This is a genomic window from Geobacillus sp. FJAT-46040 (assembly GCF_002335725.1).
GTDB classification, from domain to species: domain Bacteria; phylum Bacillota; class Bacilli; order Bacillales; family Anoxybacillaceae; genus Geobacillus; species Geobacillus thermoleovorans.
Window position 1 is genome coordinate 969,253 of sequence record NZ_NISS01000001.1, and the last position, 115,343, is coordinate 1,084,595.

Annotated in this window: 101 protein-coding genes, 14 pseudogenes and 1 CRISPR repeat array (1 of these 116 running past the window's edge); of the genes and pseudogenes, 98 read left to right on the top strand and 17 right to left on the bottom strand. The window is 51.7% G+C overall.

Going from position 1 to position 115,343, the window contains the following annotated elements; translation table 11 throughout:
• From CD000_RS19050 to CD000_RS05265, 12 genes and pseudogenes are all read left to right on the top strand, one after another.
• A pseudogene (locus CD000_RS19050) lies at window positions 1-169 on the top strand (AAA family ATPase); the annotation flags it as partial.
• A gap of 196 nt (window positions 170-365) precedes the next feature.
• Window positions 366-887 (top strand): annotated as a pseudogene (locus tag CD000_RS05215) (class I SAM-dependent methyltransferase); the annotation flags it as partial.
• Between the two features lie 89 nt (window positions 888-976).
• Window positions 977-1,369: a rhodanese gene (locus CD000_RS05220; protein WP_096225039.1), complete on the top strand. Its 393-nt coding sequence runs from the start codon at window positions 977-979 to the stop codon at window positions 1,367-1,369.
• Window positions 1,336-1,596 (top strand): metal-sensitive transcriptional regulator, encoded by a 261-nt coding sequence (locus CD000_RS05225; RefSeq protein ID WP_013145015.1) that lies wholly within the window; start codon window positions 1,336-1,338, stop codon window positions 1,594-1,596. Before CD000_RS05220 ends, CD000_RS05225 begins: the two co-directional genes overlap by 34 nt.
• Window positions 1,597-1,699: 103 nt before the next feature.
• Window positions 1,700-1,927 (top strand): sulfurtransferase TusA family protein, encoded by a 228-nt coding sequence (locus tag CD000_RS05230; RefSeq protein ID WP_020278577.1) that lies wholly within the window; start codon window positions 1,700-1,702, stop codon window positions 1,925-1,927.
• A 51-nt stretch (window positions 1,928-1,978) separates the two neighbouring features.
• A complete protein-coding gene (locus tag CD000_RS05235; RefSeq protein ID WP_020278578.1) occupies window positions 1,979-2,461 on the top strand; it encodes a DsrE/DsrF/DrsH-like family protein in 483 nt (160 codons plus the stop codon).
• Between the two features lie 12 nt (window positions 2,462-2,473).
• The gene (locus CD000_RS05240; RefSeq protein ID WP_050367406.1) at window positions 2,474-2,839 is read left to right on the top strand and encodes a rhodanese-like domain-containing protein; all 366 of its coding nucleotides are present in this window, start codon (window positions 2,474-2,476) and stop codon (window positions 2,837-2,839) included.
• A 12-nt stretch (window positions 2,840-2,851) separates the two neighbouring features.
• The gene (locus CD000_RS05245; protein WP_015375136.1) at window positions 2,852-3,148 is read left to right on the top strand and encodes a rhodanese-like domain-containing protein; all 297 of its coding nucleotides are present in this window, start codon (window positions 2,852-2,854) and stop codon (window positions 3,146-3,148) included.
• A gap of 21 nt (window positions 3,149-3,169) precedes the next feature.
• Window positions 3,170-3,739, top strand: a complete 570-nt coding sequence (locus CD000_RS05250; protein WP_047757993.1) for a sulfurtransferase TusA family protein — start codon at window positions 3,170-3,172, stop codon at window positions 3,737-3,739.
• Window positions 3,740-3,787: 48 nt separating this feature from the next.
• A complete protein-coding gene (locus tag CD000_RS05255; protein WP_096225040.1) occupies window positions 3,788-4,924 on the top strand; it encodes an MBL fold metallo-hydrolase in 1,137 nt (378 codons plus the stop codon).
• 72 nt (window positions 4,925-4,996) lie between these two features.
• Window positions 4,997-5,779: a sulfite exporter TauE/SafE family protein gene (locus CD000_RS05260; protein WP_096225041.1), complete on the top strand. Its 783-nt coding sequence runs from the start codon at window positions 4,997-4,999 to the stop codon at window positions 5,777-5,779.
• Window positions 5,780-5,928: 149 nt separating this feature from the next.
• Window positions 5,929-6,312: a DUF302 domain-containing protein gene (locus CD000_RS05265; RefSeq protein ID WP_096225042.1), complete on the top strand. Its 384-nt coding sequence runs from the start codon at window positions 5,929-5,931 to the stop codon at window positions 6,310-6,312.
• A gap of 171 nt (window positions 6,313-6,483) precedes the next feature.
• On the opposite strand, the gene desB is transcribed toward CD000_RS05265, so the two are convergent.
• Window positions 6,484-7,602: a Delta(10) desaturase DesB gene (gene desB, locus CD000_RS05270; RefSeq protein ID WP_096225043.1), complete on the bottom strand. Its 1,119-nt coding sequence runs from the start codon at window positions 7,600-7,602 to the stop codon at window positions 6,484-6,486.
• A gap of 280 nt (window positions 7,603-7,882) precedes the next feature.
• Window positions 7,883-8,296 carry an EamA family transporter gene (locus CD000_RS05275; RefSeq protein WP_096225044.1) on the bottom strand — a complete coding sequence of 138 codons (414 nt, stop codon included), beginning with the start codon at window positions 8,294-8,296 and terminating at the stop codon, window positions 7,883-7,885.
• A 370-nt stretch (window positions 8,297-8,666) separates the two neighbouring features.
• Between CD000_RS05275 and CD000_RS05285 the strand changes: the two genes are divergently transcribed.
• The 11 genes and pseudogenes from CD000_RS05285 to CD000_RS05330 all read left to right on the top strand — a co-directional run bounded on the left by CD000_RS05285 (window position 8,667) and on the right by CD000_RS05330 (window position 20,706).
• Window positions 8,667-9,518, top strand: coding sequence for a Cof-type HAD-IIB family hydrolase (locus CD000_RS05285; protein WP_096225046.1), 852 nt, complete (start codon window positions 8,667-8,669; stop codon window positions 9,516-9,518).
• Window positions 9,519-9,605: 87 nt separating this feature from the next.
• Window positions 9,606-10,997 (top strand): hypothetical protein, encoded by a 1,392-nt coding sequence (locus CD000_RS05290; RefSeq protein ID WP_096225047.1) that lies wholly within the window; start codon window positions 9,606-9,608, stop codon window positions 10,995-10,997.
• Between the two features lie 275 nt (window positions 10,998-11,272).
• Complete coding sequence (locus tag CD000_RS05295; protein WP_023633524.1) at window positions 11,273-12,115, top strand: citryl-CoA lyase; 843 nt, start codon at window positions 11,273-11,275, stop codon at window positions 12,113-12,115.
• A 3-nt stretch (window positions 12,116-12,118) separates the two neighbouring features.
• Window positions 12,119-13,555: an aldehyde dehydrogenase family protein gene (locus CD000_RS05300; RefSeq protein WP_198962488.1), complete on the top strand. Its 1,437-nt coding sequence runs from the start codon at window positions 12,119-12,121 to the stop codon at window positions 13,553-13,555.
• 14 nt (window positions 13,556-13,569) lie between these two features.
• Window positions 13,570-14,568: a zinc-dependent alcohol dehydrogenase gene (locus tag CD000_RS05305; protein ID WP_096225049.1), complete on the top strand. Its 999-nt coding sequence runs from the start codon at window positions 13,570-13,572 to the stop codon at window positions 14,566-14,568.
• On the top strand, window positions 14,565-16,328 hold the full coding sequence (locus CD000_RS05310; RefSeq protein ID WP_023633526.1) for a thiamine pyrophosphate-binding protein: 1,764 nt from the start codon (window positions 14,565-14,567) through the stop codon (window positions 16,326-16,328). The genes CD000_RS05305 and CD000_RS05310 overlap by 4 nt, the downstream gene beginning before the upstream one ends.
• A gap of 30 nt (window positions 16,329-16,358) precedes the next feature.
• The gene (locus CD000_RS05315; protein ID WP_096225050.1) at window positions 16,359-17,195 is read left to right on the top strand and encodes a sugar phosphate isomerase/epimerase family protein; all 837 of its coding nucleotides are present in this window, start codon (window positions 16,359-16,361) and stop codon (window positions 17,193-17,195) included.
• A 113-nt stretch (window positions 17,196-17,308) separates the two neighbouring features.
• Window positions 17,309-17,479, top strand: a pseudogene (locus CD000_RS18075) (IS701 family transposase); the annotation flags it as partial.
• A gap of 257 nt (window positions 17,480-17,736) precedes the next feature.
• Window positions 17,737-18,753, top strand: a complete 1,017-nt coding sequence (locus CD000_RS05320; RefSeq protein ID WP_031212347.1) for a TRAP transporter substrate-binding protein — start codon at window positions 17,737-17,739, stop codon at window positions 18,751-18,753.
• A gap of 78 nt (window positions 18,754-18,831) precedes the next feature.
• Window positions 18,832-19,422: a TRAP transporter small permease gene (locus tag CD000_RS05325; protein WP_096225051.1), complete on the top strand. Its 591-nt coding sequence runs from the start codon at window positions 18,832-18,834 to the stop codon at window positions 19,420-19,422.
• Complete coding sequence (locus tag CD000_RS05330; RefSeq protein ID WP_096225052.1) at window positions 19,423-20,706, top strand: TRAP transporter large permease subunit; 1,284 nt, start codon at window positions 19,423-19,425, stop codon at window positions 20,704-20,706. It begins immediately after the preceding gene.
• A gap of 102 nt (window positions 20,707-20,808) precedes the next feature.
• Here the strand turns inward: CD000_RS05330 and CD000_RS05335 are convergent.
• A pseudogene (locus CD000_RS05335) lies at window positions 20,809-22,125 on the bottom strand (MFS transporter).
• 503 nt (window positions 22,126-22,628) lie between these two features.
• Here CD000_RS05335 and CD000_RS05340 point away from each other — a divergent pair.
• The 6 genes from CD000_RS05340 (at window position 22,629) to CD000_RS05365 (ending at window position 30,870) form a co-directional block, all read left to right on the top strand.
• Window positions 22,629-23,387 carry an IclR family transcriptional regulator gene (locus tag CD000_RS05340; protein ID WP_096225053.1) on the top strand — a complete coding sequence of 253 codons (759 nt, stop codon included), beginning with the start codon at window positions 22,629-22,631 and terminating at the stop codon, window positions 23,385-23,387.
• A gap of 12 nt (window positions 23,388-23,399) precedes the next feature.
• Complete coding sequence (aroD, locus tag CD000_RS05345; protein WP_096225054.1) at window positions 23,400-24,173, top strand: type I 3-dehydroquinate dehydratase; 774 nt, start codon at window positions 23,400-23,402, stop codon at window positions 24,171-24,173.
• Between the two features lie 24 nt (window positions 24,174-24,197).
• Window positions 24,198-25,397 (top strand): CaiB/BaiF CoA transferase family protein, encoded by a 1,200-nt coding sequence (locus CD000_RS05350; protein ID WP_044731140.1) that lies wholly within the window; start codon window positions 24,198-24,200, stop codon window positions 25,395-25,397.
• A 174-nt stretch (window positions 25,398-25,571) separates the two neighbouring features.
• On the top strand, window positions 25,572-26,600 hold the full coding sequence (locus CD000_RS05355; RefSeq protein ID WP_096225055.1) for a LacI family DNA-binding transcriptional regulator: 1,029 nt from the start codon (window positions 25,572-25,574) through the stop codon (window positions 26,598-26,600).
• 17 nt (window positions 26,601-26,617) lie between these two features.
• Window positions 26,618-27,184, top strand: a complete 567-nt coding sequence (locus CD000_RS05360; protein ID WP_020278602.1) for a shikimate kinase — start codon at window positions 26,618-26,620, stop codon at window positions 27,182-27,184.
• A gap of 428 nt (window positions 27,185-27,612) precedes the next feature.
• Entirely contained in the window at window positions 27,613-30,870 is a 3,258-nt protein-coding gene (locus CD000_RS05365) for a hypothetical protein (RefSeq protein ID WP_096225056.1), read from the top strand.
• A 159-nt stretch (window positions 30,871-31,029) separates the two neighbouring features.
• Here the strand turns inward: CD000_RS05365 and CD000_RS05370 are convergent, their stop codons facing one another.
• Window positions 31,030-31,440, bottom strand: a complete 411-nt coding sequence (locus CD000_RS05370; RefSeq protein WP_060788390.1) for a hypothetical protein — start codon at window positions 31,438-31,440, stop codon at window positions 31,030-31,032.
• Between the two features lie 153 nt (window positions 31,441-31,593).
• Between CD000_RS05370 and CD000_RS05375 the strand changes: the two are divergent.
• From CD000_RS05375 to CD000_RS05385, 3 genes and pseudogenes are all read left to right on the top strand, one after another.
• A pseudogene (locus CD000_RS05375) lies at window positions 31,594-31,965 on the top strand (ArnT family glycosyltransferase); the annotation flags it as partial.
• Window positions 31,958-32,452, top strand: a pseudogene (locus tag CD000_RS05380) (glycosyltransferase); the annotation flags it as partial. The pseudogenes CD000_RS05375 and CD000_RS05380, both read left to right, overlap by 8 nt.
• A complete protein-coding gene (locus tag CD000_RS05385) occupies window positions 32,424-32,828 on the top strand; it encodes a GtrA family protein (protein ID WP_047818501.1) in 405 nt (134 codons plus the stop codon). The pseudogene CD000_RS05380 and the gene CD000_RS05385, both read left to right, overlap by 29 nt.
• 91 nt (window positions 32,829-32,919) lie before the next feature.
• On the opposite strand, the gene CD000_RS05390 is transcribed toward CD000_RS05385, so the two are convergent.
• Together CD000_RS05390 and proB are read right to left on the bottom strand one after the other, a co-directional pair.
• Entirely contained in the window at window positions 32,920-34,164 is a 1,245-nt protein-coding gene (locus CD000_RS05390; RefSeq protein ID WP_047818500.1) for a glutamate-5-semialdehyde dehydrogenase, read from the bottom strand.
• Window positions 34,161-35,285 (bottom strand): glutamate 5-kinase, encoded by a 1,125-nt coding sequence (gene proB / locus CD000_RS05395; protein WP_011231534.1) that lies wholly within the window; start codon window positions 35,283-35,285, stop codon window positions 34,161-34,163. The genes CD000_RS05390 and proB overlap by 4 nt, the downstream gene beginning before the upstream one ends.
• A 520-nt stretch (window positions 35,286-35,805) precedes the next feature.
• On the opposite strand from proB, the gene ilvD reads away from it, so the two are divergent.
• The 15 genes and pseudogenes from ilvD (at window position 35,806) to CD000_RS05470 (ending at window position 50,204) form a co-directional block, all read left to right on the top strand.
• A complete protein-coding gene (ilvD, locus tag CD000_RS05400; protein ID WP_023633537.1) occupies window positions 35,806-37,485 on the top strand; it encodes a dihydroxy-acid dehydratase in 1,680 nt (559 codons plus the stop codon).
• A 119-nt stretch (window positions 37,486-37,604) separates the two neighbouring features.
• Window positions 37,605-38,117: pseudogene (locus CD000_RS05405) on the top strand (Phenylacetic acid catabolic protein); the annotation flags it as partial.
• A gap of 45 nt (window positions 38,118-38,162) precedes the next feature.
• Window positions 38,163-38,273 (top strand): annotated as a pseudogene (locus CD000_RS05410) (1,2-phenylacetyl-CoA epoxidase subunit PaaC); the annotation flags it as partial.
• Between the two features lie 156 nt (window positions 38,274-38,429).
• Window positions 38,430-38,906, top strand: a complete 477-nt coding sequence (gene paaD, locus CD000_RS05415; RefSeq protein ID WP_096225058.1) for a 1,2-phenylacetyl-CoA epoxidase subunit PaaD — start codon at window positions 38,430-38,432, stop codon at window positions 38,904-38,906.
• 24 nt (window positions 38,907-38,930) lie between these two features.
• Window positions 38,931-39,242: an EthD family reductase gene (locus tag CD000_RS05420; RefSeq protein WP_011231526.1), complete on the top strand. Its 312-nt coding sequence runs from the start codon at window positions 38,931-38,933 to the stop codon at window positions 39,240-39,242.
• Window positions 39,235-40,011 carry an enoyl-CoA hydratase/isomerase family protein gene (locus CD000_RS05425; protein ID WP_096225059.1) on the top strand — a complete coding sequence of 259 codons (777 nt, stop codon included), beginning with the start codon at window positions 39,235-39,237 and terminating at the stop codon, window positions 40,009-40,011. The genes CD000_RS05420 and CD000_RS05425 overlap by 8 nt, the downstream gene beginning before the upstream one ends.
• 12 nt (window positions 40,012-40,023) lie before the next feature.
• Window positions 40,024-40,797, top strand: coding sequence for an enoyl-CoA hydratase-related protein (locus CD000_RS05430; RefSeq protein ID WP_096225060.1), 774 nt, complete (start codon window positions 40,024-40,026; stop codon window positions 40,795-40,797).
• 17 nt (window positions 40,798-40,814) lie between these two features.
• On the top strand, window positions 40,815-42,332 hold the full coding sequence (locus tag CD000_RS05435) for an aldehyde dehydrogenase family protein (RefSeq protein WP_096225061.1): 1,518 nt from the start codon (window positions 40,815-40,817) through the stop codon (window positions 42,330-42,332).
• 249 nt (window positions 42,333-42,581) lie between these two features.
• A complete protein-coding gene (locus CD000_RS05440; protein ID WP_096225065.1) occupies window positions 42,582-43,445 on the top strand; it encodes a 3-hydroxyacyl-CoA dehydrogenase in 864 nt (287 codons plus the stop codon).
• A 26-nt stretch (window positions 43,446-43,471) separates the two neighbouring features.
• Entirely contained in the window at window positions 43,472-44,683 is a 1,212-nt protein-coding gene (locus CD000_RS05445; protein WP_096225066.1) for a thiolase family protein, read from the top strand.
• A 266-nt stretch (window positions 44,684-44,949) separates the two neighbouring features.
• A pseudogene (locus CD000_RS05450) lies at window positions 44,950-45,818 on the top strand (peptide MFS transporter); the annotation flags it as partial.
• 195 nt (window positions 45,819-46,013) lie between these two features.
• On the top strand, window positions 46,014-47,117 hold the full coding sequence (locus CD000_RS05455; RefSeq protein ID WP_096225068.1) for an ABC transporter ATP-binding protein: 1,104 nt from the start codon (window positions 46,014-46,016) through the stop codon (window positions 47,115-47,117).
• Window positions 47,114-48,058, top strand: a complete 945-nt coding sequence (locus CD000_RS05460; RefSeq protein ID WP_096225070.1) for a carbohydrate ABC transporter permease — start codon at window positions 47,114-47,116, stop codon at window positions 48,056-48,058. Before CD000_RS05455 ends, CD000_RS05460 begins: the two co-directional genes overlap by 4 nt.
• Complete coding sequence (locus tag CD000_RS05465) at window positions 48,055-48,867, top strand: carbohydrate ABC transporter permease (protein WP_020756023.1); 813 nt, start codon at window positions 48,055-48,057, stop codon at window positions 48,865-48,867. Before CD000_RS05460 ends, CD000_RS05465 begins: the two co-directional genes overlap by 4 nt.
• Before the next feature lie 17 nt (window positions 48,868-48,884).
• Window positions 48,885-50,204, top strand: coding sequence for an ABC transporter substrate-binding protein (locus tag CD000_RS05470; RefSeq protein WP_096225072.1), 1,320 nt, complete (start codon window positions 48,885-48,887; stop codon window positions 50,202-50,204).
• 236 nt (window positions 50,205-50,440) lie between these two features.
• On the opposite strand, the pseudogene CD000_RS05475 reads toward CD000_RS05470, so the two are convergent.
• The 4 genes and pseudogenes from CD000_RS05475 to CD000_RS05485 all read right to left on the bottom strand — a co-directional run.
• Window positions 50,441-50,941, bottom strand: a pseudogene (locus CD000_RS05475) (transposase); the annotation flags it as partial.
• Window positions 50,942-51,617: 676 nt separating this feature from the next.
• The gene (locus CD000_RS18705; RefSeq protein ID WP_233130494.1) at window positions 51,618-51,884 is read right to left on the bottom strand and encodes a transposase; all 267 of its coding nucleotides are present in this window, start codon (window positions 51,882-51,884) and stop codon (window positions 51,618-51,620) included.
• Window positions 51,874-52,266 carry a helix-turn-helix domain-containing protein gene (locus CD000_RS18710; RefSeq protein WP_233130403.1) on the bottom strand — a complete coding sequence of 131 codons (393 nt, stop codon included), beginning with the start codon at window positions 52,264-52,266 and terminating at the stop codon, window positions 51,874-51,876. The genes CD000_RS18705 and CD000_RS18710 overlap by 11 nt, the downstream gene beginning before the upstream one ends.
• A 73-nt stretch (window positions 52,267-52,339) precedes the next feature.
• Window positions 52,340-52,831: a hypothetical protein gene (locus tag CD000_RS05485; RefSeq protein ID WP_096225074.1), complete on the bottom strand. Its 492-nt coding sequence runs from the start codon at window positions 52,829-52,831 to the stop codon at window positions 52,340-52,342.
• A 241-nt stretch (window positions 52,832-53,072) separates the two neighbouring features.
• Here CD000_RS05485 and CD000_RS05490 point away from each other — a divergent pair, with 241 nt between their 5' ends.
• Window positions 53,073-54,230, top strand: coding sequence for a CapA family protein (locus tag CD000_RS05490; RefSeq protein WP_096225076.1), 1,158 nt, complete (start codon window positions 53,073-53,075; stop codon window positions 54,228-54,230).
• A gap of 45 nt (window positions 54,231-54,275) precedes the next feature.
• On the opposite strand, the gene CD000_RS05495 is transcribed toward CD000_RS05490, so the two are convergent.
• Together CD000_RS05495 and CD000_RS05500 are read right to left on the bottom strand one after the other, a co-directional pair.
• On the bottom strand, window positions 54,276-54,869 hold the full coding sequence (locus CD000_RS05495; protein ID WP_063210827.1) for a class D sortase: 594 nt from the start codon (window positions 54,867-54,869) through the stop codon (window positions 54,276-54,278).
• The gene (locus tag CD000_RS05500) at window positions 54,870-56,183 is read right to left on the bottom strand and encodes a processed acidic surface protein (protein WP_061580990.1); all 1,314 of its coding nucleotides are present in this window, start codon (window positions 56,181-56,183) and stop codon (window positions 54,870-54,872) included.
• A gap of 199 nt (window positions 56,184-56,382) precedes the next feature.
• On the opposite strand from CD000_RS05500, the gene CD000_RS05505 reads away from it, so the two are divergent.
• From CD000_RS05505 to CD000_RS05515, 3 genes are all read left to right on the top strand, one after another.
• Window positions 56,383-56,703 carry a hypothetical protein gene (locus CD000_RS05505; protein ID WP_015375079.1) on the top strand — a complete coding sequence of 107 codons (321 nt, stop codon included), beginning with the start codon at window positions 56,383-56,385 and terminating at the stop codon, window positions 56,701-56,703.
• Window positions 56,704-56,955: 252 nt separating this feature from the next.
• The gene (locus tag CD000_RS05510; RefSeq protein WP_096225078.1) at window positions 56,956-57,930 is read left to right on the top strand and encodes an MBL fold metallo-hydrolase; all 975 of its coding nucleotides are present in this window, start codon (window positions 56,956-56,958) and stop codon (window positions 57,928-57,930) included.
• Window positions 57,931-58,161: 231 nt separating this feature from the next.
• Window positions 58,162-59,139: a bile acid:sodium symporter family protein gene (locus CD000_RS05515; protein WP_096225080.1), complete on the top strand. Its 978-nt coding sequence runs from the start codon at window positions 58,162-58,164 to the stop codon at window positions 59,137-59,139.
• 139 nt (window positions 59,140-59,278) lie between these two features.
• On the opposite strand, the gene CD000_RS05520 is transcribed toward CD000_RS05515, so the two are convergent.
• On the bottom strand, window positions 59,279-60,100 hold the full coding sequence (locus CD000_RS05520) for a rhamnogalacturonan acetylesterase (RefSeq protein WP_096225082.1): 822 nt from the start codon (window positions 60,098-60,100) through the stop codon (window positions 59,279-59,281).
• Window positions 60,101-60,190: 90 nt separating this feature from the next.
• Window positions 60,191-60,634 carry a CBO0543 family protein gene (locus CD000_RS05525; protein WP_233130404.1) on the bottom strand — a complete coding sequence of 148 codons (444 nt, stop codon included), beginning with the start codon at window positions 60,632-60,634 and terminating at the stop codon, window positions 60,191-60,193.
• Window positions 60,635-60,826: 192 nt separating this feature from the next.
• Here CD000_RS05525 and CD000_RS05530 point away from each other — a divergent pair, with 192 nt between their 5' ends.
• The 4 genes from CD000_RS05530 (at window position 60,827) to CD000_RS05545 (ending at window position 63,872) form a co-directional block, all read left to right on the top strand.
• On the top strand, window positions 60,827-62,077 hold the full coding sequence (locus tag CD000_RS05530; RefSeq protein ID WP_096226238.1) for an esterase/lipase family protein: 1,251 nt from the start codon (window positions 60,827-60,829) through the stop codon (window positions 62,075-62,077).
• A gap of 126 nt (window positions 62,078-62,203) precedes the next feature.
• Entirely contained in the window at window positions 62,204-62,791 is a 588-nt protein-coding gene (locus tag CD000_RS05535; protein WP_096225084.1) for a Uma2 family endonuclease, read from the top strand.
• Window positions 62,792-62,793: 2 nt separating this feature from the next.
• Complete coding sequence (locus CD000_RS05540; protein WP_047818489.1) at window positions 62,794-63,099, top strand: 4a-hydroxytetrahydrobiopterin dehydratase; 306 nt, start codon at window positions 62,794-62,796, stop codon at window positions 63,097-63,099.
• The gene (locus CD000_RS05545) at window positions 63,096-63,872 is read left to right on the top strand and encodes a 3-hydroxybutyrate dehydrogenase (protein WP_021322426.1); all 777 of its coding nucleotides are present in this window, start codon (window positions 63,096-63,098) and stop codon (window positions 63,870-63,872) included. The genes CD000_RS05540 and CD000_RS05545 overlap by 4 nt, the downstream gene beginning before the upstream one ends.
• Before the next feature lie 97 nt (window positions 63,873-63,969).
• On the opposite strand, the gene CD000_RS05550 is transcribed toward CD000_RS05545, so the two are convergent.
• Window positions 63,970-64,497 carry a YceI family protein gene (locus CD000_RS05550; RefSeq protein ID WP_014196045.1) on the bottom strand — a complete coding sequence of 176 codons (528 nt, stop codon included), beginning with the start codon at window positions 64,495-64,497 and terminating at the stop codon, window positions 63,970-63,972.
• Window positions 64,498-64,661: 164 nt separating this feature from the next.
• On the opposite strand from CD000_RS05550, the pseudogene CD000_RS05555 reads away from it, so the two are divergent.
• Window positions 64,662-64,832 (top strand): annotated as a pseudogene (locus CD000_RS05555) (MurR/RpiR family transcriptional regulator); the annotation flags it as partial.
• 327 nt (window positions 64,833-65,159) lie between these two features.
• Here CD000_RS05555 and CD000_RS05560 read toward each other — a convergent pair.
• Together CD000_RS05560 and CD000_RS05565 are read right to left on the bottom strand one after the other, a co-directional pair.
• On the bottom strand, window positions 65,160-66,059 hold the full coding sequence (locus CD000_RS05560; RefSeq protein ID WP_096225085.1) for a response regulator: 900 nt from the start codon (window positions 66,057-66,059) through the stop codon (window positions 65,160-65,162).
• A 49-nt stretch (window positions 66,060-66,108) separates the two neighbouring features.
• Window positions 66,109-66,930: pseudogene (locus CD000_RS05565) on the bottom strand (ATP-binding protein); the annotation flags it as partial.
• Between CD000_RS05565 and CD000_RS05570 the strand changes: the two are divergent.
• The 42 genes and pseudogenes from CD000_RS05570 to CD000_RS05785 form a co-directional block, all read left to right on the top strand.
• A pseudogene (locus CD000_RS05570) lies at window positions 66,919-67,314 on the top strand (aldo/keto reductase); the annotation flags it as partial. The pseudogenes CD000_RS05565 and CD000_RS05570 overlap by 12 nt on opposite strands.
• A 470-nt stretch (window positions 67,315-67,784) precedes the next feature.
• Window positions 67,785-68,813 carry a TRAP transporter substrate-binding protein gene (locus CD000_RS05575; protein ID WP_096225086.1) on the top strand — a complete coding sequence of 343 codons (1,029 nt, stop codon included), beginning with the start codon at window positions 67,785-67,787 and terminating at the stop codon, window positions 68,811-68,813.
• A 17-nt stretch (window positions 68,814-68,830) separates the two neighbouring features.
• On the top strand, window positions 68,831-69,430 hold the full coding sequence (locus CD000_RS05580; protein WP_096225088.1) for a TRAP transporter small permease: 600 nt from the start codon (window positions 68,831-68,833) through the stop codon (window positions 69,428-69,430).
• Window positions 69,431-70,714: a TRAP transporter large permease subunit gene (locus tag CD000_RS05585; protein WP_096225090.1), complete on the top strand. Its 1,284-nt coding sequence runs from the start codon at window positions 69,431-69,433 to the stop codon at window positions 70,712-70,714.
• Window positions 70,715-70,753: 39 nt separating this feature from the next.
• Window positions 70,754-71,812, top strand: a complete 1,059-nt coding sequence (locus tag CD000_RS05590; RefSeq protein WP_096225092.1) for a TRAP transporter substrate-binding protein — start codon at window positions 70,754-70,756, stop codon at window positions 71,810-71,812.
• Between the two features lie 107 nt (window positions 71,813-71,919).
• The gene (locus CD000_RS05595; protein WP_096225094.1) at window positions 71,920-73,188 is read left to right on the top strand and encodes a nickel pincer cofactor-dependent isomerase, group 22; all 1,269 of its coding nucleotides are present in this window, start codon (window positions 71,920-71,922) and stop codon (window positions 73,186-73,188) included.
• A 13-nt stretch (window positions 73,189-73,201) separates the two neighbouring features.
• The gene (locus CD000_RS05600; RefSeq protein ID WP_096225096.1) at window positions 73,202-75,448 is read left to right on the top strand and encodes a dihydroxy-acid dehydratase domain-containing protein; all 2,247 of its coding nucleotides are present in this window, start codon (window positions 73,202-73,204) and stop codon (window positions 75,446-75,448) included.
• A gap of 61 nt (window positions 75,449-75,509) precedes the next feature.
• Window positions 75,510-76,286, top strand: coding sequence for an IclR family transcriptional regulator (locus CD000_RS05605; protein WP_063192772.1), 777 nt, complete (start codon window positions 75,510-75,512; stop codon window positions 76,284-76,286).
• 70 nt (window positions 76,287-76,356) lie between these two features.
• The gene (locus CD000_RS05610; protein WP_096225098.1) at window positions 76,357-77,256 is read left to right on the top strand and encodes a fumarylacetoacetate hydrolase family protein; all 900 of its coding nucleotides are present in this window, start codon (window positions 76,357-76,359) and stop codon (window positions 77,254-77,256) included.
• Window positions 77,257-77,276: 20 nt separating this feature from the next.
• Complete coding sequence (gene gucD, locus CD000_RS05615; RefSeq protein ID WP_096225099.1) at window positions 77,277-78,743, top strand: alpha-ketoglutaric semialdehyde dehydrogenase GucD; 1,467 nt, start codon at window positions 77,277-77,279, stop codon at window positions 78,741-78,743.
• A gap of 106 nt (window positions 78,744-78,849) precedes the next feature.
• The gene (gene larE / locus CD000_RS05620; protein ID WP_096226239.1) at window positions 78,850-79,674 is read left to right on the top strand and encodes an ATP-dependent sacrificial sulfur transferase LarE; all 825 of its coding nucleotides are present in this window, start codon (window positions 78,850-78,852) and stop codon (window positions 79,672-79,674) included.
• Complete coding sequence (gene larB, locus CD000_RS05625) at window positions 79,671-80,480, top strand: nickel pincer cofactor biosynthesis protein LarB (protein WP_096225100.1); 810 nt, start codon at window positions 79,671-79,673, stop codon at window positions 80,478-80,480. Before larE ends, larB begins: the two co-directional genes overlap by 4 nt.
• A complete protein-coding gene (gene larC, locus CD000_RS05630) occupies window positions 80,477-81,712 on the top strand; it encodes a nickel pincer cofactor biosynthesis protein LarC (protein ID WP_013145102.1) in 1,236 nt (411 codons plus the stop codon). The genes larB and larC overlap by 4 nt, the downstream gene beginning before the upstream one ends.
• 3 nt (window positions 81,713-81,715) lie before the next feature.
• Window positions 81,716-82,336 (top strand): urease accessory protein, encoded by a 621-nt coding sequence (locus tag CD000_RS05635; RefSeq protein ID WP_096225101.1) that lies wholly within the window; start codon window positions 81,716-81,718, stop codon window positions 82,334-82,336.
• Window positions 82,337-82,350: 14 nt separating this feature from the next.
• Complete coding sequence (locus tag CD000_RS05640; protein ID WP_096225102.1) at window positions 82,351-83,265, top strand: dihydrodipicolinate synthase family protein; 915 nt, start codon at window positions 82,351-82,353, stop codon at window positions 83,263-83,265.
• Window positions 83,266-83,314: 49 nt separating this feature from the next.
• Entirely contained in the window at window positions 83,315-84,271 is a 957-nt protein-coding gene (locus tag CD000_RS05645; RefSeq protein WP_096225103.1) for a U32 family peptidase, read from the top strand.
• A 48-nt stretch (window positions 84,272-84,319) separates the two neighbouring features.
• Window positions 84,320-84,640: a UxaA family hydrolase gene (locus CD000_RS05650; RefSeq protein ID WP_063192768.1), complete on the top strand. Its 321-nt coding sequence runs from the start codon at window positions 84,320-84,322 to the stop codon at window positions 84,638-84,640.
• Window positions 84,612-85,778 carry a UxaA family hydrolase gene (locus CD000_RS05655; protein ID WP_096225105.1) on the top strand — a complete coding sequence of 389 codons (1,167 nt, stop codon included), beginning with the start codon at window positions 84,612-84,614 and terminating at the stop codon, window positions 85,776-85,778. The genes CD000_RS05650 and CD000_RS05655 overlap by 29 nt, the downstream gene beginning before the upstream one ends.
• 47 nt (window positions 85,779-85,825) lie before the next feature.
• Window positions 85,826-86,785 (top strand): sugar kinase, encoded by a 960-nt coding sequence (locus tag CD000_RS05660; protein ID WP_013145107.1) that lies wholly within the window; start codon window positions 85,826-85,828, stop codon window positions 86,783-86,785.
• A 16-nt stretch (window positions 86,786-86,801) separates the two neighbouring features.
• Entirely contained in the window at window positions 86,802-87,458 is a 657-nt protein-coding gene (locus CD000_RS05665; RefSeq protein ID WP_013145108.1) for a bifunctional 4-hydroxy-2-oxoglutarate aldolase/2-dehydro-3-deoxy-phosphogluconate aldolase, read from the top strand.
• Window positions 87,459-87,460: 2 nt separating this feature from the next.
• Window positions 87,461-88,609: a galactonate dehydratase gene (gene dgoD, locus CD000_RS05670; protein WP_096226240.1), complete on the top strand. Its 1,149-nt coding sequence runs from the start codon at window positions 87,461-87,463 to the stop codon at window positions 88,607-88,609.
• A gap of 217 nt (window positions 88,610-88,826) precedes the next feature.
• A complete protein-coding gene (locus tag CD000_RS05675; RefSeq protein ID WP_096225106.1) occupies window positions 88,827-89,831 on the top strand; it encodes a C-terminal binding protein in 1,005 nt (334 codons plus the stop codon).
• Window positions 89,832-90,072: 241 nt separating this feature from the next.
• Window positions 90,073-91,782, top strand: coding sequence for a sigma 54-interacting transcriptional regulator (locus CD000_RS05680; RefSeq protein ID WP_096226241.1), 1,710 nt, complete (start codon window positions 90,073-90,075; stop codon window positions 91,780-91,782).
• Window positions 91,783-92,033: 251 nt separating this feature from the next.
• Window positions 92,034-93,221 carry an iron-containing alcohol dehydrogenase gene (locus CD000_RS05685; RefSeq protein ID WP_096225107.1) on the top strand — a complete coding sequence of 396 codons (1,188 nt, stop codon included), beginning with the start codon at window positions 92,034-92,036 and terminating at the stop codon, window positions 93,219-93,221.
• A gap of 201 nt (window positions 93,222-93,422) precedes the next feature.
• Window positions 93,423-94,886: a CoA-acylating methylmalonate-semialdehyde dehydrogenase gene (locus tag CD000_RS05690; RefSeq protein ID WP_096225109.1), complete on the top strand. Its 1,464-nt coding sequence runs from the start codon at window positions 93,423-93,425 to the stop codon at window positions 94,884-94,886.
• A 188-nt stretch (window positions 94,887-95,074) separates the two neighbouring features.
• Complete coding sequence (locus CD000_RS05695; RefSeq protein WP_096225111.1) at window positions 95,075-96,322, top strand: RNA-guided endonuclease InsQ/TnpB family protein; 1,248 nt, start codon at window positions 95,075-95,077, stop codon at window positions 96,320-96,322.
• Between the two features lie 450 nt (window positions 96,323-96,772).
• Window positions 96,773-97,048, top strand: coding sequence for a UPF0175 family protein (locus CD000_RS05700; RefSeq protein WP_223813678.1), 276 nt, complete (start codon window positions 96,773-96,775; stop codon window positions 97,046-97,048).
• Window positions 97,041-97,541 carry a PIN domain-containing protein gene (locus CD000_RS05705; protein WP_096225113.1) on the top strand — a complete coding sequence of 167 codons (501 nt, stop codon included), beginning with the start codon at window positions 97,041-97,043 and terminating at the stop codon, window positions 97,539-97,541. The genes CD000_RS05700 and CD000_RS05705 overlap by 8 nt, the downstream gene beginning before the upstream one ends.
• A gap of 144 nt (window positions 97,542-97,685) precedes the next feature.
• Window positions 97,686-99,134, top strand: a complete 1,449-nt coding sequence (locus CD000_RS05710; protein ID WP_096225114.1) for a PTS mannitol transporter subunit IIBC — start codon at window positions 97,686-97,688, stop codon at window positions 99,132-99,134.
• Window positions 99,135-99,445: 311 nt separating this feature from the next.
• On the top strand, window positions 99,446-101,536 hold the full coding sequence (locus CD000_RS05720) for a BglG family transcription antiterminator (RefSeq protein WP_096225116.1): 2,091 nt from the start codon (window positions 99,446-99,448) through the stop codon (window positions 101,534-101,536).
• Between the two features lie 5 nt (window positions 101,537-101,541).
• The gene (locus tag CD000_RS05725) at window positions 101,542-101,985 is read left to right on the top strand and encodes a PTS mannitol transporter subunit IIA (protein WP_096225118.1); all 444 of its coding nucleotides are present in this window, start codon (window positions 101,542-101,544) and stop codon (window positions 101,983-101,985) included.
• Window positions 101,985-103,145 carry a mannitol-1-phosphate 5-dehydrogenase gene (locus CD000_RS05730; RefSeq protein ID WP_096225120.1) on the top strand — a complete coding sequence of 387 codons (1,161 nt, stop codon included), beginning with the start codon at window positions 101,985-101,987 and terminating at the stop codon, window positions 103,143-103,145. The genes CD000_RS05725 and CD000_RS05730 overlap by 1 nt, the downstream gene beginning before the upstream one ends.
• Window positions 103,146-103,326: 181 nt before the next feature.
• Window positions 103,327-103,828: a CRISPR direct-repeat array (repeat unit 30 nt; unit sequence GTTTTTATCGTACCTATGAGGGATTGAAAC).
• A 100-nt stretch (window positions 103,829-103,928) separates the two neighbouring features.
• Window positions 103,929-104,858: an RpnC/YadD family protein gene (locus CD000_RS05735; protein WP_096225122.1), complete on the top strand. Its 930-nt coding sequence runs from the start codon at window positions 103,929-103,931 to the stop codon at window positions 104,856-104,858.
• Window positions 104,859-105,223: 365 nt separating this feature from the next.
• The gene (locus CD000_RS05740; protein WP_096225124.1) at window positions 105,224-106,264 is read left to right on the top strand and encodes a Bug family tripartite tricarboxylate transporter substrate binding protein; all 1,041 of its coding nucleotides are present in this window, start codon (window positions 105,224-105,226) and stop codon (window positions 106,262-106,264) included.
• A 55-nt stretch (window positions 106,265-106,319) separates the two neighbouring features.
• A complete protein-coding gene (locus tag CD000_RS05745) occupies window positions 106,320-106,775 on the top strand; it encodes a tripartite tricarboxylate transporter TctB family protein (protein ID WP_015375035.1) in 456 nt (151 codons plus the stop codon).
• Between the two features lie 13 nt (window positions 106,776-106,788).
• The gene (locus CD000_RS05750; RefSeq protein WP_096225126.1) at window positions 106,789-108,315 is read left to right on the top strand and encodes a tripartite tricarboxylate transporter permease; all 1,527 of its coding nucleotides are present in this window, start codon (window positions 106,789-106,791) and stop codon (window positions 108,313-108,315) included.
• Window positions 108,316-108,390: 75 nt separating this feature from the next.
• Window positions 108,391-109,989, top strand: a complete 1,599-nt coding sequence (locus tag CD000_RS05755) for an ATP-binding protein (RefSeq protein WP_096225128.1) — start codon at window positions 108,391-108,393, stop codon at window positions 109,987-109,989.
• Between the two features lie 72 nt (window positions 109,990-110,061).
• Window positions 110,062-110,748 carry a response regulator gene (locus CD000_RS05760; RefSeq protein WP_096225129.1) on the top strand — a complete coding sequence of 229 codons (687 nt, stop codon included), beginning with the start codon at window positions 110,062-110,064 and terminating at the stop codon, window positions 110,746-110,748.
• Between the two features lie 75 nt (window positions 110,749-110,823).
• Window positions 110,824-111,759, top strand: coding sequence for an AEC family transporter (locus tag CD000_RS05765; protein WP_096226242.1), 936 nt, complete (start codon window positions 110,824-110,826; stop codon window positions 111,757-111,759).
• A gap of 521 nt (window positions 111,760-112,280) precedes the next feature.
• On the top strand, window positions 112,281-113,327 hold the full coding sequence (locus CD000_RS05775; RefSeq protein WP_081130802.1) for a LacI family DNA-binding transcriptional regulator: 1,047 nt from the start codon (window positions 112,281-112,283) through the stop codon (window positions 113,325-113,327).
• Window positions 113,314-114,858, top strand: a complete 1,545-nt coding sequence (gene gntK / locus CD000_RS05780; RefSeq protein ID WP_096225131.1) for a gluconokinase — start codon at window positions 113,314-113,316, stop codon at window positions 114,856-114,858. Before CD000_RS05775 ends, gntK begins: the two co-directional genes overlap by 14 nt.
• A gap of 134 nt (window positions 114,859-114,992) precedes the next feature.
• Window positions 114,993-115,343 (top strand): annotated as a pseudogene (locus tag CD000_RS05785) (GntP family permease) (it continues 998 nt past the right edge of the window).

The following is a 115,343-nucleotide window of genomic DNA, read 5'->3' on the forward strand; positions in this document are numbered from 1 at the left end:
ACACCCGATTACCCCAGCTGCCTTAGAAGCGATCGCCCTGCAGTCGCAGGGGTGGCCGCGGATCATCAACAACCTCGCCACCACTTGCCTGTTATACGGCGCTCAATTAAAAAAACATATTATTGACGAAGACATTGTGCGTATGGCAGCCGAAGAAATGGGGTACTGACACAGCAGGGGCTGATCGGCCCCTGTTATGTTTCATCCCGATCCATCCTCATTCTAGTTAATCATCCGAAATAATGTGCAAATGTTCGGAAATAATCTGCAAAACCTGGAATAATTCGCAAAGATTTTGCACATTATTTCCGAATCCGTCCGAAATAATTTGAAAAAGGGATTCTGAAATAATGTGCTAATTTACACCGAAGCGCAAGGAATGGATCGACCCGCAACGGGCGATTTCGATGTTGTCCGTGAAACCGGATGACACGGTCGTCGATCTTGGCGCCGGGAATGGTTATTTCACGATTCCTCTCGCGCAGGCGACAAACGGAAAAGTGTATGCGGTCGATGTGTAGCCAGAAATGATTGAATTGCTAAAACAGCGAGCCGCGAAACTAGCGGTCACCAACATCGAATATCGGGTGGCGGATGTCGCTTCGACCGCCTTGCCTTCCCATTCGCTGGACAAAGGAATCATGGCGTTCGTCTTTCATGAAGTGGAACGAAAAGAAGCCGCCCTTGACGAAATTCGCCGTGTGATGAGGCCAAACGGGCAGTTTCTGTTGATCGAATGGGAGACAATGGAAAGCGAAATGGGGCCGCCGCTCCATGAGCGGATTCCGTCGGAGGAACTGTTTTCCTATGTGAAGCAAAAGGCGGGCAACGTGGAACTTGTCCGTTTTCACCCGGCTGTCTATGGTCTTTTGATTCGCTGGGAATAACCAATTGTTGAGGAAAATATTTCTTATTTTCATTATACCGTATAGGGTATATAATGATCGTGCATAGGGTGAATAGTGGGGGTGAACCGTTGATCGTTAGCAGTTTGTTATTCTTTCTCATTCTTTTGGGCGCAGCGTTGTATCGACGCTACTATCCTGTAAAACATATCCCGTGCGTTCCGGTAGAAGAGGTGCCGGACGGCTTGCTTCTTCTTGACTTGCGCGATTATAATGAAAGCAACGGCTCCATATTTGGCCAAGCGTTGCATATTCCGGTGGCGTATTTGAAACGGCATGCGCGGGATATTCCGCCAAAGCCGCTTCATATCATCGTTCAGGATGACATCGAAAAAAACGTCGGCATCCGCCTGTTGCGCCGCTATGGCTATGAGGTGAACAGCTATTCGATCACGGCTTGCGATTGTCAAGAAAGGGGGCGAACGAGCCGATGGAATATAACAAAGAGATCAAAAACCGCTTAAAACGGATTGAAGGACAAATTAAAGGCGTCCTTGGCATGATGGAACAAGGGAAAGACTGCAAGAGCGTCGTTTCCCAGCTGTCGGCGGCGCGCAATGCCATTGACCGCGCCATTGCCGTCATCGTCAGCACCAATTTGGAACATTGTCTTCGTGAAAGCATGGAAAAAGGGGAAAGCACAGACAGTCTTGTCAAAGAAGCAGTGGAACTGCTTGTGAAAAGCCGTTAATGCGTTGCTCAACAAAAAGGTGTTGACAACGTTCTTTTTCTCGTAGTAATATACCCATAGGGGTAATGGTAATAAAACGTATGATATCAAGGAGGTTATCAAAATGAACGCAACGAAAGTATTGGATGCAAAAGGATTGGCCTGCCCGATGCCGGTGGTGAGAGCGAAAAAAGCGATGGACGAATTGCAATCAGGTCAAGTGCTCGAGGTGCACACGACCGATAAAGGGGCGAAAAACGATTTGCCGGCATGGGCGAAAGCGAGCGGCCATACGGTGCTTGAGATGAAAGAAGACAACGGTGTGTTGATGTTCTGGATCCAAAAAGGATAATGTGTGCACATTTTTATACCCATACAGGTATGAAAGGAAGGAGGCAGCCAGATGACACAGCCGAAGAAAAAGACGACGATCATTTTGTTCAGCGGCGACTATGACAAGGCGATGGCGGCTTACATCATCGCCAACGGCGCCGCTGCCTACGACCATGACGTGACGATCTTTCATACGTTCTGGGGGCTGAACGCCTTGCGGAAAGAGGCGCCGGTTCCCGTGCAAAAAGGGTTTCTTGAAAAGATGTTCGCGAAGATGATGCCGCGCGGCGCGGACCGCATGGGGCTGTCGCGCATGAATTTTGCCGGCATCGGCCCGAAGTTGATCAAAAAGGTCATCAAAAAACATAACGCCATGCCGCTTCCGCAGTTGATCGAGATGGCGAAAGAGCAAGGCGTGAAACTCGTCGCTTGCCAAATGACGGTCGATTTGCTTGGGCTGAAGCCGGAGGAATTGATCGACGGCGTTGAGTTTGCTGGCGTCGCCGCGTATTTGGCTGATGCGTCGGAAGGGAACGTGAACTTATTTATTTAACGAGGGAATCATATGTCGCAAACCATCATCAACATCATCCTGTTTGTTTTGCTTGTTTGGTTTTTTGCCAGCCGCTTCATCCCGCCGAAAGGGGTGCGGATGATCACAACAGCGGAATTGAAACGCCGGTTGAAAGAACCCGGGGTACAGTATATTGATGTGCGCACCCCTTTGGAGTTTCAGTCTTACCATCTGCCAGGGTTTCGGAACATCCCGCTGCACGAATTGACAGCCCGTGCTCACGAACTATCGAAAGAAAAAGAAGTGATTGTCATTTGCCAAAGCGGGATGCGAAGCCAAAAAGCAAGCCGATTGTTAAAGAAAATGGGATTTCAGCACGTGACGAACGTCAAAGGCGGCCTAAACGCCTGGCAGTAGAGGAGGATGATGATGAAAACGATCACGCCAAAAGAGGTAGAAGAGCGGCTTCGCGCTGGAGAATCGCTTCATATCATTGACGTGCGCGAGCCGGAGGAAGTCGCTGCGGGCAAAATTCCAGGAGCGGTCAATATTCCGCTCGGTTTGATCGAGTTTCGCATGCATGAATTGGACAAAAATGAGGAATACATTCTCGTCTGCCGTTCCGGCGGCCGCAGCGGCCGTGCGGCGGAGTTTCTTGACAGCCGCGGTTACCGCGTCGTCAACATGACAGGGGGCATGCTGGCTTGGGAAGGGCCTGTCGAATAAGCCGTAAGGAGGGATTCGTTCATGATTAAAGTTGATATGACCGTTGATGCGAAAGGACTGTCCTGCCCGATGCCGATCGTTCGAACGAAAAAGGCGATCAATGAATTGCAGCCGGGGCAAGTGCTGGAAGTGCAGGCGACGGATAAGGGATCCAAAGCCGATATCAAAGCATGGGCGGAAAGCACAGGGCATCAATATGTAGGAACAATTGAAGAAAATGGGGTTTTGAAACATTATATCCGCAAGGCAGCAGAAAGTGAAACACGCAAAGAAACGACATTCCCTCATGTCGTATCGAATGAACAATTGCAAGAAAAACTTCACGATCCTGATTCGTTTGTTTTGGATGTCCGCGAACCGGCGGAGTATGCGTTTGGCCATATTCCGGGCGCCGTTTCAATTCCGCTTGGGGAGCTTGAAAATCGGATGGCCGAACTTCCGAAAGACAAAACGATTTATGTCGTGTGCCGCACAGGGACGCGGAGCGATTTGGCCGCGCAAAAGCTGGCCGAAAAAGGATTTGACCGTGTGCGCAACGTCATTCCAGGCATGTCGCAATGGAACGGGCCGCTTGATTCCGCTCAATCGTAATGAGCGGCCTTTTTTAACAATCAAATATACATTAGGGGGTATGGTAATATGGTGAAAGAAATGACCGTGCAACAAATGACGGAAAAGGTGTTCAACAAAGAATCGCTGTTCATCTTGGACGTCCGCAATGAAAGCGATTTTCGCGATTGGAAAATCGAAGGGAAAAACTTTGACTATTTGAATGTGCCGTATTTTGAATTGATTGATGGGGTTGACTCGATTGTCGACCGTCTTCCGAAAGACAAAGACATCGTCGTCGTGTGCGCGAAGGGAGGATCGGCGGCGTTTGTCGCCGAACAGCTGACGGAAGCCGGTTTTGACAACGTTTATACGCTCGCTGGCGGGATGCAGGCGTGGAGCGAGCATCTCCATCAAGCCAAAGTATACGAAGATGATCAGTTGAAAATTTACCAATTCATCCGCGTCGGCAAAGGATGCCTGTCGTATATGGTCATCTCTGGCGGCGAAGCGCTTGTCGTCGATCCGTTGCGGTTTATCGATGTGTACGAACAAGTGGCCCAACAAGAAGGGGTGAAGATCACGCATATCGTGGACTCGCACTTGCATGCCGACCATCTTTCCGGCGGCAAGGCGCTGGCCGAACGAACGGGAGCAGCATATTACTTGATAAAAAGCGAAGGGGCGGTGTTCGATTTCAAGCCGCTTGAGCAACATGAAACGATCGACTTTGAAAACGTTCATCTTGAAGTGCTGGCAGTGAAAACGCCGGGCCATACGCCGGGCAGCGTCTCGTTCTTTGTCAACGGCAAATGGCTGTTCTCGGGTGACACGATTTTTGTCGGCGGTCTCGGGAGGCCGGACCTCGGCGGCAAAGTGGCGGAATGGGCGGCGGATTTGTATGACACCGTGTACGAAAAAGTCGCGGCCATGGCGGATGATGTGATCGTCTTGCCGGCTCACTACGCGAACTTGGATGAAGAAATCAACGCGGAGGGGTATGTCGGCGATACGTTGGGCCGCATCCGCGCCCGCAATGAGATGATGCAAAACAAACCAAAAGACGAATTCATCGACCTCGTCATCCAAAGCGCCAAGACGGAAACCCCGCCGAACTTTGAAGACATTGTCGCCATCAACCGCGGGCTCAAAACCGTTGATATCGAAACAGAGCGGGAGCTTGAGATCGGCCCGAACCGCTGCGCGCTGCATCATACCCATGCCTAAAGAAGCGGCACAGATTGGCAGGGGACGGGGGCGTGCCTCGTCCCTTTTGAAACGAAAAGGGAGGGATGGTCGATGGATGTTTCGCTCGCGTTTCTCATTGTCATCTTTTTCATCGGCTTTGTCGGTTCATTTATTTCTGGGATGGTGGGGATCGGCGGGTCGATTATTAAATATCCGATGCTTCTGTATCTTCCGCCGTTGTTTGGGCTGGCGGCGTTCAGCGCTCATGAAGTGTCGGGAATCAGCGCGGTGCAAGTGTTTTTCGCCACGATCGGCGGCGTGTGGGCGTATCGAAAAAGCGGCTATTTGAACAAATCGCTCATTTTGTATATGGGGGTAAGCATTCTTGTCGGCAGTTTTGTCGGCGGCTATGGCTCGAAGCTGATGAGCGAGGGAACGATTAACGTCGTTTACGGCATCTTGGCGGCATTGGCGGCGATCATGATGTTTGTGCCGAAAAAAGGGATCGATGACATTCCGCTTGACCAAGTGACGTTCAACAAAGAGGTGGCGGCCGCCTTGGCGTTTCTGATCGGCGTCGGGTCCGGCATCGTCGGGGCGGCGGGGGCGTTTTTGCTTGTGCCAGTCATGCTCGTGGTCCTGAAAATCCCGACGCGAATGACGATCGCCACGTCTTTGGCCATTACGTTCATTTCCTCCATTGGCTCTACGTTCGGGAAAATCGCCACCGGCCAAGTCGATTACATCCCGGCGCTCATCATGGTCGTCGCGAGCTTGCTTGCCTCTCCGCTAGGGGCGAAAGCGGGGCAAAAAATGAACACGAAAGTGCTGCAAGTCATCCTTGCCGTGTTGATTTTGGCGACGGCGGTGAAAATTTGGGGGGATATTTTATGATCGAAGCGCTTGAAAGGCGACGGGTCACGGGAAAAGACATGTGAACGCTGGAACTGATCATGTGTCGCCGTCCGTTTTCTGCGTGATGGTGAGCGATCGATTTGAGCATGCTAAACAACGGGAAAACATAACGAAGGGAAGAAGGAACGATGTTCCATTACACGGTTGATGTGTCAACGGGCATGAACGAAACGATCGAGCGTTTGGAAGAAAGCTTGAAACAAGAAGGATTTGGCGTGCTCTGGCAGTTTAGCGTAACCGAGAAGCTGCAAGAAAAGGGGCTTGATTTTTCCACGCCGATGGTCATTTTCGAAGTGTGCAACCCGCAAGAAGCGGCGCGGGTGTTAAATGAAAACTTGTTGGTCGGTTACTTTTTGCCGTGCAAACTCGTCGTCTACCAAGAAAACGGCACAACGAAAATCGGCATGCCGAAACCGACAATGCTCGTTGGCATGATGAACGATCCTGCTTTGAAGGAAATCGCGGCCGACATTGAGAAGCGGCTGGCCGCTTGCCTCGACCGCTGCCGCTGATGGGCAATGAAAAAAGGTGTCCCAAGATGGGGCACCTTTTGGTTGTGCGCACATACACGGAAACGCAGGTTTGCGGAAAGAAAAGCGCTCTTTTCCCTTCTCCGCCGCTTCTTGATCGATGATCCAAAAGGAGAATCACAAGGTGACTGATTGTTGCAAAGCCAATCCTTTCTACAAATTCCCTTGCCCCGCTGCTTTTTTGGTTTTTGCCCGTTTTTTGGCTGCGCGCGGCTGTTTTTCCGTTTCCAGCTCGCGATGCACAATCCGGTCGGGGTTGAGCCCATTGCCAAGCGTGCCGTACACATGGCCTTGCTTCGGCTCGATGAGCTCATTGTGCTCGTAGTAGACGCGCGGCGTTTTCCAAAGGGCGGCCAACGCTTTTCCCATCGGCATTTCGTGGTAGCGGTCGGGCCACATTTGTTTGATGTATGTTTTCACGAGCGGATAGTACTTCGAACTCATCGCAGGAAAGAGATGATGTTCAGTATGGTGCGAAAAGTGGAAGTGAAGGATATCCACCCACTTTGGCACGGTGACCGACAAACTGTTCGCCAACGGATCGTTGACCGGCACTAACGGATTGAGGCGGTGGTTGGTCGAAATGTAGCCCATGACGATCATGTTGGCGACGAGCAGCGGAAGCAAAAAGGCGAAAAACCATTTTTCCCAGCCGACAAGCCATAACAGCCCGAGCCATGTCGCCCAAGGCAAGAAAAATTGAAATAGGACAACCGCGCGGTTTTTCCAGCGAAAGTCGTGGAAAAAGTAAAACAGCATCCGGATCGAGTGAAGGGTAAACATCACGGACAACGAGCTAAAGGCGAAAAAAGCGCGAATCGGAAACGGGATGCGGTATACCCAAGAGAGCAGGCGGCTTTTCGCTAATTTCTCCATGCTTGGCCACGCGTCCGGGTCTTTTTCTTCATGCTGGGTATGCACATGGTGGCTGGCGTTATGCCATTTTCTCCACAACTTCGGACCGGTGCAAAGCGGCCAAAACGCGATTGCGCCGAGAAGATCGCGCAGCCAAGGTGTACGGACGACGGTGCCGTGCAAAATTTCATGTCCTAAAAATCCTAACGCGGCAAAACTGAAACCAAGCACAACAGAGATGAGGAGGTTCCATAACGGGTGAAGATGAAAAAGTGATACAGCGAGGATGCCGGCGATGACGAGCCCTACATAAGCCAAACCTCCAAACAAGCGGGACTTCACGGGTTGAAACGCTTTTTTCGGCAAATGCGGGGCCATTTTCGCCGCGTACCAGCCGAACGGGTGAAAATCATTCATTCAGTGATCTCCTTTCAAACTACTCTCCGTTTGACAAGCAGCGGTGAAGCCATTCACACACTCTTGGTCGCAACGAAGACCTTATTTCATAAAGTGATCCCAAAAGCTGTCCTCTATGCCGAAATGATGTGGAGGGCGGAGAAAAGCTCTAGGTCACTATAGGATTTATCATAACATCTTTTGGATTGTCCTGTCTATAGGCTTGATGGAAAACTGCCAAAATTGAGTATGGCGGCAATATTTCGAGAAGAACAGGCTAAACGATTGAGAAGGCGGCTGGCTAAAACATCATGATCAATGTCCCGATGGTAATGAGCAACACCCCGATCACCACTTTCGCGGACAGCGGTTCGCCGAGAAACATAGCCGCAAACAAAATCGTCAGCACCAAGCTTGATTTGTCAATGGCGGTGACGCGCGAGACATCGCCGATTTGGATCGCTTTGTAGAAACAAAGCCATGACAATCCGGTCGCCGCTCCTGAGAGGCAGAGAAACACCCAGCTTTTCGTTGAGATTGCTTTGACGCCTTGATGAGCCCCTGTCATCCAGACGATCATCCATGCGAGCACAAGCACGACGGTGGTGCGAATGGCGGTCGCTAGATGGGAGTTCACGTTCTCAATGCCGATTTTCGCCAGCACCGATGTCAGCGCCGCAAACACCGCCGCCAGCAAAGCATAAACGATCCACATGCACATCCCTTCGTTTTCATTGAGAATTTTTCTCATCTATTATACTACGAGAAGGGAGAACATTTCACCATTTTTCCATTCGTTTGTTATAATGGAGGACAAGCACCACTTTTGTGAGCTGGGCGTTAAGATGAGCACAAATCCCCCTCGTTCTGATGAAGTGCGCCAATGGTTCGCACCGTTTGTGATCGAAGAACCCGACAGCTATCAGAATAAAAAGGAAGCGTTGCAGAACAAGAGCAGATGGAGGCAGGCGCTGACGTGCGGAGAGAAGAGGGCGGACATTTCCAACTTTCCACTAGCCCCTGCTTCTGTCGGAACACCGTTTTTCCAGCCGCTTTTGGCATGACGAAAGAAAGAGGGATCAGAGATGTTGATTGCACTCGATATGGACGGAACGCTATTAAACGGGGAAGGAAAAATCAGTGAACGAAACCGGGCGGCCATCACTGCAGCGCAGGCGCAGGGCCACATCGTCGCCGTCGTGACAGGGAGGGCGCGCAAAGACGCGCTCGCCCCGCTTCGCGAGGCGGGCATTATCTGCCCGATCGCCAGCTTAAACGGCGCGGTCGTTTCGCTCGAAGACGGCACGGTCATCAGCGAGGCGCCGCTCGAGCGGAAAATCGTCCGTCCGACGCTTGAGTGGGTGCGCGAACAGTCCGATTTGTATTGCGAGACGTACACGGGCGATGCGGTCTATGTCGGCCTGCACAACCGCGCCCAATGGGAGGCGCTCGCTTCCGGGATGGCCGATGCGGCGCCAGAGGTGAAGTGGCTCGTGAACAAGCAGTTCCAGCAGGCGCGGGTGACGTATGTCGACGACATCCGCACGGTGTGGGACGACCCGAAGCGGGTGATCTATAAGCTGCTGATTTTCGCCCTTGACCGCGAGCGGTTGCGTGATGCGGCCTCCCGTTTCGCGGCGCTCCCTGGCGTCACGGTCACCTCCTCACATCCGCACAACATTGAGATGAACCACGAACGGGCGACAAAAGGCGAGGCGCTCAAGCAGCTGGCCGCCCATTACGGCATCGATGTGCGCGATACGGTCGTCTTTGGCGACAGCCATAACGATTTGTCGATGTTTGAGGTGGCGGGCTGCCGCGTCGCCATGGCCAACGCCGCCCCCGAATTGAAAGCGAATTGTGATTTCGTCACCCTCTCCCATGAAGAAGACGGCGTGGCGGCGGGGCTTGAGCGGGTGCTTGCGAAACGGGTGTAGCAGCACCCGTTTTTTATTCATTTGTCTGCCGCTTGCTGAAAAAATGTAGTATAGTAATCTCATATACTACAAAGAAAGGGGAGAACGATGACGAACGATCGCATCAAAGACATGATCGGAACACTGCGGGTGCCGGTGTACACAGCGGCGGTGGTGCTGTATGTCCTGGCGCAGTTTGTGGCGGCTCCCATTCACTATGTCATGGGAGCCGCGGCGCTGTTGGCATTCGTCGTGTCAGCGTTTTACGCCCACGGGGTGTATATGGTGTCGGGAGTTCTGTTTTTTGGGCTTGGCGTTGGGTTGTTTCTGTTCTATGGCGATGCGTGGCCGACGTTTATCCTTCATTTTGAACGGGTGTTGGGGCTGCTCTCGCTGTTTTTTGTGCTGCCGTTTATGAATACGCTCATTCGCGTCGGACGGTATGACCATAGTTTAAGCGAATGGCTTAAGCGGAACGCCGAGAGCGTTTCTTCGTTATACCGCCGCAGTTTCAGTGTCTGCCATTTGCTTGGATTGTTTTTAAACATTGCTACGATTCCGCTTCTTGTCCGTTCGTTGCGCGCCGCGCTGCAAAATTTGGACGGACGGGAGGCCGAGTCGTTTTATGTTCGGAATTTGTTGCGGGCGTATGCGCTTTGTTTGACGTGGAGTCCGATGGAAGTGATGATCAGCACGACGATTGACTTTACCGGCGTGCGTTATGATCAAGTGGCGCTGTTTTTGTTGCTGCTGGCCTTTACGATGGCGATGGTCGATTGGGGGATGGCCGCTGTTTCGTACCGTTGCATCCCGTTGGAAAACGGCGTGGAAACGAATGGGAAAATGACTGTTTCGGTCGGGAAAAAGGCAGCCCAGCTGCTTTTGGTGCTCGTCGTGTTTACCGTGCTCGTTTCCTTGTTGCAACATTGGCTTGGCAAAGGGTTTTTGTTTTCTGTCGTCTTATTGCTTGTCCCGTTTTGCTTCGGGTGGGCGCTGCTTGTGCGCCGGGTGAAGCGGTACGCGACGGTGGCGTTCCGCCATTGGAGAGAACGGACAGAAGGATTGGCGAACTACTTTTTCATGTTTTTAGGGGCTGGATTGTTTGTCGAGATGCTGGCCCGATCCCCTCTGCTTGCGGTGCTTGAGGGCTGGTTCCGCGTCGGGGCGGAACATTCCGTCTGGCTGTATGGAATGATTGCCGTTTATTTTTTCGCGACGTCGTTTGTTGGGTTTCATCCGTTGGTCAGCTTGACGCTGCTCATGCCGCTGCTTGAGCCGGTGCGGCTGCTTGTTCCGGCGGTGCCGTTGTCGATTGTGCTCATTTGCTGCAGTTTGGCGACAGTGATGTATAGCCCGTACAATATTTCTGTTTCCTTGCTGTCTGAGGAGCTTGGGGATAACCCGTACCGGATCGGCAAACGGAATGTCCCGTTCGCTCTCGGCTATATGACAGCAGGAATCGGCATCGCCTGTTTAGTGGAAAGAATATTTTTTGGTTGACAGCGTTTTCAGTAGAAAGGTATAATGAGATTGAATCAATCGAATTTTTTGATAAGTGAGACTTAATTTTAGATCGATCTAATAAAACCGGTGATGTCAAGGCAGGGCGTTGGGTGATCATCGGCTCATTGAGGGAATAGAAAGAGAGAAGGTCTGCTCTGTAGACCCTTTTTAGATCGATCTAACCACCTTTCATTCTTTGTTTTAGATCGATCTAATTATCTCTTGTTCTTTTAGATCGATCTACAAAGGGCGACGAAGGAGGATAGACTTAGATGAAGCAACGAAGTGCGCTCGATATGTACGCCGATGGAGGGGCGTGGTGGGAGACGTCGATCAGCGACGTCCGCAAAAATGAAATTCTCATTCGCGGATATCCGATTGAAGAATTAATCGGCAATGTGTCGTACACGCAAATGCTGTACCTCTTATTATGCGGCGAGATATTGAGCGAGAAAAAGGCGAAGTTATGGGAGAGCGTCCTTGTCGCCGGGGCGGATCACGGCCCGCGCGCCCCGTCGATTGCGGCGGCCCGCATGGCGGCGACATGCGGTATTTCCTTTAACTCGTGCGTGGCGACCGGCATTAACGTGCTTGGCGATGTACACGGGGGAGCGGTGGAGAAAGCGATGGCGCTGTTTTACGAGACGAACGAGCAAATCGAGGCTCGCGGCGGGGAAGGCGCCATGGCGGATGTGATCCGTGAGCAGTTTCAACAGTTTCTCCGTGAAGGGCGGAAACTGCCAGGATTCGGCCATCAGCTTCATGATGACGACCCACGTGTCAGACGGCTGTATGCGTTAGCTGGCGAATTGGTGGAAGAAGGAGAAATCAGCGGGCGGTATTTAGCGATCGCGGAAGCGTATCGTTCCCATTTGGAGAAAACGAAAGGGAAACGGATGACGATGAACATCGACGGGGTGGCGGCCGCGATCCAGTGTGAGCTCGGCGTGCCGGCTACGGCGGCGAAAGGTGTGTTTGCTTTGTCGCGGGGGATGGGCATTGTCGCTCACGCGTTCGAAGAATGGCAAAACGGGGTGTTGATCAAAGGGCCGTGCCCGAACCGGAGCGATTTAGTCCGCTACACTGGGCCGGGGAGACGTCATTTCGAAGAGTAGGTGATGAATATGAGAAAAGCACAGTTGTATATTAACGGGACATGGGTGGAAGAACCGCGTGCGGTTGAGCCGGTGAAAAACCCGTATACCGGGGAAGTGATCGGCGAACAGCAGCTCGCGACGCCGGATGATGTTGAAAGAGCGTTGGCATCTGCGTTTGCGGCGAAAAAAGACATCGCGAGAATTCCGGCCTATGAGCGGGCGCGCATCTTAAAAAAGGCGTCGGCGCTGCTTGAGGAACGGAAAGAAACGTTTGCCCGCTATATTTCGGAAGAGCTCGGCAAACCGCTCAAAAATACGTTGGATGAAGTGTCCCGCTCCATTGAAACGCTCGAGCAGTCGGCCGAAGAAGCGAAACGGCTGTTTGGGGAAACGATTCCGGGCGACGCCTCGGCGCGCGGGGTGAAGGCGGTGGCGGTGACGTTCCGTGTGCCGGTCGGCGTCGTGGCGGCGATTACGCCGTTCAACGCCCCGCTCAATTTGATTTGCCATAAAGTCGGACCCGCGTTTGCGGCGGGCAACAGTGTCATTTTAAAACCGGCGCCGCAGACGCCACTTATTGCGACAGAACTGTTGAAGTTGCTGCTAGAGGCCGGGCTTCCACCGCGCGCCATCAACATGGTGCTTGGCGGCGCCGAGGTTGGGCAGCAAATCGTGAAAGACGATCGCGTCAACGTCATTTCGTTTACCGGCGGCGTGGTGGCGAGCCGCAACATTTGCGCGTTGGCCGGCATGAAAAAAGTGCTGCTTGAGCTAGGCGGCAATGCGGCGACGATCGTCCATGAAGACGCCGATTTGAAACGGGCGGCCGCGCTTTGCGCGAAAACCGGCTACAGCAACTCCGGGCAAAGCTGCATTTCCGTTCAGCGCATTTACGTGCATGAGTCGGTCGTTGGACCGTTCACCGACTTGCTCAAACAGGAAGTGGAAGCGTTGAAAGTCGGCGACCCGCTCTTGCCCGATACGGATGTCGGCTGTATGGTCGATGAGCGGGCGGCGGATCGGGTGATGAGTTGGATTGATGAAGCCATCGCATCCGGCGCGACGCTTGTGTGCGGCGGAAAACGGCGCGGGGCGACGGTGGAGCCGACGGTGCTCTTCAACCCGCCGAAACGAAGCAAAGTCGTTTGTGAGGAAGTGTTCGGCCCGGTTGTCAGCGTCATCCCGTACCGGACGATTGACGAAGCGATCGCAGAGACGAACGATTCTGCCTTTGGCCTGCAAGCCGGGCTGTTTACGAACCGGATGGACATCGTCTATCAAGTGGCGGAGGCGCTTGATGTCGGCGGAGTTGTCATTAACGGCACCTCGAATTTCCGGTTGGATCATTGGCCGTACGGTGGCGTGAAAAATAGCGGCATCGGCCGCGAAGGCCCGCGTTATGCGATTGAAGAAATGACGGAAATAAAAATGATTGTATGGCAGTTTCCGCAAGGATGATGGGTGGTGCCAACATGTTAGCGCTTTACGTGGCGAAGCCGAATGAATTAGAGCTGCGGCGCCTCGAGGCCGTCCGTTCTCCTGAGGGGGATGAGGTGAAAATACAGCTCATCTATGGAGGCATTTGCGGGTCGGATCTTGGGGTGTTGAAAGGAAAACTTCCGCACGCGAACTATCCCGTTCGCGCCGGGCATGAACTAGTCGGTGTCGTCGTGGAAAAAGGAGAACAGGCGGCGTATGACATCGGGACACGGATCGTTGTGTTGCCGAATACGTATTGCGGAACGTGCGACTTATGCCAAAAAGGGTTGACGAACATCTGCCGGCATAAAAAATCGCTTGGCATCAACGTCGACGGCGGATTTTCGCATGAATTCATCATCTCATCCAAGTATGTGCTTCCTGTTCCTGATGATCTCTCCGATGAAAAAGCGGTGCTCGTCGAACCGTTTGCTGTCGTCGTGCATGCTTTAAGCAAAGTGCGGATCGAGCCCACTATGCGCGTAGCGGTCATCGGTTGCGGAAATGAAGGGATGATGGCGGCCGTCCTCGCCCGCCATTTGGGTGCGGACGTGACGGCGGTCGATGTGAATCCGTTAAAACTGGAGACGGTGAAAGCGATGGCGGACATCCGCACGCTTGCGCCTGATGCGCTGTCAGGTGAAATGTTTGATGTTGTCATCGAGGCGGCCGGTGCGCGCGAAGCGGTCGAACAGGCGGCGGAGCTTGTCGCTCCAGGGGGGCATCTTGTGTTGATCGGTCTGGCGAATGAAGCGACATTTCCGGTCGTGCGCCTCGTTCGCAACGAAGTAACTGTGCATGGCTCGATCATCTATCGCTTCCCGGATGACTATTTGCAAGCGATTCATTATTTGCAGACGATGCCGCATCCGATCGAACGGGTCATTTCCCGCATTTTTCCGGTCCGCGACTATCAGCGGGCGTATGAGTTGGCGTCATCCGGCAATGCGGGCAAAGTCGTGTTACGTTTCAAGGAGGAGGAAGAGCGATGAAAAAACCAGTAGCCGAACAGTTGGTCCGGTATTTGGAAGACCGCGGTGTTACGCATATTTTTGGGCTTTGCGGCCATACGAACATCGCAGTGTTGGCGGCTTTGGAGCATAGTTCAATCAAGTTCGTCAACGTCCGCCACGAACAAATTGCCGCTCATATGGCCGACGGCTATGCGCGGGCGAAAAAGGAAACGGCTGTCGTCCTCTGCCACGTTGGCCCAGGGCTGACGAATGCGGCGACCGGGGTGGCGAACGCAGCGCTTGATTCCATTCCGATGGTCGTCATCGCCGGAGATGTGCCGAGCCATTATTACGGGAAGCATCCGCACCAGGAGATCAACTTGCACGCCGATGCGTCGCAATATGAAATTTACCGCCCGTTTGTGAAGCGGGCATGGCGGGTCGACCGGCCGGATTTGTTCCCGGAAATTTTGGAAAAAGCGTTCCAGTTGGCGGAGAACGGCCGCCCGGGGCCGGTGCTTGTCTCCGTGCCGATGGACATTTTCTCCAAAGAAGTGGATGTGGCGCTGTTTGAAAAGCAAAAGCGGCATACAAAAACGCTGCATAAGCCGTCGATTGACGATGAAACCGCGAAACACATCATTGAGAAGCTGATGCAGGCGGAACGCCCGCTTGTGTACGTCGGCGGCGGCATTATGCTGGCGGATGCGGCGGAAGAACTGAAAACGTTTGTGGAACACTTCGACCTCCCGGTTGCGCACACGCTGATGGGTAAAGGGGCGCTGCCGGATGACCATCCGCTGACACTAGGCATGAGCGGATTTTGGGGGGCGAAATTTGTCAATGATATGTGCCGAAACGCCGATGTCATTTTGGCATTGGGAACGAGATTTTCCGAAGCTGATTGCAGCTCATGGGAGCCGGAGTATACGTTCAACATTCCGGAAACGAAGCTCATTCATATTGACATCGACCCGAACGAAATCGGGCGCAACTATCCAACGGAACTCGGCATCGTCGCCGATGTCAAGCAAGCGCTTACCGTGTTGAACCGCGTGGCGAAACAAACCGTGCCGCAAGGGCGGACGGACGAGGCGCTGAAAGAACGCATCGCTAACTATAAAGAGGAATTCCGGCGGCAAAATGCGCCGCACATTCAAGACGACAGCTATCCGATGCGTCCAGAACGCATTTTGCATGAGGTGCGGGAAGTACTGCCGAAAGATGCCATCATCACGACCGATGTCGGCTGGAACAAAAACGGGGTCGGCCAACAGTTCCGAGCGTATGGCGCAGGGACGATTTTAACGCCAGGCGGTTATGCGACGATGGGCTTTGGCGCTCCGGCCGCACTTGGAGCGAAAATCGCCTGCCCGGATCGCGTCGTCGTGTCGCTCGTTGGAGATGGTGGATTTGGCCAAAATCCGGCGGTGTTGGCGACAGCGGCTGAGGAAAATATCGCCGTTGTTTGGGTCATTATGAACAACTACGCTTTTGGCACGATCGCCGGGCTCGAGAAAGCGCATTTTGGCACGACGCACGGGACGGTTTTCCAAAAGGACGGTAAGCCGTATTCGCCGGATTATGCAGCCATTGCCCAGGCATACGGCGTTGAAGGGGTGAAAATTCGCTCGGCGGAAGAGTTTAAACCGGCGCTCGAACGGGCCATTCAGGCGAACAAACCGTTTGTCATCGATGTAGAAATGATCAACGTCCCGACGCCGACGTCCGGCCACTGGAATATTATGGACATCTATTCCCCAGGCAAACGTGTTCACCATGTTGCGGTGGAGCGGTAAGAAGAAACCTTCAAGATCGGGGGGAAGGATATGGCGAGAACCTTTTCATTGGCCCATTTGACGGTGCTCGGCTGCCCGCCGCCGGAGATGGCGCATATTGCCGCCCGGGCAGGGTATGATTACGTCAGTTTTCGGATCATCTACATGGGGCTGCCCGGCGAGCCAAACTATGCGTTGGCGGAAAATCCACAGCTGTTGCGTGAGACGAAAGCAGCGTTGCGGGAAACCGGCGTCAATCTGCTGGATATTGAGCTGGCCCGCATTGATGCCGATACGGATCCAAAACGGTATGAACCGGCCTTGGAAGTGGCGGCTGAACTGGGCGGCCGCCACGTCTTAAGCAGCATTTGGACGACCGACCGCAGTGTTTACATCGAGCGATTTGCCGAGCTGTGCGAACTGGCGGAACCATACGGGTTGACGGTTGATTTGGAGTACGTGCCGATTGCAGCGGTGACGAATTTGGCAGGAGTCGTCGATGTGTTAAAGACGGTAAGGAAAGACAATGCTGGCGTTATGATTGATTTGCATCATTTTCATCGCGCTGGCGATTCGCCAGAAGCGCTGGAAGCCGTGCCGCGGGAATGGTTCCATTTTCTCCATCTTTGCGACGCGCCGGGCGAGATTCCGGCGTCAAAAGAAGAGATGACGAGAATTCTCCGCGAAGAGCGGCTGTACATCGGCGAAGGCAGGATTGATATTGCCGACATTGTCCGTCGCATTCCGGAAATTCCCTGCTCGATCGAGCTGCCAAACATCAAGCGTGTAAAGGAATTGGGCTACGAAGAGCATGCGCGACGTTGCCTGCAGTCGGCGAAAGACTATTTTGCTCGTCATGTCACGGAGCAAAGCGATCTATCGGCGTGATCGATAAACAAAAGTTTGGCAGCGCTTCCTACAAGGGAGGCTGCCATACACGTATTCATAGTTATCTGAAAATTTTATATATTAACTGTAGATGAGCAAATTCACTGACGGCGGTGGTGCTGTTGGCCTGCGTGTACAGCATCGCCGAATCCCGACAAAACCTCTCCACCGGGCTGGAGCTTCTTCGGTCGCGGAAAGACCACAGCGTCGTCGAGTTCATTTATGACGCTGCAAAGCAAGAGATTCCCATTGATGTGATCAAAAAACAGCTCCGTATCGCGTAAGGGGTACCCTGTTTGTCTCTCTAACCATGGGAATTATTGTAATGAAAAATGCTCATCTACAGTATTAATTCTGTTTATTAAAAATAAATGCTCCATTCATTTGGTTGTTTCCCGCATGACCGGCCGCGGTCGAGAGAGAACAGAATGGCCTGCGGCAAAACGGGAATGCGGGTTCAACATACAACACGATGCCAGCCGGTTGATCCGTTCGGCTGCATCAACCATTGCACTATAGAGGAAAGAAGGGGGAAAAGGTAATGAAAAAGATGTTGGTGTTGTTGTTTGCCTGCCTGTTGGTGCTTGCGGGGTGCTCATCGAAATCTGAGCCGCAAGGAGGCGGTGCGGCGAAAAAAGCAGAACCAAAAGTGATGAAGATGGCCGTCGCGACATCAAAAGACCGTTCGTTGACGAAAGGGCTGTACAAATTTGCCGAAATCGTGGAAAAAGAGACAAACGGATCGATCAAAGTCGAAGTGTATCCGGATGGGCAGCTTGGGGGAGATTTGGCGGTGTTTGAAGCGCTGAAGATGGGAACCATCCAAGGATCGACGATGTCGACCGGTCCGATCGCTTCCTTTGCGCCGCGCCTTGGGGTGTTAGACTTGCCGTTTTTATTCAAAGATCGGGAAACCGCTTACAAAGTGCTGGATGGGAAAATCGGTCAAGACTTGCTCAACGATTTGCCGTCTGTCGGCGTGATCGGCCTGAACTATTGGGAAAACGGCTTCCGCCATTTGACGAACAACGTGCGGGAAGTCAAAAGCGTGGATGACATTAAAGGGTTGAAAATTCGGACGTTGGAAAATGACCTTCATATTGACTTATGGAAAGAGTTAGGAGCCACTCCGGTACCGATGGCCTTTACCGAGCTGTTCACCGCTTTAGAACAACACGTTGTAGACGGCCAGGAAAACCCTGTCGGGAATGTCGCAATCAATAAGTTTTACGAAGTGCAAAAATATTTGACGAAAACCGGCCACGTCTACAATGCGAGCCCGCTGCTCATCAGCAAAAAGTTTTGGGACACGTTGACGGACAAAGAAAAAGACATCATTACAAAAGCGGCGGAAGAAGCAAGAGACTATCAGCGAAAGCTTAATCAAGAAGAAGATGAGAAAATGTTCGACTATTTGAAACAGCAAGGAATGGTCATTACCGAGCTGTCCCCGGAAGAGAAGCAAAAATTCGTGGAAAAAGTGCAGCCAATCTATCAAAAATATGCGCCGAAATTTGGGCAAGATTTAGTGAACGAATTGATTGAAGCAGGAAAATAACAGAATGGCAAAGCCGGCTCTTAAGGGGGACTGCCCCTTAAGAGTCCTTCCATTCTTTCAGACTTGGAGGGAACAGCGATGAAAAGGATCGGAGACGTACTGGAGAAGGCGCTGAACGCCTTAATGGCGTTCTGCCTCGCGTTTATGTCCATTCTTGTATTCGGCAACGTCGTGCTCCGCTACGCATTTAACTCCGGCATCACGTGGTCGGAAGAAATGTCGCGCTTTCTGTTCATTTGGATGTCGTTTTTAGGCGCGGTCGGTGCTTTGAAAGACCATGACCATCTAGGCGTCGATACATTGGTGCGGAAGCTGCCGACCGGCGCCAAGCGCGTCGTGTTTGTCATCAGCAATGCGATCGTGCTGTATGTTCTCTATTTGCTTTTGGATGGAAGCTGGAAGATGACAATGAGCGGATTGGAAAGCAAAGCCCCGGCCACCGGGCTGCCGATGGCGTTCATTTATGGGACCGGGCTTGTCGTGAGCATCGGCATGGGCCTCATCATCTTGTTTCATCTGTATCAGGCGCTGTTTCGCACCGGGGCGATTGAGGAGCTGACGAGAATGAAAGAATCGGAAGAAGAAATCATGACGGCCGCTCCCGTCGAGCACGAAGCGGTAGAATGGGCGCACGGGCGAACGCAAGGCGCCGCTGGAGGTGAGCGGTAAATGGCGTTGGTCGTTTTTATCGGGTCGCTGTTAGGGGTCATGGCGCTCGGGATGCCGATCGCGTTTGCGCTCTTGGTCAGCGGCGTCGCCTTGATGTTTTATTTGGACATTTTTGATACGCAAATCATCGCGCAAAACTTGATCAGCGGCGCAGACAGCTTTCCGCTGATGGCGATTCCGTTCTTTATGCTCGCTGGGGAGCTGATGAACGCCGGCGGCATTTCGAAGCGGATCATCCGCTTTGCGATGGCGCTTGTCGGCCATATCCGCGGCGGGCTCGGGTATGTGGCGATCATCGCGAGCGTGTTGTTCGCCGGGTTGTCGGGGTCGGCGGTGGCCGATACAGCGGCGCTTGGGGCGATTCTCATCCCGATGATGGTCAAAGCTGGGTACAACCGCAACCGGTCGGCTGGCCTCATCGCTGCCGGCGGCATCATCGCCCCGATCATCCCGCCGAGCATCCCGATGATCATTTTCGGGGTCACAAGCGGCGTGTCGATCACGAAGCTGTTTATGGCCGGCATTGTTCCCGGGATTTTGCTTGGCATTTCATTGGCCATCTGCTGGTGGTGGGTGACCCGAAGAGATCAAGCGGAAGTGCTTCCACGTCAGTCGGCGAAAGAGATTTGGCGGGCGACCCGCGAGGCGTTTTGGGCGCTGCTGCTGCCGGTGATCATTGTCGGCGGGCTGCGCGGAGGGGTGTTTACGCCGACCGAGGCGGCGGTCGTGGCTGCGTTTTACGCGTTGTTTGTCGGTCTGTGCATTTACCGCGAGCTGAAAGTGAAAGACTTGTTCCACGTGCTCGTGGCCGCGGCGAAAACGACAAGCGTCGTCATGTTTTTGGTGGCCGCCGCCATGGTGTCGGCCTGGCTCATTACAGTCGCCAACATTCCGTCGATCGTGACAGATGTGCTCGCGCCGCTCATCGACCATCCGCTGGCGCTGCTTTTGGCCATTAACGCCTTGGTGCTGTTGGTCGGAACGGCGATGGACTTGACGCCGACAGTGCTCATTTTGACGCCGGTGCTGATGCCGATTATTGAAAAAGCGGGAATCGATCCGGTGTACTTCGGGGTATTGTTTATTTTAAACAACTGCATTGGGCTGCTCACGCCGCCGGTTGGCACGGTGCTGAACGTTGCCTGCGGGGTGGCGAAAATCAACATGGAGGACATCATGAAAGGAGTTTGGCCGTTTTTGCTGGTGGAGACGCTTCTGTTGCTTCTGTTGATTTTCTTCCCGTCTCTCGTCACGGTGCCGCTTGGGTGGTTTACGGGGCATTAAACGGATGGATGTTGCGTTGAGGCGGCGAGAAGCTTGATTCACCGCAAAGCCGCAGCATGGAAAGACGCCTTCGCCGCGTTGGACGAAGGCGCTTCTCTTTCGCTATCGCACTTTTATGTGTCCGATGCTTGCGTTTTGCGTTGTGTCCGGCCGAGCCATCGGTTCGATCGGCTCTAAATCGGTCAGCAGGAACAAATAGCTGAAAATGCCGGCGAGCAAAATGAACGCCGCAACGAGAAACGCGTACATAAACGAGCCGGTCGCTTGAACGATAAAGCCGGTGACGATCGGGGCGACAATCGCCATCGAGTTGTTGCCGAACGTCAACAGGCCGGTCAACGTCCCGACCGTGCCTGGCGGTGCAATAAATGTCGGGATGCTGTAGGCGATCGAGGATGTGATGACTAGGCCGCCAAGGGCAATTGAAATGCAAAGGATCGCGATGTTCGGGTTTGTCGTGAAAGCGGCGCCGATGACGGACAGCCCAAGCAGCATGCCGATGACCAAAAACGTTTTTCGCACGCGCGTTGAATGGCCTCCTTTGTTGATGAGCCGGTCGACGAGCCATCCGCCGATCGCGATCTCCGAAATCGTGCCGACGATCCACGGAATCGAGGCGTACCAGCCTGATTTCAGCACCGACATGTGCATTTCCGTCGCCAAATAGCCGGGAAGCCACGTGAGAAACAAAAACCACGAGTAGCCGTAGGCGGCAAACCCGATCAATGTCGCCCACACTTTTTTCTTCGTCAGCAAATACCGAATCGTCTCCCAAACGTTTCCCGATGTTTCATCCGACTTTTGCGCTCCGCCTTGGACAATGTAGTCATATTCTTCTTTCGAAAGCTTCTTGTCCTCATGCGGATCGCGGTACGTTGCCCAAAAAATGAAGGCATAAATCAAACTAAGTACAGCGGTCACGTAGAAGCCGGCCCGCCATCCCCATTCGGTGATGATCCACGCGATGATCGGGGTGCCGATGGCGTTTGACAGCTTCGACTGGGCGTCGTAAAGGGAAATCGCGGTCGCCCGCTCATGGCGCGGGAACCATTGCCCGACTGCTTTGGCGGCTGACGGGAAATACGGCGCTTCCCCGATGCCCAACAAGACGCGTGACAACATGACGAGCCCTTGGCCGCTGGCGATGGCGGTCAAAAAGCATGCCACTGCCCAAATGATCGTCCCGATGCGCGTCACCCATTTGACGCCAATTTTATCCAAGATGACGTCGGCCGGGATTTACAAAATGGCATAAGACCAGGCAAACGCAGACAACAAAATGCCGAGCTGCCCGGGCGTGAGGCCGAATTCTTCGGAAAGCGGCTGGATGCCGACGGACATGTTGATGCGGTCGAAATAGTTGATGATGACGCCTAACGCGATCAAAAACGCCATCGCCCAACGTCGTTTGTGCTTCATCTTTGTTCACCATCCTTGGTATTGATGTAAGAAAGCGTATGCAGTATGAGAACGAAAAAATAGCGAGTTCCCTTTCATTGGACATCGCGTTTTGATGTTCGATCATTCCATGAAGTGATCGGTTCTCAAATGTTCGCTGATCATCCCCCCTTTTTTTGTTCCATTGTATGTAACTTGTTTTCTTTAAATGGAATTCTTGAATGGATTATAACAAAGTTCGCTTTCGTTTGTCCATAACTTACTGAAAAATTTGAACTGTTTATGCAATCCGTTCAGACAATGGACGGGCAGGAAGATAGGCCTAACGCAGCATATGTCCCTTCACACAGACGTTTAAATGAAAAAAGGCTTCGCCGCCCTTTCTCTTGTTGAAAGCAAAAAGGAAAGAAACGCGAAAAAAAGCTTGAACGGCGGTGAATGAAGATGCTAAAATGGGAGTAAGGTTCCACTGAAAGAAATGAAATTCCGTTGAACGGAACATAAGGAAGGGGGGAGACAAACAGGTGCAGGAAGAAAAAAAACACGAAGCCGGCTTGCGCACGGTGCAGCGGGCCATTGACATCTTGTATTGTTTTACCCTCGAGGAACAAGAGCTATCACTCACGGAAATTGCGAAAAAGATTTCGCTCGCCAAATCGACGACGACGCGCCTGCTCGCCACGCTGGAGCAAAACCGCCTTATCGTCAAAGATCCGGAGACGTTAAAGTACCGTCTTGGACAAGGGGTGTACTATTTAGGATACATTGCCGGCAAATCGATGGAAGTGCGGGAAATCGCGCGGCCGGTGATGGAGCGGCTGCGCGACGAGACGCGGGAGACGGTGAACTTGTACGTGCTCGAACAAGACGCCCGCGTTTGCATCGAACAGTGCGAAGGGCTTCAAGCGCTGCGCCATATGGTGAGAATCGGCGAGCGGCTGCCGCTTTGGGCGGGGGCGGGGGGAAAAGTATTGTTGGCCTATCAATCGCCCGAAGTTCAAGAGCGGATTTTTGCGCAAGTGCCGACAAAGGAACGATTGGATCGTCTAGCGGCGGAGCTTGAGGCGATTCGCGAGCGCGGTGTGGCATCCAGCGTCGATGAACGGGAAGTCGGCTCTGCGGCCGTTGCGGCGCCCATTTTCGACATCCGCGGGGAAGTGGGCGCCTGCTTGTCCGTCTCTGGGCCGGCGCATCGATTTACACGGGAAGTGATGGAACAATTCAAGAGGCTCGTAAAAGAAGGAGCACAAGCCATTTCCGAAAAACTAGGTTATCGACCATAAGGGGGAGAGCATATGGCGATTGCAAAGCGTGCTGTCCGTGTGCGCAATGTCTTGATCGGGGGAGACGAACCGTGCATTTGCGCCCCGGTCGTCGGAGCGGACGCGAAGCAAGTGTTGGAGGAAACAAGGCAAATCACGGAGAAAAAGCCGCATCTCATTGAATGGAGGGCGGACTTTTTCGAGGCGATTCGGGACGAACAGGAAGTGGCGGCCACATCGAGAAAGATGCGGGCGATTGCCGGAGACATCCCGATTTTGTTTACGGTTCGTTCCGAACAGGAAGGCGGGCAACCGATTTCGTTGACGGAAGAGGAAAAGATTCGGTTGTTTGAAACCGTCTGTGAAAGCGGGGCGATCGATTTGCTTGATTACGAGCTTGCCCATGGGCCGCGCATCCCGATCGTCCGGGAGCTGACGCGCCGCTATGGAGTGCGCCTTGTGTTGTCTTACCACAATTTTGATCATACGCCATCGAAGGAAGAGCTTGTCGCGAAAATGCGTCAAGCGGAACAATGCGGCGCCGACATCGCGAAAGCAGCTGTGATGCCGAAAACGCGGGGGGATGTGCTCACGCTGCTGCAGGCGACGGAAGAAGCGCGAAAAGAGGTGGACATCCCGCTGATCACGATGTCGATGGGGGCATTGGGCGCCATCACCCGCCTGGCAGGCGGATTGTTCGGCTCTGCCGTCACCTTTGCAGTCGGACGGCAAAGCTCGGCGCCGGGGCAAATTCCGATTGAAGACGTCCGGACCGCGTTGTCGGTCATCATGATATACGGACAATAAATCGAAATGGGGGAGGAGATTGTCATGGCGCGTTTGCCGCTGGAAGGCGTCAAAGTGCTCGATGTGTCGACAATGATCGCGGCGCCGTTTGGGGCGGTTTTGCTCGGTGATTTTGGCGCCGATGTCATCAAGGTGGAATTGCCAGGAAAAGGGGATACGCTCCGCCATGTCGGGCCGTTCAAGGATGGGGAGCCGCTCCGCTGGCCCGGACTGGCGCGCAATAAACGGTCGCTCACGTTGGATTTGCGCAAAGAAGAAGGAATGAATATTTTTAAAGAGCTTGTCCGCCACGTCGATATTGTCATCGAAAATTTCCGCCCCGGCACGCTCGAAAAATGGGGCGGCGGATATGAAGAACTGAAGCGGATCAATCCGAAGCTGGTGATGATTCGCGTCTCGGGCTACGGGCAAACAGGTCCGTTTCGCGAGAAAGCCGGATTCGGCACGCCGGCGACGGCGTTCAGCGGGTTTACGTATTTGCAAGGGTATCCGGACCGTCCGCCGGTCAGCCCGTCGTTCTCCTTGACGGACTACATTACCGGCATTTATGTGGCGTTTGCGGCGGTGACGGCCATTTACCACCGCGATGTCCATCCGAATGGCGAAGGGCAGATGGTCGATATCGGCCTTTACGAATCGGTGTTCCGCATGATGGAGTTTTTGGTGGCGGAATATGACCAATTGGGCAAAGTGCGCGAGCGGTCGCCGGGATTGTCCGGCCATTCGAGCCCGGCGGGCACGTTTATGACGAAAGACGGGCATTGGGTCGTGCTTGTCACCAGCACCGATTCCACATTCGAGCGGCTGGCGAAGGCGATGGGGCGGGAAGATCTGTTGACGGATGAGAAATTTTGCACAAACGAACGGCGGCTCGCCCATCATGAAGAGACAAACGGCATCGTCGCCGACTGGATCCGCACGAAGACGCGCGATGAATTGCTTCACATTTTGGATGAGCATGGCGTGCCGGTCAGCCCGATTTTGAGCATTAAAGATATTTTTGAGCATCCGCATTACCAAGCAAGGGAAAACATCATCGAAGTCGCCCATCCGCGCCTTGGCAAAATTAAAATGCCCGGCATTGTGCCGAAATTCGAAAAAACACCAGGCGCCATCCGCCGCACTGCTCCGGATTTAGGCGAGCATACCGAAGAGATTTTGCAAACGATGCTTGGCATGTCCAAGGAAGACATTGAGCGGCTGCGAGAAAACGAGATCATATGAATGAACGAACGGCGGCTTGCCGCCTTCCCGGCTCCTTGCCTTGTGCGAGGCTGCCGGGTTTTTTTGTTTCGAAGTTTGTTTTCCCGGCAGCCCACGCCTTGCATTGACACTGCTTGCCGCCAGCCTTTATACTTTTAGTAGGTTAAAGCAACGGTAAAGCAGGTGATTCGAACGGTGTCAGATAAAAAGCGTTCCCGCGTGACGCTCGAACAAGTGGCCAAGCATGCCGGCGTGTCGCGGGCGACAGCCTCGCTTGTTGTTCGTGGGAGTTCGAATATTTCGAAAGAAACACGGGAAAAAGTGCTTCGATCGATGAAAGAATTAGGCTACGTGTATGACCGTGTAGCCGCCAATTTGCGCTCGCAGCGCTCTTCCACCGTCGGGTTGATTATTACGGAACTTGACAACCCGTTTTTTTCCGAACTGCTTGTCGGCGTCCACGAGGCGCTTGATCAGGAAGGATATACCGTCATTTTAGGCACGACGTTTGACCGGCCGGAAAAACAAGATGCATTACTATCGACGATGCTTGAGCATCGGGTTGGCGGCGTCATCATGAGCCCGGTTCCGGGGTGTTCGACCGAGATGGTTGAGCGGCTGCGGCAATGGGATATTCCAGTCGTGTTGTTTGCTCGTGATGAACTTCCGGCTGGACAGTTTGATTATATCGGAATCGATAATGTGGCCGGCGGGCGGATGGCGACTGAGCATTTGCTCGATCAGGGTCATCGCCGCATTGCCTTTATTGGCGGTTCTCCGCAGTCGTCCGTATGGAGGGCGCGCCAAAGGGGATACGGCGAGGCGTTGCGTGCCGCAGGCATCGAGGTGGATGACGCGCTGCTTGTGCCGTCGGCGACAACAAGGCAGGGCGGGCGGATGGCGGCGAAACGAGTTTTGCAACAACCGAACCCGCCGACAGCGCTCTTTTGTTATAACGATGTTGTCGCCTTCGGGGCGATGCTCGGCTTAAAAGAGGAAGGAATCGTTCCGGGACGCGATATCGCGGTCGTGGGATTTGACAACATTCAAGAGTCAGCGTTGTTTCAACCACCGTTAACGACGGTGGCCGCGTTCCCAGAAAAGATCGGTGCGTGCGCGGCGCGGCGGTTGCATGAACGCATGAAAGGGGATGACAGCGAGCCGAAACGGACGATTTTGCATCCAGAGCTCGTCATCCGGCAGTCATCTAGAAAGAGCGATTGAAAAGGGAGTGAGGGAACGTGGAGAGGCAAACCACCATCCCGCTCCGCGAGCGGAACATCATTTTAATCGGCTTTATGGGAGCGGGGAAAACAACGATCGGGCAGCTGGTGGCGAAAAAGCTGTACCGCGATTTTATCGATGTCGACGCGGAAATCGAGCGGCGGCAAGGGATGTCGATTCCGGAGCTTTTCGCGCAAAAAGGAGAAGCGTATTTTCGAAAGGTGGAACGGGAACTCATCGTCGATTTATGCACAAATACAAGGTTGAAAATCCTTTCGCTTGGCGGCGGCGCGTATTTGCAGGAGGAGGTGCGGCGCGCATGCCTCGCTCATGGTATCGTCTTTTTCCTTGACTTGTCATGGGATTATTGGAAAGAGGAACGGCTGCCGCTCATTGTCGACAGCCGCCCGGTGCTGAAAAACAAAACGTTGGAAGAGGTGGAGCAGCTGTTTTTCCAGCGGCAGTCGGCTTACGCCCTCCATCATTCCCGCGTGGTGTTGAATGAGCTTGAAGCCGAACAGGCGGCCGAGCAAATCGTCGAGTCGATCAAATGGACGTGGGATGTATATGAACCAAATCGATAGATGGTCATGGCGAAAAGGCAGGCTCTTGTTGGGAGCTTGCCTTTTCGTGTTGGATGGCCGCATCGAAAGCTGGTGATGGAACGAGGAATGCAGCGCCGTTATCGCGGTTTTTCCCATAGCAGGTTTTGCGGACGCGGCCAAAGCGGTTCGGGGGAGCCGGATCCGCTTGTCCTCGCCTTGCGTTCAGTCTCGCGTTCTTGATCGGCAAGGGTGTGGATGTGAGTGATGGGCGGACTCGTTTTCGGAAGCCATCAGAGAGGCCTGTTTCGTGTCCGGGGATCGGACGTTGGGTCGCGTTCAGGGAGCGGAGGGAAGACGAACGACCCTGCGTTTCTTTTCTTTTTTGGGCAGAAATGCCTGTTTGTTCTTGCCGGACAAGCGCTCCTTTTGTTATAAGGGAGATACCGGGTGTGAGGGAGAGTGGGAAGATGGAGAAAAAGGTGTTACGCTGGCTTTATGTGTATATTGTCTTGGCGGTGCTGCTTCTGTCGGCGCCGTATTGGCTTTGGTGGTTGAAGCCGGAAACGGAGCTTGAGCTGCTCATTGTCGATGACACGGTGCCGGATCGGTCGTACCGCGAGCACCAAGGGCTTGTTTGGCTGCTCCGGGCGCAAAAGTACGTGCACCGGAATGGTGAGGCGTATGATGCGGCGCGCGATTATGTCGGATTTGTGCCAAAGGGCGGCGGGGCATACGAATTGCGCCCGTTTCCGAACACGATGGATCGCTATGATGCCGTGTATGTCGCCGACACGTACGGCGTCTATGAAGAAGAATTTGTTCGCCAGCGGACGGACGGGGCGCGGTCGGCGAAAGTGCACGGCGGGCTGGACGGCGAGACGGTGAAGGCGCTTTGGCGGTTCGCCCGGGAAGGGGGAAACACGTTGATCGCCGAATTCAACTCGATGGCCCACCCAACAGCGCAGGAGGTGCGCGCGTCGTTTGAATCGCTGTTCGGCTTGCATTGGACGGGGTGGATCGGGCGCTATTTCCCCGATTTATCCAGCCGGGAAGTGCCGGCGTGGGTCAGGGAGAACTACGAACAACAATATGGAACGCCGTTTGCGTTCCGCGGTCCGGGAATTGTGCTTGTGGATGAACGCGATCGGTTGATGGTTTTGGACCGGCGCGATCTTGGCGGCGATGGCGTCGTGTTTTCGTATACGAAAGCGGGGAAAGTGCGGTGGGGCCAACACGAGCGCGTTCCTTATTCGTACTGGTTTGACATCGTCCAGCCGCTTGATCCGAACGATGTGTTGGCGACCTATACGTTGTCGCTTTCCAAACGCGGGAACGAGAAGCTGCGCGCCATCGGGGTTCCGGTTTCGTTTCCGGCCGTTGTCCGCTATGAGACGCGCACGTACCAGTCGTACTACTTTTCCGGCGATTACGCCGATCAAGGCAGTGTGCCATCGATTTACCAAACGGTTGGATTCGATCGATGGCGCAAGTGGACGGCGAGCAGCCGCCCGGATGATGAGACGGCGTTTTATTGGAAAGTGTACGTGCCGATGATGAAAGCCATTTTGCAAGAAATCAAAACGTATCAGGAGGAGAAGAAGCGGCCTGCCGCTACAGAAACGGCGGAGCAGGACGGCATCCGCTTGGCGGGGACGGTCGGGCGCGACTATCTTCAAGTATATCGCAATGGACGGTGGGAGCCGCTGCTTATTAAAGGCGTCAACCTCGGCATCAGCAAACCCGGCGCGTTTCCGGGCGAGGCGAACATCACGAAGGAAGAATACTTCCGCTGGCTTCAGTATATCGGGGCGATGGGGGCGAACGCCGTCCGCGTCTATACGATCCATCCGCCGGCGTTTTACGAAGCGCTCTATGAATACAATCAAACCGCCAAGCAGCCGCTCTATTTGTTTCACGGCGTTTGGATCGATGAAGCGATGATGCTTCGGATCAAAGATGTTTGGTCCCCCGCGGTGGACGGGGCGTTTCGTGCCGAGATTCGCCGCACGATCGACATCATCCACGGCAACGCCAACATTCCAAAGCGGCCGGGCCACGCCGGGGGAGTGTACCGATATGACCTTTCCCCTTATGTCCTCGGGTGGATTTTCGGCGTCGAGTGGGATCCGGACGTTGTTGCCGCCACGAACAAAGCCCATCGCGGATCAGGGGATTACCGCGGGACATATGTGTATACGAAGGGAGCAAGCCCGTTTGAAGCGTGGCTCGCGCGTGCGGTCGACGAAGCGGTCGGCTATGAGACGGAAACGTATGGGTGGCAGCGGCCCGTGAGTTTCACCAACTGGGTGACGACCGATTTCCTTCGTCATCCGGCCGAGCCGTTTGTCAAAGAAGATCTTGTTTCCGTCAATCCGAATGTCATGTACGCCACCGACAAGCTGCGCGCCGGATGGTTCGCTTCGTATCATATTTATCCGTATTATCCGGATTTTTTGAACAGAGAAGAAACATATATCCGCTATATTGACTCGCGCGGCGAGCATAACAGCTATGCCGGCTACTTGCATGAGATGAAGGCCGCTCACCGGATGCCGATTCTCGTCGCCGAGTTCGGTGTTCCTTCGTCGCGCGGCATGGCGCATCGAAATGTGCACGGGAAAAATCAGGGGTTTTTGTCGGAACAGGAGCAAGGAACGATCGACCGGGAGCTGTTTGAGGACATCGTCCATGAGCGGATGGCGGGAGGGCTGTTGTTTTCCTGGCAGGATGAATGGTTCAAGCGGACGTGGAACACGATGGATTATGACAACCCGGATCGTCGGCCGTTTTGGCTGAATGCGCAGACGAACGAACAACATTTTGGGCTGCTTCGGTTTGAGCCACGTTCAAGCGCGGCCGCGATGATCAAGGTCGACGGGCGGAAAGACGATTGGACGTTCAATGGAATCCGTCCGGTTTGGACAGAGGGCAAGCGAGCGCTGTACGTCACAAGCGATGAAGGGTATTTGTACGTGCGGCTTGACGGTGCGCGCATCACCGATGAAACAACGACGTACATTGCGTTTGATACGATTCCAGGCCAAGGGCAATCGCGCCTCCCGGGCCTTTCCGGCATGCGTACGTCGGGGATTGACTTTGCTTTAGTCATCCATGGAAAACAGCGCGCCCGGCTGCTTGTCGACAGCTACTATGACACGTTTTCTTATCATTACGGCTATCAGCTGCACATGATGCCGGCGGCGCCGTACGCCCATCGCAAAGATAACGGAGTATACCACCCGATCCGGTTGACGCTGAATAAAAAGCTCGAAGAAGCAGATGGCAAGGCCGTGCCGTTTGACTCGTATGAAACCGGGGTGCTTCGCTTCGGCACCGCCAACCCGGCCGATGCGGCCTATGACTCGCTTGCCGATCTCAGCGTGAGCCGCCGCGGTGATATGTATGAAATTCGCCTGCCGTGGGCGCTGTTGAATGTCACCGATCCAAGCCGGCGCGAGGTGATGGGCGATATCTGGTCAAAAGAAGGTCTAAAAAGCCGAGAGATCATCCCCGGCATCCGCCTCGGCGTGTACGTCGCCAACGGGGAGCGCTCATTTTCGTTCCCGGCGATGGAAGGGAATGTGCTGCCGGTTCAGCGGTTTTACACGTACACGTGGCCGACATGGGAGACGCCGCGCTACCACGAGCGGCTGAAGCCGTCGTATGAAGCGATGAAAGCGGCGTTTTCCGGCGCGGACATCGCCAAGCAGCAAGGAAACGAATAAGAAGAACGCCCCGCAACATTGGCTGCTGTTCGACACAACGATGATCGGTCAAGGCGGTTGTCTGTCCAAAAAAGAAGCCGGCAAGCACGAGACAAAAGCCCAACCGGCCGTCAAGCAAAAAACATGCTGGCGGCCGGTTGGCTTGTTTCTTTTTCGTTTTTAGGAGATTTCGTTTTGTCCAGCCCGGGAACGGAGTTTTCGTTCATGTTGGAGGGTTTTGCGGGCGAGGAAGTCAACCGTTTCCTGCGTTTCCGACCATTCAAGGCGCCAATAGTTCATTTTCGTTTCCAAGCGCTCAAATCGAGCATCCGTGCGTTTTTCCAGATCCAAGAGTTTTTGGTGCAACCGGTCTTCCGTCTCGCGGATTTTGGCATACAGCCGATTTTCTGTATCTTGGATCTCCGCGCGCAGTCGGTTTTCCGTGTCTTGAATTTCAGCACGCAGTCGGCTTTCTGTATCTTGGATTTCGGTGCGCAGTCGATCTTCCATTTCCTTCATTTGTTGTTGGATTTTTCCGGAATGCAAGTCGAGCGCCTTTAAAATTTGTTGCACGATGGTGGCTCCTTCCACACGATTCACCTCCTTTCGCCTTTTATCATAGCACACGTCTGCGGTCAGCGAAATGAAAACCTTGTCCATTCGCTCGATTTTTTCACCAAACTTTCACCAACACGGGGTAACGTAACGGCAGGAGACAAAGAACATGACGGAAAGGGAGAGTCGATGAAGAAAATACAATGGAAATGGGATGGATGGATTGCTGCGATCATGGCTTGGTCAGCTTTTTTGCACTTCTATCAAATTGGAAACAGCGGTTCCAATGTGTATTATACGGCGGCGGCGAAAAGCATGGCCGCAAGTTGGAAGGCGTTTTTCTTCGCCGCGCTTGATCCGGAGGGATTCATTACCGTTGATAAGCCGCCGGCGGCGCTTTGGCTGCAGGCGTTGAGCGTGAAAGTGTTCGGAGTGAGCGATTTTAGCGTGCTTCTTCCGGAAGCGTTGGCGGGGGTTGCCTCGACGTGGATGATGTACGTGATCGTCAAGCCGTGGGCGGGGCGGATAGCGGCGCGCTGGGCAAGCTTCGTGTTTTCCTGCTATTGACCGGAAAGTGTGCGATCAGTTACGCTATATGAGAGAGCGGAGCCGGTTTGTTCGGGGGCTGGTAAGCTGGGTCGGCTTCCGGCAGACGGCGGTTGAATACGAACGGGAGCCGCGTTTCGCCGGTGAGACGAAATACCCGCTCAAAAAGATGATTCGGTTTTCGCTTGATGGCATCACCTCGTTTTCATACAAGCCGCTGAAGCTGGCCAGTTGGCTTGGATTTTTGTTGTCTGCGGCCAGTGTGGTGGGGATGTTCGTTGTCCTTCATCTTAAATGGTTTGCTCATTCAACGGTCGCTGGCTGGGCGTCATTGTTGATGGTCATGCTGCTTGGCAACGGGGTGACACTGCTCATGCTCGGCGCGATTGGCGAATATATCGGCCGGATTTACGATGAAGTGAAAGAGCGTCCGCTCTATATTGTCAACGAAACGTGGGGAGTCGGAACGAAACATGAACGAAAGCCTTCGTATATTCCGTAAAGAAAAACAAGCCGTATGGCGGTTTGGCCTCGTTGGGGTGAGCAATACCGCGGTGGACTTCGCCGTCTTTTTTTTGTTGACTGCTGCAGGCGCTAAGGCGGCGGTTGCCCAAGCCGTTGCCTACGGCGCCGGGATGGCGAACAGCTACATTTGGAATCGGCGTTGGACGTTTCAAGTCAAACGGAAAGCCAATATAAAGGAAGTTTTGCGCTTTCTTGTCGTCAACGGGCTGTCGTTCGGTGCATCGCTTGCCGTTTTGCTGGCCGCGGAACGGCTCGCGCCGCTCTGGCTGGCGAAACTGGCGGCGACAATCGCCGGGATGGCGGTGAATTTCATCGGCAGCCGTTATTGGGTATTTGTGGAAATGGAAAAATAAGAAAACGATCCGGAAGCCATGGGTTGGGTCCGGATCGTTTTATGCTTTAGAAACTTAGTGAAAAAGGAAGCTGTCTTCGTTGCAGCCATCGTTATGACTCCCGAATTTGCCCCGTCCCGTACACGAGCGATTTTGTCGTCGTGATGGCGACAAGCCCCATCGGCCCGCGGGCGTGCAGCTTTTGCGTGCTGATGCCGATTTCCGCCCCGTAGCCGAACTGTTCGCCGTCCGTGAAGCGGGTTGAGGCGTTATGGTACAAGACCGCCGCGTCGACCGCCTGGAAAAAGCGGCGGACGTTCACCTCGTTTTCCGTGATGATCGCTTCCGAGTGCTTCGTCCCGTAGCGGCGGATGTGGCCAATCGCCTCGTCGACATCGGCGACCAGTTTGACCGCTAAAATCGGCGCCAAATATTCCGTATACCAGTCATCTTCTGTTGCCTCGCTGATAAACGGATAGGCGGAGGCAAGACGTTGGTCGCCGCGCAGCTCAACGCCGCGGGCGTGAAGCGTCTCAAGCAAGTCGGCGGCATATGGCCAACGCTCATGGATGAGCACCGTTTCGACGGCATTGCAGACCGATGGGCGCTGCAGTTTGGCGTTTAGGACGATCTCGATGGCCATTTGCCGCTCGGCTGATTCATCGACGAAAATATGACAGTTGCCGACGCCGGTCTCAAGCACCGGCACGGTGGCGTTTTCGACGACCGAGCGGATGAGCCCGGCTCCGCCGCGCGGGATGAGCACATCCAAGTAGTTGTTGAGACGGAACATACGCTGCGCCGTTTCCCGGCTCGTGTCTTCGAGCAGTTCAATCGCCGTTTCCGGAACGGTCGTCGTGCGGAGCGCTTCTTTCATGACGCGAACGAGCGCTTTGTTCGAATGAAGCGCTGATGTGCTGCCGCGAAGCAAAACCGCGTTGCCCGTTTTCAAGCAAAGGCTCGCCGCATCGACCGTCACGTTCGGGCGCGCTTCGTACACCATGCCAATGACCCCAAGCGGCACGCGCACCGTTTGGATGCGGAGCCCGTTCGGCCGCGTCCACTCTGCGATGATTTCTCCGACCGGGTCAGGCAGCGAGGCGACTTGGCGGACGCCGTCGATGATTTGGTCCAGGCGTTCATTGGTGAGTTGGAGCCGGTCAAGCAAAGCCGGCGACAGCCCTTGTTCGCGGCCTTGGGCCATATCTTTCTCGTTTTCTTGCAAAATGAAGGCGCGTTCGCGGTCAAGGGTTTGGGCGATCTGTTCCAACGCCTCATTTTTTTCCTCCGCTGACAGCATGGCGAGCGTTTGTGAGGCGGTTTTCAACCGTTCGGCTTTTTCGAGCAGTTCGCTCATTTCGATACACTCTCCTTTCGCAACGTGACCCAATTGTCGCGGTGGATGACTTCCGGGCGGTGAAGGTAAGAGTATTGCCGGGCCTCTTCGCTCGGCCGCCCTTTCACTTTTTTCAAATCGGCGGCGGCGTAATACACTTGGCCGCGTCCGATCGTGATCCCTTTTTCATTGACGACATCCACGACATCCATCGCATGGAAGTCGCCGGAAACCGCTGTTACGCCAGCAGGGAGCAAACTTTTCCCACGCATAAGCAACGCTTCTTCAGCCCCGCTGTCGACCGTGATCATGCCGGCGACAGGAGCATGATAGGCAATCCATTGTTTGCGCATTTGCATTTGTTTCGGAAACGGAACGCCGATGTACGTGCCGTCTCCTTTTCCAGCTAAAATATCAGCCAGTTTTTCTCGGCCGCTTCCCGTGCCGATGAACACGCTGACGCCAAACGAAAGTGCTTTTCGAGCCGCGAGAAGCTTCGAGCGCATCCCGCCGGTGCCGACGGCTGAACCGATGCCGCCGGCGGCTTCGATCATCTCATCGGTGATTTCCGGCAAAAAGGCGTATTTTTTCGCCTGCGGATTCGTTTTCGGATTGGCGTCATACAACCCGTTAATGTCCGTAAGCAAAATGAGCGCATCAGCGTGCAAAAAGCCGGCGACAAGCGCCGAAAGCATGTCATTGTCGCCAAATGTCAATTCTTCGATGGAAACGGAGTCGTTTTCATTAATGATCGGCACGGCGCCGTTCTCAAGCAGTGTGGTGATTGTGGCAAACAAGTTGCGGAACCGCTCGCGGCTGTAAAAGTCGCTGCGCGTCAACAACAGCTGAGCGGCCGTAAAGCCGAATTGGGCGAACGCCGAGCTGTACGCCTGCATGAGCAAACTTTGCCCGACGGCTGCGGCTGCCTGTTTCCCAGCGATTGTCGTCGGGCGCGCCGGGTAGCCTAAAGGTCCGAAACCAGCGGCGACAGCGCCGGACGTGATGAGAATGACGTCATGGCCGAGCTGTTTGAGATAAGCGATCGCCTCAACGTGATCGAACAGCTTGTCATGGCAAAGGCCGCCTTTCGGATCGGTGAGCGAGCTGCTGCCGATTTTGACCACCACGCGCTGCCGTTTCATCGCGTTCCTCCCTCCTTTGCGTGTTGAATGGCATGAGTTGGATCGCCTAGCCGCTCTGCGAAGCGGCCGGCCAATAAAAAACGCTTTTCCTCCTTTTTTGCAAAAGGACGGAAAAGCGTTCCGCGGTACCACCTTTTTTGGCGCACAAAGCGCCCACCTCTGGCCTGTAACGCAGGCGTGCGGCTTATGTTTGCATAAGCGGCCGTCTAGGGCAGGTTCAACCGGCTTCCCGCGAGGAACCTTCCAGCCTGTGGGTTCCACTCTCTGGCGCGTTCCCTCGGTTTACTAATCCCGTGCCGTTCTCGTTGTTTCATTGTCAAGGATAGACTTGCGATTTATAATTTGTAAGAAATTATGACGCCAAATGCTCCGGTTGTCAAGAGGAAAGGCTGATTTTTCTGACTTGTTTTTTCGAAGCGGATTTTGAAAACGCATTCATAATAAAGGTAATTGTCTTTCTATTAGAAAAAGTGGTACAATACTAGCAACCTAGCAATCTGCACGATGGAGGGACCAGAATATGAAAAAGCGGCGCAGCGACATGATCAAAAAAGGATTTGACCGCGCCCCGCACCGGAGTTTGCTGCGGGCGGCCGGGGTGAAAGATGAGGATTTTGACAAACCGTTCATCGCGGTTGTCAATTCGTACATCGACATTATTCCGGGGCACGTTCACTTGCAAGAGTTTGGGAGAATCGTGAAAGAAGCGATTCGCGAAGCAGGCGGCGTGCCGTTTGAAATGAACACGATCGGCGTTGATGACGGCATCGCCATGGGGCATATCGGGATGCGCTATTCGCTTCCGAGCCGGGAAATCATCGCTGATTCGATCGAAACGGTCATCTCGGCGCATTGGTTTGACGGCATGGTATGCATTCCGAACTGCGACAAAATTACGCCAGGGATGATGATGGCGGCGATGCGGCTCAACATCCCGACGATTTTTGTCAGCGGCGGGCCGATGAAAGCCGGTGTGACGAAAGACGGACGGAAAATTTCGCTCTCGTCCGTGTTTGAAGGGGTCGGGGCGTATTTAGGCGGAACGCTCGATGAGAAAGGGCTCGAAGAACTCGAACGCTACGGCTGTCCGACGTGCGGATCGTGTTCGGGCATGTTTACGGCCAACTCCATGAACTGTCTCGCTGAAGCGCTCGGGCTCGCTTTGCCGGGCAACGGCACCATTTTGGCGGTTGACCCAGCGCGCAAAGAGCTGGTCCGCCAATCGGCAAAGCAGCTGATGTATTTGATCGAACATGACATCAAACCGCGCGACATCGTAACGGAAAAAGCGATCGACAACGCGTTCGCACTCGATATGGCGCTCGGCGGCTCGACGAATACGGTGCTGCATACGCTTGCGATCGCCAACGAAGCCGGCATCGACTACTCGCTTGAGCGCATCAACGAAATCGCGGCGCGCGTGCCGCATTTGGCCAAACTCGCGCCGGCGTCGGATGTGCATTACATTGAAGACTTGCACGAAGCCGGCGGCGTCTCGGCGGTGTTGAACGAGCTGGCGAAAAAAGAAGGCACGCTTCATTTAGATACGCTGACTGTCACCGGCAAAACACTCGGTGAAAACATCGCCGGCTGCCAAGTGAAAAACTACGATGTCATCCGCCCGATTGACAACCCGTATTCGGAAACGGGCGGGCTCGCCATTTTGTTCGGCAACTTAGCGCCGGACGGCGCCGTCATCAAAACCGGCGCGGTCCAAGGCGGCATCACGCGCCATGAAGGTCCGGCGATCGTGTTTGATTCGCAGGAAGAGGCGCTTGAAGGCATCGCCAGCGGCAAAATCAAGCCGGGTCATGTCGTCGTCATCCGCTACGAAGGACCAAAAGGCGGCCCAGGGATGCCGGAAATGCTTGCGCCAACGTCGCAAATCGTCGGCATGGGGCTCGGTACGAAGGTAGCGCTTGTCACCGACGGCCGCTTCTCCGGCGCCTCGCGCGGCTTGTCCGTCGGCCACGTTTCACCGGAAGCGGCGGAAGGCGGACCGATCGCTTTCATCCAAGACGGCGATATCATCGAGATCGATACGGTGAAACGAACGATCAACGTCAAGCTGTCCGATGAAGAGCTCGAACGCCGGAAAGCGAACTGGAAAGGCTTTGAACCAAAAGTGAAAACCGGGTATCTCGCCCGCTACTCGAAACACGTCACATCGGCGAGCACGGGGGGGATTATGAAGATTTAGCGGATTTCTGTAAGAGCGTTGTCCCCTTCCAAGCGCGCGAGGGACGCCATTAGACGATCAGGATCAAAAGAGGCGGTTTTTCCGCCTCTTTCATTTATTTTTGATATGAAGGCATGTGATTGGATGCCTCATACGGACCGTACGCGCGGGCGCTGAAGCGCATTTGCGCCGAGGAAGTGTTTCACGCCCAGCACGGCGAGTCCATCATTTTGGCGCTTGCCGAAGGGACGAAGGAGCAGAAAGAGATGCTGCAAGAGGCGCTCAACCGTTGGTGGGAGGCGTTGCTCATGTTTTTTGGCCCGCCGACGGCCGATACGACGGGAACTTCGAAGCAAGACATCACGATCAAATACCGCATCCGCACGAAAACGAATGAACAACTGCGCCAAGACTTCTTTACGAAATATGTGACGCGCATTTGGGCGCTCGGACTGAAGATTCCTGATGAGACCATGCATTTTGACAAAGAGAAGGGTCAATGGATTTACCGGCAGCCGGATTGGGAGCGGTTTAAAGAAATCATCCGCAACAACGGGCCGAAGTCGCAGGAGCGGCTTGAGCTTCGGCGGACGGCGTACAAGCAGAACGCGTGGGTGCGGGAGGCGCTCAGCGCCGTACGGACGGCCGGATGAGGAGGGATGGCCATGGCGGGGAAAGAACAAGGATTTTATCAAGTGTTTGGCATGAAACATGGCAACGGCCGCAACGGCGAACATACGCCGGATTTGGACGAAGCGCTGGCGACGTTGTCAGAAGTATACCGCGCCGTCCCGCATGCGATATGGTAATGTCCGCGCCGCTGTTGGCCAACGTGCGGCGTTGGGCATGACGCCTCTTTGTGACGGCGAAGTGTTTGTTGAAGGAGCAAAACGGCGCAGCATTGGCGGCACTAGGCAGCCAAAGCGGGAAAAACGGCAGCGGGTTGGAAAATGTGAGGGAGAACCATGACAAATGAAGAGGTTTGGAAAGCGTTAGAAACGGTGAAAGACCCAGAAATTCATTCGATTAGCATTGTCGATCTTGGGATGGTGGAACAGGTTGACGTTCGGGATGGAGCGGTCTCGATCTCTTTGCTGCCGACGTTTCTCGGGTGTCCGGCGCTTGACATCATCCGCACGCGGGTTGAGGAAGCGGTGAAGCAAGCAGGGGCCTCGGCGGTGACGGTTGAGTTTCTCCGCCATCCGCCGTGGACGTCCGACCGGATCAGCGAAGCCGGACGTGAGCGGCTGAAGCAGTTTGGCATCGCTCCTCCGCCGCGGCAAATGTCGTCAGGGGCATGGCAAGTGGCGTGTCCATATTGCGGGGCGGAGCGGACTGTCATGGAAAATTTGTTTGGCCCGACCGCCTGCCGCAGCATTTTCTACTGCAAACAATGCAAAAATCCGTTTGAGGCGATGAAGCCCGTATTAATTTCAGGATAAGAAAAGGGAAAGGGGACGTTCGTGATGTTTAAAATGATCGCCTTGTACAAACAGCCGAAAGATAAGGAGCAGTTTGACGCCCATTATTATGGGACGCATGTGCCGTTGACGGAAAAAATTCCTGGCCTCCGAAAAATCAAGGTGACGAAAATTACGGGGACGCCGATGGGGACGGAAAGCGAGTATTATTTGTTGTGTGAAATGTATTACGATAGTCAAGAGGCGTTTCAAGAGGCGATGAAAACGAAAGAAGCGAAGGCATCGGCAAAAGATGTCATGTCATTTGCCGGCGACCTCGTCACCTTTATGGTCGGTGAGGAAGTGGAACATGAGTGAGTTTGTTTCCATTGCGGCGCGTCAAGAGGGAGCGGTCGGCATCATCGAGCTCGCCCGTCCTGATGTATTGAATGCGCTGAGCCGTCAAATGGTGGCGGAAATCGTTGCGGCAGTGGAAGCGTTTGATCGGAATGAGAAGGTGCGTGTCATTGTGTTGACCGGGCGTGGACGGGCGTTTGCGGCTGGGGCGGATATTCAAGAGATGGCAAAAGATGACCCCATTCGTCTTGAGTGGCTGAACCAGTTTGCCGATTGGGATCGCCTGTCCATCGTGAAAACGCCGATGATCGCCGCTGTGAACGGGTTGGCGCTAGGGGGAGGTTTTGAGCTGGCGCTTTCGTGCGACTTGATTGTCGCGTCGTCGGCGGCCGAATTTGGCTTTCCAGAAGTGAACCTTGGCGTCATGCCAGGTGCGGGAGGCACGCAGCGGCTGACAAAGCTCATCGGTCCGAAGCGGGCGCTTGAGTGGCTATGGACCGGGGAGCGCTTGCCGGCGGAGGAGGCGCACAAACTGGGCATCGTGACGCGCGTCGTCAGCCCGGAGCTTTTAATGGAAGAAACGATGAGGCTGGCCGGGCGGCTCGCCCAACAGCCGCCTTTGGCTCTCCGGCTGATCAAAGAGGCGGTGCAGAAAGCGGTCGACTATCCGCTGTATGAAGGCATGCAATTTGAGCGGAAAAACTTTTACCTATTGTTCGCCTCGGAAGACCAAAAAGAAGGAATGGCGGCATTCCTCGAAAAACGAAAGCCGCGCTTCCAAGGAAAATAAGCGGGGCGTTCGATGTACGAAACGATCCGTTATGAAGTGAAGGGACAAGTCGCCTGGCTGACGCTCAACCGCCCTGATCAGCTCAATGCGTTTACGGAACAAATGAACACTGAAGTGACAAAGGCGCTAAAACAAGCAGGGGCGGATCCAAACGTCCGCTGCGTGGTGATCACAGGCGCCGGCCGGGCGTTTTGTGCAGGGGAAGATTTGAGCGGCGTGACGGAAGAAATGGACCATGGCGACGTGCTGCGCTCCCGATACGCGCCGATGATGAAAACGCTTCATCATCTTGAAAAACCGGTTGTCGCGGCGGTGAACGGGGCGGCGGCCGGCGCGGGCATGAGCTTGGCGCTGGCGTGTGATTTCCGGCTTCTCTCGGAAAAGGCGAGTTTCGCTCCCGCGTTTATTCACGTCGGTCTTGTGCCGGACGCGGGCCATCTCTACGATTTGCCGCGTCTTGTCGGGAGGGCGAAGGCGCTTGAGCTTGCGGTGCTCGGGAAAAAAGTGACCGCCGAGGAAGCAGCTGCGCTCGGACTGGCGACAAAGGTGATTCCTCTCTCTGATTGGGAGGAGGAAGTAAAGCAGTTTGCCGAGCGGCTCTCTGCCATGCCAACGAAGGCGATTGGACTCATCAAACGGCTGCTTCGCGAAAGCGAGGAAACGACGTTTGACCGCTACCTCGAACGGGAAGCGGAATGCCAGCGCATTGCGGGATTGACATCCGACCACCGCGAAGGCGTCAAGGCGTTCTTTGAAAAACGAAAACCACTATTCCAAGGAAACTAAGCAAGGGGGAAAAAACGATGGCGACTGTGAAACAAAAGAAAATGGAACCGATGCCGACCAAACGTGATTTCTATCATTTGATTGTGAACGGGGAGCGGGTCGAAAGCGCCTCGGGCGAAACATTTGTGGTGACCAATCCGGCCACTGGCGAACCGGTCGCCCGCGTCGCCAAAGGGACGCGCGAGGACGCCGAACGGGCGGTGCAGGCGGCGCGGCGGGCGTTTGGCCGTGGGAAATGGCGTCATTTTCCAGTGCAAAAACGGGCGCGCATCTTGTACCAAATTGCATCCATCATGCGCGAACGTTTCAATGAATTGGTGGAATTGGAAATTTTGAATACCGGCAAAGCGTTGTCGGCTGCTCAAGGGCAAGTGATGCAGGCGATTGAAGACTTTGAATTTTTCGCCGGGGCGATCATTGGGCACCGCGGGGCGGTCAACCCGATGCCGGGCGCGTTTCACAACTATACAGAAAAAGAGCCTGTCGGTGTGTGCGCCCAAATCATTCCTTGGAACTATCCGCTCATGATGGCGGCTTGGAAAATCGCGCCTGCCATTGCCGCTGGATGCTCGGTCGTCGTTAAACCGGCGTCGCTGACGCCGCTCACCTGCCTGGTGCTGGCGGAAATTTGCCATGAGGCCGGCGTGCCGGAAGGGGTCGTCAATGTGGTGACGGGCGCCGGAGCGGAAGTTGGGGACTATTTGGTCGAACATCCGCTCGTCGACAAAGTGGCGTTTACCGGATCGACGCCGGTGGGGAAGGAAATTATGGAGAAAGCGTCGAAAACATTAAAACGGGTGACGCTCGAGCTGGGCGGCAAATCGCCGAGCCTTGTATTTGCGGACGCTGATTTAGAAGCCGCTGTCGCCGGCTCATTGTTCGGTATTTTCTACAACAGCGGCCAATCGTGCGAGGCGCGTTCCCGCTTGTATGTGCATGAAAGCATCTATGACGCGTTTATGGAAGCGTTCGTGGCCAAAACGAAGCAGCTGAAACTCGGCGACCCGTTTGATGCTGGCACGCATGTTGGGGCGATCATCAGCCGCGGGCAGCTGGAAGTGATTGACGAATACGTGCAATCGGCTGTCGCCGACGGAGCGACGGTCGCCGCCGGGGGAAAAGAGGCGGTTGTCGCTGGGTTTGAAAACGGTTACTGGTATGAGCCGACGATTTTGACGAACGTGAACCATCAAATGAAAGCGGTTCGCGAAGAAATTTTCGGACCGGTTGTCGTCGTGATGAAATTCCGCGATGAAGCCGAAGCCATTGAATTGGCGAACGACAGCGACTATGGACTGGCCGCCGCGATTTGGACGAAAGATCATGGCCGCGCCGTTCGCGTAGCGAAACAGCTGCGTTCCGGCATTGTCATGGTCAACAGCCCATTCTCCGCTTTCCCGGGCACGCCGTTTGGCGGCTACAAACAGTCCGGATTTGGGCGTGAGCTGTCTGTCGAGGCGCTTGATTTGTACACAGAAACGAAAAGCGTGCTGTCGTATTACGGTCCGCGTCCGCTTAATCCGTTTGGCGTCTAAGATTTTCTCCGTTTTGCGTTTGCCAACATACGAGAGCGGGTCGCGTCCTTGGAAGCAACGTTCAGTTTGCCGCCCTTGAAGGCAAGAGCCGGTTAGGGCAAGCGTGGAGAGACGCGCCCGCTCGTTTGCCGAGCACCCCGTCGCTCGTGATGGGGTGCCCATTCATTTGACGGCGTCCGTTGCTTGGCGAAAGGCCCGCCGGCTTGATGCATCAGCCGTCATATGCGAAAGCAGGAGAGGGGGAAGACGATGATCGAACGCCTTGTTGTCGTCGGCAGCGGCGTGATGGGGAGAGGCATTGCTTATGTCGGCGCTGTCGGCGGGTTCCAGACGACCTTAGTGGACATTAAGCAAGAACAATTGGAGAGCGCCCAGAAGGAGATTGCTTCGATTTTTGAACAGGCGGTCGCTCGAGGGAAATTGACCGACAGCGAGCGGCAAGAAGCCGAGGCGCGCCTGTCGTATTCACTTGATTTGGCGGCCGCTGTGCGCGATGCCGATTTGGTGATCGAGGCGGTGCCGGAAAAGCTTGAATGGAAAAAGCAAGTGTTCGAGACGATTGACGCCCATGCACCGGCGTGGTGCTATTTTGCGACGAATACATCCACCATGAGTCCGACCGAAATCGGTTCGTTCACGAAGCGGCCGGAGCGGGTGATCGCCATGCACTTTTTCAATCCGGTTCATAAAATGAAGCTTGTGGAAATCATCCGTGGCCTTGAGACGAGCGACGAAACGGCGCAAGTGGCCAAAGAAGCGGCCGAGCGAATGGGAAAAGAGACAGTGGTTGTCAATGAATTTCCTGGATTTGTCACGAGCCGGATCAGCGCCCTTGTCGGCAATGAAGCGTTTTATATGCTGCAAGAAGGGGTCGGGACGCCCGAAGAGATCGACAAAGCGATCAAGCTCGGCCTCAATTTCCCGATGGGGCCGTTTGAGCTTGCGGATTTAGTTGGGCTTGATACGAGATTGAACAACTTAAAATATTTGCACGAAAAACTCGGAGAAAAATACCGCCCGGCGCCGCTTTTGGAGCAATACGTCAAAGCGGGGCGGCTTGGCCGCAAAACCGGCCGCGGCGTCTATGACTATACGAATCGGGAAAACGGCTGATCTGTCGAAAAAGGATGGGGGAGAATATGAACAGAGAAGTTGTGATTGTCGATGCGGTGCGCACACCGATTGGCCGCTACAAGGGCGCGTTGAAAGACGTCAGGCCGGATGATTTGGCGGCTGTTGTCATCCGGGCGCTTATCGAGCGAAATCCGGGTTTGCCGGTCGAACAAATTGATGATGTCGTTTTTGGCAACGCCAACCAAGCCGGCGAGGACAACCGAAACGTCGCCCGCATGGCGGCGCTGTTGGCCGGGCTGCCCATTGAAGTCACAGGGGTGACGGTCAATCGGCTGTGCGGTTCAGGGCTTGATGCGGTCAATTATGCGGCGCGGGCGATTTTGGCTGGAGAGGCGGATATCATGATCGCGGGCGGCGTGGAAAGCATGACGCGCGCTCCGTTTGTCATGCCGAAACCGGCAAGCGATTTCCCGCGCGGCAACATCGAGATGTATGACACAACGATCGGTTGGCGCTTTATCAATCCGAAAATGCACGAAATGTATGGCACCGACAGCATGCCGCAAACGGCGGAAAATGTGGCGAAGCGATTCGGCATTACGCGCGAGGCGCAAGATGAGTTTGCTTACGAAAGCCAAATGAAAGCGAAACAAGCGATCGAAACGAATCGGTTTGCGGATGAACTCGTGCCGGTCGTTTATCACGATCGAAAAGGCAACCGCGTTGTCGTCGATAAAGACGAGCATCCGCGTCCGGATACGACGTTTGAGAAACTGGCGAAGCTGCCCCCATTGTTTGAAAACGGCACGGTGACAGCCGGCAACTCGTCCGGCATTAACGACGGGGCGGCGGCGCTGCTAGTCATGAGCGCAGAGAAGGCGAAGGAACTCGGCCTCAAGCCGCTGGCGGTTTATGTCACTTCGGCTGTCGCCGGCGTCGAACCGGCGGTGATGGGGATAGGCCCGATTTTTGCGACACGCAAAGCGTTGCGCCGCGCCGGGTTGTCGCTTGACGACATCGGGCTTGTCGAGCTGAACGAGGCGTTTGCCTCGCAAGCGCTGGAATGCATCCGGCAGCTTGAGCTCGATCGGGCGAAAGTGAACGTCAACTGGGGAGCGATTGCCCTTGGCCATCCGCTTGGCGCGAGCGGCGCCCGCATTTTGACGACATTGATTTACGAAATGCGAAAACGCGGCGTCGCCTATGGCTTGGCGACGATGTGCATTGGCGTCGGCCAAGGAATCGCGACGATTGTGAAAAACGCGGACGAACGGTGAGAGCGCCTTGTCTTCGTTCGGCGGAAAGGATGGTTATGTTCAGACGACGGCCCATCATACAGCCGGTCTGGTTGAATGACGTCTGCCTAAGTTGATGAAGCTGCCGAAGCTGCGGCCGCATGTTTGCATGCCGTTGAGAGCCGCCTGCTTTTTTAGCGGTGCGGCTCTTTTTTATCTTAATTAGGCGAGAAGACTCCCACTTCAACGAAGCGAAGCGGAGTAAGTGGGAGATGAATCGCCTTAACTATGTTTTGCTGAAAATAGGAAAGAAAAACCTCGGGTTGGCCGGGACGTATGTGCCGAATCCATTGACGCCAGCGGAAAAGAAAAAAGCGGCTTCCATCATGGCCGTAGGGGCGGTCGTGATTGCCGTGCTGCTAGCCATCTTGATTCCGAGCGGCTGGTTCACTGTGGAAACGTTTATTTCTCTTGTCGGCATCTTAGGCATCATCATCCCGATCATCTATTTTGTCGTCATGTACCGCAGCCCGAAAACGACGGCGGAGGAGCGGTCGCGCGTGATCGCTTACATTCCGTTGTTCGTCGCTTCAGCGATGTTTTGGGCGATTCAAGAACAAGGATCGACCATTTTGGCGAACTATGCGGATAAACGGACACAGCTGGATGTCGCCGGCATTCACCTTTCACCGGCTTGGTTCCAATCGCTGAACCCGTTGTTTATCATCCTCTTAGCGCCGGTGTTCGCGTGGATGTGGGTGAAGCTTGGCAAACGGCAGCCGACGATCCCGCAAAAATTCGCGCTCGGCTTGTTGTTCGCCGGCCTGTCGTTCATCGTTATCCTCGTGCCGGGCCATTTGAGCGGCGGAGGGCTTGTCCATCCGATCTGGCTTGTGTTAAGCTATTTCATCGTCGTGCTTGGTGAACTTTGCCTGTCGCCGGTCGGCCTGTCGGCGACGACGAAACTTGCCCCTGCCGCTTTCTCAGCGCAACGATGAGCCTTTGGTTTTTATCGAACGCCGCCGCGCAAGCGATCAACGCCCAGCTTGTGCGCTTCTATACACCCGAAAACGAAACGGCCTATTTCGGCACGATCGGCGGGGCGGCGGTTGTGTTAAGCGTCATCTTGTTTTTGCTCGCCCCGAGCATTCAGCGGCTCATGAAGGGCGTTCGTTAATATCACGCTGATGTTTGTATCAACAGGGAAAACAGATGATCCAAAAGATTACAAATCTGTGACAGGATGCTCTGCGTTGGCAGAGCTTCTTTTTTTATTCAAAAAATATTTACATAAATCAAAAAATAAGTTCAGATGGTGTTTACAAAAATGGATTACGATGGAATAGAAAAAGAGGAAAGGGGAGAAAAGCGGATGGCGTTTCTTGAGCTGGTTGAGGTGACGAAATCGTATGGAGGCAAAAAGAGCGCGGTCGAGAATGTGAATGTCGCGATTGAATCAGGGGAGTTTTTTGTTCTTGTCGGCCCATCGGGATGCGGCAAAAGCACGATTTTGCGGCTGATCGCTGGCCTTGAGCCGCTGACATCAGGATATGTATTGATCGATGGACAAGTGGCGAATGATTGGCCCCCTCACGCCCGCCGGTTATCGATGGTCTTTCAAAATTATGCGCTATATCCCCATTTGACGGTGGAGCAAAATATGCGGATTGTCTTGCAGGCGCAAAAGGTGCCGAAAGAAGAACAAGTGAAACGTTGCATGGAAGCGGCGGAATTGCTTGGATTGACCGATGTGCTGCATAGGAAGCCGCGGGAATTGTCAGGGGGGCAGCGTCAACGCGTTGCCTTAGGGCGAGCGATTGTCGCGCAGACTCCGCTTTGTTTGATGGATGAACCGCTCTCCAATTTAGATGCCAAGCTGCGTGCGAAAATGAGGAGCGAGCTTCGACGTTTGCAACGTCAGCTCGGCATGACTGTGATTTATGTCACGCACGATCAGACGGAAGCGATGACCATGGCTGACCGGATGATGATTTTGCATGACGGCCGTCCGCAACAAATCGGCAGTCCGCTTGATGTATACAATAGCCCAGATAACACGTTTGTCGCTTCATTTATCGGAACACCGCCGATGAATTTGGCGGAAGCGCATGTGCTGAACCATTCCCTCTTATTGCAAAACGAGCGGCCCATCCGTCTTCTGCGTCGTTCTTTGCCGAAGGCTGAACGGGTGATCGTCGGACTGCGGCCGGAACATATTGAGCCGGCGGAATCAGGAGAAGAATCTATGGCCGTCAAAGTCAGCCATGTCGAGTGGCTCGGCAATGAAACGTTAGTGACGTTTGAGTTGGCAAAAAATCTTTATTGGACAGCACGATGGAATGGACAATGGCGCATCCGTTTGGGAGAAGTGGTGCCATTGACGTTTGATGAGCAGGATTTCCTGTTTTTCGATGCGTCTGGAAAGCGAATTGGAGCCCCGTCCATCAAGCGGGAGGAGGTGTGGGTTCACCAATGAATGAGCGTGTTTCAACGGTTCCCTCCCCAGCGCCATGGTCGGTCCGGACGAAGCGGGAGGCGCGGCAGGCCGCAATAAAATCGTGGTTGGAAGGGATGGTGTATCTTTGTCCTTCGCTCCTACTGTTTGGCGTGTTTCTCTTTTACCCGTTGGGGAGAACGATGTATTTAAGCATGTTTCACACCGATTATCAAGGGCACCCGACGGAATTTGTCGGTTTGGCGCATTTTGTTGCTCTTCTTCAAGATGCATCGTTTTGGCATAGTTTGAAGGCGACGGTTCTATTTGCGGCGCTCACTGTCCCGACGACGGTCGCCGTTTCGTTCGGTTTAGCGTTGCTCGCTCATGAAACACGGAAAGGAATCGGGATCTTTCGGACGATTTTTGCCTCTACGATGGGGATGAGCGTGGGAGTCGCTTCGGTGATTTGGATGTTTATGTACAATCCGGCGATCGGGATCATCAATCGTTTGGTGTCCGCGATCGGCGGGACTCCTGTTTCATGGCTTCTTGACCAGGACACGGCATTGTATGCGGTGGCGGCGGCGACGATCTGGATGAATATCGGACTGACCTTTTTATTGTTGCTGGCCGGTCTGCAAAACATCGATCCATCCTTGTACGAAAGCGCCCGCATCGCTGGAATGAGCTATTGGCGGCAGCTGTGGACAGTGACTGTGCCGCTGTTGTCGCCAACGTTGTTTTTTGTCACGACGGTCTCGCTTATTCAAGCGCTGCAAACGTTTGGACAAATTGACTTTTTAACGAAAGGAGGGCCGGTGGAGGCTACGAATGTGTTCGTTTACGCGATTTACCGGGAAGCGTTCGTCAACTATCAGTTTGGTTCCGCGAGCGCGCAAGCCCTTGTCCTTTTTCTCATCATCGCCATCGTCACGTTTTTGCAGTTTCGGTTTGCTGAGAGGAAGGTGCACTACCAATGAAAATAGCGCGGGCAACGGCTCACTATGTGTTGTTATGCCTATGCTCGGTTGTCATCTTGTTTCCAGTGGCTTATGCTCTTCTGATGAGTTTGATGGATGGAGCCGCTATTTTGTCAGGACGCCTATGGCCTGAGAAGGGGACATTGGTCAATTATGAGGCCGCGTTTCAACAGGCTCCGCTTGGGAGATATTTATGGAACAGCTTTTTTGTGGCTTTCATGATTACAGTGGGGCGCCTCATCGTGTCAAGTCTCGCCGCTTTCGCTTTTGTGTTTCTCCGCTTTCCCGGTCGGGATCGGTGGTTTTACGTGTGCATTGCCACGATGCTCGTTCCGTGGGAAGCGACTGTGATCCCAAATTTTTTGACCATCCAAGCGCTTGGCTGGACAAACCATTACGCAGGACTCATCGTGCCGTTTTGGGCGATGGCGTTTGGCATCTTTTTATTGCGGCAACAGTTTAAGCAAATTCCGCACGAGCTGTATGAGGCGGCGCAGTTGTCTGGGGTGGGGAATTTCCGCTTTTTTTGCCGCGTCGTGCTGCCGCTTTCAAAAACGAGTTTGGTGACGCTGGCTGTTTATAGTTTTTTGGACGCTTGGAATATGTATTTATGGCCGCTGCTCGTTACAAACGATGACCGTGTCCGCACCGTGCAGATCGGGCTCAAGCAGCTGCAGACGCAAGAGATCGCCAGCAGCTGGGGCGTCGTTATGGCAGCGGCGGTTATCGCGATGCTTCCAACTTTGTTGCTGTTGTTTGCTGGACAGAAGCAATTGCGAAAAGGGCTTATGCAAGGAGCAATTCAATAGCGAGGAGGAGAAACAAGATGAGAAAGGTTTTAGCCAGTTTCTTAGCTTTAATGTTTATTGGATTTGCCGCGGGATGCTCAAGCGAAGATGCGGGCGAAGCGGCGGGAGGCAAAACAGAAGTGGTGTTTTGGCATTCGATGAGCGGGGATTTGGAGCCGGTCTTAAATGACATTGTCGCTGATTTTAACCAAACCCATCCAGAGATTGAGGTGAAGCCAGTATTTCAAGGCACCTATGAGGAGGCGCTGACGAAATGGAATGCGGCAGCAGGGACAAAAGACGCCCCGACGATCATGCAGACGTTTGAAGCCGGAACAAAGCATATGATCGACAGTGGAAAGATTGTTCCAGTGCAAACGTGGATCGATAAAGACAAGTATGATGTTTCACAATGGGAGAAAAACATTGTCAATTATTATACCGTGAACGGGCGGATTTACTCGATGCCATTTAACTCATCCACCCCTGTACTCATTTATAACAAAGATGCGTTCCGCGAAGCCGGGCTTGATCCGGAAAAACCGCCTCTCACCTATAGCGAGTTGAAGGAAGCGGCGAAAAAGCTGACAAAGAAAAAAGGAAAAGAAACCGAACGGTACGGATTCTCGATTTTGAACTACGGCTGGTTTTTTGAAGAAATGGTGGCCGTACAAGGCGGACTGTATGTGAACAACAACAATGGACGGAGCAGTGATGCGACAAAAGCGGTATTCAATGGAGATGAGGGGAAGCGCGTATTTGAGCTGATCAGCGACATGTACCGAGACGGCACGTTTTACAACGCCGGTCAAAACTGGGACGACATGCGCGCCGCCTTCCAAGCAGGAAAAATCGCCATGTATTTGGATTCGTCCGCTGGTGTAAAAACGTTGATCGATAACTCGCCATTTGACGTTGGCGTTTCGTATTTGCCTGTCCCGGATGGCGTGGAACGTCAAGGCGTCGTAATTGGCGGCGCTTCGCTCTGGATGATGAAAGGAAGCAGCGAAAAGGAGCAAAAAGCGGCGTGGGAGTTCATGAAATACTTGACAACCGCTCCTGTCCAAGCTGAGTGGCATGTGCGCACAGGGTATTTTGCCATTAACCCGGCTGCGTACGATGAGCCGCTCGTCAAAGAGGAGTGGGCGAAATACCCACAATTAAAAGTGACGGTGGATCAGCTGCATGAAACAAAATCAACCCCTGCTACCCAAGGGGCGCTCATCACCGTCTTCCCTGAATCTCGGCAACATGTCGTGAAAGCGATGGAACGGTTGTACGAAGGAATCGATCCGCAAAACGCGCTCGATCAGGCGGCGGAAGAGACAAATCGGGTGTTGCAGGAGGCCGGAAACTGACCTGACCAACCGGACAAGCGTCCAGGTGGAGCTGCCGGATAGGCAAATCCAATGCTCGTTCGGGAAACCGATCTCCTTAATCAGTGAAGGGTTCTGCAAGGACCAGGCATGGACAAGGGCATTTACGTGTAATGTCATACGGAACGATTAGCGATGGCAAAAAAGATTGCCATCGCTAATCGTGTTGATCGGAAAGTTATTCTAAAAAATCAAATAAATAACTGTAGATGAGCAATTTTCATAACAATAATGTCGTAGAGGCGGAAGGCAAAGGGAAACGCCTGGGTTGCAGTATGAACCATGAACCAAACAAGAGAATGGCCCCAAATCGATTTTTTCTCTGAGTGAGAGTAATGCCAATCACATCCCTGAATCGCGTGTGTTGCCCGTGACGAAGGCTTGGTTTTTTGGCAAATCGTATCATCGATCGAAACAAACAAGGGTTGATTCTCCTGTTTGGCGATGCGTTCGACACGACGAAGGATCCACTGCTGGAGTTTGCGAAGCAGTGTCTCTTCCTCCCACGGACTTTTCGTGAAAAAATGGCTGAGTGTCGTGCGGTGGTTCGGATGAAAGCTCCCATGATGAAGATCGGTCAATGTTCCCGAAAAGCCCTTCGTGATCATCGCATCCACGATATGAACGAGATGCTTCATAACAGGTTTTGAAAAATAAAGGGCCAACCCCAACATCGTGAAAAACTTGTGAATTCCTTGATGTTGTGCTAATCTATTCATGAGACATGAACCTCCTTGTGAATGGTTTGGTAGCACATCTATTCTAACCAAGGAATCGGGTTCATGTCTCCTTTTTTGTTTCGATGTAAATTTATGTTAGTGATTTTGCTCATCTACAGTTATCCAAGTCAAATATGCAAAAATGTTCCGGCGTTTAGTGTTTCAAAATATCTTGCTTGTATGTTGGTGATTAAAAAGCACAGAACATGCAGAGCAGTAGCATCCTACTGTAAAGAAAGAATGTATATTGGAGTGTATGCCTTATACTTAAAATAAATTTTAGCAAGGGAGTGTTTGAGTGAAGTTTTTTCACGATATTAATGAGGATAAAGAGTATTCCCTAAGCCTTATTTGCTACTCAATATTAAACATAATCACTCTAGGAAAGATAAGGTTTTTTCGTATGAAAGTAGCTGAACTGAAAAGAATTTTAGAGGAAACCAAAAGACTTCGTTAATCTTTAAGGAAGAAATAGCTCTCCTTTAAGCTTAAACAGATCTTGGGAGGGCTGTTTCTTCCTTTCTTTTTAACCGATTTGAAAAAGAAAGGCGCTTGTTCAATTAAAGCCAAACAAACCTTGACCTGATACGAATAATATTCGATGTCGTAGATGTCCCTAAACTTGGGTAAGCTAATCTAAACTATATAGATGCACCTTGAAAAGTTAACTTCTGGATTACACTGCACACCCTAGGCGTTGTAGCACTTCCTTCGGGCGTTCATGGATGTAGTCCACAAACCGGGCAATGGTTTGGGCGATATCGTTTTGATCTTTGTGAAACACATTGGCAATGACAGTGTCTTTCAGCCATTTCCACAAGCGTTCGATCGGGTTCAGTTGCGGAGAATACGGAGGAAGGTAAATGAAGTGAAAACTCCGTCCTTCTTCCCGCAAAAACTCTCTCGCCATTTTGGCATGATGAATTCGGGCGTTATCCAGCACCAAGACGATGAGACGATCCGGGTAACGCTCTTTGAGAATCCGCCGAAGCGATGTCCCAGTCCAGCTCCGCGGGTGTCGTGGTCAACACAAGGTGTTGGATCTCTTCCTGCTGTTCTTCGGTGAGAAACGGCTCTCGCCCAGGGGCAAAATCCCGATGAAGCAGGAGTTCCAGGCCCCCTTCGTTAAACAGCGACACATAATGGGAAACGGTTTGGCGGCACACGTTGACCATGGAGGCCACGTCTTTGCCCAAATAGCCTTCCATGACCAGGCGGACGGCCATCACACGTTGGCGGAGATGAGCGTTTTTGATCTTCCGTTCCTGCTTGCGGAGTTTCCGGGGCGTCCATCCATGGTTGTCGGTGATGTTGAGACGTTTCATGCAGAATTCCGCTCCTTTCCCATGCTTTTCCTTAGGAGCAGTATAACCGGAGTGGGCACCGCTTATGCGAAGGTTAACTTTTCAATGAGCATGTATATACTTTCTTCAGCAAATACATCTCCTCCTCCACTTTCGCGATGCGGCCAAGTTGATAATCAAGCCGCTGATGAATGAGGGAGATGTCTTCTTTTGTCGCCATTTGCTCGCGAAGGCGGGAAAGATCGTCTTTTGTTGCCATCTGCTCGCGAATGCCGGCCATTTCTCCGCGGAGGCTGGCGATTTCATGGCGCATGCCGTCTTGAATGCTGCGCTGTTCGAGTTGATTGTCGCGGATCGCTTTGATCATGTCCGTGTTTTCTTTCATCTGCTCTTTCAGCCAGCGCAACTCTTCTTCCTGCTTGTCCATCCGTTGTTCCAGTTTGTCCATCCGTTGTTCCAGTTTGTCCATTCGTTGTTCAAGTTGGCCCAATTTTTGCTTCACCGTTTGCATGTCTTGCTTCAGGACGGACATGTCATCGACAAGCCCTTGAACAAGCGTCGTTAACTGCCGCAACAGCTCTTCCATGAAGAAACCTCCTTACATTATTAAAGATGGGATTCACTTGGGGCGTTTCGACCATGAAACGTGAGGAGTCCAAGATGTGGAAATAGGAGAGGAAACGCCTACAAGCTCATTATATCATGGCTTGGCTAGGTCATCATTCCTAAATTGAGGGAAAGAAAAGGGATAAATAGGGGGTGTGTTGAATACGTCATTAGCAGAAGTTGTGGTAGTTTGAAGAAAATAGATTGATAGGAGAGGGAATATGAACGCATGGATCAAGGGAAGAAATGTGGCGCTTATGTGTATGGCGTCCGTCTTTTTATTTTCCTGCAGCAATGCGGCTGATCGCGGCGTCGAGGAAGTGCTGGCAGCGCCAAACGAACTGGCGGGGCAAACAATCGAGCATCCACCGCTGCCGAGTCCGATCGATAAGATGGTGATAGCGTCAGCCTCTGCCAAACAAGCGGCGCCGAACCCGAGCGAGGTGCGCATCACCATCAGCGCGGCGGGCGATGTGACGCTCGGGCGCGATGAAAATTATGGCTATGCGTATTCGTTTGATGAAGAAGCGAAGAAGCACGGCTTGCGCTATTTTACGAAATACATTGAGCCGATCTTCAAAAAGGACGATTTTACGACCGTCAATTTGGAAACGACGCTGACGACCTCGACGCGCAAGGCAAGCAAGACATTTCGTTTCCGCGGCCACCCGAGTTATGCGAAAATCTTAACTTATGGCGGCATTGAGGCGGTGAATCTGGCCAATAATCATACATACGATTACTTGCAACGAGGATACAATGACACGATTGCCAGTTTAAAAAAGGAAAACATCGGTTATTTTGGCCGCACGCTCCGGCTCATGAAAACGGTCAAAGGCATTCAAGTTGGAGCGCTTGGCTATGAAGGTTGGAGCAATACCAGCACGTTGCGCAAGCAAATCGCCAACGATATTCGCACGCTTCGGAAACAAGGAGCCGACATCATTCTAGTCCATTTCCATTGGGGAGTGGAACGAAGCTATGTGCCAAACAGCACGCAAAAGGCGCTCGGCCGCTTTGCGATTGACAGCGGCGCCGATTTGGTCGTCGGCCATCACCCGCACGTCGTGCAAGGGATCGAGGAGTACAAAGGCAAATTTATTGTCTACAGTTTAGGGAATTTTATGTTTGGCGGAAACAAAAACCCGAGCGACAAAGATACGTTTGTTTTCCAGCAGGTGTTTTCTTTTCAAAACGGCAAGCGGACAGCCAAAAAAGAAATCCGCGTCATCCCGTTTCGCATTTCATCGGTGATGACAAGGAACAACTACCAGCCGATGCCGTTAGCGGGAGGGGAAGCAGCCCGAGTGAAACGGAAAATTGTTTCGCTGTCGGCGAAAATCAAAAAGCCGACTTGGACCGCGTACGAAGTGAAGTAAAAAAGGATGGCCCTTGTTTCGGCCATCCTTTCGCTTTTTGCAAGGTTAAGAGCGATCATTGATTAAGTTGGCGACGAGCACGTACCGCTGCGGAGCAGGGCCGACGTAGCGGAACGGATAGCACGTGGAAACGGTGAGTGTCGCTTTCGGCTTTGGAACGATGACCGTCCGGTCGTCGGCGTCGACGATGCGCACTTTGCGCACTTTATAGGTGAATGTGCCGGCGGATGTACGGACGATCAAGATATCGCCTTGGCCGACTTCGCCAAGACGGCGGAAGACCGTGTCGCGATGGCCAGAAAGCACGCAATTGTCCGCCTCTCCTGGCAGGACACTGCCGGCGTAATGGCCGACCCCTTTTTCCAACTCGTCTTCATCTGTACCGTGGTAAATCGCTAGGCTCATGTTGAGCTTCGGGATGATGAGTTCGCCGATTTGTTCGCCGATTTTGGGCTGTTTTGGGTAGAGTGAACTTTGGATTTGCATCGGTGCAGCGCCTGTTTGTCTCTCTATTTCAACAGACAGCGGCTTGACCGCTTCCAAGCCGTTTTTCCACTTCAAGCCGCTAACGGCGGCTACGGCGATTCCTGCTGCGATCAAGCTTGCTCCAAAAAAGCGCACGAGCCGTTTCCGGTTCATTTATTTCGCCTCGGCTCCTTGGCGGAAGCGGACAAGGAATGCGCCAGCACCGATTAAGGTCAAACCAAAAAGCATATAAGCGGCATACGGGGATGCCGTCTTCGGCAGTTTCGCTCCGGCTTCGGTCCGCTTCAGCGGTTTCGGCGGCGCCGGTTTCACCACTTTTTCGATTTTCGCTGCCTGGCCGCTCTGTTGCAAGTCTTCGCCGATTTCATCGAATATGTCGGAGGCAAACATCTCTTCGGTCACGACAAAATCAGCCAGCAGCTCGCCTTCGGTGCTGTAAATTTCAACAAGCAAATCGTAGCCGTTCGCTGATTCCATTGTCAGCAGCGTCGACAGGCTGAGCGGCTTTTTCTCGCCACCTTTTGTCAAATAAAACTTCGCTTCCAGCTGAAATGTGGAAAGCAGGTCGGTCCATACATTGGCGATCTCAGCGATTTGCGTTGGCGATAGCTCCGTAACGCTTGTAAAATCGTACGCACCGATCGCCTCAAGCCGTTGGCCGATTTCTTCCATTTTCTCGGCGAATTGTGGATCTTCCATATTAAGCGATTCAAAATGGTGATAGAGCTTTTCCAACTCTGCGTCCGTCAAACCAAGCTCGTCTAAATCCGGAAGCAAGTAGTCGATGACGGCCTCCGACAGTTCCTCGACCGTCGCATAATTGTCAAGCGAATCGCCGTTTTTAGACAGCAGTTTTTCCAATTGCGTTTTCGTCATGCCAATTTCTTGTAAAAATTTGTTTAATGTTTCTTCGGTCAACGGCGTCAAATTTCGATAATAATCGACGATATCTTTCAGCTCGCCGATCGAGTGGTAATCGGCCAACGATTCGCCATGCCGATCAAGAAGGGCGATGAGCTCTTCCTTTGTCATTCCGCGTTCGTTTAGAAAGGCGGCCAGCGTTTCATCCGTGATTGGAACGGAGTAATCTTTAAACAGTTCGATATATTCTTCCAGATCATTGTAAAATAAAAACACATCAGTAATGGCCTGTGACTCTTCCATTTCTCCATTGTCGATGAGCATTTGTCGAAGCTGTTGTTCGGTCAATCCGTGTTTGGCGAGCAACTGAGCTAAATTTTCTTCCGTGAGCGGCTCGCCGAACTCACGGCGCATTTCGTCCACGCTGTCAAACTCATCGAGCGAATAGCCTTCATAGTCCAAATAATTTTCCAGCTCTTCGACTGTGATCCCTGCTTCATTTAAATACTGCTCTAAAGCTGGATCGTTGCGTTCAATGGCGAACGCTGAAGCTGGCCATACAGTGGTGATGGATGCGGCCAAGGCAAAAGGAACGATGTTTTTCATGTCGTGACCTCCGTTTGTTTGTATATACGAATTCAGTATATAGGAACATGAAAAGGTTGAAAATAGTGAAATATATGGAATTTTTTATATAGAAAGAACTTCCCGTTGGCATCGAATGTTTTCCATGTATGACTTTTTCAGAGGAAACGTATGCTAACCGTTGAACGGGAGCTGTCGAGCAAAAGGAGGTGGAGGTACAATGGACCGCTTATTCCGTCTGTTCCGCGTTCAGCGCGGCCGCGGGTTGTGGAATCCATGGTTGGGGGTTGTTAGACGGCGAAGAAACCATAACGCCATTTGGACGCTCGTCAGCGTAAGCTTAGGAGCGGTGGCAGCCGCGATGTTGGGGGCGAGACAAGGGAGACGCATGGCGCCGATGACGCAAGGACCGATGCGAAACGTGATTCGCGGCCTCAACCGCTGGATGAGCCGGCGGATGGGAACGATGCAGCCTGCTGCGGCGGAGTTTGCCGAAGAAATGGCTTCTTGGCAGATCAACGATCAGAAAAATCCAAAATAATAAAATACAGCGACTCGCTGTATATTGGCCTAGTATTGGATCTATATAAGATGATCTTAACAAGGTGCCCCGATTATAGGGAGGGGCGCCTTCTTTGTTTTAGAACCATGGTTTTCAAAGTTGAAAAAGATGAAGGGTTGTAGCATAATATTTTTGTTAACTAAATATTCAGAAATATAAAATAAAACTAAGTTGTCTTTGTTGTTTGGTGAAAAAAAGAGGTGTTGATGTAAAGAAAAGGGGAGAGAATGGATGACGCAGATTGAAATGGAGCGGATAGGAGATGAAATGTACCGCGTTCCGATCCCAGTCCCATTTCCGATGAAGCATGTTTATTGTTATGTATGCCGAGAAACGGATGGATGGAGCATTGTCGACGTCGGCTTTCGCTATCCAGAGGCGATTAGCGCTTGGGAAGCAGTGTTTCGGCAGCTTGGAATCAAACCGCGGCATGTTCAGGCCATTTACATCACTCACTTTCATCCGGATCATTTTGGCTTGGCTGGGTGGATGCAACAGCAGACGGAGGCGCCTGTCTGGATCAGCGAGCCGGATTATGCGATGGCGGAACGAGTGTGGGGGGAAGAGAGCGTTCAGGCGAGCGAAGTGGGTGCCATGTTTCGCCGCCATGGTGTGCCGGATGAGTTGGTAACGGACATTGAGGAGAGCATGTGGAAGCTGTCGTTGCGCGTTAGCCCGTTTCCGGTGCTAACCGTTTTGGATCGTTCGGAAATTGTGCTCGGTCAACGGCGGTGGACCGTCATTCCGGTTCCGGGGCATAGCGATGGGCTGGTCAGTTTTTATCAGCCAGAGTCACGCCAGCTGCTTGTCTCTGATCATGTGCTTGACCGCATTACCCCAAACATCGGGGTATGGCCGGGCGCCCATCCGAATCCGCTCGAGCAATATTTTGTTTCGCTGCGCAATGTGGAGGCTCTCCATGTGGAGGTGGCTTTGCCTGCTCATGGCGCTGTCATCCGTCAATTTCGCGAGCGGATCCGTGATATTTTCCGCCATCACGAGCACCGGTTGAAAAAAATGAAAGCGTTGACAGAAAAGGGGCGCACCGCTTATGACATCGCTGATCTTGTGTTCGGCCATAAGCCGTTGACGGCGCATCAATGGCGGTTTGCGGTGGCGGAAACGTTGGCGCATTTGGAGTATTTAGTATCCATTGGCCAAGTACAAAAAGATGAGCGGAACGGCGTGTTCGTATATGAATCATGATTGTCCTCTGCTATACGCGGAAAAGTCTCATGGGCAACGTTTTGCCCTTCACCCGGCCATGAAAATGACTGCTCAAGGCGCATGCATTTTCACGGAAAACAGCTGAAATTTTTGCATGTTGAGACAATTCGGTTTTGTGCTTCTCTTTGCACGGCCACGGTGTATAATAGAAAAAGGTAGGACCAGGAAATGCGAACGCGCCCTTGAAGGCGAGATGGGGAGATGGAACTGATGTGGCAATCGATCAACCGCCGGCTTGAGAAGGTGTTGCCGTTGCTGACGCCGGCGAGCGTAGTGATCGGTGTATGGCTGTCTAACGAGTTGCACGATTATGCCGAACTTGTGCCGTGGCTGTTTGCGTTGATGACGTTTAGCGGCAGTTTGCGCTTGCGTTTGGCCAATTTGAAAGAGGCGCTCATTCACCCTGGCCCGATCGCTGCGGCGCTATGTCTGCTCCATTTCATCATCCCGCTGTGGGCGTTTGGGCTTGGACATCTGTTTTTTGGCAGCGACCGGTTGACGGTGATCGGCTTTGTGCTGGCCGCAGCCATTCCGACTGGGGTGACGAGCTTCATCTGGGTGTCGCTCGGCCGCGGAAACTTGGCGCTTGCCCTTTCTGTCATTTTGATTGATACGTTTTTATCGCCCATCGTTGTGCCGCTGACGTTGCTCGTATTGGCCGGAAGCGTGGTCGAGCTCGACGTGGGCCAGATGATGCTCGGCTTGTTTTTTATGATTATTTTGCCGTCACTAGCCGGCATGTTCGTGGGCGAACGGCTGTCTGCTCAAGCGAACGAGCAGCTGGCGGTGGTGCTGTCCCCGTTTTCCAAGCTGGCGCTGGCGCTTGTCGTCATGATCAACAGCGCAGTCGTCGCCCCGTATTTTGGCCGTGTTGACGCCCGGCTGTTTTTCATGGCGCTGCTTGTCTTGGCGATCGCAAGCTCTGGCTATTTTCTTTCTTGGATGGCGGCCCGCTTGCTGAAATTTGCCCCGCCGGACATCATTGCGCTGACGTTTACCGGCGGGATGCGCAACATCAGCGCCGGTGCGGTGCTGGCGATCACTTACTTTCCGCCGCCGGTGAGCGTGCCGGTTGTGCTTGGCATGCTGTTTCAGCAAGTGCTGGCGTCTATGTACCATCGCCTGCTGGACAAAACGTACCATTCACCAACGAGCGGCAGAGCGCCATACGTCGGAAGCGCCCGGTAGAGAGGCAGGCGGTATGCCGGCTGTCGGACAGCGCCTAGCGGGAGTAAAAAGGGAGCACACACCCGCCCTAGGTGGGACGGGGGCGGGAAAAAGCAGGCGAGGCGCTGCCGGTGTCACGGTGTTTCGCCGCTGAGGCGGTCTAGTGACCGCCTGTCTGAACGGTCTCGTATGGCGAACGGATGAGGTGGCGGCGAAGAGGGAGATTCAGTTCGACGATGCCTTCGACGACCAAACGGGCGATTTCTTTCGCCCCGCGCTGATGAAAATGGGTGTTGTCTTTGATGCCTTTCGGATAATTGGGGTGTTCGCCCGGCTCAAGCCATAAAAACCACCGCTTCGTCCGTTCCGGTCCAAGCTGTTCAAACCGTTGTTTGCTTTTCGTTGTCAAATCGATCACTGGGACACGTTCGTGTTTTCCGAGCGCTTTCATGGCGGCAGGATAGCGTCCGTGGGAATCGAGCGCCCGTCCGTCGGCAGAAAACCGCCGCCGTTCGACCGGGGTGATGAGGACGGGAATCGCCCCTTTGGCCCGGGCGCTGTCAATATATTGTTGTAAGTACGCTTGGTAAGAGGTGAACGGTTCGGTGTAACGCGCCGGATCGTTCACCTTTTCATCGTTGTGACCGAATTGGATGAACAAGTAATCCCCTTTTTTCATTTCCCGCAAAATGCGCTCGAGCCGCCCTTCCTCAATAAAACTTTTCGCGCTGCGGCCGGAAGCGGCCATATTTTTCACCATGACGTTGTCATCAAACCAATCATCGAGCATTTCACCCCATCCGGCCCGGGGAGCGCGGGAGCGGGGGGCGGCGGCGACGGTCGAATCGCCTGCCAAGTAGATCGTTATGACGGCCCGTCCGCCCGTTTTGGATGCTTTTCCATCCGTGTCCGGTTGGGCGATGAGGGCAACGCTGGCGGCGATGACAGCCAAGCAAAGGAATGCGGCTTTTTTTCTTCTCAATCGGATTCCTCCTATCCGGCAGCTGCTCGTCTTTTCGGTTTGTTCCCCGTTATCGTTGCTCGCTGCCATTGCCTTTATGCGCCATTTGGGCTAGTCCGCCGTTTGGAATCGGCGGTAAAATTCCCATATTATTGAAAGAAAAAGACCGTAACCGGCAACTGAATACCAATGGCTCCATTCGGCCGTGTGGGTGAACAAACCGTACGTCTCGGCTTTGGCCTCCAATGCGGCCGCCAATGCCGACAATGCAGCGATGAGCCCCATGCGCCCAAGGCGGCTAAGCCGCTCCATGAGGGCAAGAAAGAAGACGGTGCCGAGCGGAAGAACGACGGCTGTAAAGAAAATATCGATCGAAAAGACAGAAGGAAAGGGCCGTTTCGGGAACGCATACAGCCCTTTTCCCACGAAATACAAATCCAAATACGTCCCCGTCCAAGACGCAAGCAGCGCTGAAGCCACGTAGGCGCGGCGGCTAGCGCGCATGAAAGAAGAATAGCCAACCATCCGTACGAGGCCGTGATGGAACGCTGCCATGCCAGAGTGCAGCCACCTTCCATTGTCGGCGGGAAACGAAATGCGCCGGCACAAACATGCGCTTTTCTCTTTCTCTCACAGAAAAACCCGACAATTGCCGGGATTGAATAGCCTGGTTATTTAGTATAGAATATTCAGGTAATTATGAATAAAGGGGTTCAGTCGATTCGAGGGGAGGAGAAGGAGAGCGTGATGAAATGCTGTCGGGTTATGTTTGTGTTGCTCGGATTATGGCTTGTATTCGGCCTATCGGTCCCGGGAGGGCGAGCTGAAGCGGCAGTTTCACGCGCCAACGATGTGCCGATTGTACTTCTCCATGGCTTTACTGGCTGGGGAAGAGAAGAAATGCTTGGATTCAAGTACTGGGGCGGCGTGCGCGGCGATATCGAACAATGGCTGAACGACAACGGTTATCGAACGTATACGCTGGCGGTCGGACCGCTCTCGAGCAACTGGGACCGGGCGTGTGAAGCGTACGCCCAGCTTGTCGGCGGAACGGTCGATTATGGGGCAGCCCATGCGGCAAAGCACGGCCATGCGCGGTTTGGCCGCACGTATCCGGGGTTGCTGCCGGAATTGAAAAGAGGAGGCCGCGTCCATATCATCGCCCACAGCCAAGGAGGGCAGACGGCCCGTATGCTTGTCTCGCTCCTAGAGAACGGAAGCCAAGAAGAGCGGGAGTACGCCAAGGCGCACAACGTGTCGTTGTCGCCGTTGTTTGAAGGCGGACATCGTTTTGTGTTGAGCGTGACGACCATCGCCACTCCTCATGACGGGACGACGCTTGTCAACATGGTTGATTTCACCGATCGCTTTTTTGACTTGCAAAAAGCGGTGTTGGAAGCGGCGGCTGTCGCCAGCAACGCGCCGTACACAAGCGAAATATACGATTTTAAGCTCGACCAATGGGGGCTGCGCCGCGAGCCAGGCGAATCGTTCGACCATTATTTTGAACGGCTCAAGCGCTCCCCTGTTTGGACGTCGACAGATACCGCCCGCTACGATTTATCCGTTCCCGGGGCTGAGACGTTGAATCGATGGGTGAAAGCCAGCCCGAATACGTATTATTTGAGCTTTTCTACCGAACGGACGTATCGAGGAGCTCTGACAGGCAACTATTATCCCGAACTCGGAATGAATGCATTCAGCGCGGTCGTATGCGCTCCGTTTCTCGGCTCGTACCGCAATGCGGCGCTTGGCATTGACAGCCATTGGCTTGAGAACGACGGCATTGTCAATACCATTTCGATGAACGGTCCAAAGCGTGGATCAAGCGATCGGATCGTACCGTATGACGGGGCGTTGAAAAAAGGGGTTTGGAATGACATGGGAACGTACAATGTCGACCATTTGGAAATCATCGGCGTTGACCCGAATCCGTCATTTGATATTCGCGCCTTTTATTTGCGGCTTGCCGAGCAACTGGTGAGTTTGCGGCCTTAAAACGAGTATTTTGCGAAAAAGCCATCTCGATCGGATGGCTCTTTTTTTTGAGGAGCAAGCTCTTGAGTTGTATGACGGCCGCGGATGTCCGATGGTATAATAGGGGCAAAGCAAGCGGGTGGGGGAATGGACGTGAAGCCGACCGAGCGGCAAAAGGAACGGTATACGTATCAAGATTATGTCAAGTGGGACGGATGGTGGGAGCTGATCAACGGCGTGCCCTACAACATGGTACCGGCCCCTTCATTTGTCTACCAGTCGATCGTCGGTGAATGGTATGTCGCTTTGCGAGCGTTTTTTCGCGAAAAAGGATGTGCGGTTGTCATGGCGCCGTTTGATGTGCGGTTCGATGAACAGGCCGACTATGAACAAGCCAAGCATGTCGTGCAGCCTGACATCTCGGTCATTTGCGATCAAAGCAAAATCGGCAGCCGAGGCTGCGATGGTCCACCTGACTTGGTGGTGGAAGTGCTTTCGCCAAGTACAGCGTTGAAAGATCGAAACGAAAAGTATATGTTGTACGAACAGTTTGGCGTCAAGGAATATTGGATCGTGGATCCGCTGCATCGAACGGTGGAAGTGTACGGCCGCGGTGAGAAAGGGTATGAGAAGCGGAGCGTCTTTGGCGAAGGCGATGTGCTCGTCTCGTTTTTGTTCGCTGATTTGACGGTTTCGCTGGCTGGCATATTTCAAAATATAGAGGGTGAGGGATAACGATGCGGTTAGCGGAAGAGGAAGTGCAAGCGCTGCTTGAAAAAGCGGACGGCTGGAAGCTGGCCGATGAGCGGTGGATTGTGAAAAAATACCGTTTTCAAGACTACTTGCAAGGAATCGAGTTCGTTCGGCGAATCGCCGCGATTTCGGAAGACGCCAACCACCACCCGTTCATTTCGATCGACTACAAGCTCATTACAGTGAAACTGTCCTCATGGCGGGCGAAAGGGCTGACGAAGCTCGATTTTGACTTGGCGAAGCAGTATGATGAGGTGTATAACCAGATGAAGCAGGGGGAAGGGGAATGATGGCGCATCGCACAGCCCTCGTCACCGGAGCGGCGCGGGGGATCGGTTATGAAGTGGCGAAAACGTTGGCAACCAACGGCGTGAACGTCGTGCTTGCCGACTTGAAGCAGGAAGAGGTGGAACAGGCGGCAGAGTCGTTGCGGCAGCTAGGCTGCGAGGCCGTCGGCGTCAAGTGTGATGTGACGGCGGAAGAAGAGGTGAAACAAACGATCCATGAAGCGGTCAAACGGTGGGAGCGTCTCGATATTGTCGTGAACAACGCCGGTTTGCAATATGTCGCCAATATTGAAGACTTTCCGACCGAGAAGTTCGAGCAGTTGATCCGCGTCATGCTCGTCGGCCCGTTTTTGGCCATTAAGCATGCGTTTCCGCTGATGAAGGAGCAGCGCTACGGCCGCATTATCAACATGGCGTCGATTAACGGATTGATCGGGTTTGCCGGAAAAGCCGCCTACAACAGCGCAAAACACGGGGTGATCGGCTTAACGAAAGTGGCGGCGCTAGAAGGGGCCCCGTACGGCATTACGGTGAACGCACTTTGTCCGGGGTATGTCGACACAGAACTCGTCCGCAATCAGCTCGCTGATTTGGCGGCGACGAGAAAGGTGCCGCTTGAGAAGGTGCTCGAGGAAGTGATTTACCCGCTCGTGCCGCAGCGGCGGCTCTTGTCCGTTGAAGAAGTCGCCCATTATGTTCTCTTTTTGGCAGGCGAACAAGCGAAAGGAATCACCGGCCAGGCGGTCGTGATCGATGGCGGGTATACGGCGCAGTAAACTCCCTCTCTTCGCCTTGCTTGAAGCGAGAGCCTTCCTTTCGGGATGATGATCAAACGCCCCCGGCACATGCCGCGGGCGTTTCGATTCGAGTCGCTCAGCTCAAGGCAAATTCGAAGCTGGCTAGGATTTTGACTTCTTTCCCGACAAGGAATCCGCCGGTTTCGAGCGCGACGTTCCATACCAACCCGTAGTCTTCGCGGTTGATCGTTCCTTCGACATCAAAACCGACCGAGATGCCGCCGGTGAGCGGGTTTTTCACTTGGCCGTTGTATTCGACTTTGAACGTTTCCGTTCTCGTCACGCCGCGGATCGTCAGCTTCCCGGTCACTTCATATTCCGTGTCGGAAAGCTTGCGCACGGATTCACTGACAAACGTAATGGTTGGATAGTTCTCGACATCGAAAAAGTCGGCCGAGCGGAGATGATTGTCGCGGTCGGCGTTTTTCGTGTCGATCGAGGCGGCGTCGATCGTCGCTTTCACGTTCAGCGACTCGAGTTCGTTGATGTCGCCTTGCACCTCAACGTCAAAGTTGGTGAATTCCCCTTTCGCTTTGGAGATCATCATATGTCTCACTTGGAAGGCGACAGAGCTGTGCGCTTTGTCGAGTTGAAATGTTGTCATCGTTTTTCCTCCTCTTGTCATACGATTCATATTCACATCATTATCATAGCAAACATATATCTCGAATTCAAATATTTTTTATTAAAGTTTTTATTGGCGTGAAGAACAGACGCCCATCCATGATAAGATGAATATGAAACGGTGGACGGAAAGGGAGAAAAAAGATGAATGAACTTGGCATTTTAACGAAAATTGAACAGCAAATGGAACGGTTTTCACCGGCGGAAAAAAAGGTAGCCGCCTACATTCTCGATCATGCTGAGCTCGTGCCGAATATGACGACGAAAGAACTGGCTCAGGCGGCTGACACAAGCGAAGCGAGCGTCGTTCGTTTTGTCTCATTCGTTGCTAGCGAAGAGCGGCGCAGTTGGCATAAGGAATGAAAAAGGTTGACCTGTCCTAAAGGCAGCCCCATCATCATGTAGAAGACTGGCCATTTAACAGGAAACGCAACTTCATCATCCCGAGTTCCAAGTTTTTCGCATTTGCGGGTCGTGAAGTGAAGGGGATGGTGGATTCCCCACCCCTAGAAGCCTAGTGAAAAACGGGGCGTCGCGCGCAAATCAACGGCGTTGGATCAGAATCGCAAGCCCGTCCGGCAAGGTTTCTCTAATTGAAAAATAGGCGGGGCCATCAGCCTTCTTCACTAAATCACCAGCTTTCTAGACGCGCTTCAGCTCGAGAAAAAAAGCCGTTAAAAACTTCCGCACATTCATCCGGCATTCCGTCTCAGCTTGGCTGCGTTCGAGCTCTTTCATCCGTCGACGGATGTCACCGAAATCAAACAGCCTAGGTGCGAAATGCTCAAACGTCGGGTTCGTGTAGTCAGCCAGGCCGAGGGAAGCGAGATGGGTGAACGCCTGCAAGACGAGCCGACGGATGCGCTGTTCCATCGCCCGCGCTTCCTTGGCCGTTTCAGTCGGGGACAGGCCGTATTCCCGCTGGACGAGTCCTGCATACAGTTCTTTCAGCGGCGGCAGTTCGCGGACGGGAAGGCCTTTTGCTTCTTGCTCGGCCAACCAGCGCACCACGAGAAGCACATCCGCGCTGCCCGCCTCGCCGGCGACGCCAAGAAGAAGCAGAAGCTGTTGCGCCTGTTGCTCAATGGCGGACGGTTTGGAGACGGCGGCATCGGCCGTTTGCGTCTCAAACCCTTTGAGCACCTGGCGGATCGACTCGAGCGAGCGGACGGCGGACATGTGATCGGCGACGCGTTTCAGCACGGACAGCACTTCATAGCGGTTGATCGGTTTTTGAATGTACGTGTCAATGCCATGCAAATAGGCTTGGCCGATCATTTCTTTGTTTTCAACTTGAGAAATCATGATAAAGGTTCCGGCAAATCCTTCTTCCCGCAACGCCTTGATCGTCTGAATGCCATCACGCCCCGGCATTAACAAGTCAATGAGCACCACATCCACGTGAAGCAAGTCGGCCGCGCGAACGTGCAGTCCATCTTCGGCACAGCCGACCACCTCGCCAAGTTCGGATTCATCAATTAACTTTTCCAACATCTTCCTTACGACAGGGTCGTCTTCGATGAGAAAAAAGCGAAGCCCCATGTCCTTTGTTCTCTCCTTTCTTTGGAAGTTCCAGAATGGGTGCCATTGCCTACATCACGGCATTTTCTTGCTGGTCAGCCTCGTGATCGGACATTTTGGCTGTGATCGACGTGCTTTGCAGGAGGTGGGCTGTCGGCACGGCAAGACGAAACACCGTCTGCCCCGGCTCGCCTTTGACGAGCTGTAGATGCCCCCCAAGTGTTTGGGCGATATCGCGTGCATGGGTAAGACCGATGCCTGTTGACGGATTGCCTTGGCGGTCGTATTTTGTTGTGAATCCGGGCTGAAAAATCCAAGTGATGTCATCAGCCGCAATGCCGGGGCCGGTATCCTCCACTTCGATGATTAACTCGTTTCCGCGAAGACGTGCATGCAAAGTGACGGCGCCCGTTTTCTCAATCGCCTCGACGGCATTCGATACCAAGTTGTTAAGCACGGAAAGAAGCGGATACAGTTGGTCGGTCATGAGATCGATATGGCCGTTGTACAAAAATGTGATCGTTTTTCCGGATAAGTTGGCGTATTTTTCATTGGCGCGAATGACCATGGCGCACAGTTCGGCAATCGAAATGCGCCCGCGCACCGATTGGCGGCCGATAAGCTTAGAAAGGCCGGCGAAAATGCGTTGCATATCTTTTTTCGTCTCGTGAATATGTTCGGCAAGCTCCAGGGCGACGCGCGGTTCAACGTGTTTTCTTTCGATCAGCCGCGAGTAAAGGTCATAGCTTTGGCGCGTCATGTCTTCCATGAGAGCCATTGATTTTTGCAAGTAAAACATTTCTTCGTATAATCCGCTGCTCACCATAATGAGACGCTCGAGTTCTTGCTTTCTCGCTTCAGCGAGCGAGCGGACATGCTTCGTCACCCACATAAGGAAGTCATCCCGGTGTGCGAACAAAACGGCATCAGTCAAATCGTCTTTTCGCCGCTCGCCCAAGGGGTGCTGACCGGCAAATACAAACGAGGTCAAGCGTTGCCGGCTGACAGCCGCGCCGCTGATCCAAGAGCGAATACGTTTATCCAAGGATTGCTCAATGACGAAGTGTTAACGAAAGTGGAACAACTCGAAAAAATCGCGGCTGAGCTTGGCATTACGTTGTCCCAGCTTGCCCTTGCTTGGGTGCTGCGCCAGCCGAACGTCGCCAGCGCCTTAATCGGCGCCAGCCGCCCGGAACAAGTCGAAGAGAACGTCAAAGCGGTCGATGTCGTGCTCAGCGAAGATGTGCTCGAGAAAATTGAGGGGATTTTGGCGTAACAGGGCAATGAGCCATTCTCCCGAAGATGAGATTTGCGTCGGGAGGATGGCATTTTTTATGGCTGTTGGTTGTGTCCAGGAGGACTTTTATTTGCCTTTGTTGAAATAAACAGCGCCATTGTACAAAAATAAGGGCAAATTTTATTTTTTATATTGACTGTTCGGAAAATTTTGATTAACATAAAAATATCAGGCCTGATGAACTACATTGATAAATGATGTTTTATAATATAAAACAAAATCGATTTAGATGTTTTTAATTTTTTTCATTGTTTTCAAAACTGAGTTTTACTATATCAAACCACACGATGGCAGTTTTTTAAACAGGCATCTTCCGACGTTTAGAAACAGGTCAGAAACTCGTCTTTTGAAAGTGTTTTCTGAAAGCGCTTAATCTCCAACTTAGTAGTAGTTAACCCTCATATTTTTTCTCTAATAAAAACAGCGTTGCAAAAGGAGTTGATGGTATCATGAGACGAATGGCAGTTTTTTCGGTGATCTTATCCCTGTTGCTTCTGTTGCTTTCCGGCTGCGGGAGCTCCGGATCCAAATCGACGACCGGAGGGAAAACGGGTGGAACTAGAGTAATCAAGGTGGCCAATTATTTTGCCGAAAGTCACCCGCAAAATGTTGCGTTGCGTGAAAAGTTTAAAAAGATCGTTGAGGAGAAATCCGGCGGCAGTCTTAAGGTCGAGATTTATCCCAATAGTGCTTTAGGGGCAGAGCAGGAGTTTTACAACGGCGTTCGCAATGGCACGATTGAAATGGGGATTCCGGGGTTGATTATGCAAAATGACATCCCAAAAATGGGGGTTCCTGAGTGGCCGTTCTTATTCAAAGACTTTGAACATGTTAAAAAAGTGCTGAATGGTCCGATCGGGAAAGAAATCACCGCAGAGCTTGAGACGAAACACGGTGTTGTTCCCTTGGCGTGGAGTGCAAATGGATTCCGAATGTTTTCTTCGAATAGAACGATCGACTCAATCGACGATTTTAAAGGATTGCGTCTTCGGATGCCTAACATACCAAACTATATTACGATTGGAAAATTGCTAGGGGCTAACGTCACACCATTGCCGATTTCGGAAGTGTTCACTGCTTTAGAGCAAAAGGTGGTAGATGGGCAAGATAACCCAATTGCGACATTGCGGGCTTCTGGATGGTACGAAGTTCAAACAGATGTATTAGAGTCGAAGCATATGTTTAGCCCGAATGTGTATGTGGTCAATAAAAAGTTTTGGGATAGCCTGACGGACGAACAACGGAAAATTATTCAAGAAGCAGCTAAAGAGGCAGCCAACTATGAATTTGAGCTGATGGAAAAAAGTTACGAAGAAGACAAGAAGTTTTTGCAAGAGCATGGGATTAAATTCACCACTCCTAGCGATGAGTTTGTCAAGCAAATGGAAGAAGCCGTGCAGCCGCTCTATGACGAGCTGTTCAAAAAATATGATTGGGCTGAAGACTTGTATAAGAGAATCAAAGCAGAGGCGGAATAAGACAAGTCAAAAGGGTGATGGAATTGTTCAAAAAGGCAGGGAAATTTTTGGATGGCGCTCTGAATGTATTGATGGCCGCGACGCTTGCTTTCATGTGCATTTTGGTATTCGGCAACGTCGTGCTCCGCTACGCATTTAACTCCGGCATCACGTGGTCGGAAGAAATGTCGCGCTTTCTCTTCATTTGGATGTCGTTTCTTGGAGCCATTGGCGCTTTGAAGGACCATGACCATTTAGGCGTCGACACATTGGTAAGAAAACTGCCGACCAGTGCTAAGCGCATCGTATTTGTTATCAGCAATGTCATCGTGCTGTATGTGCTTTATTTACTGTTGGACGGAAGCTGGAAAATTACGCTCAGCAGCGTCGGAAGCCGGGCTCCGGCGACCGGCCTGCCGATGGCGTTCATCTACGGAACCGGGCTTGTCGTGAGCATCGGCATGGGCCTCATTATTTTGTACCATTTGTATCAGGCGCTGTTTCGCCCCGGGGCGATTGAGGAGCTGACGAGAATGAAAGAATCGGAAGAAGAAATCATGACGGCCGCTCCCGTCGAGCACGAAGCGACAGAACTGGCGCTCGGGCGAAAGCAAGGCGCCGCGGGAGGTGAACGGTAGATGGCGTTAGTCGTGTTTATCGGATCGCTCCTTGGCGTGATGGCGCTCGGGATGCCGATCGCGTTTGCGCTCTTGGTCAGCGGCGTCGCCTTGATGTTTTATTTGGACATTTTTGATACGCAAATCATCGCGCAAAACTTGATCAGCGGCGCAGACAGCTTTCCGCTGATGGCGATTCCGTTCTTTATGCTCGCCGGGGAGCTCATGAACGCCGGGGGCATTTCGAAACGGATCATCCGCTTTGCGATGGCGCTTGTCGGTCATATCCGCGGTGGGCTCGGGTATGTGGCGATCATCGCGAGCGTGTTGTTCGCCGGGTTGTCGGGGTCGGCGGTGGCCGATACAGCGGCGCTTGGGGCGATTCTCATCCCGATGATGGTCAAAGCTGGGTACAACCGCAACCGGTCAGCCGGCCTTATCGCTGCCGGCGGCATCATCGCCCCGATCATCCCGCCGAGCATCCCGATGATCATTTTCGGGGTCACAAGCGGCGTGTCGATCACGAAGCTGTTTATGGCCGGCATTGTTCCCGGGATTTTGCTTGGCATTTCATTGGCCATCTGCTGGTGGTGGGTGACCCGAAGAGATCAAGCGGAAGTGCTTCCACGTCAGTCGGCGAAAGAGATTTGGCGGGCGACCCGCGAGGCGTTTTGGGCGCTGCTGCTGCCGGTGATCATTGTCGGCGGGCTGCGCGGAGGGGTGTTTACGCCGACCGAGGCGGCGGTCGTGGCTGCGTTTTACGCGTTGTTTGTCGGTCTGTGCATTTACCGCGAGCTGAAAGTGAAAGACTTGTTCCACGTGCTCGTGGCCGCGGCGAAAACGACAAGCGTCGTCATGTTTTTGGTGGCCGCCGCCATGGTGTCGGCCTGGCTCATTACAGTCGCCAACATTCCGTCGATCGTGACAGATGTGCTCGCGCCGCTCATCGACCATCCGCTGGCGCTGCTTTTGGCCATTAACGCCTTGGTGCTGTTGGTCGGAACGGCGATGGACTTGACGCCGACAGTGCTCATTTTGACGCCGGTGCTGATGCCGATTATTGAAAAAGCGGGAATCGATCCGGTGTACTTCGGGGTATTGTTTATTTTAAACAACTGCATTGGGCTGCTCACGCCGCCGGTCGGCACAGTGCTGAACGTTGCCTGCGGGGTGGCGAAAATCAACATGGAAGACATTATGAAAGGGGTTTGGCCGTTTTTGCTTGTGGAGACGCTTCTGTTGCTTTTGTTGATTTTCTTCCCGTCTCTTGTGACTGTGCCGCTCGGATGGTTTACGGGCAGTTGATGAATATTCCTATTAAATATTAAGGGGGTTGCGAGGGCTATGAAAAAAAGAAATGTGATCCGAAAGATAATGACCGGCTGCATAGCTATGGGCTTGCTTTTCCTGACCGCGTGCAGTTCAGGAACGACTCAAGGGGGGAATACCGCCAAGACCGAATCGAAAGGAATTCAACCGCGAGTGATTAAAGCGGGAATTGGCTTGAACGAAGACCATCCACAAGGCCAAGGATTGCTCAAGTTCAAAGAGATTGTTGAGGAAAAAAGCAGCGGCAAAATGAAAGTTCAAACATACTTCAGTGCTACTTTAGGCGATGACTTAAAAATGACAGAAGCACTTCAGGCTGGAACACAAGAAGTTACAATCCCATCGACTTCACCGCTTGTTGGGATGATCAAAGAGTTCGGCATTTTCGATTTTCCGTTCCTCTTTAACACACCTGAAGAGGCTGACGCTATTTTGGACGGGCCGATAGGCCAAAAAATGTTGGAGAAACTGCCGGAGCACGGGTTGATTGGGCTTGGTTACTGGGAAAATGGATTTCGGAACGTAACAAACAGCAAACATGCCATCAAGACAGCCGACGATTTTAAAGGATTAAAGTTGCGGACGATGCAAAATGAAGTGCATATTGATGCGTTTAAAGCGCTCGGCGCCAATCCGACGCCAATGCCTTTCTCGGAAGTGTTCACAGCGTTGGAAAGCAACACAATTGATGGTCAGGAAAATCCATTGGCAACGATTAAGTCAAATAAGTTTTACGAAGTACAAAAATATTTGAGCTTGACCAAGCACGTTTACACTCCATTCGTGTTCCTTGTCAGCAAGAAGTTTTGGGATCAGTTATCACCTGAAGAACAAAAGATTTTGCAGGACGCTGCGGTTGAAGCCGGAAAATATCAACGTCAACTGAGTCGGGAAGAAGATCAAAAGGCATTGGAAGAGTTGAAAAAGACAGGTATAAACATCAATGAAGTCAGCGATCAAGAACGTGAAAAAATGGCTGAAATCATTAAACCTGTCGTTGAGAAATACGCGAAAGAATTTGGTGAAGATCTTGTGAATGAACTTTACAGCGAATTAGATAAAGTACGGCAGTGAAAACAATAGGCCGACAGTTGAGAGGAGGGGGCAATGAGCGTTTGCCCTCTTCCTTCCGAAATGCACTGAGGATTAAGCGATCAATTAGAGATCGAGGGAAGATACAGATGAAAATCATTAATGATATGCTCAAAAATATTCCCATTCCTAAAATGATAAAGGTAAGGCAAAATTTTTACGCCCCGGAAATTGCCGATGTCCCTAAAGCAGTTCATCAAAGCATCAACCAAGCAGGTGTTTTGGAACGGATTTCCCCGGGCGACCAAGTCGCTATCGCTGTTGGAAGCCGGGGCATTGCCGATATCTCGGTGATTGTCCGGGAAGTCGTAAATGCGGTAAAGCAAGCGGGGGGCATCCCGTTTATCGTGCCGGCGATGGGAAGCCATGGAGGGGCGACAGCGGAAGGACAGAAAGAGGTACTCGCTCATTTAGGGGTAACAGAAGAATTTGTCGGGGCGCCGATTCACTCGAATATGGATGTTGTTGAAGTGGGGAGGCTGGACAACGGATTGCCGGTCTACATAGACAAACTCGCTTATGAGGCAGACAAAATCATTGTCATCAATCGAGTTAAGCCCCATACGGCGTTTCGCGGACTGGTGGAAAGCGGATTAATGAAAATGATTACGATCGGGCTCGGCAAGCAAAAAGGGGCGGAAGCAGCCCATCAGTACAGTTTCAAATACATGGCCCGGCACGTAGTCGATATGGCGAAGATTGTGATTCAACAAGCGCCGATTATTTTCGGTGTCGCTGTGTTAGAAAATGCCTACGACCGTCCCGCCAAAATTGTAGCAGTGCCAGCCGAGCAGTTTGAAACGGTGGAACCTGAACTGTTGGTTGAGGCGAAATCGCTCATGCCGAGAATCATGTTTAACCCAATTGATGTGCTTGTCGTCGATGAAATTGGAAAAGATATTTCCGGTGACGGGATGGACCCGAACATTACAGGAAGGTACGCGACCCCTTATGCGAGCGGCGGTCCGGACGTCACACGAATCGTCGTGCTGGGTCTGTCAGAAAAAACGGATGGCAATGCTAATGGAATCGGCTTAGCTGATATTACAACAAAGAAAGTGAAAGAACAGATCATTTGGGAAAAAGGTTTTGCAAACGCCTTGACAAGCACTGTCGTTTCTGTTGTCAAATTGCCGATGTTTTTGGAAACAGAAGAGCTGGCGGTGAAAGCAGCGATCAAAACATGCAATGCGTTTGATCTCAAAAAGGTGAGAATGGTCAGAATCAAAAATACGCTGGCGCTTCGAGAGATTTGGATTTCCGAAAGTCTTTTAGATGAAGCGTGCCAAACAGAAGGGATAGAGATTTTGTCGGCGCCGATGGAGATGGATTTTTCAAACGAACAAACATGGGGATGAGGGGAGATTCATAATGCCAGCGGTTGTTTATCCACGAATTGAAAGCCAGGTCAACCCATACCGGGATAATGTGCAAGGAAAGGCTAATGAGCCGATATGTGTCGCTGGGCTGCTTGACCGTTCGAAGCAAATTTTAGGTTCCGAGTTAAAGGGGATGCAACCAGATTGGACGCTCGAGGAAATTTACGATCGGTTGCACCATAACGCTCCGCGGATTGCGATTATCGGTGGCTCATCAGACCACCCGGCGCACATTATGGATTATCAGACGATCGCTCGAGCAGCGATTCGCATTTGGCAAAACGGAGGTGTGCCGTTTCAGTTTTCAACACCGGTGATGTGTGATGGAACGGCGCAGAGCAACCAAGGGATGAGTTATTCGTTGCAAAGCCGCAACGCCGTAGCACAAATGATCGTCAACCAGCTGGAAGCGCACAGCTATCACGGAGCGTTTGTCATCCAAGGATGCGACAAGCAACCGCTTGGAGTAGTCAGCGCGTTGGCACACCTTGACCGCGTTCGTCGGGAGCGGGGAGAGCCGCCTTTCTTCGCTACGTTTGCACCCGCACATGTGTTAAAAGGAGGAACGATTCCTCCTAAGTTATATGCCGAACTGGAGGAGGTTGCCCGTAGAGCGGAGTTGGCAGGTGAAGAAGATATTGCCTACGATTTGCGGGATGCATTATCGTACATTTTGCAGTGTTCTTCTAATACGGCTTTTCAAGGAGTTCTCGAACGGGCGAGAGGGAAAGGAATTATCACAAAAGAACAACACGAAGACTATGAAAAACGGCTAGCCGTAGCGACATGCGACAGCCAAGGAGGAGTGTGCGCTTTTAATGGGACTGGCAACAGTTCGCGGCATTTGATTGCTGGGTTAGGATTAATTCATCCTGCCTTGGAATTATTGACCGCCCAGCCGACGCAGGAGCAAGTTAATGCTGCCTTAGATAGCTTGGCACTTTTAATGAATGATCCGGTGTACGGGGTAGCCAATATTATGGCGGCGAACATTAAAAACGCGATTCGCATTCACAGCGCTACCGGTGGATCGACAAACATTATGATGCATATTGTTGCGGCGATGCTTTATGGTGGATATCAATTTGACTTATGGGAGTATGACAATATCCATCATGAAGTGCCGGTGCCCGATTTATTTGATTACAGTTTAACGGAAGGACGAGACATTTTTGCATTAGCGATTCAATGTTGCAGCGGGAAAATCAGAGGGATGGAAACGGTATTCCACGAATTACTAAGCAATGGGGTGCCGATGGATGTCGATGCCCCGACCGTTACGGGGACGACGTGGAGAGAAAGACTTTCTGTCAATCAGGAACAGTTGCCCGCTGAAAACGTCAAAAACAATCCAATCATCTTATCCAAGCCGAGACGACCATTCAGTGGTGTTGATGTTTTGTCGGGGAACTTCTTTGAAAGTGCGGTTGTCAAAATCAGCGGTATGTCGACAAAGCAAATCGATGAGTTTGACAAGAAAGTGGCCTTTGTCTTGTATTACGAAAACGAGGATGAGGCGAATCAAGGGCTGCTTGATGTTCACTTGTTGGAAAAGCTAAAGCACAGCCGTTGTTTCCGACATCAAAGCTTATTGGCTGCATTGCAGCACAATGCTCCGCACTTGTTTGACGAATGGAAAGACCGAGAATATGATGATTTGTTTGATGCAATGGCCAAAGAAGGTGTGTTGAAAATTGCAGTGGTTATTGCCGGCCAAGGGCCGGAGGCGTTCGGAATGCCGGAGATGTTTACCCCGATGCAACATATTAACGCAAATCGGCAATTGAAACGGATCGCGACTTTGATTAGTGATGGACGATATTCAGGCGTCACATACGGAGCGGCCATCGGACATATGACTCCTGAGGCCATCCGCGGCGGGGGAATTTTGTACTTGAAAACAGGCGATCTTTTATATATCGGGCTTCGCGAGCGGAAAATTGAATTCGTGAATGAATGGTTGTTCCAAAATGGAAAGCTGGTATTCGAGTTTGAAAGTGTGAAACAAGAGAGAGCGGAAATAGCCAATCAACGCATGGCCAACATGCGCCAACGGCAACGGCGCATCGCGGCGAGCAACCGGTTGATCGGGCATACCGATGCTGCCCATGGGGTTGTCCCGCTCCATATTGCCGAAGAGGCGGTATATGATTACAAAAAGGATGTCGTTCTTCCGACAGTAAAAAAATATAAAGGGTGGACCAAAGGGATTCGTGCTTTTCACCCTCACGTATTATAATAGAACTATAGCTGATTTCCTAACATGATGCAGAAAACTTCTAGAGAAGAGGGTGAAGGCATTGCCATTAATTCAAGCTGTGGACCGTGCTCTCCGTATTTTAGATTTATTTGACGAGTATGAGACAGAGCTTAAAATTACCGATATCAGCGAACGGATGCAGCTTCATAAAAGCACGGTGCATTCACTGTTGAAAACGTTGCAACACCACCATTATATTGAACAAAATCCTGAAAATGGTAAATATCGACTCGGGATGAAGTTGTTTGAACGCGGGAATTTAGTCATCCGTCATCTCGATATTCGCTCTGTTTCCAAAAAGCATTTGATTGATCTTTCTATCAAAACGGGGAACACGGTCCATTTAGTAATTCTTGATGGTAAAGAAGGAATCTATATCGATAAAGTCGAAGGAACATCGGGGACGGTATTGTATTCAAGAATTGGACGGAGGGTTCCGATTCACAGCAGTGCGGTCGGGAAAGCGCTCGTCGCCTTCAAAAGCGAGAAAGAGTTGAAAGAACTTTTGCGAGGGTATGTGTATAAACGACATACCGCCAATACCATTGCAAGCGAGGAGGAATTTCTTCAGGAGCTCGAGCGGGTGCGAAGCAACGGTTATGCTTTAGACAGAGAGGAAAACGAGCCGGGCATCACATGCGTCGCTGTTCCTGTCCGTGACCATTCAGGGAATGTCATTGCAGCGATCAGCATATCCCAGCCTTCCGCTAAAGTGGACGATCTTGTCCTTAATACGGAAATTCGTCTGCTTCAAAGCGCCGCTGAACAAATTTCACGAGAAATGGGATACGTTCAGCACGGACATCTCTCTGTCTAAACTGTGCGATTTCTTTTTGACAATATGATAAAACCTAGTTTTTTAATATAAAACGATAGGGGAGAGGACTATGAGAATTATCCGCTATATTGAAGATTCGCACGTTGTATTGGCTGCCATGACGGACGATCGTACTATATATCCACTGCCATTTGCCGATTTAATGGATGTCGTCCGCGAGGCCAAGAAGAATCAACTGTCCGTTTTTTGCTACATTCAAACCATAATCAGTGGGAAACAGGGGGTGAAAAAAGAATTAGCCGAATTGCATCTTCTCGTTCCCATCGTCGCTCCTGAAGTATGGGCTTCCGGAGTCACGTATGAGAAAAGTCGGGATGCGAGGAACTACGAAACATCTGAAAAAATAGACGGTCAAGAGACGTGCTATGACCGGGTTTACCATGCAGAAAGGCCGGAAATCTTCCTTAAATCTACTGCTGCCCGTACAGTAGGCCCGAATGCCCCCGTTTATTTGCGCAGCGACTCAAATTGGCAAATCCCTGAGCCCGAACTCGGATTGGTGATCACCGGAGAAGGGGAAATCGTAGGATATACGATTGGAAACGACATGAGTTGCCGAGACATCGAGGGAGAAAATCCATTATACTTACCGCAGGCAAAAATATGGAAACATTCGTGCGCCATTGGACCGGCGATCCGATTAGCGGAGACAGTGGAAGACCCATATAACTTGCAAATTATTTGTCGCATTTACCGCAACGACCAACTTGTTGTTGAGGAAAGTGCCAATACAAGACAGTTGAAAAGAAGATACGATGAGTTAGTGTCTTTCTTGCTTCGCGACAATAAGGTGTTTGACGGCACAGTATTATTGACAGGAACATGCATTGTTCCACCGAATCAGTTCACGCTTGAAGACGGGGATCGAATTGAAATTGAGGTTCCTGAGATCGGGGTGTTATCCAATCCAGTAAAATCGCCGGTAAAACAAACTATTGCTAATAAATAAAAGAGGGAGTGGGAGAAAAGATGGCTGTGCAAACAGAAATCAAAACGTATTTAAACTACATTGATGGTAGTTGGGTCGGTTCGGTGAGCAGGAACGTCGAACCGAGCATCAATCCAGCAAATCGAAATGACATTGTCGGGTATGTTCCGCGCTCGACACTGGAAGATTTAAACGCGGCTGTAGCTGCAGCCAAACAGGCGCAGAAATCGTGGTGGAAGCGATCTGGGATCGAGAGAGGAGAGTACTTGTATAAAGCGGCGCTTCTTTTAGAGCAGCGCCTTGAGGACATTGCCGAAACGATGACAAGAGAAATGGGAAAAACTTTGGCCGAGGCAAAAGCGGAGACGATGAGGGGCGTTCATATATTGCGTTACTATGCGGGTGAAGGAGCGCGGAAAATTGGCGATGTCATCCCATCGAGCGACAGTGGAGGGCTCATGTTCACAACCCGCGTTCCGCTTGGTGTGGTTGGCGTCATTTCACCGTGGAATTTCCCCGTCGCGATTCCGATTTGGAAAATGGCGCCGGCGCTTGTGTACGGAAATACGGTCGTGCTCAAACCGGCAAGCGAAACAGCTGTGACAGCGGCGAAAGTGATTGAATGCTTCCATGAAGCGGGCTTCCCGAAAGGGGTCGTCAATATGGTGTGCGGTTCTGGATCCGTCATTGGTCAAGGGATCGCGAACCATCCAGATGTTGATGGCGTCACCTTTACCGGCTCCAACACGGTTGGAAAACAAGTCGGAAGAGCGGCATTTGAGCGCGGGGCCAAATACCAGCTCGAGATGGGGGGGAAAAACCCGGTTATTGTGGCCAAAGACGCCGATTTGGATCTCGCTGTTGAGGGGACGATCAGCGGTGGTTTGCGCTCAACGGGGCAAAAATGTACAGCCACAAGCCGCGTTTTTATTGAGCGGGAAGTGTACGAACCGTTTAAAGAAAAACTTCTTGAACGGGTGAAACAGCTGAAAATCGGGAATGGCATGGATGCTGAAACGTGGATGGGGCCATGCGCCAGTGAATCGCAGCTTAATACGGTTTTATCCTATATTGAAAAGGGAAAAGCTGAAGGCGCCAAATTGATTTATGGAGGCAATAGATGTACAGAAGGCGAACTGGCCAATGGTTTTTACGTCGAGCCGACGATTTTTGAAGAGGTCGACCTTCAAATGACGATTGCCCGCGAAGAAATCTTTGGCCCAGTATTGGTGTTGATTCCAGTCGACAGCATTGAGGAGGCGATTGAATTGGCCAACGATACAGAATATGGGCTGAGCGCCTCGATCTATACGAAAAACATTGGGAATATTCTTGACTTCATTAAGGATATTGAGGCGGGAATGGTCAAAGTCAACGCAGAAACAGCGGGGGTTGAGTACCAAGCACCGTTTGGCGGAATGAAGCAATCAAGTTCACATTCTCGGGAACAAGGACAGGCGGCCATTGAGTTTTTCACAACAATCAAAACTGTATTTGTGAAAGCCTAATTAAGCAATAGGTTTTACAGAATAGCACATAGGTGTCCCATTACTAGGGGACACCTTCTCACCGAATAGTTTTATGGACAATGACAACGGAAAGGGGGAGAGTGGGTTGGAGAAACATTTATTGCAGAAGAGAGAGCAGCTCATCCATATTCTTAAGGGAATGGGAAATGTATTAGTTGCTTTTTCCGGCGGGGTAGATAGCACGTTTTTATTGGCAATGGCAAAAGAGGTACTGGGCGATCAGGTGCTTGCCGTGACTGCTGTTTCGGAAACATTTCCAACTCGTGAAGTGCAACATGCAACTAAACTGGCGGAGCAAATAGGGGTTAAACATATAAAAATTCAAATTAATGAACTCAAGAATGAGGACTTTGTCAAAAATGATCTTTATCGCTGTTTCCACTGCAAAAACAATTTATACACCCATTTAGGAGAATTAGCTAGAAAATATAGTGAGACTTACACTGTTGTTGATGGCTCCAACATGGATGATCTAGGGGAATATCGTCCAGGGCTTCAGGCGGCTAGGCAGCTCGGGGTTCGGAGTCCTCTTCAAGAAGCGGAGCTATACAAGAAAGAGATTCGAATTTTATCGAAAGAAATGGGCCTGGAAACATGGGATAAATCGTCGTTCGCTTGTTTATCTTCTCGCATTCCTTATGGACAGAAAATTACAAAAGAGAAAATCGAGCAACTGGACCAGTCTGAAGAATTCCTTTTCAATCTCGGCTTCCGTCAGATTCGTGTTCGTCACCATGGAGAAATAGCGAGAATCGAAGTGTTGCCTGAAGAGATGGAAATGGTGATCAGGCATCGTCAAACGATTTATAACAAGTTGAAAGAGTTAGGTTTTTTATATGTGACCCTTGATCTTAGAGGATATAAATCTGGAAGTATGAATGAGATGTTAGAAAAGGGAATGGTGAAATGAGCGAGGTTATAAAAGAAACGCTGAACAAGTTAAAAGAAGGGAGCATTTCGGTAGAGGAAGCATATCGAACCCTAGCCTCCTATGATCATCTCGGATATGCCACATTAGATATTCAGCGAGAGCGAAGAAAAGGATTTCCGGAGATCATTTTTGGAGAAGGGAAATCAAGGGAGCATTTACTTGGTATTTTTGAACGATTAATGAGATTTCATAAAAAGGTGGTTGCTACACGCGTTGATCAAGAGAAAGCTTCTTACCTGACGGCCAACCTCAAGGAACGTTATCCAACGGAACATTTTGAGTATCGGAATGATTGCAATATTTTTTATTGGATTTCTCATGATTATGTCGAAATAAAAAAACCAGGTTATATAGCGGTTGTTAGCGCGGGGACATCAGATTTTTCTGTTGCTGAAGAGGCGGCGGTAACGGCTGAGTTATTAGGGTGCGAAGTAAAGCGAATATATGATGTAGGCGTTGCGGGTATTCACCGATTACTCGACAAAATCGAGATGATTGAACGTTCCCGTGTCGTCATTGTAGTTGCTGGGATGGAAGGAGCACTCGCGAGTGTGGTCGGTGGACTTGTTTCCAAACCGGTTATCGCTGTTCCTACAAGTGTTGGATATGGTGCAAACTTTCGAGGGCTCTCAGCTTTGCTTACTATGTTGAATTCATGTGCAAGCGGTGTTTCCGTCGTGAATATTGATAACGGGTTTGGTGCGGGGTATTATGCTGCTACAGTCATGGCCGTTATTGAGCAGGCTGTTGCTGAGGCCAAAACGTTAGGGAGAGAAGAAAAATGAAGATTTTGTACTTGGACTGTTTTTCCGGAATCAGCGGCGATATGATGGTGGGCGCTCTCGTGGATGCGGGCGTGCCACCGGAGAAAATTGAGGTGGAACTGAAAAAATTACCTCTGTCAGGTTATCAATTGCAATGGGGCAAGGTGATGAAAAAAGGGATTTCTGCTACGAAATTCGATGTCATTATGCTAGAGAACATCGAGGATAGTCATGATCATGAAAGACATCATGCTCATAGGCATTATTCAGATATTGTCGATATGATTGAGCGTTCGGAATTAAACGTGGAAGTCAAAAAACGAAGCGAACAAATTTTTCATTGTATTGCTGTTGCAGAGGCAAAAATCCATGGCATTCCCATTGAAAAAGTTCATTTTCACGAGGTTGGAGCTGTTGACTCTATTGTTGACATTGTCGCTACAGCGATTGCACTCACGGAACTTCATGTCGACTATATTGTTTCTGCACCTGTCCCGTTAGGATACGGATCCATTCGTTGTGCACATGGCATATATCCCATTCCAGCCCCGGCAACGTTAGAAATTCTTCAGGGCGTGCCAGTCATTTCTAACCATTTGCCGTTTGAATTGACGACTCCGACTGGGGCTGGGATTATCAAAAGTCAAGTGAATTCATACGGACCAATTCCATCAATGAAAATATCAGCAGTTGGATACGGTGCTGGAACACGTGACTTGCCCGATCAACCAAACGTGTTGCGGGTAGTAATCGGGGAGAGGATTCATACAAGATTGGATAGTCTGCCGTTATCCCATTCGAAAGAAGAGACGGTTTATATTCTTGAGTGTCAGCTGGACGATATGCCAGGAGAAGCGCTTGGATATGTGATGGATGGGCTCTTTCAAAAAGGAGCGCTTGATGTATTTTATACTCCTGTTTTTATGAAGAAAAACCGTCCCGGTGTTCTTTTGACGGTTTTGACTTCAGCAACTCATGTAGAGCAGTGCGAGCAATTTATGCTGAAAGAGACAACGACTCTTGGCATTCGAAAAGATATCTGGGTGCGAGAGGTTTTAGAAAGAGACGTTGTGACCGTTGCTACATTGTACGGAAATATTCGCGTTAAACAGGCTATACACAAAGGAAAGGTGATCAGGCAGATGCCGGAGTATGAGGATGTGAAGGAAGCAGCCCTCACTCATCAGGTAGCATTTTTAGACGTTTATGCAGAAGCTGCGGAACAGGCTAGAAGAAGGATAAAAGGGGAATGACGAATGGAGGCAGGGGTCGTTTCAACGTTAATAGCTGGTCTGTTGTTGGGGATAAAGCATTCTTTCGAGCCGGATCACGTGATAGCCGTTTCAACTATTGCAAGCAAAAGCAAAAGTTTGTTTCGTTCTTTATTAGCGGGTGTATGTTGGGGATTAGGTCATAGTTTCGTTTTGATTATGGTTGGTTTGTTGGTTATTGTGCTCAAATTTCAAATTCCTACGAAAATTGAATCAGGTTTTGAAATCGCGGTTGGGATGATGCTTGTTTATTTAGGGGGAAGCTCGTTGTTTGCCATGAATAGACGAAGTGGTTATCTTTCTTTGGATAAAGTAAATAACATGATCTACGCTAAATCGATCGCGATTGGCGGAATACATAGCCTAGCAGGAAGTGCAGCTTTAACCATTCTCGTTTTGTCAACAGTAGATAATGTTGCTGTCGCGGCTTTATACATTTTGGTTTTTGGTGCAGGAACCATTATTGGAATGGCTTGTTTTACTACTGCTTTAGCGCTTCCTATTGTGCTGGGCAGGGCGCGTCTCAATATAGGGAAAGCGCTGGAGTTTACAACAGCATTGGCCAGCCTTTGTTTTGGAGGATATTATTTATACTGCCATATATGAAAGGGGAAACAAAAATGTCTTATGACTTGAAAGGTATTATTCCTCCAGTTGTCACCTTATTCAATGAGAAAGGCGAGTTTGATTGGGAAGCAAATTATCTTCTCGCCGACTACTTGATTGAGCGAGGCGTTCACGGATTGCTCTATATGGGAAGCACAGGGGAGTTTTCCACTTTGATGACCGAAGAGAGGAAAAATTTTGCGGAGCGGATGATACGATACATAGATGGACGTGTTCCAGTTCTCATTGGCACAGGGTCGACATCGCTAAAGGAGACGATTTCTTTATCACAACATGCTGAATCGATCGGAGCGAGCGGTGTACTCGTTGTTAACCCGTTTTATTGGAAATATACGGAGCGCCAGCTATATGACTACTATATAAGCGTGGCTCAAAGCATTCGTATCCCTTTGTTGATTTACAATATCCCATTGCTGACTGGGCAGGATTTGTCTTCGGATCTTGTGTTGAGGCTCGCATTGGATCAGGAAAATATTGCTGGAATTAAAGACACGACAGAGAAACTAGGACATATTCGCCAGTTGATCCGCATTAAGGAACAGAGAAAGGATTTCGTCGTGTTTGCCGCTTTTGACGATCTTCTTTTTCCATCCTTGCAAATGGGGGCTGCCGGCGCTATCAACGGTACGGCTGTGTTTTGTCCCGAGCTGTCCGTCAGGCTGTTTGAGAGCTTTCAAGCCCAACAATATGAAGAGACGTTCAGGGTAAACGCATCGATTTTGCAGCTTATGGAGATTTACGAGCTTTCTCAACCGATGTTTCTTGCGATTAAAGAGGCCGTTCATCAGTTGATTTTAGGTCGGCAGACAGCACTGAGGCTGCCTTTAAAAGAGTGCGCGGATTTGAAAGAACGTGTCCATATGTTTCTGAATAAACATAATCTTCATATAAACAAAGTGAGAAAATAGAAAAGAGCGTTTTCAGAATGGCTACATAGAAAATGAAGGGGTGGTCAACATGTTTATGAAGGAAACACGAGAGTTTCTTGAATCGCTAGGTTATCCAGGTGGTGACTGTTACGATCTTCCTACTTCCGCCAAACGCTTCCCCGATGGGGCACAATATCGCGTGGAGATTCCGAGCGTTGAAGGGCCGCGGGTGCTTGAGGCGGTGCTTGAGGAAGCGGATCGTCTAGGGGTCACGATTCACCGAGTATCGCAGGGAAGTGGAATCATGCTCTTGACAGATGAGGAGATCAGCGATATGTGTCAAATGTGCGCGAGCCGGGGGATTGAACTCAGCCTGTTCGTCGGCCCGAGGGGCACTTGGGACATCAGTGCGTTGCCGTTCACTTCCTCTGGAAAAGCGGCTGGGCTTCGCCATGAAGGAATGGATCAGCTAGTTTATGCTATTGAGGACCTGAAACGAGCAGCCCAGTTAGGAGTAAGAGGGGCTTTAGTGGCAGATGAAGGGTTGTTGCTTTTAACAAAAGAAATGAAACATCGAGGGATATTGCCGCAAAACTTTGTCATCAAGGTGTCGGTACAAATGATGGCCTCAAATCCGGTATCAATTAAGCTGATGGAGCAGTTGGGGGCTGACACATATAACGTTCCGACTGCCTTAACTTTGCCGAAGCTGGCAGCGATCCGCCAGACGGTTAACCTTCCTCTTGATGTGTACGTAGAAGTACCCGACGGATTCGGTGGATTCATTAGACATTATGAGATCCCTGAGATCATCCGTATTTTGGCGCCTGTTTATATTAAGTTCGGTTTGCGCAACCATCCAGACGTCTATCCATCCGGGAAACACTTGGAATCGGTGAACATTGAATTATGTCGGGAACGAGTGCGTCGGGCGGCGCTAGGAATGCGGATCGTTGAACAATATTATCCGGAAGCGGTTACGTCAAAATTAGGCGCTGAAGGGTTAGGCGTTCCAGTGACAGGCGTGCAAAATGCCAAGGTCTAAGTAGGAAAGGAGCCTTGATAGATCAACATTTCTAGAGGGAGGGATACAATGTCGCCCTATCGTTTCGTAATCTTAAACCCAAAAGACAACGTCGCCACTGCCTTGGATTTTATTCCAGCTGGAAGCGTCGTAAAAATTACCTATCAAAACCGGGAACAGGACATCACCATAAAGCAACCTATTGAGTTTGGACACAAGTTTGCCATTGTGCCAATCAAACAAGGAGAGGATGTTTTAAAGTATGGGGAAGTAATCGGGGTTGCTTCGAATGATATTGCCGAAGGAGAGCACGTTCACGTCCATAACGTGGAAGGAAAAAGGGGAAGGGGAGATCGAAAGCATGGAAAACGCTCAATTTTGGGGGTATAGACGTCCTGATGGACGGGTGGGAGTTCGAAACCATGTGCTCATTTTACCGACCATTGTGTGTGCTACTCAGGCGGCAAGACAAGTGACGGAGCTGGTCCATGGCACGGTCACTTTCATTCATCAGCACGGATGCGCCCAAGTAGGAGTGGATTATGAACAGACGTTCCGTACGTATGTCGGCATGGGAACAAATCCGAACGTATATGGCGTTGTGGTGATGGGGCTTGGCTGTGAAACCCATCAAGGAAGAAGCGTGGCTCAAGAAATTGCAAAAAGCGGCAAGCCGGTTGAGCTTGTATCTATTCAAGATCATGGTGGAACACTCGGGGCGATTGCCGAAGCGGCGAGAATCGCCACGAAAATGGTGCAAGATGCTTCAACAGTCATGCGCGAGCCGTTTGATGTCAGCGAATTGATTGTTGGAACGGAGTGCGGTGGATCCGATGCATGCTCCGGTCTTTCCGCTAACCCGGCGGTTGGGTATGTCAGCGACATGATTGTCGATAGAGGGGGAACGGTCGTTTTAGCGGAAACGACTGAACTGATTGGAGCCGAACACCTTTTAGCCAGCCGTGCCGTTAATGATCGAGTGGCGAAAAGGGTCTATGAAGTCATTGAAGCCATGGAGAAACGGGCCATTATGATGGGAGTGGACATCCGCACTGGGAATCCAAGCCCTGGAAACCGAAAGGGGGGACTCACCACTCTCGAAGAAAAATCGCTTGGAGCAGCAGCCAAAGCTGGAACGAGACCTTTGCAAGAGCTGATCAATTATGCTGAGCGTCCGACAAAAAAAGGGCTCGTTTGGATGGACACTCCGGGGCATGATATTGAGCAGCTGACAGGAATGGTTGCTGGCGGGGCGCAGATCGTATTGTTTACGAGTGGGCGCGGCACGCCAACCGGATCGCCGATTGCACCGGTAATCAAAATCGCTACGAATACCCCAACGTTTGAGCGGATGAGGGAAAATATGGATGTCAATGCTGGCACAATTATCGAAGGAAAAGAGTCGCTTGAATCCGTAGGGAGGAGAATTTTCGATGAATTGCTCCTTACTGCCTCGGGAAAGCTGACCAAATCTGAGATCTTAAAACAGCACGACTTTGGTATTTGGAGAATTGGACCGACATTTTAAACCGATGTTTCGGTCGATGATGAAAGTAAACGCTTGGAGGGCTCATCATGAAAACGCTCGACGTCGTCACATTTGGAGAAACGATGGTCTTATTTACATCCGAAGCCATGACTCCGCTTGAGTACAGCAGTCATTTTTCGAAACAAATTGGGGGAGCTGAATCGAACGTCGCCATCGGGTTACAAAGACTCGGCCATTCCGTCGGCTGGTTTAGCAAGTTAGGAAATGACCCGTTTGGAAGGTATATCCATAAATTTGTGAGGGGCGAGGGAGTTGATACATCCCGATGCATTTATACGGATGAAGCTCCAACAGGGATCTTCTTTAAAGAGAAACGTTCGCCTTCGAATATAAAAGTCTATTATTATCGCAGGAACTCGGCAGCTAGTTTGCTGTCTCCTGACGACTTGGATGAAGAGTATATCGCCAATGCAAAGTTTCTTCATATTACGGGAATTACCCCCGCCCTCAGCACGTCGTGCCGAGAGACGGTGTTCAAAGCTATAGAAATAGCGAAACGGCATCGTGTCAAAATTGTGTTTGACCCGAACATTCGACTGAAGCTATGGACGATTGAAAAGGCAAGACAGGTGCTTATGGAAATCGCGGCAGAGGCAGATATTATCTTGCCGGGTCTTGATGAAGGAGAATTGCTGTCCGGTCGAAATACCCCCGAGGATATTGCCCGTTTTTTTGGAGAGGAAAAACTGGTCATCATTAAGCTGGGAGAGCGTGGGGCGTATTATCAGTTTGGCTGCGAAGAAGGATATGTCAAAGGATTTGCTGTGACACAGATCGTGGATCCGGTGGGAGCGGGCGACGGCTTCGCTGCTGGGGTTATTAGTGGACTTTTGCAGAACGTGCCAATCTCTGAGGCGGTTAGGCGAGGGAATGCAGTCGGTGCGATCGTGGTGGGGACGAATGGAGATGTTGAAGGGTTGCCAACTAGAGAAGAACTCGATGAATTTTTGCAAGGTGCCGCGTACCAACGAGATGTAAAACGATAAAGGAGGAGAGACAAGTATGGATAAGCTTGAGCATTTAAACCGGCTGAAGCAATCTAAATTGGTCGCGGTAATTCGAAAACCGAAACGGTCGCAAATTTTTCAGATTGCTGAGGCTCTTATCGACGGGGGAGTCGAGGTGCTCGAAGTGACGGTGGATAGCCCTGGCAGTTTTGAGATGATCGCTGCACTGAAGGAAACGTTCGGAGACAAGGCGATCGTTGGCGCGGGGACTGTCCTCGATGCGGAGACAGCCAAACGGGCGATAGAAGCTGGTTCAGACTTCATTTTTTCGCCTATTTTCGATCAAGAAATGGTCTCTTTAACCAATCGATACGGGAAAATCTCTATTCCTGGCGTGATGACCCCGACGGAAATCGTTAAGGCGTATCAAATGGGAGCTGACCTGTTGAAAGTATTTCCAGCCGGTTCTTTAGGCCCGAAATATTTTAAGGAGCTAAGCGGTCCGCTGGAACATATTCCACTGATGCCGACAGGTGGTGTAACGTTGGATAATGCGGCGGAGTTTATCCGCAACGGTGTGGTCGCTGTAGGGGTAGGAAGCGCTTTATTAGATAAACGGGCTATTGAAGAAGAGAGATTTGATGTAATTAGGGAAACAGCGCAAAAATTTGTTGAAACGGTCAGAAACGCTTTATCAAGAGAGGGAGAATGAACATGAAAATAACGAAGTTCGAGACGTTTCTTGTCCCGCCGCGGTGGCTGTTTTTAAAAATCAGCACGGATGAAGGAATCTCGGGGTGGGGGGAGCCGATTGTCGAAGGAAGAGCCGGTACCGTACGAGCAGCGGTGGAGGAGCTCAGCGACTACTTGATCGGCAAAGATCCACTGGCAATTGAGGAGCATTGGACCGTTCTTTACAGGGGGGGGTTTTACCGTGGAGGCCCCATTTTAATGAGCGCCATCTCGGGAATTGATCAAGCGCTTTGGGATATTAAAGGGAAATACTTCAACGCCCCGGTTCATGAATTGCTTGGCGGCCCGGTTCGCGATTCTATTCGGGTTTACAGTTGGATTGGTGGCGATCGTCCAAGCGACGTTGCCGAAGCGGCTAAAAAAGCGAAAGAAACAGGGTTTACGGCAGTAAAAATGAATGCAACAGAGGAGCTTCAATATATTGATTCGTTTAAAAAGATTGAGGAAGCGGTCGAAAGGGTGGCCGCGGTACGTCAAGTGACAGGTGACGAATTTGGGGTTGGAATCGATTTCCATGGGCGTGTTCACAAGCCGATGGCGAAAATTTTAGCGAAAGAGCTTGAACCATATCACCCAATGTTTATTGAGGAACCAGTATTACCCGAACATAGTGAAGCGTTAAAAGAAATTGCTAGACATTCCAATATTCCGATCGCAACCGGCGAACGAATGTTTTCACGCTGGGACTTCAAAACGGTTTTATCTGACGGGTACGTCGATATCATTCAGCCTGATCTTTCTCATGCCGGCGGTATTACCGAGGTAAGAAAAATTGCTGCAATGGCTGAGGCGTATGATGTTGCTTTAGCTCCCCATTGTCCGTTGGGGCCGATTGCATTGGCAGCCTCTTTACAAGTGGATGCTGTGTCGTACAACGCTTTTATCCAAGAACAAAGCCTTGGCATTCATTATAATCAAGGGAATGATCTTCTTGACTATTTAGTGGACCCCTCTGTGTTTGAGTATCGAAACGGGTATGTCAAAATTCCACAGGGCCCCGGTTTAGGAATAGAGATTAACGAAGAGTATGTGAGAGAAATGGCAAAAGTTGGACATAATTGGAAAAATCCCGTTTGGCGTCATGCTGACGGTTCCGTTGCTGAATGGTAGATATAAAGCAGTTTTTTGGGATTTCGGCTCTTCACCCACAAAATATGCTTAACAAAAACAGACTCAAAGACTCGATGATAGAGAAAATCAAAATGGATTTTCTCCTTTTTGTTCCATCTATCTTGTTTGGAGCAACATTGCAATCATGATTGTCTAAAAACCAAGCACGTCTTTCAGCGATAAATCCGAATTTTTCACGAAATGGAGGAAGAACGATATGGATAGATTTAAAGTTGTGGTGACAGACTACGAATTTCAAACGTTGGCACCTGAACAAGAAGTGCTTTCATCTCTCAATGTGGAGTTTGTCGCCACTCAGTGTCGTACAGAGGAGGAAGTCATTTCCGCGTGCAGGGACGCCGACGCCATTATCAACCAGTATGCTCCAATATCTGCAGAGGTAATCGCACAACTGGAAAAGTGCAAAATCATTTCCCGATATGGAGTCGGTGTCAATACAGTTGATGTAGACGCTGCCACCGAAAAGGGTATTATTGTAGCCAATGTAACGGACTATTCGATCGATGAGGTCTCGGATCACGCGCTGGCGCTGTTGCTTTCGCTAGCTCGCAAAATCGTCAAATTGAATCACGAAGTAAAGAGTGGTACATGGAATTTTAATGTCGGCAAGCCGATTTACCGGCTGCGGGGGAGAACGCTCGGTCTTGTGGGATTGGGAAGAATTCCGCAAGCGTTGGCAAAAAAGGCCCAAGCTTTTGGACTGCGCGTTATTGCCTATGACCCGTACGTCCCCGCTAAGGTGGCTGACGAGCTCAATGTTCAACTGCTTGGACTGAACGATGTGTTCCGACAGTCGGACTACATTTCCGTTCATGCCCCGTTGACTAAAGAAACAAAAGGAATGATCAGCGACGAACAATTTAACTTGGCGAAAAAGGAATTGATCATCGTCAACACGGCTCGTGGCCCGGTCATTGATGAATCCGCTTTAATTCGCGCTTTACAAGAGGGAAAAATCAGCGGCGCTGGGCTCGATGTGACGGAATGTGAGCCAATCCAACCGGACAACCCTCTCCTGAAAATGGAAAACGTGGTCATTACTCCTCATGTAGCCTGGTATTCTGAGGAATCGGAAAAAGAATTAAAACGGAAAACCGCTCAAAACGTTGCCGATGTATTGTCGGGATATTATCCCACCTATCTTGTCAACCATAACGTCAAGGAAAAGATGCATTTGAAAGAGAAAGGGCTTTATGTATAAACAGTCTTGGGGAGTCCGCGTTTGGGACCATTTGGTGTATATGATAAAAAGATGTTGATAACACGGTACGATCAAGGTAGGCGAAGGCCTACCTTTATTTTTGCGGGCGTCAACACGCACTGTACTTTGGAATATACGTATGCTCCCATGGATGATTTTCAAGCAAAAGCAAACAGAAGGATTTTTCCATGCCAACGACGAACGATACGAAAAGGAAAAGATGGCGAAAAGGGGGATGACGATGACGAGCAATGGCGACACCTCGCCGATGGTCAGCCGCTGCCAAACGTTGCAAGAAGTCATGCAACGGATGGCGGCTCGTGGGCTTGAGTCGGTGAACGTGATCGATGAGCATGGCCGGACGGTGGGGCGGTGCACGTGGCGGATGATGCTGCGGGCGGCGGCGGATGGGCTCGATCGTTCCATGCCGATAGGGGAAGTATTGATGGCATTTTCCGACAAGTGGGAAACGAAACAGGAAGGCGTCTGCGCTGCAATGCCAATGTCCGAAAGCGATTCCAAAGCAACGAATGAGCTCGAGCGACTGCGGCGTGAGTTGGAGGAAACGCACCGTCTGGCCGAGACGATGAAAACGGTGCTGGATGCGGCGTACGAAGGGGTGGTTGTCGTCGATGAGGACGGCGTGGTTCGTGAAATCAACCGGGCGTATTGCCAGTTTCTCGGCATTCGCCGGGAAGAAGCGATCGGAAAACATGTGACGGAAGTGATCGAAAATACCCGTTTGCACATTTGCGTGCAATCCGGTATTCCGGAGCGTGGATATATTCAAAAAATTTACGGCCAGCCGATGGTTGTGCACCGCATCCCGATTTGGCGTGACGGCGAAGTCATCGGAGCGATTGGGATGCTGATTTTCCAAGGGGTATCGGAAGTATATGAAATTTTCCGGCGCCTGCAGGAGCTGTCGCGTGAGGCAAGCCGGAAGGAGAAGAAAGAAGCGAAACCACAGGAGACGGCCGCTTCCGCCCCTAAAGGAATCGAGCGGATCATTGGCCGCCACCCGTCGATCGCCGCTGTGAAGCAGATGATTCGTCGGGCGGCGCGCGTGCCGTCGACGGTGCTCATTACCGGTGAAAGCGGAACGGGGAAAGAGGTGGTGGCGCGGGCGATCCATGAAGCTGGGCCGCATGCGGACGGACCGTTTGTCAGCGTGAATTGCGCCGCCATCCCTGAGTCGTTGTTGGAAGCGGAACTGTTCGGCTATGAAGATGGGGCGTTCACCGGTGCGAAAAAAGGGGGCAAGCCCGGCAAGTTTCAACTCGCCCATGGAGGGACGCTGTTTTTGGATGAAATCGGCGATATGCCGCTTGCCATGCAGGCGAAAATTTTGCGCGTCTTGGAAGAAAAGAAAGTGGAAAAAGTCGGCGGACTATACGAAACCAAGGTGGACGTGCGCATTATTGCCGCGACGAACAAGCCGCTCGAGGAGATGGTGCGGAATGGAACCTTTCGCGAAGATTTGTTTTATCGGTTGAATATCATTCGCATTCATCTTCCGCCATTGCGCGAGCGGAAAACGGATATTCCCGCGCTGTTGGCTTACCATATGGATCGGATGTGCCGGCAGTTTGGCGTCGCGTTGAAGTCGTTTACCAAAGAGGCCATGGAAGTGCTTGTCCACTATTCATGGCCGGGGAACGTCCGCGAGCTGGTCAACGTCGTCGAATGGCTGATCAGCATGGTCGAAGGGGAAAAAGTAGAACGCGAACACTTGCCGTCTTACTTGTCGACCGTTCAACCGGCAGCCTCGTCTTTGCCAAACGGTGGTGTGAAGATGGCTGATCGGTGGAAAGAAATGGTCTATCAATCGGAACGTGAGCGCATCGCTGCGGCGCTGGTGGCGGCGGGCGGAAACAAGGCGGAAGCGGCAAGGAGGCTCGGCATTCACCGATCTACATTATATGAGAAATTAAAAAAGTATGGATTTTGAACGCTCCCCGCTGAGAAGGAGGGCTTCTCGTCCGTGATGATCAACAACGGCAGACTGACCGTTGTTTCTTTTTTGTTGAGGGGAAAAGGATGTCGGGAGAATGTCGGATAATGTAGGGGATGTGTAGGTGAAGTGTAGGGGGCATTCCGTTAAAGAGATGGAAAATTCGTAATTGTAACGCTTTTCTAGTTTGGCACAAAGTTTGCATATAGATATTGAAAACGGTATCAAATGAAAAGGGAGGCGGAATGATGTACGAGTTGTTGGTGCCGAGTCGGGTCATTTATGGGCGCGAAACGTTTCGTGAAGTCGGCAGGCAAGCGAAAGCGCTTGGGTCGAAAGCGCTGATCGTCAGCGACCCGGTGATGGAGAAAATCGGCCTTGTCGCCCGTTGCGAGCAATACTTGCAACAGGTGGGGATGACGTTTGCCAAGTACACAGGGGTTGACACGGAGCCGACGGATGTCCATGTGAAGGAAGCGCTTGACGTCTGCCGGAGCGAGCAGTGCGATGTCATTATCGCTCTTGGCGGCGGCAGCAGCATCGACGCCGCCAAAGCGGTGGCGGTGATGATCACGAACGAAGGAACGATCAGCGACTATGTCGGCAATCAGAAACGGTTTACCGAAAAACCGCTGCCGCTCATCGCTATTCCGACAACGGCCGGCACCGGTTCCGAAGTGACGAAAGTGACGGTCATTATTGATACGAAGACAGACGTCAAAATGATGATTTCCCAGCCGGCGCTGCTTCCGGCCGTGGCGATCGTCGACCCGTTGCTCACGGTTTCATGCCCGCCGTCCGTTACAGCGGCGACCGGGGTTGATGCGCTGTGCCATGCGATTGAGGCGTATATTTCCCGACGCGCCCATCCGGTGACCGATGTGTTAGCTCTATCCGCCATTGAGGCGATCATCGGCCATTTGCGCCGGGCGTACGAAAACGGTCAAGACATCGAAGCGCGGGAGAAAATGGCGATCGCGGCCATGAAGGCCGGCATGGCGTTTTCCAACGCCTCGGTGACGCTCGTGCACGGCATGTCGCGGCCGATCGGAGCGCTTTTCCACGTGCCGCACGGCGTATCGAACGCGATGTTGCTGCCGGGGGTGCTTGAGTTTACAAAAGACAGCGCCATCGAACGATTGGCGGTGATCGCCCGAATCATCAAGCCGCCGCTCAAAGACGTTTCCGATACGGAAGCGGCTGAGGCGCTCGTTGAGGAAGTGAAACAGCTTTGCCGCGATTTGCACATCCCGAATATGAAAACGTGGGGCATTGACAAAACAGCGTTTGACAAGGTGGTGGACAAAATGGCGGCTGACGCGCTTGCGAGCGGCAGCCCCGCCAACAACCCGAAAGTGCCGACGCATGAGGAAATTGTGGCATTGTACCATTATTGTTACGACTATCAGTACGACACCAAAACCGTAAGTTCGTAAATGAGTCCGGCGGCTGGGATGGCGATTGCAGGACGCATGACAGCGACCAGCAGCAAACAGACAGCAAAGAACGCCGCTTTTTGGAAGCGTTCAGCCCGCCGGCCGTTTCCGCGAAAGGAAGCGCTCGCCGATCATCCATAGCTCTTGTGTACGTTCATGAACCAATCTTTTGAAAGATCGACTAGAAAGGTGGTTTCATTCATGAGCTCTGTAACCGAAACAAAAACATTGAAAAACTTTATTGGCGGCCAATGGGTCGCCTCGACATCCGGAAAAGAAGAAATCGTGCCGAACCCGGCAACGGGGGAAGTATTGGCGAAAGTGCCCCTCTCTTCGCGCGAGGAGCTTGATGCAGCGGTCGCGGCCGCCAAAGAGGCGTTCCGTGAATGGCGGAAAGTGCCGGTTCCGCGCCGCGCCCGCATTTTGTTCCGCTACCAGCAGCTGTTGGTCGAACATTGGGACGAACTCGCTAGACTTGTGACGCTAGAAAATGGCAAAGTCTATGAGGACGCCTACGGTGAAGTGCAGCGCGGCATTGAATGCGTCGAGTTTGCAGCGGGGATTCCGACGCTCATGATGGGCCAACAGCTGCCGGATATCGCGACCGATATCGAATCGGGGATGTACCGCTACCCGCTCGGTGTCGTCGCCGGGATTACGCCGTTTAACTTCCCGATGATGGTGCCGTGCTGGATGTTCCCGCTCGCGATCGCCTGCGGCAACACGTTTGTGTTGAAGCCGTCTGAGCGGACGCCCATGCTGGCCAACCGCTTGGCTGAACTGTTCACCGAAGCCGGACTGCCTGCAGGAGTGTTGAATATTGTTCACGGAGCGCACGAGGTCGTGAACGGCATTTTAGAACATAAAGATATTAAAGCCGTTTCGTTCGTCGGCTCGCAGCCGGTCGCCGAGTATGTATACAAAACAGCCGCCGCCCACGGCAAGCGGGTGCAGGCGCTCGCCGGTGCGAAAAACCATTCGATTGTCATGCCGGACGCCGACCTCGATATGGCGGTGACGAACATCATCAACGCCGCGTTCGGTTCGGCGGGCGAGCGGTGCATGGCGTGCTCGGTCGTCGTTGCAGTCGGCGATATCGCCGATGAGTTGGTCGAACGGCTCAAAGAAGCCGCCGACCGCATCCAAATTGGCAATGGGCTCGACAAAGGCGTCTTTTTAGGCCCGGTCATCCGCGAGTCGCATAAAGAGCGGACGATCAAATACATCGAAATCGGCGAAAAAGAGGGGGCGCTCCTTGTCCGCGACGGACGCCGCGACTCGGCGACAAGCGGAAAAGGGTATTTCATCGGTCCAACGATTTTTGACCATGTCAAGCCGGGCATGGCGATTTGGACGGATGAAATTTTCGCCCCGGTCTTGTCGGTCGTCCGCGCCCGAGACTTGGACGAAGCGATTGAGATCGCCAACCGATCGGAATTTGCCAACGGCGCCTGCATCTACACCGACAGCGCCAAAGCGATCCGCCAGTTCCGCGAAGAAATCGACGCCGGCATGCTTGGCGTCAACGTCGCCGTCCCGGCGCCGATGGCGTTTTTCCCGTTCTCGGGCTACAAAAACTCGTTTTACGGCGACCTTCATGCCAACGGCCGCGACGGCGTCGAATTTTACACGAGAAAGAAAATGGTGACGGCGAGATACCAATAGAATAGAATGGACTGAAAAGCAGCCCGTTTAGACAAGGGCTGCTTTTTATCTTAATTAGGCGAGAAGACTCCCACTTCAACGAAGCGAAGCGGAGTAAGTGGGAAATGAATCGCCTTAACTATATTTTGCTGAAAATAGGATAGATTCAGTAAAATATAGTATCATATAGTTAGATGGAAGGTGAAAAAATGTATTTTTGTATCAAACAACAGCTAAATGGTTTGACCAAAGAAGAATACTTGACTCTTCGAGAACTGTGCCATATTGCCAAGAACATGTACAACGTCGGATTGTACAATGTCAGACAATACTATTTTGAACACAAGGAATTTCTTAATTATGAGAAAAACTATCATCTTGCAAAAACTAACGAAAACTATAAGCTGTTAAACAGCAACATGGCACAGCAAATTTTAAAAAAGGTCAATGAAGCCTTTAAATCTTTCTTTGGTTTGATCAGTCTTGCCAAACAAGGAAAATATGACCACAAGGCTATCAGTATTCCAAAATATCTTAAAAAAGATGGCTTTCATTCACTGATCATTGGCCAGATTCGTATAGACGGCAACAAATTCACGATACCGTATTCTCACCTATTTAAAAAGACTCGCAAGCCTATCACGATAACGATTCCGCCTGTGTTACTGGACAAAAAGATTAAGCAGATTGAAATCATTCCTAAGCATCATGCCAGGTTCTTTGAGATTCAGTACAAATATGAAATGCCTGAAGATCAAAGAGAATTAAATGACCAAAAAGCACTGGCAATTGATTTAGGATTAAACAATGTTGCCACTTGTGTCACATCAGACGGCAGATCATTCATCATTGATGGGCGGAGATTAAAAAGTATAAATCAATGGTTTAACAAAGAAAATGCCAGACTTCAAAGCATAAAAGATAAGCAAAAAATCAAAGGCACCACTCGTAAACAGGCTTTGCTTGCTATGAATCGCAATAATAAAGTGAATGATTATATCAACAAGACTTGCCGTTACATCATTAACTACTGTATTGAAAATCAAATTGGCAAACTTGTCATTGGCTATGCGGAAACATGGCAACGCAATATGAATCTAGGAAAAAAGACAAATCAAAACTTTGTCAATATTCCTCTCGGTAACATAAAAGAAAAACTAGAATATCTTTGTGAATTTTACGGCATTGAATTCTTGAAACAGGAAGAATCCTATACGTCTCAAGCCAGCTTTTTTGACGGCGATGAGATTCCTGAATATAATGCCGACAATCCAAAAGAATATAAGTTCAGCGGCAAACGTATTAAGCGCGGCTTGTATCGAACAAAGTCTGGCAAACTAATTAATGCTGATGTCAATGGCGCATTAAACATCTTAAAGAAAAGTAAAGCTGTAGACCTGAGTGTCTTATGCTCTAGCGGCGAAGTGGACACGCCTCAAAGAATAAGGATTGCTTGAAGCAGTCAAACTTCTTTGGAAGCCCCCACTTCAAATTTTCGCTAGAAAATTAAGTGGGGGTAGTTCACCACCTCGAACCGAGAATCCCTTCACTTCCAAGTAGGAACATAAGTAGGGATGAACCGGCGTCTGCCACTAACATCTTCCTCTTGTGCCAAAAAAACAATGGAAGGGTTTCGATTGCGATCGTTTTGAGGAAGTTCAAAGGTGGATGCACAGGGATGGCTTAGCTGACAGCTTACCGTAGAGGTTGTTTCCAATAACCCCCTAATTCTCTACGTGAGCGCGGGTGGGGAATGTTCAGTTGAGTCGGTTTCATTTCCAGCTTGTTGAGCGTGTAGTAAAAATTTAGGGGATACTATTCGTTCTGTGACAGCATCCAAAAGGCGCGAAGTGTGATAGAATAAAATAAAAAAGGGTGTGAGTTCAATGGCCATGGACTACTTTCAGGTGAACTTGCCGAAAGAGTTTTTGCCCGCCATTAATGAATTGGAAGGCAACACAGTTGAGGCAAAAATAAAGCTTTCATTGGCGATTGGTTTGTTTGTTGGAAAACAGGTGACGCTGGCGAAAGCGGCTGAATTGGCAGGAAAATCCTTAGGAGAATTTATCGATGTATTGCGTTCGAAGGCGATTCCTTGGATGGAGTATACGGAGGAACACATCAAAGATGATTGGGACACGGTGCAAAAATTGAGCAAAGAAAATAGGGATCACAATGAGTAGGGTTACGGTTAATTCTACACCGATTATAGGTCTGTCGATCGTTGGTCAATTGACTCTTTTGTCTGAACTATTTGATGAAGTATATGTTCCGGAAGCTGTCTATCAAGAAATTGTTCATAACCATGCCCCACGCTATTATGGAAAAGAGGAGCTCAAACGATTGGTCAGCGAGGGGGTGTTTCGACTATACCATGAAAATCGCAGCCTTGTTGAAAGTTTATATGGAAAATTCCATGCCGGGGAGTTAGAAGTTATTATTGGAGCGAAAGAACTTGGTGCTCAAGTCGTTGTGATGGATGAGCATGCTGCCAGATCCTTGTCGAAACAATTCCTTTTACGACCTATCGGCACAATAGGAATTTTGATTCTTGGAAAGAAGAATGGGAAAATAACGGAAGTAAAGTCGCTGTTAGACACTTTGCTTGAAAATGGATTTTATCTTTCCCGACGTCTTTATCAAGAGGCTTTGTTACTAGCGGAAGAAACGCTGTAGCCCTGCCCGCCATGCTGGGCTTTTTTCTTTTTTAAAACCTGTCAACAACCCCCTTGACAAAATCGCGTTTACTTATCATTGAAGGGCCGGTTGTAAGCGTTTTAAGATAAAGGTACAGTCAAGCCAAAAAGGAGGAACAGCTTTATGACGCATACAACCGGAAACGAAACAGGCTTCCGCGTGAAGATTCAGCGGTTTGGCAGTTATTTGAGCGGCATGATTATGCCGAATATCGGGGCGTTTATCGCCTGGGGGCTGATTACCGCCCTATTTATCCCGACGGGCTGGTGGCCGAACGAGACGTTTGCCAAGCTTGTCGGACCGATGATTACGTATTTGTTGCCGCTGTTGATTGGCTATACGGGCGGCAAAATGGTGTATGACGTCCGCGGCGGCGTTGTTGGGGCGACGGCGACGATGGGGGTCATCGTCGGTTCGGACATTCCGATGTTTTTAGGCGCGATGATCATGGGGCCGCTTGGCGGTTATGTGATCAAAAAAGTGGATGGATTGTTCCAAGGGAAAGTGAAGCAAGGATTTGAGATGCTTGTCAACAACTTCTCAGCCGGGATTATCGGCGGCGTGTTGACGCTGCTCGCCTTTAAAGGAGTCGGCCCGGTCATCTCGCTCATCAGCAAAACATTAGCAGCGGGAGTGGAAAAAATCATTGACTGGCATTTGTTGCCGCTGGCGAACTTGTTCATCGAGCCAGGGAAAGTGCTGTTCTTGAACAATGCGATCAACCACGGCATTTTAAGTCCGCTCGGTGTCGAGCAGGCGGCGAAAACGGGAAAATCGATCCTGTTCCTGCTCGAGACGAACCCAGGTCCAGGACTTGGCATTTTGCTCGCGTATTGGCTGTTTGGCAAGGGGATGGCGAAACAATCGGCACCAGGGGCTGTGATTATCCACTTCTTAGGCGGGATTCATGAAATTTACTTCCCATACATTCTCATGCGCCCGATTTTGATTTTGGCAGCCATGGCAGGCGGCGTGAGTGGGGTGTTCACGTTTACCATCCTCAACGCCGGGCTGGTGGCGGTGCCGTCGCCGGGAAGCATTTTCGCCTTGCTGGCGATGACGCCAAAAGGGAATTACTTCGGCGTGCTGGCCGGCGTGTTCGTCGCCGCAGCGGTATCGTTCCTCGTCGCTTCGATTTTCTTAAAAGCGGCGAAACAATCCGAAGAGGAAGAAGAGTTGACGAAAGCAACGGAAAAAATGGAACAGCTGAAAGGAAAAAAGAGCCAAGTGGCTGCCGCATTGCAACAGAAAGAAGCCGCTTCGGCAACTGTGGCCCAAGCGGTTCCTGGCCGCGTGAAGAAAATTGTGTTCGCGTGTGATGCGGGAATGGGCTCGAGCGCGATGGGAGCATCGATTTTGCGCAACAAAGTACAAAAGGCCGGGCTCGATATCGAAGTGACGAATACAGCGATCAACCAGCTTCCGGCCGACGCCGACATCGTCGTCACCCATCAAAACTTGACCGACCGGGCGAAGGCGAAGTTGCCCAATGCGTACCATGTATCGGTCGAAAACTTCTTAAACAGCCCGAAATACGATGAATTGATCGAGCAATTGAAAAAGAACGCGTAAATCGGCATGAGACGCAGGGGAAATGGCGTTCCCCCTGCGTTTTGCTTTGTGATTTCCCGTTTACCTCGACGGCTAGGGGCACTTTCCTCCGCTCCCATCCGCATGGATGTGCCCGACCGCGGTGAACTTCGTCAAACGACGAAAGAGAAAAATACATGCAAAATTAAAATCTGTCAACAATAACAATGACGAAAACGAAACATCTATTCATTGTCAAATCAAGAAAAAAGCCCTTACAATAAGGATGGAAGAGGCAAAGATTTATTTCAAAAATGTCAATAATGCTGTTCCGTGATGGGAGGTGAACGGCGATGTACGTATCGGCACGGGAGCGGAAGTTGCTTGAACGGTTGTTGGCAGACGATAGGGACATAACAGTCGGCGAATTGGCGGAGGAACTGAATGTCAGCGCCCGCACGGTTCATCGTGATTTGCAAGGTTTGGAATCGGTCTTCCGCCGCTATGGGCTTAAGCTCGCGAAAAGAGCAGGAGTCGGCATCCGCCTCGTCGGGGAAGAGGAAAACAAGCAGGCGCTGGCCGCAGAGCTGTTTCGCCTTTCTCATCATGAATACACCCCCGAAGAGCGGCAGCTCATGATTTTAATTGCGCTGTTGGAAGCCAACGAGCCAGTGAAACTCGTCACATTGGCCTATGACTTGAACGTCACGGTCGCCACTGTCAGCTTGGATTTGGACAAATTGGAACAAACGGTAGAAGCGTACGGGCTTTCGCTCATCCGCAAGCGCGGATACGGGGTGGAGCTTGCCGGTTCGGAATCAGCGAAACGGCGCTTGATGAGCGACTTGTTGTTCCGCCATGTTGATGAACACGAATTTTTGGCATTGATGAAAGAGACGATCCAAAAACGGACGGACGCTCCGCTTGACACCGTGGCGGAGAAGCTGCTCGGGCTTGTGGACAGAAAAAAGCTCGCTGTCATTGAGCAGCAAATCGAGCAAGTGAAAGAAAAGCTTCCGTTTACGATGGCCGACAGTTCGTACATCGCCTTCGTCGTCCATTTGGCGCTCGCCATGGAGCGCATCAAGCGGGGAGAAGCGATCCACTTCGATCCGCGGGATCTGCAGGCGTTGCAAGCGACGAAAGAATATGAGATCGCGCATGAGCTCGCTGAATCGTTAGAAAAAGTCTTTGACGTTGACATCCCTAACGAAGAAGTCGGCTATATGACGATGCACTTGATGGGAGCGAAATGGCGCAGCCGTCAAGGAGCAATGATGGAAGAGCCAAGCTTGGCCGTCGGCATGAAGGCGCAACAACTCATCCGCTTTGTCAGTGATAAGCTCGGCGTTGATTTATCCGCCGACCGTACGTTATACGAAGACCTTGTCGTCCATTTAAAGCCGGCTCTGTATCGCCTCGAACACGGAATGGGGGTCGCCAATCCGCTGCTTGATCCAATCAAACAAGACTATGCGGAGCTGTTCGCCATTGTCGCAGATGGGGCGCGGCAGCTGTTTGGCGGCATTCCGATCCCGGATGAGGAGATTGGCTATTTGGTGCTCCATTTTGCGGCCGCGCTCATGCGGGAGAAAAAAGGCTGGCGGGTGTTAGTCATTTGTTCGAGCGGGCTTGGGACGGCGAAAATTTTAGCGACGAGGCTGAAAAAAGAGATTCCGGACATTGTTTCGCTGGAACAAGCTTCCGCGTTTGAATGGAAAGGAAAAGATGTCAGCGCGTACGATCTCGTCATCTCGACCGTGCCGCTTCCTGAGGAGTATGGGCCGCATATCGTCGTCAGCCCGATGCTGACCGAGGAGGAAGCGCGGAAGATTCGCGAGTGTTTAGAGCGAAAATCGGCCGCTGAAAAGCGGATGAGGAAAGAGTCAACCGCACGGCGAAACAGGCCAGCCATCGACACGATGAAGGCGGTTCGGCGCATCAGCGAGACGATCGTCCACATTTTGGACGGTTTTTCCCTCGAGGTGGTCAAGAGGCGCTCTGTTCATGAAATATTGACGGACGCGTGCCGCCGCCTTGAACGAAGTGGCGTCATTGTCGATGCCGATGTCGTCATCGAGGAGCTGCGGCGCCGCGAGTCGCTTGGCGGGCTTGGCGTCCCTGGCACGACGCTGGCGCTTTACCACGCTCGAAGCTTCGCTGTCCTTCGTCCGTCTCTGACGATGTACCGACTTGATTCGCCGCAAACGGTGGCGGGGATGGACGGGGAGCCGATGGAGATCAACACGGTTGTGTTGCTGCTTGGGCCATCAGATGCCGATAAGGAGATGCTCGCTGTGTTAAGCGAGGTCAGCTCCTTGCTCGTGAAGGATGAGCAAAGCCTTGCCGTTTTGGCGCATGGCGGCGAGGAAGAAGTGTATTCACTTGTCAGCGCCCATTTGGAGCAATTTTTTGATCATTACTGGACATCAACGAAGGAGTGAAAACGATGGTAACCCATTCGATTTTAAACAAAGAAAACATTGTGCTAAATGCCCAACCTAAAACAAAAGAAGAGGCGATCCGCCTTGCTGGCGAGGTGTTGGTCAAGCAAGGATATGTCGACCCGGCATATGTTGATGCGATGCTTGAGCGGGAAGAACTGACATCAACGTATATCGGCAACAATGTCGCCATTCCGCACGGAACGGAAGCAGCCAAAGCGCTCGTGAAACAGTCCGGCATTTCGATCGTGCAAGTCCCGGGCGGCGTCGATTTTGGCGGCGGCAATACGGCTCTGATCGTGATCGGCATTGCCGGCAAAGACGGGGAGCATTTGGATATTCTGTCAAAACTGGCGCTCGTCTGTGCGGAAGCGGACAATGTCGAAGCGATGGCGAACGCCAAAACAGAAGAAGACATTCTTGCGCTGCTCCATGAGGTGAACGGCTGATGCAGGCGGTTCATTTTGGCGCTGGCAACATCGGCCGCGGCTTTATCGGCAGCTTGCTGGCAGCGTCGGGATATAAGGTCGTTTTTGTCGATGTCAACGAACAAATCGTCCGCCTGCTCAAGGAGCGGGGGGAGTATCGCGTCATTGTCGCCGGCGAGCAGCGAGAAGAACAATGGGTGCGCGGCGTCTCGGCGTTGAACAGCCAAACAGAGCGGGAGCAAGTCATCGCGGCGATCGCCGCCGCTGATTTGGTCACGACCGCCGTCGGCCCGCACATTTTGCCGGCCATCGCCCCCCTTGTTGCCGATGGGCTCAAGCAGCGGCTGGGCGTTCAGCAAACTCCCCTTCATGTCATCGCGTGCGAAAACATGATCGGCGGCACGGAGACGTTGAAGCAGCACGTGTTTGCCCATCTTTCCGAAGCCGAACAACAGCTGGCGGGCGAGTCGGTCGGCTTTCTCAACTGTGCGGTTGACCGCATCGTGCCAAACCAAACGAACGATGATCCGCTGGCGGTGACGGTCGAACCGTTTTTCGAATGGGCGATTGAAACGCGCAACGTCATCGGCGCGGTTCCGCCGATTCAAGGGGCTCATTTTGTCGCTGACTTAGGGCCGTATATCGAGCGCAAATTGTTTACGGTCAATACCGGCCATGCGTTGGCCGCTTACTTAGGGTATCTGCGAAACTACAAAACCGTCCAGGAAGCGATGAACGATGAAGGTATTCGATTGAATGTCGAGCAAGCGCTCAGTGAGTCGGGAGCCGTCTTATTGAAAAAGCACGGATGGCATGAGGAAGAGCACCGTTCCTATATCAAAACGACGATCGGGCGTTTCACCAACCCGTCCCTTTCCGACGATATCGTCCGCGTCGCCCGTTCGCCGATCCGCAAGCTCGGGCCGAACGACCGGCTCATCGCTCCGGCGACGCAATACTGCACACTATTTGGCAGCGTTCCTGCTGGTCTCGCCAAAGGAATTGCCGCGCTGTTGCGCTTTGATGATGCGAGCGATGCAGAAGCCGCCGCTCTGCAACAAACAATCGCCCAGCACGGGATCGAAGGCGCGCTTCGGCAATACGCGGGGCTTGAGAGTGCGCACCCGCTTGTGGCGGCGGTGAAGGACGAGTACGGAAGAATGGAGAAAAACAAAAACTGACCGTCTTGCAAATGTCGTCGACCTCCAATCGTGCAAAAACCCCGGGGGATCGACGACAATATTTTTTTGCGTCAAAATCCTACAACCAACACGGCTCAACAGTATTGACAGAATTTTTGAAACGTGATATTCTGAAAACTGCCAAAAGGGGAAAAGCTTGATTTTATGCGAATGGTTTGGGGTTTTTATCGTACCTATGAGGGATTGAAACCCACGTTAGCCCAGCCATTTCGCTTAAATTCGGTCAGTTTTTATCGTACCTATGAGGGATTGAAACCAACCTAGCACTAAAGACCGTAATGATTTGAACTAAAGTTTTTATCGTACCTATGAGGGATTGAAACGGTGAATCAAAGATAAACGAAGCTAACATTTCAGCGGCGTTTTTATCGTACCTATGAGGGATTGAAACCTCGGCGCCTTCCTCTTGGATCAAGCGGAAGATGTTCGTTTTTATCGTACCTATGAGGGATTGAAACTGGCATACGGCGCTTTCATTCGGGAATTCTACATAGGTGTTTTTATCGTACCTATGAGGGATTGAAACTCCGCGACGAAGAAAAACGCCTGGCCGAGCGGAGGCAGGGTTTTTATCGTACCTATGAGGGATTGAAACATCTGTTCAACAGTTAAATCACGTGGTACAGGAATACGTTTTTATCGTACCTGTGGGGGACTGAAGCGCTATACAGTACGGCACAACTTTTTCTGTCCCCGATGCAGGATTTTCACCCCCTGCTTGCGAATGGATAGAATTGAACACGTTCAAAGAGGGGTGATCGAATGGCTATTGACCACGACCGATTGTTCAAAGAGCTGATTCAAACGTTCTTCGAAGAGTTTCTTCTCCTCTTTTTCCCCGACATCCACGAGCATATCGATTTCCGCCATTTGTCCTTTTTGTCCGAAGAACTGTTTACCGATGTCACGGCAGGCGAAAAATACCGCGTCGATCTATTGGTCGAGACGAAGCTGAAAGGGGAAGACGGGCTGATCATCGTTCATGTGGAGAATCAAAGCTACGTGCAACCATCGTTTCCAGAGCGCATGTTTATCTATTTCAGCCGTTTGTTTGAAAAATACCGCACCCGCATCGTTCCGATCGCTGTCTTCAGCTATGAGGCCCTTCGCGAGGAACCGTCCGTGTTCTCAATCGAGTTTCCCTTTGGCGACGTGCTGCAGTTTCGCTTTTTCCCCGTGGAGCTGCGCAAGAAACATTGGAGAGACTATATCCGGCATGACAATCCGATTGCGGCTGCCCTTCTTAGCAAAATGGGGTATACTGAAAGTGAGAAAATCGAGTTAAAAAAAGAGTTTTTGCGCATGTTGGTGCGATTGGAGCTGGATAAGGCGAGGCAGCGGCTCTTGTTGGGCTTTTTTGAAACATATGTGAAGCTGTCGGAGGAGGAAGAGCAACAACTACAAAGAGAGGTGAGGGCGATGGAAACGAAAGAAAAAGAGAAAATGTTGGAGCTGATCATTTCCTATGAGCAAAAGGGAAGGAAACAGGGGTTGGAAGAAGGGATCAAACAAGGTATGAAACAGGGAATGGAACAAGGAATGAAACAGGGGATGAAACAAGGAATGAAACAAGGAATGAAACAGCTGATCCGCAACATGGCGCGCAAAGGAATGAAGGCGGAAGATATTGCTCGGTTGGTGGATCTTCCAGAGCAAGATGTTCGGGAATTGCTTGAAGAGCAGGGAAATTAAACACAAGAGGCGGCTATCTAACGAGGACGGTTGGCGGCGACAAAAGAGGTAGATGAAATCACTGATTCGTAAGTGATCGATTGTAAAAAAAACGAATGATCGTCCTGCCACATGAAAGATGAGGAACGAACGTCAGAAAGTATGCACTGTACCAACGTTTTATGTACCGTCGGCCTTGAAGGCTGGCGGTCTTTTTTTTGCTTTGAGACTCCAGCGTTCCGCTAGGTGCTTGATATCAGGTCTGATTATACCTCCATGAACAAAATGCACAAAATTCATTTTATTTTCAAAAACTTCACGTTCACCCTGGGGCATGGTAAGGTTGAGTTTGAAAACGTTATCAAAAACAAGGGGGCAAGGGAGAAATGAAGAAAACGAAATGGTGGGGATTGCTCGCTGCAGGGATGATGACACTGGCTTTGGCGGCCTGTGGGGGCAATGAATCGGCGGGGTCGAAATCATCCGGTTCGAACTCTGGCTCATCGGCCTCAAACTATCCGACGAAGCCGATTACGATTGTTGCTCCGTCTGGGGCGGGCGGCGGTTGGGATTTAACGGCCCGCGCCATTACGAAAGTGCTCGATGAGACGGGGCTCGTCAAACAAACGATGACGGTCGAAAACAAACCGGGCGGCGGCGGGGCGGTCTTTATGGCTGAGTACGCCACCCAGGATGTCAAAAACGATTACAAACTGTTTGTCAACTCGCCGCCGATTATCATCAACAATCTGAAAAAAGAAGGGAACAGCCCGTTCGGCTACAAAGACACAACCCCGCTCGCCCAGTTGACAAAAGACTTTGGCGCGATTGTGGTTAAAGCCGATTCAAAGTTTCAAACGTTGACCGACTTGCTGAACGCCATTAAACAAAATCCGAAATCCGTCACCATTGCCGGAGGGTCGGCGCCAGGGTCGATGGACCACTTAGTGGCGATTTTGCCGATCTATAAGTCGGGCATCGATCCGAAATCAGTCAAGTATGTTTCGTACGATGGCGGCGGAGAAGCGATGGCGGCGCTGCTTGGCGGCAATGCGGATGTGATTGCGACGGATGCGTCTTCGGTTGGCGAATATTTGAAAGCCGGCAAAGTGCGGGTGCTGGCGGTTTCCGCTCCTGAACGCCTCGGCGGAGTGCTGAAAGACGTGCCGACGATGAAAGAGCTTGGCGTTGATGCCGAGTTTACGATTTGGCGCGGCGTGTTCGGACCGAAGGAAATGTCTTCGGAAGCAAAAGCGTTTTGGGAAGAGACATTGAAAAAACTGTCTGAGCATGAAAAATGGAAAGAAGAGCTGCAAAAACAAGGTTGGGAAGCAGAGTACCGCAATTCGGAAGAGTTTACGAAATTTTTGCAAGAGCAAGAGCAGCAAATCGGCGACCTGCTGAAGTCGCTTGGCATGCATAAATGAAGCAAGGGGGGAAGAACATTCTTCCCCTTTTTTGTAAAGAACAGGAGGAAGAACCATGAACAAAACGGCTGACCGGATCGCGGCGGTGGCGTTTTTGGCTGTGGGTGCTTTGTTTATGGTGGAAAGTTTGCGCATATCGAAAAGCGCCTACGGCAGCGCTGTCGGGCCGAATGTGTTTCCGTTTTTGCTTGGACTTGTGTTGGTTTTATTAAGCATAAAACTGCTGTTTGAGACAAGAAATTATTCAGGCGCAACAGGGGAGAAACTGCCGCGGCAATATAAAAAGTTTCTTGTCATTTTCATCGCCGCCATTTTCTATGCGGCGTTGCTTGAAACGGTTGGATATGTGATCACGACATTTCTCTTTCTTGTCATCGGCTTTCAAACGATGGAAAAAGGGGCGCTGTGGAAATCGATCGCCATTGCGGCTGGTTTTTCGTTAGGCGTATATGGCCTTTATGTGAAACTGTTGCAAGGAACATTGCCGAGCTGGCCGATTTGGTTCCAATGAAAGGAGGGGCATCATGGACACACTATCGTTTTTGTTTGACGGATTTCAGACGGCGCTTCAGCCGCATAACTTGCTGTTTGCCTTTATCGGGGTGTTGATCGGCACGGCGGTCGGCGTGCTTCCTGGGATTGGCCCGATGAGCGGGGTGGCGCTGCTTATTCCGGTGACGGCGTCGATGACGTCCGGTCTTAGTCCGGAACAGGCGGCAGCCAGTTCGATTATTTTGCTCGCCGGCGTGTATTACGGGGCGATGTATGGCGGTTCGACGACATCGATTTTGTTAAATACGCCTGGGGAATCGTCATCGGTTGTCACGACACTGGACGGCTACCAAATGGCGCGGCAAGGCCGGGCTGGAGCGGCGCTGGCGATTGCGGCGATCGGTTCGTTTGTGGCGGGGATTGTGTCGCTCATCGGTCTTGTATTATTAGCGGAGCCGCTGTCCAATGTCGCCTTGAAGTTCGGTCCGGCGGAGTATTTTTCGCTTATGCTGCTGGGGCTCGCCGCGGTGAGCGGCCTTGCCGGCAAGTCGATGACGAAAGCATGGATCATGACCATCTTTGGCCTGCTTCTTTCCACGATCGGGCTCGACAACGTCTCTGGCGTCGCACGCTTCACGTACAATATTTCCTATTTGTATGGGGGGCTTGAGTTTTTAACCGTAGCGGTCGGGCTGTTTGCGTTGGGGGAAGTATTCAAGTCCATTCTCCACAACGAAATGAACAGTGGGGAAATTGCGAAAATTGGCCGCGTGTTGCCGACGAAAGCGGACTTGAAAGAAAGTGCCGGCCCGATTGCCCGCGGGTCGCTGCTCGGGTTTTTCATCGGCGTATTGCCGGGAGCCGGAGCGACGTTGGCCTCATTTTTCTCTTATATTCTTGAAAAGAAAATCAGCAAACATCCAGAAAAATTCGGCCAAGGGACGATCGCCGGCGTCGCGGCGCCCGAGTCGGCGAACAACGGTGCGTCTGGAGGCGCGATGATTCCGCTCTTGACGCTAGGCATTCCGGGTTCGGGTACAACCGCGATTTTGATGGGCGCACTCATTATGTACAACGTCCAGCCAGGTCCGCTGTTGTTTGATGAACATCCGGCTGTTGCCTGGGGATTGATTGCGAGCATGTTCATTGGAAATGTGATGTTGTTAATTCTCAACATGCCGCTCGTCAAAGTGTTCGCGAAAATTATCCAGACGCCGACGAAATATTTGTTGCCGCTCATTATCGCCATCTCTGTATTCGGCGTGTATGCGGTGCAAATGACGACGTTTGATGTGTTTCTGTTGTTGGCGTTTGGCTTGCTCGGCTATTGGCTCGCGGAACACGATTACCCGCTCGCGCCTCTTGTATTGGGGCTTGTGCTGGGGCCAATGATTGAAAACAACATGCGCCGGGCGTTGACGGCATCCAACGGGGACTATCTCGTGTTCGTTGAAAAGCCGATTTCGCTCGTCTTGTTGGTCATCGCCTTATTGTGGATTGCCGTGCCGTTTTTCATGAAATTACGAGGAAAAACCGTCATTGTCAATGAAGATATGTAATAATAGAAAGAAAGGCTTTCTTCCTTTAGTGGAGGATGGTCTTTCTTTTCATTTTTCCGTTTGGAGGACAGCACGATGAAACTGCAAACACGGTTGATGATGATCATTTGTTCGCTGCTTTTGTTTGTCATCGTGTTTCTTACGTTTTTATTCCAACATATGTTTGCTGAAACGCTCAAACAACAAATCGGCATGCGGGCGCTGAACGTGGCGGAAACCGTCGCGTCCACCCCGCTTGTGCGCGAGGCGTTCCGCGACCCCGATCCGTCCGTGCGCTTGCAGCCGTTTGCCGAATATATTCGCCGAAAGACAGGGGCGGAATACGTCGTCATCGGCAACCGCCAAGGAATCCGCTATGCTCACCCACTGCCGGACCGGATCGGCAAACCGATGGTCGGGGGCGACAACGGTGAGGTGCTCAAAGGCAAGGCCATTATTTCGGAGGCGGTCGGTTCACTCGGTCCGGCAATCCGCGGAAAAGCGCCGGTTTTGGATGAAAACGGACAGGTGATCGGCATTGTTTCGGTTGGTTTTTTGCTAGAGGATATTCAGCGTACAGTATGGTCGTATCGTATGAAGATGTTTCTCTTCTCCGTTTTTGCCCTCTTTCTCGGAGCGGTGGGTGCAATGGCGATCGCCAGCACGGTGAAAAAATCGATTCATGGCCTTGAACCGGAAGAAATCGGTTTGCTCTACCAAGAAAAGCAGGCGATTTTAGAGGCAATTCGCGAAGGAATGGTGGCCATCAATCAAGAGGGAACGATTACAATGGTCAACCAAACGGCGCTGAAGCTGCTTGGGTATGAGAACGAACGCGATGTGTTGGGAATGCCGATCTTGCAGCTTATTCCCCACTCGAGGCTGCCTGAAGTCATTCGGACGGGGCAGGCAGAATTTGACGATGAAATGGTGTTAGGGGAAGAAACCGTCATTGCCAACCGCATTCCGATCAAAGACAAGCAAGGGCGTGTGATCGGAGCGGTGTCGACGTTTCGAAACAAATCGGAATTGTATCGCTTGACCAAAGAGTTATCGCAGCTTCGCAGTTATGCCGATGCCTTGCGCGCGCAAACGCACGAATTTTCCAACAAGCTGTATTTGATCTCTGGCCTGATTCAACTGGAATCGTATGAGGAAGCGCTTGAACTGATCGCAAAAGAGACCGACTTGCAACAAAACATCGTCCGGTTTGTCATGAAAGAAATTCCGGATCCGATCATCGGCGGTCTGCTGATCGGCAAGTTCAATCGCGCCAACGAGCTGAAAATTGTGTTTGAAATCGATCGGGAAAGCAGTTTCCGTGATGTGCCGCCATGGATGGACCGGGACCATCTAGTAACCATTATTGGAAATGTAGTAGATAACGCCATGGAAGCCGTTCTCCATAACGGAAAGGAAGAGAAACGAGTGACCATTTTTTTGACCGACCTCGGCGATGACTTGATTATTGAGGTCGAGGATAACGGATTAGGCATTGACCCAGCTGTAGCGGAACGGATCTACGAGCGCGGCTTTTCGACCAAAGCCAACGGCCTCCGTGGGTATGGGCTTGATCTTGTCAAGAAGGCGCTGGCGATGCTTGGTGGGCAAATCACCTACCAGTCGAAACAAGGAGAGGGAACGGTGTTTACCGTCATTATTCCGAAGCGGTCGGGCCGTGCCAACCCATGCTGAAAGAAAGCATTTCCCATAAAAGGCCTCTACACCTTTATGCATCAATATTTCGGAGGGAGGGAAGCAGGGGGGATGATTCGTGTACTTATTATTGAAGACGACCGCCGCATCGCTGAAATTAATCGGCGCTTTGTCGAGAAAGTGAATGGGTATGAAGTGGTCGGCATCGCCACGAACGCTGAAGAGGCAAGGGAATTGACGGAGGTGTTGCGGCCAGACATGTTGTTGCTTGACGTCTATTTTCCGGATATGAACGGCCTCTCTTTTTTAAAATGGGTTCGGGAACGCTTTTCCAATATCGATATTATTATGATCACAGCAGCACGAGAAGTGGATGCCTTGAAACAAGCGCTGCATGGCGGGGTGTTTGATTATATTATCAAGCCGATTATGTTTGACCGATTCGCCGACACATTGCATCGATATAAAGAATATTATGATAAAATGCAGCAGTGGATGAAAGAAAAAGAGTGGATCGATCAAGAGGATGTCGACAAACTGATCGGGCGGGAGGCCCCGGTTAGGGATCAGCCTATGCTTCCAAAAGGCATCCAACCGCTAACCCTTGAAAAAGTGCTGATGGTTGTGAAACGGTGTCAAGATGGAGTGACGGCCGAAGAAGTCGGACGGCAAATTGGCACAAGCCGGACGACCGCCCGTCGATATTTAGAATACCTTGTCTCCACGGGACAAGTGCTAGCCGATATTGTCTATGGATCGGTCGGTCGTCCGGAGCGGATTTATCGAAAAAAAGTGTAAAAGGCGGGATGTCTGAACAACGTTATACAAGGAACATCGAGCCGACATATGCACAAAGAAAGCGGGGGAAACGTCTTGGCTGTTTTTAGCGGCATTTTATTGCAAGTGATGGTTCCGATGTTATTGATTGTCGGCTTGGGGGCAGGGCTTCACCGCTTCTTTCATCTTGACCTCAATACATTATCCAAATTGAACATGTACGTCCTGTTGCCGGCAGTCGCATTCATCAACGTGTATGACAGTGAGTTGAACGGAAAGGTGTTGGCGGCCATCTTAGCATTTCTCTTGTTGCAAAACAGCGGACTGATCGTTTTGAGTATGATGATGGCCAAGTTGTTCAAATTAGAACGGAGTTTGTCAGCCGTATTTCAAAACACCATTGTGTTGAACAACTCAGGTAATTTCGGCATCCCGGTCAGTCAGCTTGTATTTCATCAACATCCGCTCGGGGCGACGATTCAAATTATGGTGACGATCTTTCAAAATTTCTTGACGAATACATATGGGGTATATCAGTTCGTATCCGGGAATGGAAAAAGGGAGAAATGGACTGCGGAGATATGGAAAAATCCCGTCCTTCACGCGCTGTTGCTTGGCGTGGTCTGCCGATGGCTCCACGTCCCGATCCCATCATTTTTATGGACGCCGCTTCAGCGGGTCGCCGATGCGTTTTTAGCCATCGCCCTCTTTACGTTGGGAGCGCAAATCGCCTACGCCCGTTTTAACGCCTTGCCGCCGCTTGTGTATGCAAGTGTGTTTGGGCGTCTCGTTTTGTCGCCGCTGTTGGCTGCGTCTTTGATCTTTCTATTAGGAATTGATGGAGTGACGGCTCAGGCGTTGCTCATTGCTAGTTCCTATCCGTGCTCGCGCAATACGGCGCTGTATGCACTCGAGTATGACTGCCACCCAGATTACGCCGCCCAGGCGGTGTTGGTGTCGACTTTGTTGAGCGCCATTACCGTTACAGGCGTTGTGTATGCGGCCCGGCTGTTGTTTCCGATCGCTGGATGAAAACGAGGGCAAGCTGTCGTCGACTCCCAATCATGCAAAAATCATGGGGGGATCGACGACAATGTGCTTTCGTGTCAAAACCCTACAGCTTACATTGCAGGTTCAGTTAGAAACAGCTACCATACTTTAATGGCAGGTGCAAGTACATCTTTTGGTGATGAACCAATATCGGCTCTTCACCACAAGTTGTACTTGGGATTTTAAGAATAGGTATGCATAGGAAAAATAGAGGGTGCAAAAAATGCGAATGTTCCTGTATGGTAAAGGTGACCAAACCAACCCATTGGAGGAACATTCGCATGTATTCTCCGTTTATCAAAGAACTCATCGATTGACCAGACGTTTTGATTCAAAAGGTGCGAAAACGAAGAAGAACATTGGATTTTCGAACTTTCTCTGACGCTTTAGGATTTCAATCCAAAACTATTGTAAACCGCTTTCATTTGGTTTATAATAAAGCTAAACCGGTTTATGAAAACGCTTTTGAACTAAATCGATTTAGTACGAGAGAGGGATCCCTTTTGAAAAAAGTAACGATGGCCGATGTCGCGAAGTTGGCCAACGTTTCGAAAAGCACGGTCTCGCAATACTTGAACAAACGCTATGAATATATGAGCGAGGAAACAAGAAAGCGCATCGCTCAAGCGATCGAGGAACTTGGCTATCAGCCAAACGTCATCGCCCGCAGCTTAAAGCAAAAGACGACAGCGACCATTGGCGTGATTGTGTTCAACATGCTTCATATGTTGACGACGCAAGTGCTGCACGCCATTGAAGAGGAATGCCAAAAGCGCGGGTTTCAAGTCATTGTCTGCAACTCCGGCGATGATTCGGAAAAGGAGAAAAAATATGTTGACATGTTGCTGGCGAAACAAGTGGACGGGCTGATCGTGTTTCCGACAGGGAAAAATGAAGAGGTCTACCGCCGCCTTGTCGAGGAGCGCTTTCCGCTTGTGTTTGTCGACCGGATGGTGCCGGGGGTGGAGGCGGACAGCGTGCTGCTTGATAATGCAGGTGCAGCGGAAATGGCGGTTCAGTATTTCGCTTCCTATGGCTACGACCGGATTGCCATTGTCACCCCGCCGCTTGTCCCTTACAACGTGCCGCGGATGGAACGATTTGAAGGGTTTCGGGCGGCCATGGAGAAAAGGGGATTTGAAGTTGGCGATCAAAACGTCATCGCCGCTGAACCTGCCGCGCTGCCTGGGGAGCTGAAGAAGCGGTTCATGGAATCGGAGCGGCCAAACGCCTTGTTTGCGATTAACGACTTGACGTTAATGGGCGTTTTGCGGTTTGTGAAGGAGACGGGCATCCGTATGCCGGATGAACTGGCGATCATCAATATTGACGATGTGCCGTTTGCCGATATTTATACACCGGCGTTGACGACGATCGCCCAGCCAACGTTTGCGATGGGAAAAAAAGCGGCGGAGCGTGTGTTTGAACAAATGGATTCGAATCATGCCGACAGCCCGCGCGTGTTTCGTTTCTCCCCGGCATTGGTGGAGCGGACATGGATCAAACGGGGAAATGGCAAAGAAGGGAGGAGAAACGATGAAGATTCATGAACGTGTCGTCATCGGTGTGGACATCGGGACGACGAGCACGAAAACCGTTGTGTTTGGCGAACAGGGACGAGTGCTGGCCTCTCATGCGATCGACTATCCGATCATCCAGCCGCACCCGGGGTTTGCGGAGCAGGATCCCGATGAACTGTTCGCGGCGGTCGTTCAAGCGGTCGGAGCGGTGATAGTCCGCTATGGCATCCACCCTAAGCAAGTGAAAGCTATGGGTTTAAGCGCGGCGATGCACTCGATCATGGCGCTTGACGGATCCGGGCGGCCGCTCACTCGCTTAATCATCTGGGCTGACAACCGAAGCGTCGCCCAAGCGGAGCGGCTGTTGAAAGAACAGAACGGGCTTGATATTTATCGGCGGACGGGGACACCGATCCATCCGATGTCGCCGCTATCGAAATTGCTTTGGCTCAAGGAAGAGCAGCCGGACGTATTTCAGCAAGCACGGCGGTTTGTGTCGGTGAAAGACTATGTGCTATATCGTCTGTACGGTGATTATGTCGCTGACCATTCGCTCGCTTCAGCCACTGGTTTGTTCCGCCTCGATACGCTTGATTGGGACGAGGGTGTGCTTTCGTTTCTTGGTATCAGCCGCGAGCAGCTGCCGCGGCTCGTTCCCGCCACGCATATCATGACTGGCATGAAAAGAGAATGGGCGGAAAAAATGGGAGTCGCTCCGGATGTGCCTGTTGTCGTCGGAGCAAGCGACGGCGTGCTCGCCAACGTCGGCGTCGGGGCGGTGCTCCCAGGTGAAGCGGCCATCACGATCGGAACGAGCGGGGCGGTGCGGACGATTGCGGCAAAACCGACGACCGATGAAAAAGGGCGGACGTTTTGTTATGCGTTGACGCCTGGCTATTGGGTCGTCGGCGGACCGACGAACAACGGCGGCATTTTGCTTCGCTGGCTGCGCGATGAGTTCGGCGCCCAGGAGCGGGAAGTGGCGAAAAAGCTCGGAATGGATCCATACGATTTGTTGACGAAATACGCCGAACGTGTTCCGCCTGGATCCGAGGGGCTGGTGTTTTTGCCGTTTTTATCGGGCGAGCGGGCGCCGTACTGGAATGCGAACGCGCGTGGGACGTTTTTTGGCCTTGGCCTTCATCATAAGCGCGAGCATTTCATCCGCGCTGTCATGGAAGGCGTCTGCTTCAGCATTCTCTCGGTCGCTTTAGCCATTCGCGATGTCACGGGGCCGATGTCGGAAATCCGCGTCTCGGGCGGATTCGCCAAGTCGCCGTTTTGGCGGCAAATGCTTTCTGATATGCTCGGCAAACCGCTCATCGTGCCGCAGACGCACGAGGCTTCAGCGTTAGGAGCGGCCGCGGTGGCGCTTTACGCGTTAGGCGAGCTGCCGTCGCTGGAAACGGTGAAAACGTGGATCGACACAACGGCCCGCCATGAGCCGAAGGAAGAACATACGCTCATTTACGCTGAACTGTTTGATTTGTATGCCCGCTTGTATGAGCGATTGAAAGAGGAATTTGACATCATCGCTGCGTTTCAGCGGCGGAGTGGGTAAAGGGAGGAAGACTAAATCGATTTAGCTGGCTATGATCGGGCGCTAAATCGATTTAGCCCTTTCCTTCAAAGATCTGAAAACGTTTGCTTTGTTCACTAAATCGATTTATCTCAAAGATAAAGGGGGAGCTTGTGATGGAAATCGCCATTGTTGTTGCCGCTATTATCGTTTTGTTATTGCTCATTACGGCGGTGAAAATGCATCCGTTTGTTGCATTAATTTTAGTGTCCGTTGGCGTCGGACTGGCGATGGGGATGCCGCTTGTCGCTCCGTCGCCAGAAACGCCGGGGATCATTGATTCGATTAAAGCGGGGCTTGGCAATACGCTTGGCTTTTTAGCAATCGTCTTGGCGCTCGGGACGATGCTCGGCAAAATGATGGCCGAATCGGGCGGCGCTGAGCGCATTGCGAAAACGTTGATCGACCGCTTTGGCAAAAACGCGTTCATTGGGCGATGATGGTCGTCGCCTTTTTAGTCGGCATTC

What these genes read in the sequence shown, in the direction of transcription:
- CD000_RS05265 (WP_096225042.1), top strand. Translation starts at nt 5,929, where the DNA reads ATGTTCCATTACACGGTTGATGTGTCAACGGGCATGAACGAAACGATC.
- CD000_RS05290 (WP_096225047.1), top strand. Translation starts at nt 9,606, where the DNA reads ATGACGAACGATCGCATCAAAGACATGATCGGAACACTGCGGGTGCCG.
- CD000_RS05295 (WP_023633524.1), top strand. Translation starts at nt 11,273, where the DNA reads ATGAAGCAACGAAGTGCGCTCGATATGTACGCCGATGGAGGGGCGTGG.
- CD000_RS05730 (WP_096225120.1), top strand. Translation starts at nt 101,985, where the DNA reads ATGCAGGCGGTTCATTTTGGCGCTGGCAACATCGGCCGCGGCTTTATC.
- CD000_RS05710 (WP_096225114.1), top strand. Translation starts at nt 97,686, where the DNA reads ATGACGCATACAACCGGAAACGAAACAGGCTTCCGCGTGAAGATTCAG.
- CD000_RS05385 (WP_047818501.1), top strand. Translation starts at nt 32,424, where the DNA reads ATGAACGAAAGCCTTCGTATATTCCGTAAAGAAAAACAAGCCGTATGG.
- gntK (WP_096225131.1), top strand. Translation starts at nt 113,314, where the DNA reads ATGAAGATTCATGAACGTGTCGTCATCGGTGTGGACATCGGGACGACG.
- dgoD (WP_096226240.1), top strand. Translation starts at nt 87,461, where the DNA reads ATGAAAATAACGAAGTTCGAGACGTTTCTTGTCCCGCCGCGGTGGCTG.
- CD000_RS05285 (WP_096225046.1), top strand. Translation starts at nt 8,667, where the DNA reads ATGTTGATTGCACTCGATATGGACGGAACGCTATTAAACGGGGAAGGA.
- CD000_RS05510 (WP_096225078.1), top strand. Translation starts at nt 56,956, where the DNA reads ATGACGCAGATTGAAATGGAGCGGATAGGAGATGAAATGTACCGCGTT.
- CD000_RS05275 (WP_096225044.1), bottom strand. Translation starts at nt 8,296, where the DNA reads ATGTGGATCGTTTATGCTTTGCTGGCGGCGGTGTTTGCGGCGCTGACA.
- CD000_RS05575 (WP_096225086.1), top strand. Translation starts at nt 67,785, where the DNA reads ATGAGACGAATGGCAGTTTTTTCGGTGATCTTATCCCTGTTGCTTCTG.
- CD000_RS05680 (WP_096226241.1), top strand. Translation starts at nt 90,073, where the DNA reads ATGACGAGCAATGGCGACACCTCGCCGATGGTCAGCCGCTGCCAAACG.
- CD000_RS05330 (WP_096225052.1), top strand. Translation starts at nt 19,423, where the DNA reads ATGGCGTTGGTCGTTTTTATCGGGTCGCTGTTAGGGGTCATGGCGCTC.
- CD000_RS05610 (WP_096225098.1), top strand. Translation starts at nt 76,357, where the DNA reads ATGAGAATTATCCGCTATATTGAAGATTCGCACGTTGTATTGGCTGCC.
- CD000_RS05545 (WP_021322426.1), top strand. Translation starts at nt 63,096, where the DNA reads ATGATGGCGCATCGCACAGCCCTCGTCACCGGAGCGGCGCGGGGGATC.
- larB (WP_096225100.1), top strand. Translation starts at nt 79,671, where the DNA reads ATGAGCGAGGTTATAAAAGAAACGCTGAACAAGTTAAAAGAAGGGAGC.
- CD000_RS05640 (WP_096225102.1), top strand. Translation starts at nt 82,351, where the DNA reads ATGTCTTATGACTTGAAAGGTATTATTCCTCCAGTTGTCACCTTATTC.
- CD000_RS05655 (WP_096225105.1), top strand. Translation starts at nt 84,612, where the DNA reads ATGGAAAACGCTCAATTTTGGGGGTATAGACGTCCTGATGGACGGGTG.
- CD000_RS05650 (WP_063192768.1), top strand. Translation starts at nt 84,320, where the DNA reads ATGTCGCCCTATCGTTTCGTAATCTTAAACCCAAAAGACAACGTCGCC.
- aroD (WP_096225054.1), top strand. Translation starts at nt 23,400, where the DNA reads ATGGCGATTGCAAAGCGTGCTGTCCGTGTGCGCAATGTCTTGATCGGG.
- CD000_RS05505 (WP_015375079.1), top strand. Translation starts at nt 56,383, where the DNA reads ATGGACCGCTTATTCCGTCTGTTCCGCGTTCAGCGCGGCCGCGGGTTG.
- CD000_RS05230 (WP_020278577.1), top strand. Translation starts at nt 1,700, where the DNA reads ATGAACGCAACGAAAGTATTGGATGCAAAAGGATTGGCCTGCCCGATG.
- CD000_RS05465 (WP_020756023.1), top strand. Translation starts at nt 48,055, where the DNA reads ATGAAAATAGCGCGGGCAACGGCTCACTATGTGTTGTTATGCCTATGC.
- CD000_RS05705 (WP_096225113.1), top strand. Translation starts at nt 97,041, where the DNA reads ATGAGTAGGGTTACGGTTAATTCTACACCGATTATAGGTCTGTCGATC.
- CD000_RS05590 (WP_096225092.1), top strand. Translation starts at nt 70,754, where the DNA reads ATGAAAAAAAGAAATGTGATCCGAAAGATAATGACCGGCTGCATAGCT.
- CD000_RS05515 (WP_096225080.1), top strand. Translation starts at nt 58,162, where the DNA reads ATGTGGCAATCGATCAACCGCCGGCTTGAGAAGGTGTTGCCGTTGCTG.
- CD000_RS05535 (WP_096225084.1), top strand. Translation starts at nt 62,204, where the DNA reads ATGGACGTGAAGCCGACCGAGCGGCAAAAGGAACGGTATACGTATCAA.
- CD000_RS05240 (WP_050367406.1), top strand. Translation starts at nt 2,474, where the DNA reads ATGTCGCAAACCATCATCAACATCATCCTGTTTGTTTTGCTTGTTTGG.
- CD000_RS05325 (WP_096225051.1), top strand. Translation starts at nt 18,832, where the DNA reads ATGAAAAGGATCGGAGACGTACTGGAGAAGGCGCTGAACGCCTTAATG.
- CD000_RS05740 (WP_096225124.1), top strand. Translation starts at nt 105,224, where the DNA reads ATGAAGAAAACGAAATGGTGGGGATTGCTCGCTGCAGGGATGATGACA.
- CD000_RS05725 (WP_096225118.1), top strand. Translation starts at nt 101,542, where the DNA reads ATGGTAACCCATTCGATTTTAAACAAAGAAAACATTGTGCTAAATGCC.
- CD000_RS05685 (WP_096225107.1), top strand. Translation starts at nt 92,034, where the DNA reads ATGTACGAGTTGTTGGTGCCGAGTCGGGTCATTTATGGGCGCGAAACG.
- ilvD (WP_023633537.1), top strand. Translation starts at nt 35,806, where the DNA reads ATGAAAAAGCGGCGCAGCGACATGATCAAAAAAGGATTTGACCGCGCC.
- CD000_RS05745 (WP_015375035.1), top strand. Translation starts at nt 106,320, where the DNA reads ATGAACAAAACGGCTGACCGGATCGCGGCGGTGGCGTTTTTGGCTGTG.
- larC (WP_013145102.1), top strand. Translation starts at nt 80,477, where the DNA reads ATGAAGATTTTGTACTTGGACTGTTTTTCCGGAATCAGCGGCGATATG.
- CD000_RS05580 (WP_096225088.1), top strand. Translation starts at nt 68,831, where the DNA reads ATGGAATTGTTCAAAAAGGCAGGGAAATTTTTGGATGGCGCTCTGAAT.
- CD000_RS05675 (WP_096225106.1), top strand. Translation starts at nt 88,827, where the DNA reads ATGGATAGATTTAAAGTTGTGGTGACAGACTACGAATTTCAAACGTTG.
- CD000_RS05595 (WP_096225094.1), top strand. Translation starts at nt 71,920, where the DNA reads ATGAAAATCATTAATGATATGCTCAAAAATATTCCCATTCCTAAAATG.
- CD000_RS18710 (WP_233130403.1), bottom strand. Translation starts at nt 52,266, where the DNA reads ATGAAACGTCTCAACATCACCGACAACCATGGATGGACGCCCCGGAAA.
- CD000_RS05755 (WP_096225128.1), top strand. Translation starts at nt 108,391, where the DNA reads ATGAAACTGCAAACACGGTTGATGATGATCATTTGTTCGCTGCTTTTG.
- CD000_RS05720 (WP_096225116.1), top strand. Translation starts at nt 99,446, where the DNA reads ATGTACGTATCGGCACGGGAGCGGAAGTTGCTTGAACGGTTGTTGGCA.
- CD000_RS05695 (WP_096225111.1), top strand. Translation starts at nt 95,075, where the DNA reads ATGTATTTTTGTATCAAACAACAGCTAAATGGTTTGACCAAAGAAGAA.
- CD000_RS05440 (WP_096225065.1), top strand. Translation starts at nt 42,582, where the DNA reads ATGATCGAACGCCTTGTTGTCGTCGGCAGCGGCGTGATGGGGAGAGGC.
- CD000_RS05665 (WP_013145108.1), top strand. Translation starts at nt 86,802, where the DNA reads ATGGATAAGCTTGAGCATTTAAACCGGCTGAAGCAATCTAAATTGGTC.
- CD000_RS05225 (WP_013145015.1), top strand. Translation starts at nt 1,336, where the DNA reads ATGGAATATAACAAAGAGATCAAAAACCGCTTAAAACGGATTGAAGGA.
- CD000_RS05310 (WP_023633526.1), top strand. Translation starts at nt 14,565, where the DNA reads ATGAAAAAACCAGTAGCCGAACAGTTGGTCCGGTATTTGGAAGACCGC.
- CD000_RS05350 (WP_044731140.1), top strand. Translation starts at nt 24,198, where the DNA reads ATGGCGCGTTTGCCGCTGGAAGGCGTCAAAGTGCTCGATGTGTCGACA.
- CD000_RS05300 (WP_198962488.1), top strand. Translation starts at nt 12,119, where the DNA reads ATGAATATGAGAAAAGCACAGTTGTATATTAACGGGACATGGGTGGAA.
- CD000_RS05550 (WP_014196045.1), bottom strand. Translation starts at nt 64,497, where the DNA reads ATGACAACATTTCAACTCGACAAAGCGCACAGCTCTGTCGCCTTCCAA.
- CD000_RS05635 (WP_096225101.1), top strand. Translation starts at nt 81,716, where the DNA reads ATGGAGGCAGGGGTCGTTTCAACGTTAATAGCTGGTCTGTTGTTGGGG.
- CD000_RS05320 (WP_031212347.1), top strand. Translation starts at nt 17,737, where the DNA reads ATGAAAAAGATGTTGGTGTTGTTGTTTGCCTGCCTGTTGGTGCTTGCG.
- CD000_RS05560 (WP_096225085.1), bottom strand. Translation starts at nt 66,059, where the DNA reads ATGGGGCTTCGCTTTTTTCTCATCGAAGACGACCCTGTCGTAAGGAAG.
- CD000_RS05245 (WP_015375136.1), top strand. Translation starts at nt 2,852, where the DNA reads ATGAAAACGATCACGCCAAAAGAGGTAGAAGAGCGGCTTCGCGCTGGA.
- gucD (WP_096225099.1), top strand. Translation starts at nt 77,277, where the DNA reads ATGGCTGTGCAAACAGAAATCAAAACGTATTTAAACTACATTGATGGT.
- CD000_RS05235 (WP_020278578.1), top strand. Translation starts at nt 1,979, where the DNA reads ATGACACAGCCGAAGAAAAAGACGACGATCATTTTGTTCAGCGGCGAC.
- CD000_RS05390 (WP_047818500.1), bottom strand. Translation starts at nt 34,164, where the DNA reads ATGAGCGAACTGCTCGAAAAAGCCGAACGGTTGAAAACCGCCTCACAA.
- CD000_RS05585 (WP_096225090.1), top strand. Translation starts at nt 69,431, where the DNA reads ATGGCGTTAGTCGTGTTTATCGGATCGCTCCTTGGCGTGATGGCGCTC.
- CD000_RS05760 (WP_096225129.1), top strand. Translation starts at nt 110,062, where the DNA reads ATGATTCGTGTACTTATTATTGAAGACGACCGCCGCATCGCTGAAATT.
- CD000_RS05540 (WP_047818489.1), top strand. Translation starts at nt 62,794, where the DNA reads ATGCGGTTAGCGGAAGAGGAAGTGCAAGCGCTGCTTGAAAAAGCGGAC.
- desB (WP_096225043.1), bottom strand. Translation starts at nt 7,602, where the DNA reads ATGAATGATTTTCACCCGTTCGGCTGGTACGCGGCGAAAATGGCCCCG.
- CD000_RS05435 (WP_096225061.1), top strand. Translation starts at nt 40,815, where the DNA reads ATGGCGACTGTGAAACAAAAGAAAATGGAACCGATGCCGACCAAACGT.
- CD000_RS05445 (WP_096225066.1), top strand. Translation starts at nt 43,472, where the DNA reads ATGAACAGAGAAGTTGTGATTGTCGATGCGGTGCGCACACCGATTGGC.
- CD000_RS05455 (WP_096225068.1), top strand. Translation starts at nt 46,014, where the DNA reads ATGGCGTTTCTTGAGCTGGTTGAGGTGACGAAATCGTATGGAGGCAAA.
- CD000_RS05260 (WP_096225041.1), top strand. Translation starts at nt 4,997, where the DNA reads ATGGATGTTTCGCTCGCGTTTCTCATTGTCATCTTTTTCATCGGCTTT.
- paaD (WP_096225058.1), top strand. Translation starts at nt 38,430, where the DNA reads ATGACAAATGAAGAGGTTTGGAAAGCGTTAGAAACGGTGAAAGACCCA.
- CD000_RS05485 (WP_096225074.1), bottom strand. Translation starts at nt 52,831, where the DNA reads ATGGAAGAGCTGTTGCGGCAGTTAACGACGCTTGTTCAAGGGCTTGTC.
- CD000_RS05500 (WP_061580990.1), bottom strand. Translation starts at nt 56,183, where the DNA reads ATGAAAAACATCGTTCCTTTTGCCTTGGCCGCATCCATCACCACTGTA.
- CD000_RS05530 (WP_096226238.1), top strand. Translation starts at nt 60,827, where the DNA reads ATGAAATGCTGTCGGGTTATGTTTGTGTTGCTCGGATTATGGCTTGTA.
- CD000_RS05750 (WP_096225126.1), top strand. Translation starts at nt 106,789, where the DNA reads ATGGACACACTATCGTTTTTGTTTGACGGATTTCAGACGGCGCTTCAG.
- CD000_RS05315 (WP_096225050.1), top strand. Translation starts at nt 16,359, where the DNA reads ATGGCGAGAACCTTTTCATTGGCCCATTTGACGGTGCTCGGCTGCCCG.
- CD000_RS05660 (WP_013145107.1), top strand. Translation starts at nt 85,826, where the DNA reads ATGAAAACGCTCGACGTCGTCACATTTGGAGAAACGATGGTCTTATTT.
- CD000_RS05495 (WP_063210827.1), bottom strand. Translation starts at nt 54,869, where the DNA reads ATGAACCGGAAACGGCTCGTGCGCTTTTTTGGAGCAAGCTTGATCGCA.
- CD000_RS05645 (WP_096225103.1), top strand. Translation starts at nt 83,315, where the DNA reads ATGTTTATGAAGGAAACACGAGAGTTTCTTGAATCGCTAGGTTATCCA.
- CD000_RS05490 (WP_096225076.1), top strand. Translation starts at nt 53,073, where the DNA reads ATGAACGCATGGATCAAGGGAAGAAATGTGGCGCTTATGTGTATGGCG.
- CD000_RS05690 (WP_096225109.1), top strand. Translation starts at nt 93,423, where the DNA reads ATGAGCTCTGTAACCGAAACAAAAACATTGAAAAACTTTATTGGCGGC.
- CD000_RS05460 (WP_096225070.1), top strand. Translation starts at nt 47,114, where the DNA reads ATGAATGAGCGTGTTTCAACGGTTCCCTCCCCAGCGCCATGGTCGGTC.
- CD000_RS05255 (WP_096225040.1), top strand. Translation starts at nt 3,788, where the DNA reads ATGGTGAAAGAAATGACCGTGCAACAAATGACGGAAAAGGTGTTCAAC.
- CD000_RS05430 (WP_096225060.1), top strand. Translation starts at nt 40,024, where the DNA reads ATGTACGAAACGATCCGTTATGAAGTGAAGGGACAAGTCGCCTGGCTG.
- CD000_RS05420 (WP_011231526.1), top strand. Translation starts at nt 38,931, where the DNA reads ATGTTTAAAATGATCGCCTTGTACAAACAGCCGAAAGATAAGGAGCAG.
- CD000_RS05600 (WP_096225096.1), top strand. Translation starts at nt 73,202, where the DNA reads ATGCCAGCGGTTGTTTATCCACGAATTGAAAGCCAGGTCAACCCATAC.
- CD000_RS05250 (WP_047757993.1), top strand. Translation starts at nt 3,170, where the DNA reads ATGATTAAAGTTGATATGACCGTTGATGCGAAAGGACTGTCCTGCCCG.
- CD000_RS05305 (WP_096225049.1), top strand. Translation starts at nt 13,570, where the DNA reads ATGTTAGCGCTTTACGTGGCGAAGCCGAATGAATTAGAGCTGCGGCGC.
- CD000_RS05425 (WP_096225059.1), top strand. Translation starts at nt 39,235, where the DNA reads ATGAGTGAGTTTGTTTCCATTGCGGCGCGTCAAGAGGGAGCGGTCGGC.
- CD000_RS05365 (WP_096225056.1), top strand. Translation starts at nt 27,613, where the DNA reads ATGGAGAAAAAGGTGTTACGCTGGCTTTATGTGTATATTGTCTTGGCG.
- CD000_RS05470 (WP_096225072.1), top strand. Translation starts at nt 48,885, where the DNA reads ATGAGAAAGGTTTTAGCCAGTTTCTTAGCTTTAATGTTTATTGGATTT.
- CD000_RS05525 (WP_233130404.1), bottom strand. Translation starts at nt 60,634, where the DNA reads ATGGCAGCGTTCCATCACGGCCTCGTACGGATGGTTGGCTATTCTTCT.
- CD000_RS05735 (WP_096225122.1), top strand. Translation starts at nt 103,929, where the DNA reads ATGGCTATTGACCACGACCGATTGTTCAAAGAGCTGATTCAAACGTTC.
- proB (WP_011231534.1), bottom strand. Translation starts at nt 35,285, where the DNA reads ATGAAACGGCAGCGCGTGGTGGTCAAAATCGGCAGCAGCTCGCTCACC.